This is a genomic window from Cupriavidus taiwanensis (assembly GCF_900249755.1).
In the GTDB taxonomy this organism is placed as follows: Bacteria; Pseudomonadota; Gammaproteobacteria; order Burkholderiales; family Burkholderiaceae; genus Cupriavidus; species Cupriavidus taiwanensis_D.
The window spans coordinates 883,376-994,990 of sequence record NZ_LT976853.1; the positions used below are offsets into that span (position 1 = coordinate 883,376).

A 111,615-nucleotide genomic window follows, 5' to 3' on the forward strand; every position below is an offset into this window, starting at 1 on the left:
CAAGCCGTTCTCGCCGCGCGAGCTGCTGGCGCGCATCAATGCCGTGCTGCGCCGCAAGCTGGCGCGCCCCGCGGCGGCGCCCGAGGACCGCGAATCGGTCGCGTTCGGCCCGTTCCGCGTCAACTTCCGCCAGCGCACGCTGTCGCGCGCCGGGCAGGCGCTGTCGATCAGCGATACCGAGTTCGCGCTGCTCAAGCTGCTGCTGATGCATCCGCTCGAAGTGCTGTCGCGCGAGCGCATCGTCGAGCTGATGTACGGCAGCGCCAGCGGCATCAGCGACCGCGGCATCGACGTACAGATCTGGCGCCTGCGCCGGCTGCTGGACGAGGACGCGCAGCGCCCGCGCTATATCCAGACCGTGCGCGGGCGCGGCTACACCTTCGTGCCCGACGAAGCGGAAGAGATTCCCGCGGGCCTCCCCGAATAACCCGGCGCCGGCCACGCGCCGGCGCCGCTGGCGTCCCGGCTACCCGGCGCCACCAGGACCTGCTTCCCGATGAAGTTGCGACGTATCGATACCCTGTTCGGCCGCATTGCGCTGCTGATCGCCGCGGTGCTGGTGATCAGCCATTTCTCGTGGCTGGCCATCCTGCGCATGGACCGGCGCCAGCAGCAGGTCGACTATTCGGTGGAGCAGATGCTGTTCCAGCTCGACAGCATCGAGCGCGCGCTCGATGCGAAGCCGCCGGCAAGGCTGCCCAGCCTGGTGGAAACCGCCAACACCGCCGACGCCGACGAGCACGCCACCGCGCCCAAGGGCGGGCGCTCGCGCCGGCTGGTCGAGCAGTTCATCAGCCGCTTGCCGCAAGGCACCGAGATCCGGCTGGAGGACGAAACCACGCCGCGCATCTGGATCAAGCTGCCAAGCCGCGCCGACTGGATCGCGATGCCGATCCTGTGGGTCCACAACCCGCCGCCGGACAACCGGCTGGTGCCGGGCGTGATGCTGGTGGTGGGCGTGGCGATCGTGTTCGCCGTGCTGATCGCGTGGCAGATCCAGCGCCCGGTGCGCGACATGGCCAACGCCGCCGCGCTGCTGTCGCGCCAGCACGCGGTGCCGCCGCTGCGCGAGCGCGGCCCGCATGAGCTGCGCCAGCTGATCGAGCGCTTCAACCGCATGGTGGCCGACCTGGCGCGCATCGACCAGGAGCGCAACACCATGCTGGCCGGCATCGCCCACGACCTGAAGACGCCGCTGGCGCGGCTGCGCCTGCGCGCCGAAATGCTGGCCGATCCCAAGGCCGCCGCCGGGGTCACGCGCGACGTCGATTCGATGGCGGCGATCGTCGAGCAGTTCCTGAGCTTCGCGCAGACCAGCGAGCCCACCGCGCGGCCGGTGCCGGTGGACCGGCGCGTCAACGAGCTCGCCGCATCGCTGGCCGAGCAGGAGCGCCAGGTGGTGCTGTCGCTGGGCGCGGGCGAGGGCTTCCGCATGATCGCGACGCAGCTGGACCGCATCGTCGGCAACCTGGTCGACAACGCCTACGCCTATGGCAAGCCGCCGGTCTGCATCGCGACCTCGCGCACGCCGGACGGCTACATGCTGGTGGTGGAAGACCAGGGCGACGGCATCCCCGACGATGACAAGGAACGCGCCACGCTGCCGTTCGTGCGGCTGGACCCGGCGCGCGGCGGCAATGCGCATTCCGGGCTGGGGCTGGCGATCGTCGACCGGCTGGTGCGGCAGGCGGGAGGGAAGCTGAACCTGGTGAATGCGGAAGGGGGCGGGCTGCGGGTGGAGATGGTGTTCGGGGCGGCTACCGTGTGATAACCGCTTGTTTGCTCCCTCTCCCGCTTGCGGGAGAGGGTTGGGGTGAGGGCGGGGAGCATCAACGAAGTGACGGCCGTCGCAATTGCCACCGCCGGGCCCTCACCCCCGGCCCCTCTCCCGCAAGCGGGAGAGGGGAGCAAACCGGCAGCGGGCGGACGCTCTCAGCCGTTTGCGTTCAACCCTTCAAACCTTCTTCTTCTCCCCGATCCGGCTCTCCTTCCCCGCCAGCAGCTTGGCAATATTCTGCCGGTGCCGCGCAATCAGCAGCACGCTGATCACGAAGATCGCTCCCGCCATCACGTCGACGCCGTTCATCAGCACGTGGAAGAACGGCGCGAAGATTGCCGCCACCAGCGCCGCCAGCGACGAATAGCGGAAGAAGAAGGCGATGATCAGCCAGGTGGCCAGCGTGCCCAGGCCCAGGATGGGGTCGATCGCCAGCAGGATGCCGGCCGCGGTGGCCACGCCCTTGCCGCCGGCAAAGCGGTGGAATACGGGGAACAGGTGGCCCAGGAACACTGCCAGCGCCACCATGGCCAGGCCGGTGTCATCGAGGCCGTGCGCCGGGCCGAAGCGCGCCGCCAGCCAGACCGCCAGCCAGCCCTTCAGGGCATCGCCGATCAGCGTCAGGATCGCGGCCTTCTTGTTGCCGGTGCGCAGCACGTTGGTGGCGCCGGGGTTGCCCGAGCCGTAGGAGTGCGGATCCGGCAGCCCCATCAGCTTGCTGACGACCACAGCGAAGGAAACGGAGCCGATCAGGTAGGCGGCAAGGGCGAAAAGCAGATTGGCCATGTGGAGTGGGGTGGATTCAGGCTGGCGCGATTGTAGCGCGGCAGGGGGCTCGCCACGACCGTGACTTCCCCGATTGGCGTGGAGGCTTGCCTCGACCCGGGCTTGCGCACCGCGGCCGGCAAGTCAGTCCGGCAGCGCGCACTGCACCGGCCGGGCGTCGAGCAGCGCGGGCAGCAGCTTCGGGTCCAGGCTGACCAGGTAGCCGCGCCGGCCGCCGTTGATATAGATGCGCGCCAGCTCCAGCACGGTCGATTCGACGTACACCGGCATGCGCTTCTTCGTGCCGAACGGCGAGGTGCCGCCCACCAGGTAGCCGCTGTGCCGCTGCGCCACCTCGGGCTTGCACGGCTGCACGCTCTTGCGCCCGGTCTGGCGCGCCAGGTTCTTGGTCGAGACCGAGCAGTCGCCGTGCATCAGCACCACCAGCGGCTGCGCGCGCTCGTCTTCCATGATCAGGGTCTTGATCACGTCATGCTCGGGCACGCCCAGCTGGCGCGCCGACTCGCCGGTGCCGCCGTGCTCGACGTAGTCATAGGGGTGCTCGCCGAAGGCCACGCCGTGCTTGCGCAGCGCCTGCGTGGCGGGGGTTTCCGAAACGTGCCTGGTCTTGCTCATGACAGTAAGCCGCCCCCTCGCTCAGCCGCGCGGATGATGCTGCTGGTGCAGCTCGCGCAGGCGTTCGCGGGCGACGTGGGTATAGATCTGGGTGGTGGAGATGTCGGCGTGCCCCAGCAGCAGCTGCACCACGCGCAGGTCGGCGCCGTGGTTGAGCAGATGCGTGGCGAAGGCATGCCGCAGCGTGTGCGGCGACAGCGGCGCATGCACGCCGGCATCGCGCGCATGGCGCTTGATCAGGTGCCAGAACGCCTGCCGCGTCATGCCTTCGCCGCGCTGCGTGACGAAGAGCGCGTCGCAGGCGCGCCCGGCGAGCAGCACGGGGCGCGCGCTGGCCAGGTAGCGCCGCAGCCAGTCGCCGGCCTGCTGGCCGAACGGCACCAGGCGCTCCTTGTCGCCCTTGCCGCCGACCACGCGCGCGACGCCCTCGTTCAGGCCGATCTCGATGGTCTTCATCTGGGTCAGCTCCGAGACGCGCAGCCCGCTGGCGTACATCAGCTCGAGCATGGTGCGGTCGCGCAGGCCCAGCGGGGTCTCGGTGTCGGGCGCCTCCAGCAGCGCGTCGACCTGGGCCTCGGTCAGCGTCTTGGGGTAGCGCGGCGGCTGCTTGGCCGGGCGCAGCAGCAGGCACGGGTCGGTCTGCACCAGGTGCTCGCGCAGCGCCCACTGGTAGAAGCGGCGGAACACCGCCAGGCGCCGGTTCGCCGACGACGCGCGGGTCTGCGTGTGGCGCGCGCTGAAGTACGCCGACAGCGCACTGTCATCTGCCTGCAGCAGCTCGCCGCGCTGCTCGTGCTGCAGCCAGCGCGCCAGCAGCGTCAGGTCGCGCCGGTAGGCGTCCATGGTATTGCGCGAGAGCCCGTCTTCCAGCCACAGCGCATCGCAGAAGCGGCTGACCAGGGCCATGTCGGCGTCGCTGGCAGCGGCGCCAAGCCCGGCTGCCGCCGGAGCGCCGCTCATATCAGCATGGCGCCCTCATGGCGCAGCAGCCAGCGTTTGACGTCGAGGTAGAAGCCGTCCTCGGCATGGTGCGAGAAACCGCCGATGCCGCGCGCCGAGACCACGCGGTGGCACGGGACCAGGATCGGGAACGGGTTCTGCCCGCAGGCCTGGCCGACCGCGCGCGGCATCGCGCCGATGGCGTCGGCGATGGTGCCGTAGGTGGTCACCGCGCCGCGCGGCACCGCGCTGATGGCCTGCCATACGCGCTGCTGGAAGTCGCTGCCGGCCGGGGCCAGCGGCAGGTCGAAGACGGCGTCGGGATTGGCATAGTAGGCCTCCAGCTGTGCCGCCAGTTGCTGCGTCAGGACGTCGACAGGGGCGCGTGCCTCGACGTGCCCGGGAAGGTACACGATGGCCCGGATGCGCGCGCCGTCCGTGCGCACCCCGATCTTGCCGAAGGGGGCGGGGAGGATGGCGTCATAGGTGGCGGGCATGGCGGTCAGGCTGGGGCGAATGCTGGATTTTAGTGCTTTTTGGCGCGGGCAAGAAAAAAGGGCCGCCTCGCGGCGGCCCTTTGCGGGTGGCGTCACACCGGCCGGATCATTGCTCCAGCTTGATGTTCTGCACCTTCACAAGATTCTTCATCTTGTCGAATTCCTTCTTGATCTCGGCCGCGTGCTGCGCCGGGGTGTTGCCCGACGGCTCGGCGCCGGCGGTGCGCAGGCGCTGCTGGAAGTCCTTGTCCTGCAGGGCCTTGACCGCGGCTTCGTTGAGCTTCCTGATGACCTCGTCAGGCGTGCCGGCCGGCGCCACCAGGCCGTACCAGGCCGGATCGTTCGGCTCCTTCAGGCCCATCTCGCCGAAGGTCGGCACATTGGGCAGCGAGTCCAGGCGCTTGTTCCACGCCACCACGATCGGACGCAGCTTGTTGGCCTTGATGTAGGGCATCGACGACGGCAGGTTGTCGACCATGATCGGCACCTGGCCGGCCAGCACGTCGTTCAGCGCCGGGCCCGCGCCGCGGTACGGGATATGGACCATGAAGGTCTTGGTCGAGACCTTGAACTGCTCGCCCAGCATGTGGCCGAAGCCGCAGGTGCCCGACGACGCGTACGAATACTTGCCCGGGTTGGCCTTCAGCACGGCCAGGAACTCCTTGTAGTCCTTGGCCGGGAAGCTCGGGTTCACCGCGATCACGTTGGCGACGTTGGCCAGGTTGGTGATGGGCTTGAAGTCCTTGATCGGGTCGTACGACAGCTTGGGGTTGCAGGCCGGGTTCACGGCCATGGTCGAGACCGTCGAGATGCCGATGGTGTAGCCGTCCGGCGCGGCCTTGGCGATGGCGTCGGCGCCGATCGAACCGCCCCCGCCGGCGCGGTTTTCCACTACCACCGGCTGGCCCAGGATGCGGCTCATCTGGTCCGCCGCGCCGCGGCCGACGATGTCGGTGGTGCCGCCCGGGGCGAACGGAATGATCAGGCGGATCGGCTTGGTGGGGTAGCTCTCGGCTTGCGCCGCGGAGGCGGCGGCCGCCAGGGCCAGGGTCAGTGCGAGTTTGCCAGCTTGCATGAGATCATGTCTCCCGTCAGAAATCCGGGCAGGGTGCTGCCCGGAAGCAAAAAAACCGTCGCAGTGCCACAGGTCGGGCGGTGCGTCGGCAGCGTAATCTGGGTCAGCCGCCCAGCAGGCCGCGCTTGACGCCGGCGTCGGCCGGGCGTTCGCCCAGGAACACCCGCAGCAGGGCCTGGTAAAAGTCTTCGCCGGGGATTGGCCGGCCGCGCGGCGTGCCGTTGATGGCGATGACCGTCCCCGTTTGCGGGGAAAAATCCAGGTTGATGACGTCGCCCTTGTGCGCGGTGCCGAGCTCGCCCAGGGTGCGCTCGAACTGTAACAGCCGCGCCGCCAGCGCCCGCATCTGCGCCTCGGTGTGGTTGTCGCGCATGCCCTGGCGGATCGCGCGCACCACGGCCGGCGGCTCGGTCTCGCGCAGGATGCGTAACTGTAGCCGCTTGGCCCCCGGCGTGCCCAGCACCACGGTGGCGTTGCGGGCCTTTTCCTCCAGGTACAGCGCCGCCACGTAGCCCTTGGTCAGGAAGCCGGTGCGCAGTGCCGCGCCATTGAGCTGCAGCTCCTTGCCGCCCACGCGCGCCGCGTCGTCAAAGCGCATGCCTTCGATCTCGAGCGCGCGCGCCGGCCCGGGCACGGCGTGCACCGCGGCCGCGGCGGCCAGCGCAACCAGCACGGCGGCCAGGCGCAGGCGGCGGCCCGGCCTATGGCCACGGCCAGGGCTGAGTCGGGAGCGGAGGAGGGTGTCCACGCGCAGGCGCGCGCAACGGATGCGGGACAACATGGCGGCAGGCGTACAACTTGGCATGCCATGCTGCCGGAAATCTGGAAAAATACCTATCCGTATCTGCCCTAGTCTGCACATTCCGGCATTTTTGCCGTTATCTCTCCCCGCCGCTGTTTCCGTGCGACGGCTGCCCGGGCCGCTGCAGCGTCATGCCACCCCTACAACAACAACCCTAGATGTCTTCCGCCCTCCTGCTGGTCCCGGACTTCAGCCTGATCCTGATCGGCTGGCTGCTGGTGCGTTATTCCCCGTTCGACCGCGCCTTCTGGGGCGGGGTGGAGCGGCTGGTCTACTTCGTCCTGTTCCCGGCGCTGCTGCTGCAGTCGACCAATACCGCGGTGCTGGATTTCTCGTCGACCTCGGCGATGCTGGGGCTGGCGCTGCTGGTGCTGGCCACCGGCATCGCCGGCGGCTACGCCGTCAAATGGGTGCTGCGCCCGGACCCGGTCAGCTTTGCCTCGGGGCTGCAGACCGCGTTCCGCTTCAATTCCTATATCGGGCTGGCGCTGGCCTCGCGGCTGGGCGGCTCGGAAGGGCTGGCGCTGATGGCGGTGATCGTCGGCTGCACCGTGCCGCTGTGCAACGTGGCGGCGGTGTGGGCGCTGGCCCGGCATGGCCAGACCGCGCTGTGGAAGGAACTGGCGCGCAACCCGCTGATCCTGGCCACCGCCGGCGGCCTGGCGACCAACCTGATGGGGCTGCACGCGCCCGAGGTGCTGGGCATGACGCTGAACCGGCTGGGTTCGGCGTCGACCGCGCTGGGGCTGATGACGGTGGGCGCGGGGCTGCAGGTGAGCGGCGCTACCGGCACCGCCGGGCCGGTGGCGTGGTGGACCGGCGTCAAGCTGCTGGCGATGCCGTGCGTGGCCTGGCTGGTGGGGCGGCACCTGCCGCTGACCATGCTGCAGTACCAGATCGTGGTGCTGTACGCCTCGCTGCCGACCGCTTCCAGCGCCTACATCCTGGCCGTGCGCATGGGCGGCAACGGGCCGATGGTGGCCGCGACGATCTCGCTGATGACGGTGGCGGCGATCGTCACCACGCCGCTGTGGCTGGCGCTGGTGAGCTAGCGTCTGGCGGCGGGCCGCCCTGCGCCAGGGCCCAGTCGATATGCTCGCGCACCAGCGGCGTGGCGGCCTCGCGCCGCTCCAGCAGCGCTGCGCGGATGCGCGCGGCCAGGGCCGCGTCTTCGGCGCGCGTGCCCGACCGTGCCGCGCGCAGGCTGTTGCCCAGCCCGACCGCCAGGTTGCGCAGCCAGCGTTCATGGCCGATGCGGCGGATCGGGCTGCCTTCCAGGCGCTGGTTGAATTCGGCCTCGGTCCACGCGAACAGCGCCACCATGTCCGGCGCGTCCAGTCCGTTGCGCACGTCGAAATCGGGCACCGTTGCCACGTGCGCGAACTTGTTCCACGGGCACGCCAGCTGGCAGTCGTCGCAGCCGTAGACGCGGTTGCCCATCGGCGCGCGCAGCTCCACCGGGATCGCGCCCTTGTGCTCGATGGTGAGATACGAAATGCAGCGGCGCGCATCGAGCCGGTAGGGCGCGACGATGGCGCGCGTGGGGCAGATGTCCAGGCAGCGCTGGCAGCTGCCGCAATGGCCGGACTCGGGCGGGTCGGCCGGCAGCGGGATGTCGACCAGGATCTCGCCGAGGAAGAACATCGAGCCGCCGTCGCGGTCCAGCAGCAGCGTATGCTTGCCGCGCCAGCCGAGCCCGCCCTGGCTGGCCAGCGCCACTTCCATCACCGGCGCCGAATCGGTGAAGACGCGATAGCCGAACTTGCCGATCTCGGCCTCGATCCGGCTGGCCAGTTGCTGCAGGCGGCTGCGCAGCACCTTGTGATAGTCGCGTCCGCGTGCGTACAGCGACACCACCGCGGTGGCCGGGTCGTCCAGCCGCGCCAGCTCGTGGCGGCGCCAGTCGGCGGCCTGCGCCTGCGCGCCGGCGGCGGGCAGATAAGGCATGCGCGCCACGATCGCGCGCACCGTGCCGGGCACCAGTTCGGCCGGCCGCGCGCGCCGCAGGCCGTGGTTGGCCATATAATCCATGTCGCCGTGGCAGCCCTGCGCCAGCCAGGCCAGCAGTCCCGGCTCGGCATGCGCGAGGTCGACATCGGCGATGCGCACCGAGGCAAAGCCCAGCGCCGCGCCCCATGCGCGGATCGACGCGGCCAGCGCCGCAAGCTCTCCCGGGCCCGCAGCCGCATGGCCGCTGGTGTCTGGAACGGGAACGGGGGCGGGCGGCGGCGCATCTGCCGGCCCGGGGGCGACTCGGTCGATCATTCCTGAATTGTACGCAATGCCCTTGCTCGAAGAACGCACCCTGACGCTGCCCGACGAAGCCGCCACCGCGCGCCTGGGCGCCGCGCTGGCCGCCGCCGTGCAGGCCATGCCGCCGCGCACGGTGCATGTGCAGCTGTCCGGCGACCTGGGCGCCGGCAAGACCACGCTGTCGCGCGCCGTGCTGCGCGCGCTGGGCCACGCGGGCAAGGTCCGCAGCCCCACCTACACGCTGTGCGAGCCCTATGACGTTGCCCGCGCCGACGGCTCGCCGCTGACGGTCTACCACTTCGACCTGTACCGCTTTGCCGATCCCGAAGAATGGCTCGACGCAGGATTTCGCGACTGTTTCGCCGAACCGGCCTTCAACCTGGTCGAGTGGCCGGAGAAGGCCGGGCGCCTGCTGGGGGAACCGGACCTGCACGTGTTGCTCCAATCGGACATGGCCGGCGCCGATGACGCCGGCGAGCGGCGGATCGCGACCTTGCGCGCCTATACTCCCACTGGACTTACCTTGCTGAACGCATGCTGATCAAGCGACTTGCCACCGACCGCCCCGATGGACCCGACGGCCTGCTGCAGGCGCGCCGCAAATGGATGGCGCAGGCGCTGAAGCTGGGCGCCGGCACCGCCGTGCTGACGCTGGCCGGTCCGCAGATCGCGTTCGGCGCCGGCATCGTCGCGGTGCGCGTGTGGCCGGCCGAGGACTATACCCGCGTCACCATCGAATCCGACTCACCGCTGGCCGCGGTGCACCAGATGATCCGCGACCCCGACCGGCTGGTGGTGGACATCGACGGCCTGGACCTGTCGCCGACGCTGCGCGAGCTGGTGGCCAAGATCACCCCGAACGACCCGTATATCCAGACCGTGCGCGTGGGCCAGAACCGGCCGCGCGTGGTGCGCATGGTGTTCGACCTGAAGGAAAACGTGGCGCCGCAGGTGTTCACGCTGGCGCCGATCGGCAGCTACCGCAACCGGCTGGTGTTCGACCTGTACCCGGTCAACCCGCCCGACCCGCTGTGGAAGCTGGTGCGCGACACCGAGGAAAAGCAGCGCCGCTTCGCCACCTCCGACCCGGCGCCGGGCGCCGAAGGCATTGCCGGCGCCCCGGCCGGCGCCGAGGAAGACGCCATCGGCGCGCTGGTGCGCCGCTTCGACGAGAAGGGCGAGGTGCCGCCCACCACCGCGCCGCCGCCGGTGGCCGCAGCCCGGCCCCGGCCGTCCACGCCGTCGGCCTCGCCGGTGCCGCCGGTGCCCGCCCCGAACGCACCCGTGGTGCCGCCCGTCGCGCGCGACAACCCCACCGCCGAGCGCCCCTTCAAGATGCGCCGCCTGCTGACCGTGGCGATCGACCCCGGCCATGGCGGCGAAGACCCGGGCGCGATCGGCGCGGCCGGCTCGCGCGAAAAGGACGTGGTGCTGCAGATCGCGCACCGGCTGCGCGCCAAGATCGATGCGCAGCCCAATATGCGCGCGATGATGACGCGCGACGCCGATTTCTTCGTGCCGCTGAACGTGCGCGTGCAGAAGGCGCGCCGCGTGCAGGCCGACCTGTTCGTGTCGATCCACGCCGATGCCTTCCTGTCGCCCGAGGCGCGCGGCGCGTCGGTGTTCGCGCTGTCCGAGCGCGGCGCGTCGAGTACCGCGGCGCGCTGGCTGGCCAACAAGGAAAACGCCTCCGACCTGATCGGCGGCGCCAACATGGGCAACAAGGATGCGCAGGTGGCGCGCGTGCTGCTGGACCTGTCGACCACCGCGCAGATCAACGACAGCCTGCAGGTCGGCAAGGCCGTGCTGGGCGAGATCGGCGGCATCAACAAGCTGCACAAGGCGCGCGTCGAACAGGCCGGGTTTGCCGTGCTGAAAGCCCCGGACATTCCGTCGATCCTGATCGAGACCGCCTTCATCAGCAACCCGGAAGAAGAGCGCAAGCTCAACGACAACGCGCACCAGGAGCAGCTGGCCAATGCCATCCTGAAGGGGATCCGGGCGTATTTTGCAAGGAATCCGCCGTTGTCGAAGAATCCGTCGGTTTGAGGTTTCGGCGGGCGTGAAAAAACCGGGGCGTGCCCCGGTTTTTTGTTTTTCCGCTGCCGCTTGCAGCAAGCTCCCCTCTCCCGCGCGCGGGAGAGGGGTGGGGGTGAGGGCCGGAGTGTCAAAGGCTGACGTCCGTGGGTTAAAACCATTGGCCCCGCTTGAAGTGGTTCCTAGCTAAACCACCCCTCACCCCGGTCCCTCTCCCCCTGAGGGGAGAGGGAGAACACCTTGCTTAGGCTAGTTCGGGCGGCTTTGGCGCACCCAAAGACGTTGGCTTCGTTTCTTGGTTTCCTCACGCCCGCGCCGCGGCCTGGTCTTCCAGCAGCGCATCGCGGTTGGCATAGCGCGACGCGATCACCGAGCATACGATCAGCTGCAGCTGGTGATAGACCATCAGCGGCAGCACCAGCAGGCCCAGTGCCGGATGGCCGGCAAACAGGATCTTGGCCATCGGGATGCCGTTGGCCAGGCTCTTCTTCGAGCCGCAGAACACCGCGGTGATCTCGTCCTCGACCGAAAAGCCGAGCCGGCGCGCGGTCAGCGTGGTGAAGCCCAGCACCACGAACAGCAGCACCGCGGCAATCCCCATCACCGCGCCGATGGTCTGCCACTGGTACTGCTGCCACAGGCCTTCGGCGGTGGCGTCGCAGAACGACGAATAGACGATCAGCACGATCACGCCGCGGTCGATCTTGTTGGTGATGTGCTTTTTCTTCGCCAGCCAGCTGCCGATCAGCGGACGCAGCAGCTGCCCCAGCGCGAACGGCAGCAGCAGTTGCAGCGCCACGCCGGTCAGCGCCTTGCCCAGCGGCATCGACGCGCCGCTGGCGCTGATCACCAGCCCCATCAGCAGCGGCGTCACCAGCATGCCGATCAGGCCCGAGATGGTGGCGTTGAAGATCGCGCCCGAGACATTGCCGCGCGCCATCGAGGTCATGGCCACCGACGACGACACCGTCGACGGCAGCGCGCACAGGAAGAACACGCCCAGCAGCAGGTCGGCCGGCAGCGTATTGCGCAGCGACAGCATCAGCAGCGCGCCCACCACCGGGAACACCACGTAGGTGAAGACCTGCACGAACACATGCAGGCGCCAGTGCTTGGCGCCCGCCACCAGCTTGTCGCGCGACAGCGCCGCGCCGTGCAGGAAGAACACCAGCGCCACGCCCAGGCTGGTGACCACGCCCAGTTGCAGCGGGCCGTCGCCGGTGCCGAGTTCCGGCGCGGCCAGCGCGATGGCGATGGCGGTCAGCATGACGAGCACAAAGCCGTCGATCAGGTCATAGAGTTTCTTGAGATTGCGGACAATACGGGACATGACTGCGGGTGGAATCCTGCGCTGTTAGGGTTTTGCCTAGTATTGGACGCCAGCCGGGTCTAGAATGCAAATTCATTTATAGAATCTATTTATCCGGTTGTTGCATGAATTACACATTGCGGCAGTTGCGTGTGTTCCTGGCGGTGGCCAACAGCGGCGGCTTCAGCCGCGCCGCGGACGCCGTCGGACTGACCCAGCCGGCGGTCAGCCGCGGCGTGGCCGAGCTGGAAGATGCGCTCGGCGTGCGCCTGCTGGACCGCACCACGCGCGAAGTGGTGCTGACCGAAGCCGGCCATGCGCTGGCGCCCGCGCTGGAGCGCCTGCTCGGGCAACTGGACGACACGCTCGAGGAAACCCGCCAGCTGGGTGAGCGCTATCGCGGCCGCGTGGTGATAGCCGGTGCGCCGACGATCTCGGCCCGGCTGATGCCGCTCTACGTGGCCGCCTGTGCCGCGCAATACCCGGAAATCCGCCTGACCGTGCGCGACAACGTCCAGGCCGACGGGCTGGAGCAGGTCCGCGCCGGCGCGGTGGACTTCGGCGTGCTGATCGACCCGCTGGTGCGCGACGGGCTGCTGGTGGCACCGGTGGCGACCGACCCGTTCTGCTTTGTCTGCCGGCGCGACCATCCGCTGGCGCAGGCCGAATCGGTGCCGTGGTCGGCGCTGCATGGCATGCCGCTGGTGCTGCTGGACTTTGCCTCGGGCAGCCGCCCGCTGATCGACCGCGTGTTCGGCCGCCACGGCGTGGTGCCGCAGGTGGTGCAGGAGCTGGGCCATTCGGCCAGCGTGTTCGGCATGGTCGAGGCCGGCATCGGCGCGTCGGTGCTGCCGTCGTTCTCGCTGCCGCTGCCGGCGGCGTCGCCGCTGGTGTGGCGCCCGCTGGTGCCGCGCGAGGAGCGCAGCATCGTCATGGTGCGGCGCGAGGACCGCTCGCTGTCGCCGGCCGCGGCGGCGGTGTGGGAGCTGGTGCGGCGCCTGACCGTGCGGGCCGAGGCGCCGGCGGTCAGCGCGGCGGCCTGAGCCGGCAGCGTCCGGTCACCGCGCGGTGACCATCACCGCTTCCAGCTCGAAGCTGCCGTCGGCCTGCACGCGATAGTGCTCGCACACTTCCGCGGGCGCCACCCGCCACAGGTGGCGGATCGCCTCCACCGCCACCGCAGGCGTGCGCATGCGTTGCACCCAGCTGTCGAACTCGATGCCGATGCGCCAGGTTTCGGAGACGGCAATGCCGTGCGCGGCAAAACCCGCGGCTTCGAACATCGCCCGCCACGCCGCCGGGGTGTAGTCGCGCACGTGCGAGGGATCGCGCAGCAGCTCGACCGATTGCAGCCACGTGTCGCGCAGCGGGTCCGGCGCGCCGGCAATATCGATCAGCACCACCTTGCCGCCGGGCTTGAGCACGCGGCGGATTTCGGCCAGCGCGGCCGGCACGTCGCGCCAGTGGTGCGCGCTCATGCGCGACACCACCGCGCAGAAGCTGGCATCGTCGAACGGCAGTTGCTCGGCCGCGCCCTGGCGGGTGCGCAGGTTGGCCAGCCCGCGCTCGCGCGCGGCGGCGTCGACCACGGCAAGCATGTCGGCCGACAGGTCGTACGCGGTGACCTCGCCCGCCACCGCCGCGGCGGCAAAGCTGGCATGGCCGGCGCCGCAGCCCAGGTCGAGCACGCGGCTGCGCGGGCGGTTGGCCGCGGGGATCAGCGCGGCCAGTTCGTCCTTCAGTTGCTGCAGGTCCGCGCCGCTGGCGTGGACCGCGCTGGTGAGATAGGCGCTGGCGGTGGCGCCGAACTGGGCGGCGACGAGTTCCTGTTGCTGCATGGTGCTGGGCTCCTTGGGCCGCGGCCGGGTGAGCAGGGGTGAGGCCCGGCCGGCGGTCTTGTTGTTGGGGGGGCTTGCCCGCGAGGCGGGTTCGGCATACTGTAGGCGGGCCGTTTTCCCGGTACAAGTCACCGCTTTATCCTGGTATAAGCGCCACCAGCCTGCCATGCCGCCACGCGAACAGCCGTCAGATCCCCCGTCCGCCTCGCCACCCTCGCGCGAAGCCGTGCTCGGCGCCTTCCTGCGCGCGCACCGCGAACGCCTGGCACCGGCCGACGTGGGCCTGGCCCCCGGCCAGCGCCGCCGCACGCCCGGCCTGCGCCGCGAGGAAGTTGCGCAGCTGGCGGGCCTGAGCACCACCTGGGTGACATGGCTGGAGCAGGGCCGGCCGGTGGCACTGTCGGCGCGCGCGCTGGCCAGCCTGGCCGCGGTGCTGCGGCTGTCGCGCGCCGAGCGCGCCTACCTGTTCGAGCTGGCCGGCCGGCGCGACCCGCAGCACGCCGCCGGCGAGCCAGTGCCGCCCGCGGTGCTGGCGAGCGTGCATGCCATCGGCGGACCGGCTTACCTGCTCGACCGCCAATGGACCGCGCTGGCCTGGAACGCCGCGGCCGCGGACCTGTTCACCGGCTGGCTCGACGCCGCCAGCACCGAGCGCAACCTGCTGCGCGCGATGTTCCTGTCGCCGGCGCTGCAGGCCCTGGTGCAAGACTGGCCGCACCGCGCCGCGCGGCTGGTGGCCGAATTCCGCGCGCACAGCATCCGCCATGCAGACGCGGCGCCGACGCGGGCATTGATCGAGGGATTGATGGCAGAGAGCGCGGACTTCCGCGCTGCCTGGCTGTCGCAGGACGTCGAAGACCGCGAGGGCGGGCGCCGCGGCTTTCGCCATCCGCGCCAGGGCGCGCTGCAGTTCGAGCAGCTGACGCTGGTGCCGGCGGCGGCGCCGGGGTTGATGCTGGTGATGCTGCTGCCCGGCTGAGCGGGCAGCCGCCGGTCCTTACTTGGGCTGCATCCGGATCGCGCCGTCCAGGCGGATCACTTCGCCGTTGAGCATGGGGTTCTCGATGATCGAGCGCGCCAGCTTCGCATACTCGGCGGGCCGGCCCAGCCGCGACGGGAACGGCACCATCTTGCCCAGCGCGTCCTGCACCTCCTGCGGCATGCCCAGCAGCATCGGCGTCTCGAAGATGCCCGGGGCGATGGTCATGCAGCGCACGCCGTCGCGCGCCAGGTCGCGCGCGATCGCCAGCGTCATCGCCACCACGCCGCCCTTGGACGCGGCATAGGCCGCCTGCCCGATCTGCCCGTCGAAGGCCGCCACCGATGCGGTATTGATGATCACGCCGCGCTCGCCCTCGCTGTCCGGCGCGTTCTGCACCATCGCCGCGGCCGCCAGCCGGATCATGTTGAAGGTGCCGACCAGGTTGATGCGGATGGTCTTGTCGAAGGCATCGAGCGGATGCGGGCCGTTCTTGCCGACGGTCTTGTTGGCGGTGGCGATGCCGGCGCAGTTGACCAGGCCGGCAAGGCGGCCAAGCGACTGCGCCGCGGCGACCACGGCCTGGCCGTCGGCTTCCGAGGTCACATCGCAGCGCACGAACCGGCCGCCGGTCTCGGCCGCCAGCGCCTGGCCGGCGGCCTCGTTCAGGTCGGCAATGACGACCCTGGCCCCGCCTTCGGCGAGCAGGCGGGCCGTACCCGCGCCAAGGCCGGAGGCGCCGCCGGTGACGATGAATACGTTGTCCTTGATTTCCACGGTTTTGTCTCCTCGGTGTGATTTCCGTTTACGTAAACGTTAAGTATTGTACGGAGGCCGGGACGATGTGCAAGGGCCACGGGGGAAATCGGGGCGGCGGTGAGCTTAAGCACCTATGCGCGCCGCAACGGGCGGAATAAAAAAGCGGCCCGAAGGCCGCTTTCACTTACTGGCAATGTCCAGCGAGTCGATTACTTCAACGCCTCGAACACCCGCGCAGTAATCTCGTCCACATTGCCCACGCCCAGGATCTTGCGATACTTCGGCGGCGCCACCTTGGCCGCGGCGTCGCCGTTGGCGGCCCAGGCCGAGTAGTAATCCACCAGCGGACGGGTCTGCTGCGAATAGACGTCAAGACGCTTCTTGACGGTTTCTTCCTTGTCGTCGTCGCGCTGGATCAGCGGCTCGCCGGTCTCGTCGTCGACGCCGTCGGTCTTGGGCGGGTTGTACTTGAGGTGGTAGGTGCGGCCCGATGCCACGTGCACGCGGCGCCCGCTCATGCGTTCGATGATGGCGTCGAACGGCACGTCGATCTCCAGCACGTAGTCGATCGCCACGCCCGCGTCCTTCATCGCCTCGGCTTGCGGAATGGTGCGCGGGAAGCCGTCGAACAGGTAGCCGCTCTTGCAGTCGTCCTGCTTCAGGCGGTCCTTGACCAGGCCGATGATGATGTCGTCCGACACCAGTCCGCCCGCGTCCATGACCTTCTTGGCTTCCACGCCCAGCGGCGTGCCGGCCTTCACCGCGGCGCGCAGCATGTCGCCCGTGGAGATTTGCGGAATGCCGAACTTCTCGCAGATGAACTTGGCTTGCGTGCCTTTGCCGGCGCCGGGCGCGCCCAACAGGATCAAACGCATTTACGGGTCCTCAGAGTTTTTAATCCGGTATGGCGGGAGATCAGAAGGAGGGTAACGCCGTAACTTGACGCGAGACTGACTGCGGTCCCGGTGCGCGCTGACTGCGTTCAGCGCGGGCACGGCTCAGGCGTACCCACGCGGTCGGCCGGCGGCGGCTGCCAGGGGGATGGCGGCGCGGCGCACCGGACGGGCTCTATCTTTATCTCCCCACCGAGCCTTGGCCGGCGGCGCGATTGCTCGTGCCAGCGGGGCGGCTCTGTATCGGCAAGCATTATGCCATGAGGCCGGGGCGATTCGGCCCGAAATCGGCCCCCCGGTTCAGGTTGCAGCAGAATCAACCTGAGCGGGCAGGCGCCCGCCGGGGCGCCCAGGGGGTGCCTCGGAAGGTGCCTGTCAGGGCCCTTCCTGGGCCATCGACTGCGCCCACAGCGCGCGCACCCGCTCGAGGTCGGCCTGGGTGTCGACGCCGGGCGCGGGCGCGGCGGCGGTCTGCATCACGGCGATGCGCTCGCCGTGCCACATCGCGCGCAGCTGCTCCAGCGCCTCGGTCTGCTCCAGCGGCGCTGCCGCCAGCGTGGGGAAGCGGCGCAGGAAGCCGGCGCGATACGCGTACAGGCCGATATGGCGCAGCACCGGCATGGCCGGCAGCGGCACCTGGGCCAGCGCGGCGGGCACCGCCGGCACACCGGACCAGGCGTCGCGCGCCCACGGAATCGGCGCGCGCGAGAAATACATCGCGCGGCCGGCGGCGTCGCACACCACCTTGACCACGTTGGGGTTGAACACCTCGGCGCTGTCGTGCAGCGGATGCGCCGCGGTGGCGATGGCGCAGTCGGCGTGGCGCGCCAGGTGCAGCGCCACCTCGTCGATCAGCGCCGGCTCGATCAGCGGCTCGTCGCCCTGCACGTTGACGACGATGGCGTCGTCGGCCAGGCCCAGTTGCGCCGCGACCTCGGCCAGGCGGTCGGTGCCGGAGGGGTGGTCGGCGCGGGTCAGCACGGCTTCGATGCCGTGCGCGGCGCAGGCCTGCGCCACCGCGGGCGCGTCGGTGGCGACCACGGTGCGCTGCGCCGACGACGCATGCGCGCGTTCGGCCACGCGCACCACCATCGGGCGCCCGCCGATATCGGCCAGGGGCTTGTCGGGCAGGCGCGTCGACGCCAGCCGCGCGGGAATGACGACCGTAAACGCGGGAAGGGTCATGGCCGCGCTGCTCAGTTGCCTGCCGGCGCGTCCGGATCGACGACGCGGCCCGGCACCGACTGGCGGGCCTCGTCGGCCAGCATCACGGGGATGCCGTCGCGGATCGGGTAGGCCAGCTTGTCGGCGTGGCAGATCAGCTCCTGCGCGGCGCGGTCGTATTCCAGCTTGCCCTTGCACAGCGGGCAGACCAGGATTTCAAGCAGCCGGTTGTCCATCTCGGTGTTCCTCGTTGCGCCCGGCGGCGCCGCTCGCGGCGGCCGGCGCGGTCGGCGCGGGTTGGATTTGCGCCTGCACGGCGCGGCGGATTTTATCGATCAGGCCCGCATCGATCACGGGCCTGGTGGGCACGACCCAGATGCGCGGGTCGTCGAAGCGCTCGCATTTTACGGCATCCTTCTCGGTGATCAGGATCACGTCGGCATCGAGCGCATCCGGATGGTCGGCGAACGGGTCGGCGACGAAATCATAGTGGTCGGGCAGCGGCAGGGTCTTGGGCGCGAGCCCGGCGCCGCGCAGGCTGGCGAAGAAGCGTTCCGGGTTGCCGATGCCGGCCGCGGCCAGCACGCGCCGCCCGGCAAAGGCGCTGACCGGCCGCGCCATGGCGGGATCGGCGAGCTGCCAGGCATCGTCCAGTTCCAGCCGCATGCCGTAGACGCCGGGGCGGTCGGGCGTGGCGCGGAAGTTGGGGTCGTTGATCAGGGTGGCGTCGCGCGGGCGCGAGAGCGGCTCGCGCAGCGGGCCCGCCGGCAGCATCAGGCCGTTGCCGCCCATGCGCGCGTCGAACATCACGATCTCGAAGTCGCGCTGCAGCTTGTAGTGCTGCAGGCCGTCGTCGAGCAGCAGCACGTTGACGCCCGGGTGCGACACCAGCATGGCCTGCGCGCACAGCGCGCGGTCGGGGAAGACCCACACCGGCACGTCGGTCGCGCGCGCGATCAGCAGCGGTTCATCGCCGACGTCGGCGGCCTGCGAGGTCGGCTTGACGCGGCGCGGGTGCTTGAGCTGCACGCCGTAGCCGCGCGAGACCACGCCGGGGCGCAGCCCGGCCTCGGCCAGCGCCTGCGCCAGCGCGATCACCGCCGGGGTCTTGCCGGTGCCGCCCACGGTGACGTTGCCGACCACCACCACCGGCATCGGCAGCCGCGTCGACCTGAACCAGCCGCGCTGGTAGCCATGGCGGCGCACCCGCGCGACCACGCCGAACAGCAGCGAGAACGGCAGCATCACCCACGCGAACCAGCCGCGGCGTTGCCACTGGGCGGTCACGAAGTCGGCAAGGGCATGGCGGGGAACGGGCATGGACGCGGCGGGCCTGAGACGGTGGTCGGGATGCGATTGTAGTGCGCTCGCGGCTGCGCCCCTCGGGGCGGCCCAGTCATTATGGGCATTGGCGTGCGCATGGGGCAAGCCCGCCGGCGCCCGGCGCGGCGTCAGCGCGGCTGCGCGCTCTGCGTGGCGAAGGTCAGGCGCGACAGCCCGGCCAGCCGCGCGGCCTCCATCACGTTGACCACGGCCTGGTGCGTGGCCTGCGCGTCGGCATTGACGATCACCACCGGCGCCTGCCCGCCGGTGCCCGCGGCGGTGCGCAGCTGGTCGGCGAGGCTGGTGACGTCCTTGTGCTCCATCACCTGCTTGTTGACCGAGTAAACGCCGCGCGAGGACACCGACACCACGATCTCCTGCGGCTGCTGCCGCGCGCGCTCGGCGTCGGCGGTGGGCAGCTGGATCTGCAGCTCGGTAAAGCGCGAATACGTGGTCGTGATCATCAGGAAGATCAGGATCACGAGCAGCACGTCGATCAGCGGGATCAGGTTGATCTCCGGCTCTTCGCGCCGCTGGCGGGAACGGAAGTGCATGGTGTCAGGTAGGCGTGCGGCGCTCAGGCGCGGCGCTGCGGCAGGATGGCGTCGAGGAACGAGGTGGCGCGGAATTCCAGTTCGGCCACGTAGTCGTCCACGCGGCGGCGGAAGTAGCGCCAGAAGATCAGCGCCGGGATCGCCACGATCAGTCCGAAGGCGGTGTTGTACAGCGCCACCGAGATGCCGTGTGCAAGTTGCTCGGGGCTGGTGCCGGTGCCGCCCTGGCTGCCGAAGATCTCGATCATGCCGATCACCGTGCCGAGCAGCCCCATCAGCGGTGCCACCGAGGCAATCGTGCCCAGCGCGTTCAGGTAGCGCTCGAGCTCATGCGCGACCACGCGGCCGGCTTCCTCGACCACGTCCTTGGCGGCGTCGCGCGAGGTATGCGGCTGCAGCACCACGTGGCGCAGCCCCGCGGCCAGCACCCGGCCCAGCGGGGAATTCTGTTCCAGCGTGTTGACCACCTCCGGCGTGGCGCGGCGCTGCTGCGCGGCCGCCAGCGCTTCTTCATACAGCCTGGCGGGCAGCACCTTGCTGCGCTTGAGGGACAGGAAGCGTTCGACGATCAGCGCCAGCGCGATGACCGAGGCGAGCAACAGCGGCCAGATCGGCCAGCCGGCCGCTTGAATGATGGAAAACAATTGGACCCCCGGGATCGACAACCGAATAACGAAACCCCAAACCACCAGCCGGCATGCCTTGAGGCGCGTCGGCATGGTGCCTTGCTGCGCGCTCCGGCATTGCTCTGAAGAAACAGGCGCCACTCTAACCTGCGGCCTGACGCGCGGCAAGCGACGGCGCACGGCGGTCTCCGGCGCGCATCGGGTCCGGCGGGCGCTGAATGCCGCTTTCCACAGCGGGCAGGGACAGTGTTGTGGATCGATTGTGGAAAGCTGCCGGACAAGATGGCTAACTCATTGATCGGCAAGGGTAAAGCAGATGCTGCCTAAATTTTGGGCAATCCCGCCCCGGACGCGCTGCGGCGCATCGGCCACGTGCCTGCCACAACGTCATGCGATGCAGCGGTGCGCAAGCGCACGGTTCGGCACGCCTTTCCACAAAGCAGCGGGACAGGACTGTGGAGGGCTTGTGGACAGCTACCTGAGAGGTTGCATAAGCCATTGATTTCAAAGGTAGTCCATCTCATTGCTCAAAAAACAGGCAGGCCGGCATATTTACTGCGGGCCCGCGTCGCAACTGGTTCGCGCCGCCAAAAACGGGGTTTGTCCACAGCGGCAAGGGAGAGCACTGTGGATGGCTTGTGGACAAATCCGGGAGAACATCCTCAAGCCCTTGAATTTAAACGGTTCCTGTTGCGATGCCACCAAATTGTGCACGTGCAGCACCAACCGTTTGTGGCAGGGCCGCATTCGGGACTGCGCCGGCCACGCGAAGGCCAAGGCGCTTGGGGCAATCTGCAAGCCTGTTATCCGCCACCTTGCGCGTGGTAGTGCGTTTTGGGCCTCATTTTATCCAGAGAAGCTGTGGATAACTTTGTGAACAAGCCCTTCGGCCCTTTTGTAAGTGGTTGATGCAAAAGAGAAATGGTTATATTGCCTAATTTTTGTTGTGCTTATAAACCGCATAAGAATCAAAGGCTTGCACGAATTCATGCGGCTTCCAGGGAAGCGGCCTGGCATTACGGCCACCCCCTTGACATTGCAGTTATGCTGTGGACATGTCTGATCCACGCCGCATGCCCCGCGGCTCGCCCATGCCTGACTTGCCGAATTTTTCGCGTGACCCTTCCTCCACCGCGCCGCGCAGCGGCCGCGATGTGATCCCCGTCGGCGAACTCAACCACGCCATTGCGCGCGTGCTGGAACGCAGCTTTCCGCTCGCCTGGGTACGCGGCGAGATCTCAAACTTCACGCGCGCGGCGAGCGGCCACTGGTATTTCTCGCTGAAGGACGCGCGCGCGCAGATCCGCTGCGTGATGTTCCGCGGGCGCAACCAGCATGTCGATTTCCAGCCGCGCGAGGGCGAGGCGGTTGAAGTGCGCGCCGTGGTCTCGATGTACGAGGCGCGCGGCGAACTGCAGCTGGGCGTCGAGGCCATGCGTCGCGCGGGCCTGGGCAACTTGTATGAAGCCTTCCTGCGGCTCAAGGAAAAGCTGTCGCAGGCCGGGCTGTTCGCGCCCGAGCGCAAGCGCCCGGTGCCGGCGCAGCCGCGCAGCATCGGCGTGGTCACCTCGCTGCAGGCGGCGGCGCTGCGCGATGTGCTGACCACGCTGCGGCGGCGCGCGCCGCATGTGCCGGTGGTGGTCTATCCGGTACCGGTGCAGGGCGCGGGCGCGGCGCAGAAGATTGCCGACATGCTCGATGCCGCGGCCGCGCGCGCCGAATGCGACGTGCTGATCCTGTGCCGCGGCGGCGGCAGCATCGAAGACCTGTGGTCGTTCAATGAAGAGGTGGTGGCGCACGCGATCGCGCGCTGCACGCTGCCGGTGGTCTGCGGCGTAGGCCACGAGACCGATTTCACCATTGCCGACTTCGTCGCCGACGTGCGCGCGCCGACGCCCACCGGCGCGGCCGAGCTGGTCAGCCCCGATCGCGCGCACCTGCTCGCGCAGACGCTGCGCGCGCGCGATGCGCTGCGGCAATGCCTGCGCCGCGGGCTGGACCTGCGTGCGCAGCACCTCGACTGGCTGGCGCGGCGCGTGCGCAGCCCGCAGGCGCAGCTGCAGGAGCGCCGCGCGCAGGTCGACAATCTGGCGCGACACTTGCGATCGGCATTGCGTGACACCGTGGTGTCGCAGCGCCATCGCCAGCAACTGTTGGCGATGCGCTGGCGCGCATGCCGTCCCGACGCCCACGCCGCGCACGCCGACGTGGCGCGGCTGTGGCAGCGGCTGCAGGCCGCGGCGCTGCGCCAGCACGAGCGTGCCGGCCAGCGCCTGGCGCGCAGCGCCGGCGCGCTGGAACTGCTGGCGCCGCAGCGCACGCTGGAGCGCGGCTACGCGGTGCTGCTCGACCAGCGCGGACGCGCACTGCGCGCGCCCGCAGAGATCCGCGCCGGCAGCGTGGTCGAAGCGCATCTGGCCGAGGGCGTGGCCGACCTGTCGATCGCCGGCGTGCAGGCCAAGCTGCCTGAATTCTGAGGCGGCGCGCAGCGCCGGGAATGCCTCCCATTCGTGTCCTGCCCACGTCGCAAAGGCCTCGCGCAAATCTCCCGGAAAGCCGCGCGCGGACAAACTAACATCGGAGCAGGGGGCTTTGCGGGGCGGTTTGCGTGGGCCTTGCAAGTCCCCTACAATCGGCAATTCCGGACCCAACAACCCCAACCCACAGAGACAGAACAATGGAACACAAGCTCCCCCCGCTTCCGTACGCGCATGATGCCCTGGCTCCGCACATCTCCAAGGAGACGCTGGAGTTCCATCATGACAAGCATCACCAGACCTACGTCACCAACCTGAACAACCTCATCAAGGGCACCGAGTTCGAGAACGCGACCCTGGAAGAGATCGTCAAGAAGTCGTCGGGCGGCATCTTCAACAACGCTGCCCAGGTGTGGAACCACACCTTCTACTGGGATTCGCTGAAGCCCAACGGCGGCGGCCAGCCGACCGGCGCACTGGCCGATGCCATCAACGCCAAGTGGGGTTCGTTCGACAAGTTCAAGGAAGAGTTCACCAAGGTCGCCGTCGGCACCTTCGGTTCGGGCTGGGCCTGGCTGGTCAAGAAGGCCGACGGCTCGCTGGACCTGGTGTCCACCTCGAACGCCGCCACGCCGCTGACCACCGATGCCAAGCCGCTGCTGACCTGCGACGTGTGGGAGCACGCCTACTACATCGACTACCGCAATGCCCGCCCGAAGTACGTCGAGGCATTCTGGAACGTCGTGAACTGGGACTTCGCCGGCAAGAACTTCGCTGGCTGATCGACGGATCGTCCGCATCGCAGAAAACAAAAAAGGGCCGCCAGGCCCTTTTTTGTTGCCCGCCATTCCGCGCTGCCACCCCTTCCTGCACTTCCCGCACTTCCTGTGTCCGCGGCGTCCCATGCCTGGAACACAGCGACACACCTGCGCGCACTACCGCGCCACGCGCCCGCGCCCTATGCTGCGACTGTCCATGCCAGTGGTCCGCCATCACGATAACAAATCGATATGGTGACCAAAAGAAAATGCGAATGGACGCTGCGATACCCGGTTTCTAGAATCCCTTCACGCTGCATCGCCGCGTAAATCCGCCGCATGAGATAGCGCAATCAAGAATCCAGAAATGCTGATGCCGTAGTCCGGGCAGGGGTTGCTGCTGCCCGCGATTCCGTGCACGGGGCGGGGCAGGCATCCCCGTATCGATTCGGACAGGCGCAAGACCGACACTGGAGACAACATGAACCACCCCCTTGCGGGCGCCACCTTTGCGGCGCTCGCGGCCTGCTGCACCGTCGCTTCGGCGCAGAGCCACGTGACGCTGTATGGGCGGCTGAATACGTCGATCGAGTATTCCGACGCGTCCACCGCGACCGACGGCACCAAGCTCGACGGCACCGGCCGCCTGACCAACAACCGCTCGGTGTTCGGCATGCGCGGCGAGGAAGCGCTGGTGGGCAGCCTCAAGGCGATCTGGCAGATCGAGAGCTCGATCGCGCTGGACACCGGCAGCGGCCAGCTGGCCGGGCGCAATACGCGGCTCGGGCTGGCCGGGTCGGCCGGCAGCTTCTTCATGGGCAACTGGACCACGCCCTACCTCGAGGCCACTTCGTCCTACGACCCGTTCTACCCGACCACGGCCGGCTACATGGCGCTGATCGGAAACGGCTCGACCCCGACTTCGGACAACATCCAGGACACCAGCGCCTTCGACCGCCGCCAGAAGAACAGCCTGCACTACCGCAGCCCGAAGTGGAACGGCTTCAGCGGCGGCGTGACCTGGGGCATCAATGAGGAGCGCACCACGGTGCCGCGCAACCCCAGCCTGTGGTCGTTTGCCGGCGCCTATGACAACGGCCCGCTGAACGTGGTGCTGGCCTACGAGCGCCACAACAACTACCAGGCCGCGGGCCGTGACGACGAGGGCATGAAGGTCGGCCTGTCGTACCAGTTCCCGACCACCAAGGTGTCCGCCATCTACGAGCGGCTGCACTACCGCACCGCCACCGGCGACCTGAAGCGCGATGCCTACTACGCCTCGGTGGTGCAGAAGCTGTGGACCGGCAGCCTGCGCGCGGGCGTCGGCTTTGCCGGCAACGGCCGCGGCAGCGCCACCGAGACGGTGGGCTTCTTCCGCAGCGGTCCGGATACCGGTGCGGTGCAGGCCACGCTGGGCTACGAGTACCCGCTGTCCAAGCGCACCTCGGTGTTCGGCTTCTACAGCCGCATCTTCAACAAGAAAAACGGCACCTACGACTTTGCGATCAACGAGCTGGGCATTTCCGCCGGCGCCGATCCGCAGACCTTTGCACTTGGCATGCGCCACGTGTTCTGAACGAGGCTTGCCCCAGGCCATTACCAAGATCAAGGAGACCCCCATGAAATTCCGCCAAATGCTGCGCGCGGCGCTGGCCGCCGCACTGTGCCTGCCCCTGCTGCCCGGCGCGGCGCACGCCGACAGCTATCCCGACAAGCCGATCCGCCTGGTCGTGCCGTTTGCCGCCGGCAGCGCCACCGACCTGCTGGCGCGCATCGTCGGCGCGGGCATGAGCACCGGTTCGAACATGCAGGTCGTGGTCGACAACCGCCCCGGCGCCGGCGGCACCATCGGCACCGCGGTAGTGGCCAAGGCGCCCGCCGACGGCTACACGCTGCTGCTGACCTCCGCCGGCCACGCGGTCAATCCCACGCTCTATCCCAAGCTGCCGTACGACACCACGCGCGACCTGAAGGGCATCTCCACGGTGGCGACCATGCCCTACCTGCTGGTGGTCAGCGCTTCCAGCCCGTACCGCACGCTCAAGGACCTGCTGGCCGCCGCGCGCGCCAACCCGGATTCGGTGACCTACAGCTCGGCCGGAAGCGGCAGCTCGTCGCACCTGAGCGGCGAGCTGTTCAACGTGACCGCGGGCGTGCAGACCCGGCATATCCCGTACAAGGGCGCGCCGGCGGCCATCACCGATGTGATGAGCGGGCGCGTCGACATGTTCTTCGCCCCGTCGATCACCGCGCTGCAGTTCGTCAAGGACGGCAAGCTGCGCATCCTGGGCGTGGCCACGGCGGCGCGGGTGCCGTCGCTGCCCGACGTGCCCACCATCGCCGAAGCGGGCGTGCCGGGCTATGTGTTCGATGCCTGGTTCGGCGTGCTGGCGCCGGCGGGCACGCCCAAAGAAATCGTGGCGCGCCTGAACACGGCAATGCAGCAGGCGCTGAGTGCGCCGGCGACGAAGGAGAAGCTGATGGCGCAAGGCGCCGAGGCCAAGACGTCGACCCCGGCCGCGTTCGACAAGCTGATCGCCACCGACATCGCCAAGCTCGAGCCCATCGTCAAGCGCTCCGGCGCGCAGCCGGGCCAGTAACGCCGGCACCGGCGCCCGGCGCATCATCCGGGCGCCGCCTCTTTCAAACCAGGGAAACATCGCTATGGGTTGGATTGCACGGGGCCTGGCGCAGGCCATGGCTGCGGCTTGCGTGATCGCGGCCGGGGGAGCACAGGCGCAGGCCGGGGCCGCGCACGCGGACCGGATCCTGGTCAACGGCACGGTGCTCACCATGGACGCCGCGGACACGGTGGCGCAGGCCATCGCCATCCGCGGCGACCGCATCGTCGCGGTGGGCGCCAACCCGAAGATCCGCCGCCTGGCCGGCCCGGCCACCGAGGTGATCGACCTGGGCGGGCGCACGGTGATTCCCGGGCTGATCGATACCCATATCCACGCGATTCGCGGCGGCCAGAGCTACGCCTTCGAGACCTACTGGTACGAGGGAGAAACCACCAGCCTGGCCGCGGGGCTGGAACAGCTGCGCAAGACCGCGCAGGCGCGCGGCCCGGGCAAGTGGGTCGCCGTGACCGGCTCGTGGCACCCTGACCAGTTCACCGAGAAGCGCGCGCCGACCGCTGCGGAGCTGACCGCGCTGCTGCCCGACAACCCGGCCTGGGTGCAGTACCTGTACGACTACGCGCTGGTCAACGCCAAGGCGATCGAGGTGCTCGGGCTCGACCAGCCCGACGCACTGCCGCCGGGCCTGCGCATGGAGCGCGACAGCGACGGCCGTGTCACCGGCCGCATCTTCGGCGCGATCCGGCCGCTGTCGGCGCTGTTCGGGCGCATTCTGGCGCAGAGCCAGGTCGATCCCAAGGCCAGCCTGCAGTCCTTTTTCAGCCGCCTGAACAGCCTGGGGGTCACCGCGCTGATCGACCCCACCGCCGGACCGGGGCCGGCGTACGATCCGCTGTTCGCGCTGTGGCGCGAAGACAGCCTGTCGCTGCGGGTCGGCTACCGCATTCCCACGCTGGTCGCGGGCAACGAGGCCGAGTGGTTCCGCAACACGCTGGCCTACCTGCCGCCGCGCCTGGGCGACGGCAAGCTGCGCTTCCTGGGGCCGGGCGAGATGCTGGTGTTCGGCATGGACGACGGCGTGAAGATGGGCCCCGGCTTCCAGCCGTCGGCGAAGGACCGCGAGGAACTGCTCAAGGTGGCGACCTTTGCCGCCAGCCGCGGCTATCCGGTCGAGATCCATGCCTATACCGACGATGCCGCCGGCGCGATCCTCGATGTCTTCGAGGAAGTGGCCAAGCGCCACGACCTGGGCAAGCTGCGCTGGGCCCTGGCCCACCTGAACACCGGCAAGCCGGAAACGTTCCGGCGCATGAAGGCGCTGGGGCTTGCCTACACGGTGCAGATGGGACCGTACTTCGAGGCCGGCGCCATCGGCCACGCCAACGACCACCACGTGGCCGAGGCCGCGCCGCCCGTGCGCCTGGCGCTGCAGCACGGGCTGAAAGTGGCCGGCGGCACCGATGCCACGCGCATCGGCATCCCCGGCGTCTGGCGCGCGCTGGAGTTCCACGTCGGCGGCTATTCGATCGGCAAGGAAGTCAGGCGCAAGGAAGACTTCCGGCTGTCGCGGCTGGAAGCGCTGCGGCTGTACACCGCGAACGCGGCGTGGATCTCATTCGACGAAGCGTCGCGCGGCACGCTGGAGGCGGGCAAGCTGGCCGACCTCGCGGTGCTGGACAAGCCTTACCTGACCGTCCCCGTCGAGGACATCCATCGCATCCGCTCGGTGCTGACGATGGTCGACGGCAAGGTGGTCCATGCCGACGGCGGGCTTTCCGCGCGCAAGGCGCGCTAGCCGCCAGCGCAGCGAAGGAAATACGGCATGCCGCACCTGACCGTCGAATACACCAGCAACCTCGCGCCGGTTGCGCGCATCGATGCCTTGCTGGCGGGACTGAGCGCGGTCCTGCTTGCGCAGGGCGGGGCGTTTGCGCCGGGCGGCATCCGTGCGCGCGCGCTCTGCCTGGAGTGCTACCGCATGGCCGACGGCAGCGGCGACGATGCCTTCGTGCACGTCACGCTGGCGATCGCGGCGGGTCGCTCGCAGGACGTGCTCGACCGGACCGTCAGCGCTTTGTTCGATACCTTGAGCGAGCATTTCGGCGAGTTATACCGGCGCCGGTATCTGGCGTTGTCGCTGGAGCTGCGAGAGTTTGGCGGGGGGTATCGGAGTCTTAACAACGTTCATCAGCGATTTGGATAGATGGGGTATTAGTGTTGGGCTTGATGCCGGTGTTGGGCATGTCGTTGTTGGTGACATGCTGTCGGCCTTTGAACCGCTGGGTTCCGCCCTGCTGGGCGGGTCACTTTTTGTCCGAGCGACAAAAAGTAACCAAAAAACGCGTCGCCTGTGCGGCTGGCAATCAATTTCGCGGCGTTGGTGATTCCAGCGGTGGTGATTTCCGTTTGGCTTGGGTGCCCGTTCGACCCTGCTAACGCTATGTGAGTTAGGGGTGGTGCCTGCGATAACCCACTATTGAACGATCCCAAACTAGGGTGTAGGCAGCCTGCTGCTGGCGTCAACGCGGGGACGCCTTCGGCTGCGCTGCGCGCCGGTCCTATCGCAGGGCGTGGGCTCTGGCATGGAACGCGTCGCTGCGCTTGCTTGGCGCTGGCAGGCCCGCAGGCCGCGGCTGCCGTGGCTGCTTCGCTGCGGAAGGCCTGACTTCATTGAGGCTCCCTGCCCTCACCCCCGGCCCCTCTCCCGCAGGCGGGAGAGGGGAGCAAACCAGTGGCAGTGGTCGCGGGCGCCGGCGGGGGCCCAGGCGGGGCGCCCTCGGGCGCCAAGCGAGCGCAGCGACGCGTTCCGTGCCAGAGCCCCCGACCTGAGATACTGCCTGCGCAGCAGCCGTAGGCGTCCCCGCGATAAGGCCGGCAGCAGGCTGCCTACGCCCTAGTTTGGGATCGTTCAATAGTCGGTTATCGAAGGCGTTGTCCCTGACTCACATAGCGTTAGCAGGGTCGAACGGGCACCCACGCCAAAGGGAAATCACCACCGCGAGAACCACCAACGCCGTGGAATTGATTGCCAGCCGCACAGGCGACGCGTTTTTTGGTTACTTTTTGTCGCTCGGACAAAAAGTGACCCGCCCAGCAGGGCGGAACCCAGCGGTTCAACAGCCGACAGCATGTCACCAACAGCGACATGCCCTAAAAAGGCATCGGGCCCAAAACCGCCAACGCCAGCAAACCCAACCACGCCCGCCAAGGACGCCATGGCATCAAAGCCAATCAGCCACCCCCACTACCCCCCATCCCCCACCTCCCCCAACACCCGACTATTCGGCCAATCCCCCTCCACCGCCAATTCCCTGGCCACCCGCCTCAGCGTCTCCATCACCGCAACCGAAGCCCGCGACGGCGGCCGCGCCGCCGCATAGCCGATCATCCGATGCAACTCCAGCCCACGAATCGGCACCGCCTGCAGCCGCTGCGCCTGCAGTTCATCCCGTATTGCCGCGGCGAAATGCACCGTCCAGCCGAACCCGCGTGCCACCAGGCGCCGGGCCACCTCGATCGATTCCACCTCCATCGTGACCTGCAGCTCCAGCCCCTGGCGTGCCGCCATCGCTTCCAGCGCCAGCCGCACCCCTGACTTGGGCACGCCGGTCAGGATCAGCGGCAGGCCCTGCAGCTGTTCGATCTCCACCGGCCCATCGCCCAGCGATGCATCGCCCCACGGGCCGATCGCGCACAGGCTCTCTGCCACCAGCGGCACCGCCGAGACCCCGGGGCTCGATACCGGCCCGCTCAGCAGCGCGACGTCGAGCGTGCCTTGCAGCAGCGCGTCCTGCAGCGCTGGTGCAAAGTTCTCCACCAGCCGCAGCCGGATCTCCGGATACTGCTCGCGCAGCGCTTCGGCCAGCGGGATGAACAGCATCGGCGCCAGCGCGGGCGTCAGTCCCAGCGCCACCAGCCCGCGCGGCGACGCCGCGAGGTCGGCGATGTCGACCTTGACCTGGTCCGCATAGCGCAGCAGGAACGACGCGCGGTCCAGCAGCACCAGCCCCTCGGGCGTGGGCGTGGCGCCGCGCACGTGGCGCTCCAGCAGCCGCACGCCAAGCTCTTCCTCGAGCAGCCGGATCTGGCGGCTGAGCGCCGGCTGGGCGATATGCAGCGCAGCCGAGGCGCGGCCGAAGTGCTGCAGCGTGGCCAGCACCTTGAAGTAGCGGAGTTGTCGGAGGTCCATGGCGTGTTGCTTCCATCGCGAGTGCGCAATCGATTGCACAAAACTTCAAAAAAAAGCGGAGCCTTCGGGGCAACCGCCTTACACGGGCTGGGTCGATGCCCGTACCACCAGTTCGGGCGCCAGCAGCGTGCGCGCCGTGGTGGCGATGCTGCCGTCCAGCGCGCCCAGCATCAGCGCGGCGGCGCGCGTGCCCATCTCGTAGAACGGCACCCGGATGGTGGTCAGCGCCGGTGACACCGCATGCATCAGCAGCATGTCGTTGTGCCCCACCACCGACAGGTCCGATGGGCAACTGCCGCCGGCGGCGCGCACGGCCGCATAGCAGCCCAGCGCCAGGAAATCATTGGCCGCCACCACGGCGGTAATGCGCTGGCGGCGCGACAGCAGTTGCGCGCATGCCTCTTGCCCCGCCGCTTCCGTATAGGCTGGCGCCCGCACCACCGGGCAGTGCGACGCGCTCAGGCCCAGCTCGGCCACTGCCTGCAGGAATCCCGCTTCGCGTTCATGGCCGGTCGACAGGCTGGAAGGGCCGGCGACATGCCCGATGCGCCGGTGGCCCAGCGCGTGCAGGTGGCCCACGGCAAGCGCCATCGCCTGGCGATGGTCGCCGACGATGCTCGATACGCGCCCGGCATCGTCGCTGCGGTTGACCATCACCAGCGGCACGCCTTGCGCCAGGCAGTGCGCCACCACCGGGTCGTTGCGCTCGGCGGTGGCCAGGATCAGGCCATCGACCTGCCGCGCCAGCAGCTGGTCGACGATAAAGGTCTGGCGCGCCTTGTCGCCGCCGGCGTTGGCCACGATCGGGATATAGCGGTGCCGCGCCAGCGCGTTCTCGATGCCGAGCACGATGGGCGGAAACACCGGGCTGCCGATGTCCGGCACCACCACGCCGATGGTGCCCGAGCGCCGCGTGCGCAGCGCCGCGGCGATGCGGTTGGGCGAGTAGTGCAGGTCCTGCGCCGCCTTCAGCACGCGCGCCACCAGTTCGTCGCCGATGCGGTGTCGGGTTTGCGGGTTGAGCACGCGCGACACCGTCGACGGATGCACGTCGAGGGCTTCGGCGATCTGCTTGATGGTGGGTTTGCTCATCGCTGGGTCGACGCGTGCGGCAGGCGCCACGCCATATCGTCTGGTTATCGGGATACCGGCAAAAAGTGGATTGGACGCAAGGCCGCGGCGGTTCCTACAATCGGCCCGGATGCCACCAGGCTTTGCGCTTGTCGTGCAATCGATTGCATTGTAATCTGCCCGGACGGCAATGCCAAGCCGCAGCCGGCACGGGCCAGCAAAAGGAGAGACAGAGATGAAAGCAGCGGTATCGCTCGCCGGCCAGGCGCCGGTGTACCAGGAGTTCGACGACCCGGTCGCCGGGCCCGGCCAGGTGGTGGTCAAGGTCGCCGCGTCAGCGCTGACGCGGCTGGACATGGCGATTGCCGAAGGCCGCCACTACATCAAGCCGGCGGCGGGCCGCTTCGTGGTGGGGCGCGAGGGCGTAGGGCGCCTCGCCGACGGGCAGCGGGTCTACTTCAACGTCAACGCGCCGCGCGCGCCGTACGGCTCGATGGCGCAGCGCGCGCTGGTCGATCCGGCGCTGACCTTCCCGGTGCCGGACGGCATCGACGACGCGCGCGCGGCGGCGCTGGGCAACGCCGGGCTCGCGGCGTGGCTGCCGCTGTCGTGGCGCGCGCGCATGCAGCCGGGCGAGACCGTGCTGGTGCTGGGCGCGACCGGCATCTCGGGGCTGCTGGCGGTGGCCGCGGCCAAGCTGCTCGGCGCCGGCCGCGTCATTGCCGCCGGGCGTGACGTGCGCGCGCTGCAGCGCGCGCGCCGGCTGGGCGCGGATGCGGTGGTGCCGCTGGACCAGCCGGGCGACCTGCGCGATGCGTATCGCAACGCGGCCGACGGCGACATCGACGTCGTGCTCGACTACCTGTGCGGCCCGCCCGCGGAAGCTGCATTGCTGGCGCTAGGCCATGGCGGGCGCCTCGTCCATATCGGTACCACCGTCGCGCCGACAATCACCTTCGCCGGCGCAGCCGCGCGCCAGGCGTGCTTCGACATCATGGGCTTCGCCTACTACCACGCGCCGATCGAGGCGCAGGCGCAGGCCTACGCCGAACTATGCCGGCATACCGCTGCCGGCCGCATGGAAATCGATATCGTCGCCGAACCGCTGGAAGCGGTCGGACGCGTGTGGGCGGCGCAGGCCAAGGGCGCGCGCCAGCGCTACGTCCTGATTCCCTGAAGGAATTCAGCGCGCCTTCGAGTCAGGCACGCGGGTCTGGTCGATCGAGGCCCCGCCGCTACCGGTGCGCGGCTTGCCGTGCAGGCCGTCGCGGTCGGCCTTGCCCGCGCTTTCCGAGGCCGGCTTGGGCTTGTCGCGGCCAGGCAGGCCGCCGGCGGTGTGCGGCTCCTTGGGCACGTCGCCGAGATCCCTGCCGAGACCGCCGGGGTTGGTCGGCGTGGCGCCCGGCGTACTGCCCGGCGCCACGCTGGCGCCGGGCGGCGGAATGGTCTGGCTGCCCTTGGGGCCCTTGTCGGTACGCACGCCGGTTTCGGGCGGCTGCGCCAGGCTGCCGCCGGCAAGCGCGCAAAGCAGCGCGACGGCTGCGGCGCGTGGGATCGTGTATCGCATCTGGGTCTCCTGATAAACGCAGGCATGCTGGTACGGCAAAAGCATTTGCCGGGCCACCTTGTGCACTGCCGTGCGGGGCGCGGCAGCGGATCGGCGCAACGCACTTTCTACAAGCACCGGCGGTAGTTACAAGGTGACGGCGGTGCCGGGTCGCGCGACTGCTGCATGCCGGGGCTGCGTGGCGCGGGAACGGAAGTTGCGCGCGCTGCAGCGTTGGCCTGCGATCGCGGCCCACCTCACCGGAGGCGTCATGAAGCACAGCAAGCACGATACGTCGAACAACCCGGCACTGGACCGGCGCCAGGGCCTGGATGACCGTGAACTGAAGGAAAACGCCGCGGACAACCAGCGTGCCCGCGAGCGCGCTCGCGCGGATTGGGAGAATGCAGCATCACACCGCAAGGACGATGAGCCGGGGCGCAAGCCCGACAAAACGGGCAAGGGCGAGATGCCCCCGGGTGTCGGCGCGCGCGACCTGCACGATCCCGGCAGCCGGGATCCCGACGCACCGCCGACCCTGAACCGGTCCTGATTGCCGGTCCTGATCGCCGGTCCCCGATCGCCTAGCCCGTCTTCACGCCGCGCGCCAGCCGCGCCGCGGCGCGCAGGCTGCGCACGATGCGCTCGAACGCCGCGGCGCGCGCCTCGTCGCTGCGCTGGCGCAGGGCAAACGAGGGGTGGTAGGTTGCTATGACCAGCCGCCCCTGATGCTCCACCGGCGTCTCCATCATGCCCGCCAGCGTCACGCTCTTGCGGCCCAGCACCGCGCGCGCCGCGGTTGCGCCGAGCGCGACCACCACCGTCGGGTGGACTTTTTCCAGCTCGCGCTCGAGCCACAGGTTGCACGCTTCGATTTCCTGCTGCGCCGGCGACTTGTGCAGCCGGCGCTTGCCGCGCCATTCGAACTTGAAGTGCTTGACCGCGTTGGTCATGAAGAGCTTGTCTCGGTCCAGCCCGGCGGCCTGCAGCGCTTCATCCAGCAGGTGTCCGGCCGGCCCGACAAAGGGCGAGCCTTGCAGGTCTTCCTGCGACCCCGGCTGTTCGCCGACCAGCATGATGCGCGCATGGACGGCGCCGGCACCGGGCACGCCCTGGGTGGCATTGCGCCACAACGGGCAACGCCGGCATTCATTCAGTTCGTCGCGGCTGACAGGCGGCTGCTTGCGCTCGGGCATGGCGGATGGCGGTAGCGCAGCGCGCGCGGGCGCTGCTGCCGGTTTGCAGCAGGTTTCGCGCCATGGCGCGGCCCGTGCCGCGGCGCCATCGGTATGGAACTTGCCTTCCCCCAAGACCCCGCGACGGCCGCGCCACCGCGTGCCGCGCCGGGAACCTTGCCTGGCTGCATCCAACGCCTGACGCCTGAACCGCGCGCATGTCCCAGACCATCCGCCCCGCTTCCCGCCGCCGCATCGCCGCGGAACTGTTCCGCGCGATCTGGCGCTTCCGCGCCCGCGTGCTGGTCGCGGTGTCCCTGCTGCTGCTGGCCAAGGCCTGCGCGGTGGCGGTGCCGCTGCTGCTCAAGCTGGTGGTCGACGAAGTCACGCCGGCCGCGGCCGGGACCGATGCGGCGCGCCTGGGGCTGGTCGGGATGCCGGTGTTCCTGGTGCTGGCCTATGCCATCCTGCGCCTGCTCGGCAACGCCTTCAGCGAACTGCGCGACGTGGTCTTTGCCTACGTGACGCAGAGCACGGTGGCGGGCTTCATGGAACGCGCCTTTGCGCACCTGCATGCGCTGGGCGCGCGCTTCCACGCGCAGCGCGCCACCGGCAGCGTGATCCGCGACCTGGAGAAAGGCACCGCGGCGATCGGCTTCCTGCTGGGCGTGGCGGTCTTCACCATCGTGCCGACGCTGATGGAGATCGTGTCGGTGCTGGCCATCATGATCGGCGCCTATGGCGCGGCCTTCGCCGCCATCATCCTGGGCGTGTTCGTGCTGTACGCCGGCTTCACCTATGTCTTCACGCAGCGGCGCATGCGGGTGCAGCGCCAGGTCAATGCGGTCGAGGCCACCACCAACAGCAAGGTGGTCGACAGCCTGCTCAACTACGACACCGTCAAGTTCTTTGCGCGCGAGTCCTTCGAGACCCGCCGGCTGGCCGAGATGCTGCAGCGCTGGGTCGGCATCAGCGTCGAGAACCAGTATGCGCTGTCGGCGCTGCATATCGGGCAAAGCCTGTGCATCGCGGTCGGGGTCGGCGCGGTGATGCTGCTGGCCACGCAGCGGGTGATCCAGGGCTCGCTGTCGGTGGGCGACCTGGTGCTGATCAACGCCTACATCATCCAGGTAGTGCTGCCGCTCAACACGCTTGGCTTTATCTTCCGCGAGTCCAACGACGCGATGACCAACGTCGAGCGGCTGTTCGCGCTGCTCGACGCGCACGGCAAGCCCGGCGAGGACAGCGACGCGCCGGCCGCGCGCCCGCTGCGCGTAAGCCGCGGCGAGATCGTGTTCGACCGCGTCAACTTCAGCTACGACCCCAGCCACCAGACCCTGTGGGACGTCAGCTTCCGTGCCGAAGCCGGCCAGACCGTGGCCGTGGTGGGCGGCAGCGGCTCGGGCAAGTCGACGCTGGCGCGGCTGCTGTTCCGGCTGTACCAGCCCGACAGCGGCAGCATCAGCATCGACGGCCAGGACCTGCGCCTGGTGACGCAGCGCAGCCTGCGCGAGCTGATCGGCATCGTGCCGCAGGACACCATCCTGTTCAACGACACCATCGCCTACAACATCGGCTACGGCCGCGAAGGCGCCACCCGCGCCGACATCGTCGCCGCGGCGCGCGCGGCGCAGCTCGACGCCTTTATCGACCGCCTGCCCGACGGCTATGAAACGCAGGTGGGCGAGCGCGGCGTGCGCCTGTCGGGCGGCGAACGCCAGCGCGTGGCGATTGCGCGCGCGATGCTGAAGCGCCCGCCCATCGTGGTGTTCGACGAGGCCACCTCGGCGCTGGACACGCGCTCGGAGCGCGCGATCCAGCAGGAGCTGTCCGAGGTCGCGCGCGGCCGCACCGCGCTGATCATCGCGCACCGGCTCTCGACCATCGTCGATGCCGACCGCATCCTGGTGATGGAGCACGGCCGCATCGTCGAAGACGGCAACCACGCCACGCTGCTGGAGCGCGGCGGCATCTACACGCAGATGTGGCAGTTGCAGCAGCAGCAGCGCGAACTGGAGCGCGCCGAACGGCGCCTGGCGCTGCAGCCGGTGCGCCTGGAGATCCTGGTGGCCAGTGTGGTCGACGGCCTGCGCGAGCTGATTGCCGAGCGCCATCTCAACCTGTTCACGGTGCAGAGCGAGGCGGAGCTGCGCGTCACCGGCGATCCGGGCGTGCTGCAGAAGGCGATCTGGGAGCTGTGCCAGCACATGATCGCCACCATAGAGCCGGGGGGGCGGCTGGAACTGCGGCTCGAGCGGCTTGACGGCCAGGCCGGCCTGCGGCTGTCGGCCACGGCGGGCGAACTGCCGCTGCCGGACGTGCAGGGCCTGCACGAATGGCTGGCCGAGCACGGCGTCACGCTGAGCGCCGACGGGCCCGCGCACGCCTACCAGCTGCTGATGCCGATGCGCGCCGTGCAGGAGCCCGAGCCGCGCCGCGCGCCCTCCGCGGCGCCAGGCGCCGAGGCCGCGCCCGAGGCGCCGGATGCGCAGGCGCTCAAGGGCCTGCGCGTGCTGCTGCTGGACGACGACGAGCCCACGCGCGAAGTGCTGAGCGCCTCGCTGGAAGACTACGGCGCCCATGCCATTGCGCAGCAGCGCGGCGACGACGTGATCGCGCTGCTGGCGGGAACGCATCCGGGGCAGTGGCCGCAGGTGCTGCTGTGCGATCTCGCGCTCGAGGAAGAGGACGGCTATACCGTGCTGCGCCGGGTGCGGCGGCTCGAAGCGCAGATGCAGGTGCCGCTGGGCAAGCGCATGACGGCGATCGCGCTGTCCGGGCACGCCGAGCCGCAGGACCGCATGCGCGCGCTGATGGCCGGGTTCCAGCTGCACCTGTCCAAGCCGGTGCGGGTGGGCGAACTGGTGGCGGCGATCCGTTCGCTGGCGGTGCGTTCGACGCAGGAAGCGTAGCGCAGCCGCGGCGGCCAACACGCCGCAGGCGCGCTGCTCGTGCCTCAGGCGCGCTCTTCGCGCAGCCGGCGGCGCAGCTTCAGCACCTCGGGCGGGATCACGCGCCGCTCCTGCCATACCCACGGCATGCCGCCCAGCACCTCGGCCACGCCGCGCCACCCCTGGCAGCGCCACAGCTGCGGCAAGGCCGCCGCGGTTTCTTCCAGCGCCACATGCCACGGCAGCCGCAGCCAGGCCGCCCAGATCGCATTGCGCGCCAGCAGCGAGCGGCGCTGCGCCGGATTGCGCAGCGGGCTGGGATGGTGGTGCACCACCAGCTGCGGCGCGTACACCAGCTGCCAGCCGTGCGCGGCCAGGTCCAGTGCCAGCAGCGTTTCCTCGCCGCCGAGGAAGAAGCGCGGATGGTAGCCGCCGGCCTGGCGGAATGCATCGGTGCGGAACGCGGTGGCGCCGGCCATCAGCCCCAGGATCGCGCGGCCGGGCAGCATCGCCGAGGGCAGGGGGCTGGCCGCCATGCGCGCGCAGGTGGGGTCTTCGCCGCGGTGCTCGCCCACCAGGATGCGCGCCGTCAGCGCGGCGACGCGCGGATGGCGCTCGAACATCGCGCACGCCGCCGACAGCGATCCCGGCGCCCACCAGCAGTCGTCATCGCAGAACGCGACATAGCGGGTGCGGGCCCAGTCCGCGCCCAGGTTGCGGCCGGCCGCGCCCAGGTTGTGCGCGCTGCGCAGCAGCGCGGCGTGCGGGAACTCGCGCCGCACCATGGCCGCGGTGCCATCGTCCGAGGCGTTGTCGACCACGGCGATGGGCGGGCGCTCCGGCAGCGCGCTCAGGCGCGCCAGCGCGGTGCGCACCGAATCGCGCCGGTTATGCGTCAGCACCACCACGCTGATGTCGCAGCCGCGCGGGCCGGCGCGCTCGGGGGAAGCGGTTGTCGAGACTGGCATGGGCATGGGCAATGGCTCAGGCCGTGTCGTCGCCGGCCGGCTGCAGCAGCCAGTAGCGTTCCGGCGCGCACAGGTCGCACAGCTTGTCTTCGCTGAACAGCTGCAGCTGGCTCTGGTAGGCGTTGAGCGCATAGCTCTTCTGCGTCAGGTACTGCGTCACCGGCAGGTTGACGGGCGTCGCGCGCAGGCCGCTGTCGCGGCATTGCACCAGCCGTTGCTGCAGCAGGCCGGGCATGCGGCGGTAGATCGCGTCCTCGTAGTAGAGCCATTGCACGGAGGGGGGCGCCGTGGCGGAGGCGCTGGCCGATGCCGCGCTCCACGCCGGGCCGCGCGCGTGCGCGGCCAGCATCAGCAGGCGGCAGGCGTCATGCACCAGGGCATGGTCGGAATGGAACAGCCCGAGCGGGGCCACCACCACGCCCTCGGTCTGCGTCAGCAGCACGGTGTGCAGCGCGTCGGCAAGCTGCTGGGGGGTGTAGCGGCGGCCATACTGGCTGTCCCAGAACTCCAGCCACACCGCATGCGCGCCCAGCATGGTCAGCGCGTGGTTGTCCTCGCGCCGGCGCGACAGCACCGCCTGCTCGGCGCTGGCAAAGCCGGCGGCCTGGTCCCAGTCGGGGGCCGGCATGTTCGCCGGCGGCACGCCCGCGAACACCGTCACCACGCGCGCCGCGCGCGCGGCCGCGATCAGCCCGCCGCAGCTGAACACGGCATCGTCCAGGTGCGGCGAGATCACGGTCACCGCGGCGGCGAGATCGACCACCATCGCCGTGCCCATGCCGCCCCCTCGCGCGCTCCGGCACGCCGTCAACTGAGTGCGGCACGCGCTTCGCGCGCGGTGGCCGACACCGGCACCACGTTGCCCGGCGCGCCTGCGGCATGCGCCTGCGCGGCGAGCCGCGCGGCAAAGTAATCGACGGTGCGGCGCAGGCCGTCTTCCAGCGTGGTGTGCGGCTCCCAGCCCAGCAGCTGGCGCGCCAGCGTAATGTCCGGGCAGCGCTGGTGCGGGTCGTCGGCCGGCAGCGGGCGCATCTCGATCGCCGACTGCGAACCGGTGGCGCGCAGCACCGCCTGCGCAATCTGCAGCATGGTGGTCTCGCACGGGTTGCCAAGGTTGACCGGCTTGCCGCTCGCGGGCGCCTCCATCAGGCGCACCAGCGCGTCGACCATGTCGTCGACATAGCAGAAGGCACGCGTCTGCGCGCCGTCGCCGTAAACCGTCAGCGGCTGCCCGGCCAGCGCCTGCGTGATGAAGTTCGACACCACGCGGCCATCGGCCGGATGCATGCGCGGCCCGTACGTGTTGAAGATGCGCGCGATGCGCACGTCCAGCCCGTGCTGGCGGTGGTAGTCCATGAACAGCGTCTCGGCGCAGCGCTTGCCTTCGTCGTAGCAGGAACGGATGCCCACCGGGTTGACATGGCCCCAGTACCCTTCCTGCTGCGGATGGTGCTCGGGGTCGCCATAGACTTCGCTGGTCGAGGCCTGCAGGATGCGCGCCCTGAGCCGTTTGGCCAGGCCCAGCATGTTGATCGCGCCGTTGACGCTGGTCTTGGTGGTCTGCACCGGGTCGTGCTGGTAATGCACCGGCGAGGCCGGGCACGCCAGGTTGTAGATCTCGTCGACCTCCACATACAGCGGGAAGGTGACGTCGTGGCGCAGCAGCTCGAAATTGGTCCGGCCCAGCAGGTGCGCGATGTTCTCCTTGGTGCCGGTGTAGAAGTTGTCTACGCACAGCACGTCCTGCCCGGCGCGCACCAGCCGCTCGCACAGGTGCGAGCCGAGGAATCCCGCGCCACCGGTGACCAGGATGCGCTTGCGATCGCTTTCCTTCATTTCCGCTCTCCTTGCATTGGCTTGCTTGTGCGGGCGTGCCGCCGTGCGCCGTCAGGCCGCGACGCGGCGGGCCCCGGCCTGCACCACCGGCGCGCCGGCGCAGACGCGCGCATAGACCGCCTCCATCTGGCGCGCCACGCCGGCCCAGGTGAAATGCGCCTGCGCGCGGCGCCGGCCCGCTTCGCCCAGCTTGCGCGCCAGCGCAGGATTGGCGGCGAGTTGCGCCAGCCGCGCCGCCAGTGCCGCCGGCGCCTTGGGCGGCACCAGGAAGCCGGTGTGCCCGTCGACCACCGTGGAGCGGATGCCGCCAACGTTGGCGCCGATCACCGGCGCGCCGCACGCCATCGCTTCCACCGGCGTGATGCCGAAGGGCTCGTACCACGGCGTGGTCACGAACACGTCGGCAGCGCTGTAGAACAGGCGCAGCGTGTCGCGCCCGCGCCGGCCGGTGAACACCACGCGTTCGGCCACGCCCTCGGCGCTGGCCACGTCCTGCAGCCGGCCGATTTCCGGCGTGGCCTGCACGCTGGGCTGGTCGGCATTGCCGCCGACCACGTACAAGGTGGCGTCGAGGCCGGTGTCGCGGCGCAGGCAGCCCAGCGCGCGGATCACGTTGTCGATGCCCTTGCGCGGCACCAGCCGGCCCAGCTGCAGCACGCGGAAGCCGTGCAGCGGCCAGCCCAGTGCGCGCCGCGCCGCGTCGCGCGGCACCGGCGCGAACTCGTCGGCGTCGAAGCCGCACGGCACGGTCTGCACGCGCGCGGGGTCGGCGCTGTACAGGTTGACGAGATCGTCCAGGTCCTGCGGACACTCCGCCACCACGCAGTCGGCCTCGCGCACCAGCGTGTCCTCGATGCCGAAGCGGTCGTCGGGGAAGCCGTCGGTGCTGCCCTGGTGCAACCTGCGCACCTTGCCCAGCGCGTGGAAGGTCATCACCAGCGGGATGCCGAGCGTGTGGCGCGCGCGCAGCGCCGCCAGCCCCGACATGAAGAAGTTGGCATGGAGCACGTCATAGCCGATGGCATCGCGGCGCACGAAGTCGGCCAGGAACGCGCCGAAATCTTCCATATAGGGCAGCAGCTGTTCCTTCGGGATCTGCACCGGCGGCCCCGCAGTGACGTGGATCACGCGCACGTTGGGTGCGAACGCCACCACCTCGGGCAATAGCGCCTTGTCGCGACGCGTGAACACATCGACCTGGTAGCCGCGGCTGCCAAGCTGCCTTGCAAGATGCGCCACATAGATGTTCTGGCCGCCGCAGTCGGTGCTGCCGACACTGGCGAGTGGCGAGGCATGTTCGCTGATCAGCGCGATCTTGCGCATGGTGGGCTCCGGTGTTGTTGCGGCCGTGCCCGCAATGCGGACAGGGGCTGGGAGGTGGTGGCCCCTGCAGCTAGCGTGCCAATGCAACGCGGGCCGCCACGCCCGTCGCGATTCGAAACGCGGAACCGATGGAGAAGCGATATAGCGGTTCTCCGCCTGCATGCAGCACCGCATAGCGCAGAAGACGCACCACGGGCGCCGTCCGGGGTTTTGGTCATTCTTACGCCGCCCCTTTGTAATTTGCGCTTACGGATTTTTCCTTTGCTGACCCGCGTTGCGCAGCGTTGCAACCGGCCCGATGTTTGCTGCGTCGATGGCGCTCATGCAGGTCTTGCTGCACGCGCTGCCGCGGCCTGCCGTCCAACCATCGATGGAGTTGCCCATGCCCATGACCCCCGATGCGGGCCTGCCGCCCCGCGCCTCCCAGACCGGTGCCAGCCGCTTCAGCGATCCAGCCGCGGCGCGGCGCGCGGTCGAACTGGCGTTGCCGATGCTGCAAGCCTCGCTGCGCGACAAGGCCGTCGGCGAAAGCGGCTGCATGCATGTCGTCGTGATGGATCCGACGCTGCAGCCGGGAGATTGCGCCTTCGAGGAAGCGATCCTCTATGAGCATTCGCTGCCGTCGCGCGAGGCCTGGGACGCGGACTACAGCCGCTATGCGCGCGCCAAGGCGAGCCTGAGCTGGCGCACCGGCATGGCCAGCGCGCAGGTGGTCCACTGCAGCCCGCACCGGCTGCGCAGCGACGACACGCTGCTCGGCGGTGCCGCCGTGGTGGACGGCATCGTGGTCGCCGTCAGCGGTGCCAACGCCTGGTACGACGAGGCCTTTGCCGGCTGCGTGGCGATGCTGCTGCGGGCCGTGGCGCAGGGAGCCTGCACGCGCGCGCAACCGGCACGCTGATGGCGGCATGCGCAGGTTCGGCTGACCGTTGGCACACATTTCGCACCGGCAGCAAGCCTGCGCACCAACAGACCCGTGTCCTGGACGCAGCTTGCCGCGGGCGCCAGGGCACCAGCGCCGATGTCCGATTCGTTGTCCGAATCGCCGTCCTCCACCCACCGATCGCCAGGGAACCACCATGCAAACCTCGCCTCCGCCACGACCCGCCGCACACACCGAGACCGCCATGCCGCTGCAGGACCGCACCTACCTGGTCAGCGGCGCGGGCAGGGGGCTCGGCGCCGCCATCTGCCGCACGCTGAGCGCTGCCGGCGCTGCCGTGATCGTGGCCGATATCGACGACAAGCTGGCGCACGACAGCGCCGGCGGGCTGGCCGAGGCCGGCGCGCAGGCGTGGCCGCTGCACCTGGATGTCGCCGACCCCGCTTCCGTGCGCGCTGCCTTCGAAGCCGTGCGTGCGCGCGGGGCCCGTCTCGACGGCATCGTCAACAACGCCGCCATCGACATCACGCTGCCGGTGGACGAGGTCGATGCCGAGACCTGGCGCAAGGTGCTGATGGTCAACCTGTACGGTCCCTACCTGATGGCGCATGCCGCCGTGCCGCTGCTGAAGGCGCAGGGCGGGGGGCATATCGTCAATATTGCCTCGACCGCGTCCAAGCGCGCGTGGCCCAATGCCTCGGCCTACCACGCCACCAAGTGGGGCCTGCTGGGCTTCTCGCACGCGCTGCATGCGGAACTGCGGCCGCACGGGATCAAGGTGTCGGCGATCGTCGCGGGCGGCATGCGCACGCCGTTCCTGCTCGACCGCTTTCCCGATATCGACCAGGGCAACCTGCAGGATCCGGCCAATGTCGCCAACGCGGTGCGCTTCGTGCTGACGCAGCCGGAAGAAACCGTGATCCCGGAGCTGATGGTGCTGCCGATGAAGGAGACCTCGTGGCCATGAGCTGCGCAAGCGCACACCCGCTCGGCGCCGCCGTGCTGCTCGACAAGGACGGCACGGTGCTGCAGGACGTGCCCTACAACGTCGATCCGGCGCGCATGCGGCTTGCGCCAGGCGCCGCCGCCGCGCTGCGGCTGCTGGGCGGGCTGGGCCTGCCGCTGGTGGTGGTGACCAACCAGCCCGGCGTGGCCCATGGCCTGCACACCGAGGCCGAGCTGGCGCCGGTGCGCGAACGGCTGGCGGCCATGTTCGCCGAGCATGGCGCCGCGCTCGCCGGCTTCCTCTATTGCCCGCATCATCCCGACGGGCAGGTGGCGCCGTACGCGCGCGCGTGCCTGTGCCGCAAGCCCATGCCCGGGCTGCTGCTGCAGGCGGCCGCGGCGTTGCGGCTCGACCTGGCGCGGTCATGGATGATCGGCGACATCCTCAACGACGTCGAGGCCGGCAACCGCGCGGGCTGCACTACCGTGCTGGTCGACTGCGGCAACGAGACCGAATGGCAGCTCTCGCCCGTGCGCCAGGCCGACTACGTGGTGCCCACGCTCGACGCCGCCGCGCGCCTGGTCGTTGCGCGCACCCGGGCCGCGGCGCATGCCGCGCCGGCCGGGGCACCGTGCCATGCGGAGGCGCCATGAACTGGCCCATGAACTGGCAAAGCGCGCGGAGCGTGCTGTGCGTGCGCCTGGACAATATGGGCGACGTGCTGATGAGCACGCCGGCGATGCAGGCACTGGCCGAGTCGCTGCCGGGCAGGCGCCTGACGCTGCTGACCTCGCACAGCGCCGCGGCACTGGCGCCGCACCTGCCTATGGTCAGCCGCGTGCTGGCCTGGGACGCGCCCTGGGCAAAACACGCCGAGGCTCAGGCGGCCCCGGCCCCGGCGCCGGGGCCGGAGATTGCCGCCTGCGCGCGCTGGCTGGCGCGCTTTCGCTTCGACGCGGCCGTGATCTTTACCGTCTACAGCCAGAGCCCGCTGCCCGCCGCGATGCTGTGCGCGCTGGCGGGCATTCCGCTGCGGCTGGCCTGCTGCCGCGAGAACCCGTACACGCTGCTGAGCGACTGGGTTCCGGATACAGAGCCCGACACGCAGCGGGGACAGCGTCCGCGCCACGAGGCGCAGCGCCAGCTGGACCTGGTGGCGCGGGTGGGTGCGGCGGCCCACGATACGCACCTGCGTTTTCGCGTGCTGGCGGCGGACCGCGCCGCGGTCGCGGCACGGCTGGCGGCGATCCGCGGCGGCCGCAGCGGGCCGGTGGTGGTGGTGCATCCCGGCGCCAGCGCGCCGTCGCGGCGCTGGCCGCCGGCGCGCTTTGCGCAGGTGGCGCATGCGCTGGCAGTGAAGGCCGGCGCGCACGTGGTGGTGACCGGCGATGCCGCCGAGCACGACATCGTGCGCGCCGTCTGCGCCGCGGCCGGCCACGCGCGCGTGGTGCCGCTCGCCGGTGCCTTGTGCCTGGGCGAAATGGGTGCCTTGCTGGAAGCCGCCGACCTGCTGGTGTCGAACAACACCGGGCCGGTCCACCTGGCCGCCGCGCTGGGCACGCCGGTGGTCGACCTGTACGCGCTGACCAACCCGCAGCACACCCCCTGGCAGGTGCCGCACCGCACGCTGTTCGCCGATGTCCCGTGCCGCTATTGCTACAAGAGCATGTGCCCGCAGGGACACCATCGCTGCCTGGAAGACGTGCCGGCCGCGCACGCGGTGCAGGCCGCGCTGGCGCTGCTGGGCGGCATTGCCGACAGCATGCCCGCGGTCGAGCTGCCCTGGCCCGGCCTAGCTGCTGCCGCAGCGGCGCCTGATGCGTTCGCGGCCGTGCCGGCCATGCCGCACGACCGTGCACCCCGCCACCTCCCACACGACGAGGCCGACCATGTACACCCTTGGCATTAACGCCGCCTACCACGACTGCGCCGCCTGCCTGGTGCGCGACGGCGAGGTCGTCGCCGCGGCGGAGGACGAGCGCTTTACCCACATCAAGCACGGCAAGCGCCCGGTGCCGTTCACGGCGTGGGAGCTGCCGTTCCATGCCATCGACTACTGCCTGGCCGAGGCCGGCATCGCGCTGCGCGATGTCGACCACGTTGCCTACGCCTTCGACCCGGCGCTGATGCTGGGCGCGCGCCGGCATGACGCCACCGTGACGCTGCCGCTGGAACCGTCGGCGCAAGGCGCGCCAAGCGGACATGAGTCGCCGTGGGACCCGCTGTTCCTGTCCTACGTGGTCAACGCGCCGCGGCAACTGGCCAGCGGCGCGCCGCACCACCTCGCCGCGCGCTTTCGCGGCGTGCGCCACGACGGGCCGTTCCGCTGGCATTTCGTCGAACACCACATGGGCCATGAAGCCAGCGCTTTCCTGGCGGCGCCGTTCGCGCGCTGCGCGGTGCTGACCATGGACGGCCGCGGCGAGCGCGCCACCACCAGCTACGGGGTGTTCGACGGCAAGGAATACCGGCGCATCAAGCAGATCGACCTGCCCGACTCGCTCGGGCTGCTGTACGAACGCGTCACGCGCCACCTGGGCTTCCTGCATTCGTCTGACGAGTACAAGGTGATGGCGCTGGCCTCCTACGGCAAGCCCGCGCATCTCGGCGTGTTCCGCGACATGGTCAGGCGCGATGCCGAGGGCGGCTACCGCGTGGCGCAGGCCGACCTGGCCGCCTTGCTCGGCCCGCCGCGCCAGCGCGGCGAAGCCTTCGGCGCCGCGCATTTCGATGTCGCGCGCTCGCTGCAGGAAGTGCTCGAGGAAACCGTGGTCGGCATGACCACGTGGCTGGCCGAGGCCACCGGCGAACGGCAGCTGGCCATGGCCGGCGGCGTGGCGCTGAACTGCGTGATGAACGCGCGCGTGCGCGACCAGAGCCCGTTCGACGAGGTCTGGGTGCAGCCGGCCGCCGGCGACGCCGGCACCGCGCTGGGCGCGGCGCTGTGGATCGACTTCCTGCAACGCGGACGTCCCGCGCGGCAATGGTCGATGGAGCACGCCTACCTGGGGCCGGCGTATGGCGAGGACGAGATCGCGGCGTTCCTGGACTGGGCCAGGCTGCCTTACCGCCGGCTCGACGACCTGGCCGGGCAGACCGCTGACCTGCTGGCGCAGAACAAGATCATCGGCTGGTTCCAGGGACGCATGGAGTTCGGCCCGCGCGCGCTGGGCGCGCGCTCGATCCTGGCCTCGCCGATCGATCCCGGCATGCAGCAGCGGCTGAACCAGATCAAGGACCGCGAAGACTTCCGCCCGGTGGCGCCGGTGGTGATGCAGGAACGCGCGCCGGACTGGTTCAGCGCCGCGAAACCCGGCCGCGGCGAAGCGCCGTTCATGCTGTTTATCTACGACGTGCGCCCCGAGCAGGCGGCACGGATTCCCGCGGTCTGCCACGTCGACGGCACCGCGCGCGTGCAGACCGTGCGGCGCGAGCAGAACCCGGCCTACTACGACCTGCTGGCCGCGTTCGAGCGCCGCACCGGCGTGCCGATCCTGGTCAATACCTCGTTCAACACGCGCGGCGAGCCCATTGTGTGCACGCCGCGCGATGCGGTGGAGTGCTTCTGGACTTCGCCGCTGGACGCGCTGGTGATCGGCCCGTTCCTGCTGGAAAAGCCCGGCGCCGCAGGTGCGCATGGAGAGGCCGGAGGCGCCCATGGACAGGCCTGAGCCAAAGGTCTCCGTGGTGGTGCCCACCTGGCGCAGGCCGGCGCTGCTGGCGCGCTGCCTGCAGGCGCTGTGCGCGCAGCGCCTGCCCGCGCACGCGTACGAGATCATCGTTGCCGACGATGGCTGCGAGGCCCGCATCGAACGGCTGGTGGCGCTGATGGCCGCGCAGCATCCGCAGCATGCGTTGCGCTATGTGCCGGTACCGGGCACGCAGGGGCCTTCGGGCGCGCGCAATGCGGGCTGGCGCCGCGCGCGCGCGTCCGTGATTGCGTTCACCGACGACGACACCGTGCCGGACCCGGGCTGGCTCGAAGCGGGCTGCGCCGCGCTGGCGGACCAGCCCGAATGCTGCGCGGTGGCCGGCACCGTGACCGTGCCGCTGCCGGCACGGCCCACCGACCACGAGCGCGATACCGGCGGCCTCGCGCACGCGGAGTTCGTCACCGCCAATTGCTTCGTCCGGCGCGACGCGCTGGTGCGCATCGGCGGCTTCGACGAGCGCTTCACGCGCGCGTGGCGCGAGGATTCGGACCTGCAGTTCCGGCTGATCGAGCAGGTCTGCCCGGTCGGGCGCGCGCCGGCGGCGGTGGTGGCGCATCCGGTGCGGCCCGCGGCGTGGGGCAGCAGCATCGCGGCGCAGGCCAAGGTGTATTTCGACGCGCTGCTGTACAAGAAGCATCCGCGCCTGTACCGGCAGCGCATCCGGCGCGTGCCGCCCTGGCATTACTACGTGACGGTGCTGGCGCTGCTGGCCGCGCCCATCGCCTGGCTGGCTGGCGCGCCGGCCGTGGCTGCGACGGCAGGCCTGTTGTGGCTGGGCTTTACCGCCGCGTTCTGCGTGCGGCGCCTGCGCGGCGCGGCGCTGACGCCGGCCCATGTGGCCGAGATGGCGGTGACGTCGATACTGATCCCGCCGCTGTCGCTGTACTGGCGCCTGCGCGGCGCGCTGGCCTTCCGGGTGGTGTTCCTATGAGTGCATGCGTCGATCCGGTGAAGGCGTTGCCCCTCGCCCAGCATCCGTCGCGGCGCCGCGCGGCGCCGGCGCGTGCGCGGCGCATCGCCGTGTTCCGCGCACTGCAGCTCGGCGACATGCTGTGCGCGGTGCCGGCGCTGCGGGCGCTGCGTGCGGGCGAGCCCGATGCCCATATCACGCTGATCGGGCTGCCGTGGGCACAGGAGTTCGTGTCGCGCTTCACAACGCTGGTCGATGACCTGATGGTCTTTCCCGGCGCGCCCGGGATGCCCGAGCAACCCTGCGCCGAAGCCGCGGCGGGGCCGTTCTACGCGGCCGCGCACGCGGCGCGCTTCGACCTGGCGATCCAGCTGCACGGCAGCGGCGCGCTGACCAATGCCGTGGTGCAGCGGCTGGGCGCGCGGCGCATGGCAGGGTTCTGTCCGGACCCCGCGGCGGCGCGCTGCAACCGCGCCGGCGTGCTGGTGCCCTGGCCGCAGGGCAACGAGGTGGAGCGGCTGCTGGCGCTGATGCAGGCGCTGGGCTATCCGTGCGCGGACCGCAGCCTGGCGTTCCCTCTGCGCCCGCTCGACCATGCCAGCTGGCGCCTGCTCGCGGCCGAGCACGGCCTGGTCGCCGGCGAATACGTCTGCCTGCACGCGGGCGCGCGCATGCTGTCGCGGCGCTGGCCGGTGGAGCGCTTTGCCGAGGCCGGCCGTGCGCTGCGGCGCCACTGGAAGGTGGTGCTGACCGGCAGCCGCGACGAGTCCGCGCTGGTGGCGCAGCTGGCGCGGCGCCTGGGCAAGCCGGTGGTCAACCTGTGCGGGCAGACCGCGCTGGGCACGCTGGCCGCGCTGATCCGCGACGCGCGGCTGCTGCTGTGCAACGACACCGGAGCCTCGCATATCGCCGCGGCGGTGGGCACGCCCAGCGTGGTGGTGTCATGCGGCAGCGACAGCGCGCGCTGGGCGCCGCTGGACACCGCGCGGCACCGCGTGCTGGCCGACCAGCCGGCATGCCGCCCGTGCATGCACCAGCGCTGTCCGGTCGCCGGCCATCCGTGCGCATCGAACATCAGCGTGGCCAGCGTGGTCGAGGCCGCGCTGGCACTGGCGGCGCAGGGGCACGGCCATGGCTAGGCGGCTGCGCATCCTGACCTGGCACGTGCACGGGAACTACCTGTATTACCTGTCGCAGATCCCGCACGAGCTGTACCTGGTCACGCGCGATGACGGCACGCCCGGCTATGCCGGCGCCGGCGGCGCGCTGCCGTGGGGCGCCAACGTGCACGAGGTGCCGTACGACGCGGTCCCGGCCGGCCGCTTCGACTGCGTGCTGTACCAGCACCGGCATCACTACGATCACGACCGCGTCGCGCTGCTGAGCGCCGCGCAGCGCGCGCTGCCGGCGATCTACCTGGAGCACGATCCGCCGCAGGAACACCCGACCAACACGCGCCACCCGGTGCAGGACCCGTCGATGCTGCTGGTGCACGTGACCCCGTTCAATGCGCTGATGTGGGACAGCGGCGTCACGCCGTGCCGCGTGATCGAGCATGGCGTGCTGGTCGACGAGGCGGTACGCTACAGCGGCGACCTGGCGCGCGGCATCAGCGTGGTCAATCACCTGTCGCGGCGCGGGCGCCGGCTCGGCGCCGACCTGTTCGCGCGCGTGCGCGAGCAGGTGCCGCTGGACCTGGTCGGCATGGCGGCGCAGGAAGCGGGCGGACTGGGCGAGGTGCCCAACCCGCAGCTGGCGGCGTTCGTCGCGCGCTACCGCTTCTTCTTCAACCCGATCCGCTACACCAGCCTGGGGCTGGCGGTGGTGGAGGCGATGATGCTGGGGGTGCCGGTGGTCGGGCTGGCGACGACGGAACTGGCCACGGTGATCCAGAGCGGCAACAACGGCTATGTCGATACGCGCATCGAGGTGCTGGTCAGCGTGATGCGCGAGCTGCTGGACGATCCGGAACTGGCGCGGGTCTGGGGCGAGCGCGGTTGCCGGGTGGCGCGCGAGCGCTTCGGCATCGGCCGCTTCGTGACCGATTGGGACGAGACCCTGCGCGGGGTCTGCGCGTGACAGGGGCGCGCGCCGGCTAGCCGGGGTTGCCGCCGTGCAGCCGCGCGCGGCTGCCGGACGAAGCCGTGCAGCACACCAGGTAGTACGCGCGCTTGAGCTGCAGCGCCGCTTCCAGCCTGTGCCCGGCGGCCGCTTCGGCAAACGCCGCATGCAGGCAGCGTTCGATGCTCTCGGCGGTGCCGCCCTGCTCGAACAGTCCTGCCGTGCGCTGCTCCCACAGCCGCATCAGCACGGCGCGCCGCTGCGCCAGCGTGTGCGGCGGCCAGGCGTGGTCGCGGCCGAGCAGTTCCAGCCGCGTCGCCAGCAGCGTTTCCAGCAGCATGGTGGGCCGTGCGAAGCGCGCGGGCAGGGGCGTTGCGTCGGGCGACGGTGCGCCATCGACCAGTGCCGCAGGCAGGCCAGTGGCGTTTGGCGTGTGGTCGGTCATGGCAGCATGCCAGGCGCGCCCGGGCGCGACACGGCAGTGCCGCGCATTGCCGCGGCCGGTTTCATTCTGTGGTCGCCTCGGTGGCGGATTCTTCGGTGTCGGCCATGGCGACGGCCGCGGCGCGCTGCGCCAGCGGCTCGGAGGCCCGGATGCGCAGCACGGTCTGGCGCGAGGTGTTGAAGCGCCGCGCGGTCTCGCTGACCGAATAGCCCGCCGACAGCGCGTTCAGGATGGCGTGGCGCTGCTCCGGCGTGTGCTTGGGCGGACGGCCGACCTGGCGCCCCATGGCCTTGGCCGCGGCCAGGCTCTCGCGCACGCGCACGCTGCGGGTGGCGCCCTCCAGCGCGGCCACCGCGCGCAGCACCTCGACCGCCTCGGGCGGCGGCGTGCTGGCCAGGTCTGTGCGCGACAGCTGCACGCAGTACAGCGCCACACCCAGCAGGCGGAAGCGCCGGACCGTCGCCAGTACCTCGGGCACGCTCCAGCCCAGGCTGCACAGGCGCAGCGCCACTACCGCGTCGCCCGGCTGCACCTTGTGCTGCAGCGCGCGCAGGCGCGGGCGCTGCAGCGCCGGCACCGACGGCGGCGCGGCTTCGCAGAAGACCTGGTGCGGGTCCACGCCATGGCCGGCGGCGCTGGCGGCCTGCAGTTCATCCTGGATCGCCGACGGGGCATCGGCGCAATTGGAGTAGAGGAATGTGGTCGGCATGATGGTGTCGGACAGCGTTCGCGCCGCACGGGTGACGGCGGTTCGGACCTATGCTTCTGATCCGGCTTGCTGCGGGATAACGCAACCGCTGGCGCGACTGCCGCAACTTTCATGCCGCGCGCCGCGCGAGCCTGCCAATGCGCCGCCGCGTTATGCCGGCGCGCAGCACCGATGCGCACAGGCCATGCGTCGCGCCACGCGCCGCCGCGGGCACAATTACAAGGCTTCGCGCAGGAATTGCAATGACTCGCAGGCCCGCGCGCCGCGCGTGCCGCCGCGCGTGCCGCCGCGCTGGCCGTCGCGCCGGGCAAGGCGCGGGCACGGAATCTGCCTGCATTCCGGGGCGAAGCCGGAGTGCCGGCTCCCCACCAGGAGAGAGAACCGTGGACAAGTCGAAGATCCCCGCAGACCAGGCCGAGGCCCTCGGTGCCTTGATGGACGACCACCGTGCGGTCAAGAAGCAGTTCAAGGCGTTCAAGGACACCGAGGACCGCGGCGAGAAGGAATCGATCGCGCTCGAGGTGTGCCATCAGCTGACCGTGCATGCCACCATCGAGGAAGAAATCTTCTATCCGGCGTTGCGTGGCGTCAGCGACGAGATCGACGACATGCTGGACGAGGCCCAGGTCGAGCACCAGGTGGCCAAGGACCTGATCGCGGCAATCGAGGAAGACCCGGCCGGCGACATGCTCGAGGCCAACTACACGGTGCTGTCGGAATACGTCTCCCACCACATCGAGGAAGAGGAAGGCGAGCTGTTCAAGAACGTGATCAAGGAAAAGGTCAACCTGCGCGACGTGGCGCAGACCATGGCCGCGCGCAAGGAAGAGCTGATGCGCGAGACCGCCTGACGCGGCGCTGCAGGCAGGCGGGGGCTTGCGCGGGCCCCGCCGCTTCAGCGGATTTGAAGGACTTGCACAACCCTGCGCCTCCCACGGGCGCCGGGCGGGCGCTACCATCACGCACTGTTTTCCTGCCGTGCCGTAACTGCCCCATGACCTTTGTCGTGACGGATGCCTGCATCCAGTGCCGCCATACCGATTGCGTCGAAGTCTGCCCGATGTCGTGCTTCCACGAAGGGCCGAACTTCCTTGCCATCGACCCCGACCAATGCATCGACTGCTCGATGTGCGTGCCGCTGTGCCCGGTCGGCGCGATCTATTCCGAGCATGACCTGCCGGAACACCAGCGCCATTTCCTCGCGCTCAACGCAGAACTGTCGCGGCGTCCTGACTGGCTGCCGCTGTTGCACGCCAAGGGGCCGCTGCCGGACCACGAGTTGTGGGCCGGCCATCCAGACCGGCTGTCGTTGCTGAAGCGCTAGCGCGGCGGCGTGCCGCGGTAGTCGGGGAAGGCTTCCGCCAAGGTCTGCACGGTGCCGGTCAGGGTGCCGTCATAGCCCGGCAGCGCATTGACGCGCTGGCGGAAGGCCTCGCTGGTCAGCGCCCCGACCGCGCCGGCCAGCGCCGCGCTGCGCAGCTTGGCGCGCTCGATCGCAAAGAAATAGCGCTCCTTGATCACCGGCACGAAGGCCAGCCCGAAGCGCCGCGCCGCGGTTTCCACGCCAAAGCCCACATCGGCCATGCCGCTGCCGATATACGCCGCCACCGCGGCGTGGGTGAATTCCCCATTGCTGTAGCCCTCGATGCGCGCGCCGTCGATGCCGCGCGCCGCCAGCATCAGGTCCAGCAGCAGCCGCGTGCCGGAGCCGACCTGCCGGTTGACGAAGCGCACGTCGCGCCGGGTCAGGTCTTCGAGCGTATGGATGCCGAGCGGGTTGCCCGGCCGCACGAACAATCCCTGGCTGCGCACCGCCAGGTGCACCAGGCAGTGGCTCTCGGGCTTGAGCCAGGTGGTGAAGTGGCGCCACATGCCGTGCTCGAACTCGCCCACCGGTACGTGAAAACCGGCGATGTCGCAGGCGCCTTCGGCCAGCGCCGCCACTGCCTCGACGCTGCCGCAGTACTTCAGGTCGTGCCGCACCTGCTGCTCGTCGAGGAAGTCGCGCAGCGCCGCCACCGCGAAGCCGTGGCTGGCATGCAGCCGCGCCGTGGCCTCGGGCTGCGCCATCAGCTTCTGCAACTCGATCTCCAGTTCTGACGCCAGGCTGTCCAGCGTCGGCGACAGCCGCGCGCCGATCCGCTTGCTGGCCCACACCAGCTGCTGCGCCAGCGGCGTCAGCGCGCTGCCGCGCCCGCGCGTCTTGTCGATCAGCGGGCCGCCGAACAGCGCCTCGGCGTCGCGCAGGATGCCCCAGGCATAGCGGTACGACAGCGACACCGCCTGGGCCGACTGGCTGATGCTGCCGGATTCCCCGATATGGCCGAGCAGGGCCACCAGCCGCGACACGTCGAGCGGCTCGGCGCCGGCCCGGGCGTCGTCCCGGATCTGCAGGTGAGGGTGGATCGAGATACGGATCATATGTAGAAAATAGCTTATTGAAGGGCCGCTGTCACTCTCATATAGTCCGCCTAACGGGCGAAACGGCGATCCGGTGGCCCGGAAATAGGAAAAAAATAGCATATAATCGGGACCCGGGCAGGCTTGCCGCAGGTCCTGGCGAGCCCTCACAGGAGACGCCATGCCAGATATCGCCCCCAGCGCGCCACGTGCCACCGGTGCCCCGGCTTCCCCGGCTTCCCCGGATACCGCGCACATTGCCGCCATCGTCGCGGCACGGCAGCACATGCCGGGCGCCTTGCTGCCGATCCTGCACGAGATCCAGGACACGCAGGGCTTTATCCCCGACACCGCCGTGCCCGTGATCGCGCGCGCGCTGAACCTGTCGCGCGCCGAAGTGCACGGCGTGATCACCTTCTACCATCACTTCCGCCAGCAGCCCGCCGGCCGGCATGTGGTGCAGGTATGCCGCGCCGAGGCGTGCCAGGCCGTCGGTGCCGAGGCGCTGGCCGGGCACGCGCAGCGCGCGCTGGGCTGCGGCTTCCATGAAACCAGCGCGGACGGGCAGGTGACGCTGGAGCCGGTCTATTGCCTGGGCCAGTGTGCCTGCGGCCCCGCGGTGATGATCGGCGATCAACTGCACGGGTACGTCGATGCCGCGCGCTTCGACGCGCTGGTGCGCGCGCTGCGCGCGCCGGCGGAAGCGGCAGAAGCGGCAGAAGCGGAGGCCCAGGCATGAGCACCGTCACCACTCTCTTCGTGCCGCGCGACTCCACCGCGCTGGCGCTGGGCGCCGATGCGGTGGCGCGCGCCATCGCGCGCGAAGCCGCCGCGCGCGGCGAATCCATCCGCATCGTGCGCAACGGTTCGCGCGGCATGTTCTGGCTGGAGCCGCTGGTCGAGGTGCAGACCGCCGCCGGCCGCGTCGCCTACGGCCCGGTCAGCGCGGCCGACGTGCCGGCGCTGTTCGACGCCGGCCTGCTGCAGGGCGGCGCGCATGCGCTGGCGCACGGCCTGACCGACGAGATCCCGTTCCTGAAGAAGCAGGAGCGCCTGACCTTCGCCCGCGTCGGCATCACCGATCCGCTGTCGCTGGAAGACTATCGCGCGCATGAGGGCTTTGCCGGGCTGGAGCGCGCGCTGTCGATGGCGCCCGCCGACATCGTGCAGGAAGTCACTGATTCCGGCCTGCGCGGCCGCGGCGGCGCGGCGTTCCCGACCGGCATCAAGTGGAAGACCGTGCTGGGCGCGCAGTCCGAGGTCAAGTACATCGTCTGCAATGCCGATGAAGGCGACTCGGGCACGTTCTCCGACCGCATGGTGATGGAGGACGACCCCTTCATGCTGATCGAGGGCATGACCATCGCCGGCCTCGCGGTCGGCGCGGAGCAGGGCTATATCTACTGCCGTTCCGAATACCCACACGCGATCGCCGTGCTCGAAAGCGCGATCGGCATCGCCAGCGCCGCGGGCTGGCTCGGCGACGACATCCGCGGCAGCGGCAGGCGCTTCCATCTGGAAGTGCGCAAGGGCGCCGGCGCCTATGTCTGCGGCGAGGAAACCGCGCTGCTGGAAAGCCTGGAAGGCCGGCGCGGCGTGGTTCGCGCCAAGCCGCCGCTGCCCGCGCTGAAGGGCCTGTTCGGCCAGCCCACGGTGATCAACAACGTGATCTCGCTGGCCACGGTGCCGGTGATCCTGGCGCGCGGCGCGCAGTACTACCGCGACTTCGGCATGGGCCGCTCGCGCGGCACGCTGCCGTTCCAGCTGGCCGGCAATATCAAGCGGGGCGGACTGGTGGAGAAGGCGTTCGGCGTCACGCTGCGCGAGCTGCTGGTCGATTACGGCGGCGGCACGCGCAGCGGCCGCGCCATCCGCGCGGTACAGGTGGGTGGCCCGCTGGGCGCCTACCTGCCCGAGTCGCGCTTCGACGTGCCGCTGGACTATGAAGCCTATGCCGCGTTCGGCGGCGTGGTCGGCCACGGCGGCATCGTGGTATTCGACGAGACCGTCGACATGGCCAGGCAGGCGCGCTACGCGATGGAGTTCTGCGCGATCGAATCGTGCGGCAAGTGCACCCCGTGCCGGATCGGCTCGACCCGCGGGGTCGAAGTGATGGACCGCATCATCGCCGGCGAGCAGCCGGTGAAGCACGTCAAGCTGGTGCGCGACCTGTGCGACACCATGCTCAACGGCTCGCTGTGCGCGATGGGCGGCATGACGCCGTACCCGGTGCTGTCCGCGCTGAACGAATTCCCCGAGGACTTCGGCCTCGCCTCCAACCCGGCCAGGGCCGCCTGAGCCAGGTCCAGCAGCGACACGGGAGACAAACCGCCATGAACGCCCGCAACGAGATTGATTTCGGCACACCCGCCAGCCCATCGACCGAACTGGTCACGCTGGAGGTCGACGGCGTCAGCGTCACCGTGCCTGCCGGCACGTCGGTGATGCGCGCCGCGATGCAAGCGCAGATCGCCGTGCCCAAGCTGTGCGCCACCGACAGCCTGGAAGCCTTCGGCTCGTGCCGGCTGTGCCTGGTCGAGATCGAAGGGCGGCGTGGCTATCCGGCCTCGTGCACCACGCCGGTCGAGGCCGGCATGAAGGTCAGGACCCAGAGCGACAAGCTCGCCGACCTGCGCCGCGGCGTGATGGAGCTGTATATCTCCGACCACCCGCTCGATTGCCTGACCTGCCCGACCAACGGCAATTGCGAACTGCAGGACATGGCCGGGGTGGTGGGTTTGCGTGAAGTGCGCTACAACGACGGCGGCCCGGACGCTGCGCCGATCGCCACGCACACGCAGATGAAGAAGGACGAATCCAATCCTTACTTCACCTACGACCCGTCCAAGTGCATCGTCTGCAACCGCTGCGTGCGCGCCTGCGAGGAAACGCAGGGCACCTTCGCGCTGACCATCAGCGGCCGCGGCTTCGATGCGCGCGTCTCGCCCGGCACCAGCCAGCCGTTCATGGAATCGGACTGCGTCTCGTGCGGCGCCTGCGTGCAGGCCTGCCCGACCGCGACGCTGACCGAGACTTCGATTATCAAGTTCGGCCAGCCCTCGCACAGCACCGTGACCACCTGCGCCTATTGCGGCGTGGGCTGTTCGTTCAAGGCCGAGATGAAGGGCAATGAAGTGGTGCGCATGGTGCCGCACAAGGACGGCAAGGCCAACGAGGGCCACGCCTGCGTCAAGGGCCGCTTTGCGTGGGGCTACGCTACGCACAAGGACCGCATCCTCAAGCCGATGATCCGCGCGAAGATCACCGATCCGTGGCGCGAAGTGTCGTGGGAAGAAGCCATCGACTATGCCGCGTCGGCGTTCAAGCGCATCCAGGCGCAGCACGGCAAGGATTCGATCGGCGGCATCGTGTCGTCGCGCTGCACCAATGAAGAGGGCTACCTGGTGCAGAAGCTGGTGCGCGCCGCGTTCGGCAACAACAACGTCGACACCTGCGCGCGCGTGTGCCATTCGCCGACCGGCTATGGCCTGAAGCAGACGCTGGGCGAGTCGGCGGGCACGCAGACCTTCAAGTCGGTCGAGAAGGCCGACGTGATCATGGTGATCGGCGCCAACCCGACCGATGGCCACCCGGTCTTTGCCTCGCGCATGAAGAAGCGCCTGCGCGCCGGCGCGAAGCTGATCGTGGTCGATCCGCGCCGCATCGACCTGGTCGACTCGCCGCATATCCGCGCCGACTTCCACCTGCAGCTGCGCCCCGGCACCAACGTCGCGCTGGTGACGTCGCTGGCGCATGTGATCGTCACCGAAGGCCTGCTCGATGAAGCCTTTATCGCCGAGCGCTGCGAGGACCGCGCGTTCCGGCAGTGGCGCGATTTTGTCTCGCTGCCGGAGAACTCGCCCGAGGCGATGGCCGGCGTTACCGGCGTTCCCGCCGAACAGCTGCGCGGCGCCGCGCGCCTGTACGCCACCGGCGGCAACGCCGCGATCTACTACGGCCTGGGCGTGACCGAGCACGCGCAAGGCTCCACCACCGTGATGGGCATCGCCAACCTGGCCATGGCCACCGGCAATATCGGCCGCGAGGGCGTGGGCGTGAACCCGCTGCGCGGGCAGAACAACGTGCAGGGCTCGTGCGATATCGGTTCGTTCCCGCATGAACTGCCGGGCTATCGCCATGTGTCGGATTCGACCGTGCGCGGGCTGTTCGAATCGGCGTGGAATGTCGAGATCAGCCCTGAGCCGGGCCTGCGCATCCCCAATATGTTCGAGGCCGCGCTGGCCGGCAGCTTCAAGGGGCTGTACTGCCAGGGCGAGGATATCGTCCAGTCGGACCCGAACACGCAACACGTGTCCGAGGCGCTGTCGTCGATGGATTGCATCGTGGTGCAGGACATCTTCCTTAACGAGACCGCCAAGTACGCGCACGTATTCCTGCCGGGCTCGTCCTTCCTGGAAAAGGACGGCACCTTCACCAACGCCGAGCGCCGCATCTCGCGCGTGCGCAAGGTGATGCCGCCCAAGGCGCGCTATGCCGACTGGGAGGCCACCATGCTGCTGGCCAATGCGCTGGGCTACCCGATGGACTACAAGCATCCGTCCGAGATCATGGACGAGATCGCGCGGCTGACGCCGACCTTCGCGGGTGTCAGCTACAAGCGCCTGGACCAGCTCGGCAGCATCCAGTGGCCGTGCAACGCCGACGCGCCGGAAGGCACGCCGACCATGCATATCGATGCCTTCGTGCGCGGCAGGGGCAAGTTCATCATCACCAAGTACGTGCCCACCACCGAAAAGATCACGCGAGCCTTCCCGCTGATCCTGACCACCGGGCGCATCCTGTCGCAGTACAACGTCGGCGCACAGACGCGGCGCACCGACAACGTCCACTGGCACGCCGAGGACCGCCTCGAGATCCATCCGCACGACGCCGAGGAGCGCGGCATCAAGGACGGCGACTGGGTCGGCGTGCAGAGCCGGGCCGGCGACACCGTGCTGCGCGCCATCGTCAGCGAGCGCATGCAGCCGGGCGTGGTCTACACCACCTTCCACTTCCCCGAGTCCGGCGCCAACGTGATCACCACCGACAACTCTGACTGGGCCACCAATTGCCCGGAGTACAAGGTCACCGCGGTGCAGGTGCTGCCGGTGGCGCAGCCGTCGGCATGGCAGCGCCAGTACCAGGACTTCAACGCGACCCAGCTGCGGCTGCTGGAGGCGGCCAGCGCCGACCCGGCGCAGGCCGCGGGCTGAGCGGAGGGCCACGCCATGATGCGCTGCATGCCTTCGCCGGAACTTGAACCGGCCGCGGTGGAAGATACCGCGACACCGACCCACAGCACCTTCGCCGTCAACCGCTGGCGCGGCGGCGAACTGATGCTGAGCCCCGACGAGGTGGCCGAGGAGGTGCCGGTGGCGCTGGAGTACAACGGCATCTCGCACGCGGTGATGCTGGCCACGCCCGCCGACCTGGAAGATTTCGCGCTCGGCTTCAGCCTGAGCGAAGGCATCGTCGGCAGCGCGCGCGAGGTCTACGACATCGACATCGACACGCGCCCCCACGGCATCGCCGTGCAGCTAAACATCGCTTCGGCGGCGTTCATGCGGCTCAAGGACCGGCGCCGCTCGCTGGCCGGGCGCACCGGCTGCGGGCTCTGCGGCAGCGAATCGCTGGAACAGGTGATGCGCGCGCCGGCGCCGGTGCAAAGCCCGGCGAGCTTCCACACCGACGTGATCCAGGCCGCCTTCGTGCAATTGCAGCTGCGCCAGGCCTTGCAGCGCCATACCGGCGCGACCCACGCCGCCGCCTGGCTGCGCGCCGACGGTCACGTGTCGCTGGTGCGCGAGGACGTGGGCCGCCACAACGCGCTGGACAAGCTGGCCGGCGCGCTCGCGCGCAGCGGCGATGACATCGCCGGCGGCGCGGTGCTGGTGACCAGCCGCGCGAGCTATGAAATGGTGCTGAAGACCGCCGCCATCGGCGCCGGCGTGCTGGCGGCGGTGTCCGCACCGACCGCGCTTGCCGTGCGCCTGGCCGAGCAGGCCGGCATCACCCTGGCCGGCTTCGTGCGCGCCGGCGCGCACGTGGTGTACGCCCATCCCGAACGTCTGCAGCACAGCAGCACCCACCAGAGTCTGGCATGAAGATCGACAACCTCATCACCATGGCCAACCAGATCGGCAGCTTCTTCGAAGCCATGCCCGATCGCGACGAGGCGGTCGCGGATATTGCCGGGCATATCAAGCGCTTCTGGGAGCCGCGCATGCGCCGGGCCTTGCTGGGACATGTCGACGCCGATGCGGGCAGCGGGCTGCTGGAGATCGTGCAGGAAGCGCTGGGCAGGCACCGGGCGATGCTGGAGTAGCTTGCGCCAGTGCGGCTACATGTCCCGCGTCCAGCGCTCGACCAGCTCGGCGGGGAGCGCCTGGAATACCTCATCGAAGCGCTTGCCGGCCAGCCGTTCCGCCTGCCTGAGCAGCAGTGCCACCGGACTGCTGGGCTCGTGGAGCTCGAACCACTCACGCGCGCTGCGGATGCCGGCCAGCGCGGCATCGCGATCGCGTGGCTGATCGCGCGGCTGATCGCGCGGCTTTTGCGGGTGCACGGCGGCTGCGCTGGCACAAGGACTGCCCGCCGCATCGGTATCGGAAGGGCATTCGGCAGACACGCAGGCTCGTGCCGCGGCGGCTGTCGCGGCGCCAGGCGCTGCCGGCGCGGTCGCGACCGGGGTGGTCAGCATGCCAAGCAGCTTTAGCAACGGGCTCAGGTCAGGACCGTTCTCCTGCAGATTGGCTTTCGCCCAGCGCTCAATGGCCGCTGCATGAGCGGTGGCCTCGTCCAGCGCCGCGAGGGCTGGGCTGTTCTGCTGGCGCAGCGCCTGCAAGTGCAGCCGCACCGATTCCGGTGCCAGCGCGTCAGCTGGCCGCGGCATGCCAAGTGAACGCTCGACATCGCGGATCTGCAGCCGAAGTGCCGCGTTGCCGGTGATGGTGAGTTCGCGCACGTCCCGCATCAGTCCTTCCGGGTCGGTCAGCGCTGCCAGCGCATTGGCGCGCATCGCGGGATCGGCCTCGCCATCGACGCATAGCTGCGGGTGGATGGCATCCGGCCACGTTGCCAGCAGCCGCGCCATCGCCGCGAGCCCGTCGCGCAGGCCGCTGGACTGGCCTAGCCGGGTACGGCAGCGCAGCAGCAGCACCAGGATACGCAGGTCGCGCGTGCGCAGCAGCAGGCGCCGGCAGTCCCGCTCCAGGTCCGCCCAGTTGACGGCCTCGGGCTCGCTGACAAAGCTGCCGTACTGTGCGTCGGGTTTGGGCGCTGCCCGGGCCTGCAGCACGATGAACTCGGGGTCGTACTCCAGGTCGTCACCGCATGGCCGGTCGGGGGCGATCGGTTCCAGCAGTTCTGGGAAGGGGAAATCCGGTGCCGGCACCGGCACGGGCTTGGCCTTGGGGGTTCTGGTCATGGCGTTGCGTAGTGTTCGGGCTCGAATACCATTCCGGTGATGGCGCGGCCGCGATCCGGTTCGCCCAGCCATGTGGACCAGCCGAGGCGCTCCTGCGAGCCCAGCACCGCGGGGGGCGCTGCTTCCGGCATTACCTGCAGTTCGGCCTCCCAGACGAATTCGAAACCGACGAAGGCGCGCACCCATTCGATGAGCGTGGCAAGGTCCCTGCCGTTCGGTGTGAAGTTCAGGTATTGCTGCAACCCGAGCGGGCCGATCACCAGGCGGAACTTGTGCTGGCGGTCAGGCACCATTTCGCCCAGCATGGCGCCTTGCCCCATCACGCCCGGGGCGCCCGGGTGTCCCAGGCGGCTGTGTTCGGCCGCATCGACGGCGATCCAGTGCAATACGTATTCCTCCAGCCTGACGGGCACGCCGAAGAAGTGCGAGAGCGTGGCCGCGATGCCGTCCGGATTGCGGGCTTCGCGCACCTGGTGCGCGCTCGCAGCGAGCCGCGCGTGCGGCGGCAGCGGGCTGTGCGCGATTTCGCCGGCTTCATTGCCCGACAGCCAGCCGATATAACGCGAGAACACCTCGTCGTTGCGCCGGTCCAGGCCCGCGGTGGCCTGCGCGCTTGCCCACGCACGATAGAACTGCGTGAAGGCGCGATGATGGAACAGGTCCAGGAAGTCGGCCGTGGTGTCGTCGTGGTGTGCCGCGCTGCGCTCGCGCACGATTTCGGTCACGTGAAGCGGCAGGGCCCCGTTGGGTCCCAGCATGCCAAGCCCGAACAGTTGCACCTTGAGCCGGCCGGACTGCCGCCGCACCTGCGCGATCTCGCGCGGCGCGAAGGTGAGCGCGGCCTGCTGGCCCGCCCTGAACGGCTCGTCGCAGGGCCGGCGTGCCAGTCCGATCGGGGGCAGGCCGGGGTGTCGTGCGGACAGATGCCGCAGGAGCCCCAGAAAGCTCAGCTTCCACGGCGCCTGGCCGGCATAGACTTCCGGCGTGGCCGCCGCCGGTGGCGGCACCGTGTCGTCGTTGCCTTTGCGCATGGCTACACCGCGCCGCGGCCGCCCATGCGCACGGGCCAGCGATGCACCAGGCCGCGCTGCATCGCGTGCAGTTCGGTTTGCGTGAAGACATTGACCGAGACGTGGCGCGCCAGGAAATGCTCCAGCACCACGCCGAACAGGTAGGGGCTGATGCCGGAGAAGCCGGCTTCGTCCACCGTGAGCCGGCACTGGATGCCGCGGCCATAGATCAGCGGCCCGCTGCCTGGCAGCCGGCGCATGACCGGCTTCACGTCGACGCCGGCCAGGCCTTGAATTTGCCGCTGGTGCGCGAGGTCGTCGTTCGCCACGAACAGGCGCAGCATGTCGCGCAGGCCCTGGCCGCCCCGGCGGGGCTCCAGTTCGGTCAGCGACAAGTAGTTGAAGCCCAGCAGCCGTATCAGCCGCCACGCCATCTCGCCGTCCGCGTAGGGCGGCCGCGGCGCCGACGGCGCGCGGATCAGGCCGATCCCGTCCACGGGGATGGAAGCGGCCGGGGTCAGGTCGTAGCGGCCGTTGCGTGGTACCAGGTTGGGCAGGTCGCGATTGGTGACCAGCGCTTGCGCGGACAGGTAGCGCAGCGCGTCCGGATAGGGCGCTTCGTTCTGGTCCACCAGCGAGACGAACAGCTCGGTGCCGACGTACGCCGTGCGGGTGCCGTACTTGCGGGCCAGCTCGGAGACCAGCCGACGCTCACGCCGCAGCGAAAAATAGCGGCCGTGGTTGCCCTCATCGCCATTCAGGGTGGTGAAGAGCGGGCGGAAATCGATGCCTGCGCTGTGCCGGGACCGCTGTGCGCTGAGCCGCATGACAGCGTGGATCTCAAAGTCCAGCGGGTGCTGGCGGTCGGCGACCAGATGAAACTCGGCGCGGCCGGGCGAGACCTCGATGCGATCGGTGCGCCTGGGAAACAGGTTGACCACCGGGGTACAGAACAGCGCGAACTGTTCGCGGTCGACCTTGCTGGCCAGGTCCCGGGGCGGCTTTGACAGCAGCACCACGATCTCGGCCTCCTTGCCGTGGATCCGGCCCAACCCCTGCGCCAGCCGGTTGAGGCCGAAGAAATAGAAGCGTTGCGGGCAGGCGAAGTACTCATGCAGCAGGTTGTGGCCGTGGAAACTGTTCCACTGCAAGGGCAGCGCGCCTTCGCCCGGTCCCATGCCTATGTAGCCGACCGCATCCTGCGCCACGGCACCGGGGCGCTCGCCCAGGGTCCCGGGCGCCCCGATCAGCGTCGCCACGCCGGCGCTGTGCAGCAGTTCGAAAAGTTGCGAGGCGATCAGGTCGTCGCCGCACAGGTAGACCGGCAGGTGATCCAGGCCGGGCAACTGGTCGAAGGTGGCGTCGCGCGTGCAGCGCAGGCGCAGGCGCAGGGCGCCCTGCACGGTCACGTGGGCGGGCACATAGCGCTCCGGTCCCCTGACATCGGGCGGAATGCCGGTGAGCCGCGCGTCCGTGATCTCGACCGGCCACAGCGTCAGCGGCTGCGTGGTCCTGAACTGGCACGCGGTCTTCTCGCCGGGCGCGGCCGCCGCGTTGAGTTCCGTGCCGCGCGGCACCTGCACGCCGCGCGCAAAGTCACCTTCGCTCTGGCTTGGATGGAACTGCGCCACCGCAATCGACGGCGTCGGCGCGACGAAGTTGGGGTAGATCACCTCGAGCAGGCGCTGCGTGAAGCGGGGGAACTCTGCATCGAGCTTGATCTCGGTGCGCGCCGACAGGAAGCAGAACGCCTCGATCAGTCGCTCCACGTAGGGGTCGGCCACCTCGATGCCTTGCATGCCCAGCCGTTTCGCGACCTTCGGGTGCTGCCTGGCGAATTCCCCCGCCAGTTCGCGCAGGTAGACGAGCTCGCGATTGTAGTAATCGAGCAGTTGCGGGTCCATGGTGTCAGCTGGCGTGGATCGATTGGACGCGCATCCGACTGGTCTCCAGGTCGAGCGAGCTTTGGGCAGTGAATGCCATCGGATACGGGTTCATGTGGATCAGGCCTTTGATCTCGAACACCAAGGTGTTGTAGCGTTGCGGCGCGTCTTCCTTCCGCAGCGGCTTCACTTCCAGCGAGCCGGGAATGAGCCGGGGTTCGAAGTCCAGGATCGCGCGCCTGACGATGGTGACGATATCGTTCCACTTGTGCTCGGCCAGGTAGCTGCCGGCGACCGGAGGCACCCCGTAGTTGAGGGTTGAGGCCGCGGCGGCGGGATAGCGCTTGCGATCGATCTCGTCCTCGTGATTGGTGGTGTTGAGCAGGAAGGTGAGGTCGCGCTGGATGATCTCGCGCATCCGGGCGCGCGTGACGGTGTATTCGTCGGCGCTTTCCGCCTGGCGCTGGGGCGCGTCGTCGCGCAACCGGTCCAGCAGCGTCGGCAGCAGTTGCGTATTCGGACGACGCGGCGGACGGTGCTCAGCCATGCTGCGCGTCGACGCTGAGCGTGCCGGCATCCGGTATGGCGACGTCCGTTGCATCGGCCCACCCGGGCTCGCGGCAAAGGCGGATGCCGTCACGCCCTGGCGCTGAAGCCGGAGCGGGGCGGTAGGCGCTGTCCATCGAGACCAGGTGGTGCTCGCGGCGGGTAAGCCTTGCGGTGACGCCACGGCGACGCGCGGGAGCCATGTCGCCAGCGAACAGCCACAGTACGTCGGGCACAGCCGGCATTGAAAAGAGCTCGTGATCTTCAAGGGTTGCGCGGGCGCCGAGCAGGGAATCAATGTGGCCAGCCGTGGCCAGCATGTCCAGCAGGCTGTCGCCATGGTTCGCTTCGCGCGCGGGCGTTTGCAGCGGCTTCGCGTCGCCTTCGGCCAGCACCGGCACCGGCCCCGCCGGTGGCGCAGCGAAGCCGGCGTGCGCACTGACGTAGTCGGGATCCCGTAGCGCCGCCTCGGCCTCGCGCTTGAGCTGGTCGAGCACGTCGGCAGGGTCAGCGGCAGCCGCGTCCGTAGCTGCGCAGGCGCCGGCGGGCTTTACCAGCGCGTATGGATCGGCCGTGGCTGGCTGCGTCTCGCCGGGTGCATCCGAGGGCCATGGCGGAGCGCTGTCGCCGCCGGGTCGCGTGTCGACGGCAGCGATCTCTGCCGTACGGTTCTGCCAGTTGATCATCGCCCAGCCACGTGAGGTTATTGGTTGCGGAAAGCGTCCGATAATAATCGGAAATCCAGGTGTGATGCCATTCAAGATCAAGAGGAATTTTCCTATTAAATATCTTGAAAATATAAATTGAAAACGGATGATGAAAGTTTAAGTATTGCCTTATAGACGGCCGTTCTTAAATAACGCGCAGCAGATATTAAATGTCAAAAATCGTAATATTTGCTGTGGCCCGGGGATTCGGTCATTGCCGGCGTCAGGAAGCTGTGTTAATCGCGCGACGGCCGAGGAAAGGCATTAAAATCAAAGAGTTATAGATTTTTCGTGGATCCAGCCGATCGACCCGGGGTCGCGGCGGGAAGTTTGCCTGGCGTATGGTTTTGGACATATCCTAAAAAACCAATAAAAATTTCCGCGCAACGGCAGTTCTCACATTCAGGGAAATTGCCAGGCAAAGGCATCGAATGGATATCTCGCGCCAGGCGTTATTTGGCCGGCTCAATCTCACCCTGTTCAAGGCGATCGAAAGCGCGACGGCCTTTTGCAAGCTCCGCGGCAATCCGTACGTGGAGCTGGTGCATTGGCTCCACCAGTTGCTGCAAGCACCGGATGGCGACCTGCAGCGCATGCTGCGCCATGCGGGCGCCGACCTGTCCGTGCTCGAATCCGACCTGGCCCGCGCGCTGGCGGCGTTGCCGGCGGGCGCCGCCTCGGTCAGCGACTTCTCGTTCCAGCTCGAGTCGGCGATCGAGCGGGCATGGGTCTATGCCACGCTTGCCTTTTCCGATGACCGCGTGCGCGGCGCTTACCTGCTCGTCGCACTGCTCAAGACGCCGGAGCTGCGCCGCACCGTGCTGGGCATCTCGAACCAGTTCGCGAAGCTGCGGGCCGATGACCTGGTGGCAATGGCGCCGGCTCTCATCGCGCAGTCGCCCGAGAACCATGAAGCGGCCTATGACGGCAGCGGCCTGGCGCCCGCCATACCGGGTGAAGCCAGCGGTGCCACGGCATCTGCCAGCGCCAGCGCTGCAGCCTTGGGCAAGTACTGTCGCGACCTGACCGAAGCGGCGCGCGCGGGTCAGCTGGATCCCGTGATCGGCCGCGAGCATGAGATCCGCACCATGACGGATATCCTGCTGCGCCGCCGTCAGAACAATCCGCTTCTGACCGGCGAGGCGGGCGTGGGCAAGACCGCCGTCATCGAGGGGCTGGCGCAGGCCATTGCTACGGGCGAGGTGCCGCCCGCGCTGAAGGGCACCAGGTTGCTGAGCCTCGATGTCGGTGCGCTGCTCGCCGGCGCAAGCATGAAGGGCGAGTTCGAAGCGCGCTTGAAGGGCGTCCTCGAGGAAGCTGCCAGATCCGCGGCGCCCGTGATCCTGTTCGTCGATGAAGTCCACACGCTGGTCGGCGCCGGGGGGCAGGCCGGCACCGGCGATGCGGCGAACCTGCTCAAGCCGGCGCTGGCGCGCGGGGCCTTGCGCATGATCGGCGCCACCACCTGGAGCGAGTACAAGCGCCACATCGAAAAGGACCCCGCGCTCACCCGCCGCTTCCAGGCCCTGCAGGTGATGGAGCCGGAGGAGACCACGGCCGTCGCCATGGTGCGAGGGCTGGTCCGGACCTTCGAGGCCCATCATCAGGTGCTGATCCGCGATGAAGCGGTGCGGGCCGCGGTCAGGCTATCGCACCGCTATCTCCCCTCGCGGCAGTTGCCTGACAAGGCGATCAGCCTGCTCGACACCGCCTGTGCCCGCGTTGCGCTGTCACTGCATGCGCCGCCGGCCGAGGTCGAACACCTGCGCCACGCACTTGCCGCAGCCGACGTCGAATGCGCGCTATTGGCCAGGGAAGCCGAACTCGGCCATCCGGATGCTGAGCGGATCGGCGTCGCGCAGGCCGACCGCGAGCAGGCTGGCGCGCGCCTGGCCCTGGCCGAGGCGCGCTGGTGCCGGGAGCGCGGCCTGGCGCGCGAGCTGGTGGCCGGCCGCCAGGCGCTGATGCAGCCTGCGTCGGATCCGGCGCGGGGTACTGCGCCGGTTCGGCAGTCGCTGGCGCAACTCGAGGCCGATCTTCGTGACGCGCAGGCAGGCGCGCCGCTCGTCTACACCGAAGTGGACGCAGCCGTGGTCGCGGCCATCGTCGCCGACTGGACCGGCATCCCGGTCAGGCGCATGGTCGCGGACGAGGTGGCGACCGTGATGCGGTTGCCGCAGGTGCTTGGCGAACGCGTGATCGGGCAGGACCACGCGCTGCTGCAGCTGGGCGAGCGCGTGCAGACCGCCCGCGCGCGGCTGACCGACCCGGACAAGCCGGTCGGCGTGTTCCTGCTGGCAGGTCCGTCGGGCGTCGGCAAGACCGAGACGGCGCTGGCGTTGGCCGATGCCCTGTACGGCGGCGTGCAGAACCTGATCACCGTCAATCTCTCGGAATTCCAGGAGCCGCACACCGTCTCCACGCTCAAGGGCGCGCCGCCGGGCTATGTCGGCTATGGCGAAGGCGGCGTGCTGACCGAAGCGGTGCGCCGGCGGCCCTACAGCGTGGTGTTGCTCGACGAGGTCGAGAAGGCGCATGCCGATGTCCACGAAGTCTTCTACCAGGTCTTCGACAAGGGCTGCATGGAGGATGGCGAGGGACGCCATATCGACTTCAGGAACACCATCCTGCTGCTGACCACCAATGCCGGTGCCGAGTTGCTGGCGGACCTCTGTGAAGACCCCGCGCGGATGCCGGAACCGGCCGCGCTGCGCGAGGCGCTGATGCCCGAGTTGCGCAGGATATTTCCGGCGGCGTTCCTGGGGCGGCTGGTGGTCGTGCCCTATCTGCCGCTCGCCCCCGACAACCTTGGCCGTATCGTGCGCCTGCATCTGGATCGCGTGGCGGCGCGCATGCAAGACCAGCACGGCATTGTGCTGACGTACGAAGCGGCGGTGGTCGCGCTGATCGTGAAGCGTTGTCCGGTCGGCGAGACCGGCGCGCGCCAGCTGATCAGCTTCATCGAGCAGGTCATACAGCCGCGGCTTGCACGCGTGTGGCTGCAGGCCCTGTCCGAGCAGCGCCAGCTTGCCGCGATCGCGATCCGCGTTGACGACGGTGAGCCTGACGGGCTCGCCTGCCACACCGAACACCGCGCCGGCGGCGATGCCGCTGCGCCGGAGTGTCCCGAGGCCGGTCCGGCATGAAGCCAACCGGCACGTCCATGTAACCCCCAGGGGAGAACCATGTCTGTTGTGAACAGTTCGCAGAAATTCGTCGCACGCAATCGCGCGCCGCGGGTGCAGATCGAGTACGACGTCGAAGTGTACGGCTCGGAGAAGCGCATCGAGCTGCCTTTCGTGATGGGCGTGCTGGCCGACTTGTCTGGCACGCCAGCCGAGCCGCTGCCGGCGGTTGCCGATCGCAAGTTTCTGGATATCGACATCGACAACTTCGACGAGCGCATGAAGGCCATGAAGCCGCGCGTAGCGCTCGCGGTGCCCAATACGCTTTCCGGCGACGGCCAGCTCGTGGTCGACATGACCTTCGAGAGCATCGAAGACTTCTCGCCCGCGGCCGTGGCCGGCAAGGTCGACGCGCTCAGGCAATTGCTCGATGCCCGCACCCAGCTGGCCAACCTGCAAACCTACATGGACGGAAAGTCGGGTGCCGAAGCGCTGATCAACCAGTTGCTGCAGGACCCCGCGCTGCTGCAATCACTGGCAAAAGCGCCCAGGCCCACGGCCGGCGAAGACAAGCCCCAGACGCCGCAGTCCTGAATCGATCGGCTGCTTGCCCACCTGAACCAATTCATCAAGCAAGGATTCCATGGCCTCCGTCCAACCAGCCCAAGCCCATGCGCCCGCGAGCGCTGACCATTCCGACTTCGCGGCGCTGATCAGCCGCGAGTTTTCGCCCAAGACCGAGCAGGCGCGCGAGGCCGTCGACCTCGCCGTCAAGACCCTGGCCGAGCAGGCGCTCGCCAGCGCGTTCACCATCAGCGATGATGCCTACAAAAGCATCGAAGCCATCATCGGTGCGATCGACAGCAAGCTTTCCGAGCAGATCAACCTGATCCTGCACCATGAGGACTTCCAGAAGCTGGAGTCCGCCTGGCGCGGCCTGCACCACCTGGTCTCGAACACCGAAACCGACGACAAGCTGCGCATCCGCGTGATGGATGTGTCCAAGGAAGAGCTGCGCCGCACGCTGCGCCGCTACAAGGGCATCGGCTGGGACCAGAGCCCGTTCTTCAAGCGCATCTATGAGGAAGAGTACGGGCAGCTTGGCGGCGAGCCCTATGGCTGCCTGGTGGCCGACTACTACTTCGACCATACGCCGCCCGACGTCGAACTGCTTGGCTCGCTCGCCAAGATCTCGGCAGCGGCCCACGCCCCGTTCATCGCCGGCGCCTCGCCGTCGGTGCTGCAGATGGACTCGTGGCAGGAGCTGGCCAATCCGCGCGATCTGTCCAAAATCTTCCAGAACCTGGAATACGCGCCGTGGAACAGCCTGCGCAATGCCGAAGACGCGCGCTACGTCGGGCTGGCCATGCCGCGCTTCCTGTCGCGGCTGCCCTACGGCATCCGGACCAACCCGGTCGACGAGTTCGACTTCGAGGAAGACACCGACGGTGCCGATCACCGCAAGTACGTGTGGAGCAATGCCGCGTACGCCATGGCGGTCAATATCAACCGCTCGTTCAAGCTCTATGGCTGGTGCACGCTGATCCGGGGCGTGGAAAGCGGCGGTGTGGTGGAGAACCTGCCATGCCACACCTTCCCGACCGACGATGGCGGCATCGACATGAAGTGCCCGACCGAGATTGCGATTTCGGATCGCCGTGAGGCGGAGCTGTCGAAGAACGGCTTTATCTCGCTGGTGCACCGCAAGAACACCGACTACGCAGCCTTCATCGGCGCGCAGTCGATGCAGAAGCCAGCCGAGTACTACGACGCCGACGCGACCGCCAACGCCAACCTGTCGGCGAGGCTGCCCTACCTGTTCGCCTGCTCGCGCTTCGCGCACTACCTGAAGTGCATCGTGCGCGACAAGATCGGCGCCTTCAAGGAGCGCGAGGACATGCAGCGCTGGCTCAACGAATGGATCATGAATTACGTCGACGCCGACCCGGCCAACTCGTCGCAGGAAACCAAGGCGCGCCGTCCGCTGGCGGCAGCCGAGGTGGTCGTCGAGGAAGCGGAAGGCAATCCTGGCTACTACAGCGCCAAGTTCTTCCTGCGCCCGCACTTCCAGCTCGAGGGCCTGACCGTCTCGCTGCGGCTGGTGGCACGCCTGCCGTCGGTGAAGGATGCCGCCTGAGCGCCGCCCGGGCGTTGAAACGTACCGGTAGTTCCATGGCGAGGCCCCGCGCTTCCACCCTCAAGGGAAACGCGGTGCCGGCCGTGGCTCTTGTCTGCAGTACTTGTCTAAACGCGAAAGGAGTTTTGCAATGGCACAGGACATTTTCCTGAAGATCAACGGCATCGATGGCGAGTCGCAGGATTCGTCGCACAAGAATGAAATCGAAGTGCTGGCCTGGGACTGGAGCATCGAGCAACAGTCCACCATGCACGCGGGCAGCGGCGGCGGGGCCGGCAAGGCGACCGTGTCGGACCTGTCGTTCGAGCACTTCATCGACCGCGCGTCGCCCAACCTGATGAAGTATTGCCTCACCGGCAAGCACATCAACGAGGCCGTGCTGGTGGTGCGAAAGGCCGGCGGCAATCCGCTCGAATATCTGAAGCTCACCATGACCGACGTGATCGTCACCAGGGTGAGCCCCACGGGCTCGGTGGAGGATGAGGTGCGCATGCGCGAGAAGGTGGCGTTGTCGTTCTCCAGGGTGAAGCAGGAATACGTGGTGCAGAACGCCCAGGGCGGCAGCGGCGGCGCGGTCACCGCGGGCTACGACATCAAGGGCAACAAGGAAGCCTGATTGCCATCGCTGGCCCTGGCGGCGACTGCGGCCGTCGCCGGGGTCACTGAGGCAATCCGGGCACCGACGCTATGGAAGCTTCAGGGCGCTTCGATGAACCGCATGACATCTGGCCGCTGGCTGCGAGGGTGACCTCATGAATACGCCAAGCAATCTCTCTGTTCCGCGTGTCGGCAGGCACCGCACCGTCAGCGTGGCCAGCGCCGCGATTCCCGACCTGCTGGGTCAGCCCCAGCTGGAATTCGTGCGCCTGTCCGGCCACGAGGGCCTGAGCGAGCTGTTCACCTACAAGGTAGACCTGCGCGCGGTGTCGCCCGCGGCCGAGCAGTACCTTGCCGAGGCCGACCCCGACGCGATGATCGGGCGCGAGATGACCGTCACCATCGAGCTCGATGGCATCGGCACCGGCCTGGCGGGCGGAGTCGGCGCCGGGCAGCGCGAGATCACCGGCGTCATCTCGGATCTCGAGCAGGTCGGCGGCGTGGCGGAGAACCGCGTGTACCGGTTCACGCTGCGTCCGTGGCTTTGGCTGGCGACGCTGACGTCGGACTTCAAGCCGTTCCAGAGGAAGACGGTAATCGAGATCGTCGACGAGGTGCTTGCCGACTACCCGTTCGCGGTAGAGAAGCGCCTGGACACGTCGGTCTATCCGAAGCTCGACTGGGAGGTGCAGCACGGCGAGACCGATGCCGCCTTCATCCAGCGTTTGACGGAAGAGTATGGCATCACCTACTTCTTCGAGCATGACGGCGGCCACCACCGGCTGGTGCTCGCCGCCGAATCGGGCGCGTATCGCCCGTTCCCGAGCGAGGCCTATCACACGCTGGCGCTCTATCCGAGCGGCTTCAAGATCGACCAGGAACACCTGGTGCGCTTCGACCCGGTCAACCGGCTGCGCACCGGCAAGGTCACGCTCAGTGACTACGATCCGCGCAAGCCGCGCGCAGACCTGAGCACCGACAACAGCCAGCCGCGCGACACCAGTTTCGGCGGGTTCGATCGCTACGAGTACCCGGGCGACTACGTCGATCCCGCGGTGGGCGAGATGCGCGCACGGATCCGCATGGAAGAGCGCCGCTCGCGCGGGCGGCGTGCGCGCGGCGCGGGCGCGCTGCGCGGGGTCGCGGCGGGTTGCACCTACTTTGTCAGCAACCACGGCAACCCGGCGATGAACCGCGAGTATCTCGTCACTGGTGCCACGCTGGAACTGGAGGATATCGGCGGCGAAGCCGGCAGCGGACAGCGCTTTGCCTGCCGCGTCGCGTTCGAAGCGCACCCGACCGATGAAGTTTTCCGCCCGCCGCGCACGGTCGACAAGCCGCGCGTGTCCGGCTTGCAGCGAGCGGTGGTGACCGGCCCGAAGAACCAGGAGATCTGGTGCAACGATCACGGCAACGTGATCGTCCAGTTCGAATGGGATCGCTACGGCAAGCATGACGAGAACTCGTCGCCGTGGATCCGGGTGGTCAATGGCTGGTCGGGCGACCAGTTTGGCGCGATGCATATTCCGCGCATCGGGCAGGAGGTGATGGTGGCCTTCCTCAACGGCGACCCGGACTGCCCGGTGATCGTCGGCCGCGCACCGAACCAGCTCAACCTGCCGCCGTGGGCACTGCCCGGGCAGCATGCCTTGTCGGGGATCCGCAGCAAGGAGCTGTTTGGCGGGCGCCACAACCACCTGCTGATGGACGACACGCAGGGCCAGATCCAGGCACAGCTGTCCTCGGACCACCAGGCATCGCAACTGAACCTGGGCTATCTGACCGGTGTGCCGGACCACGCCGGACGCAAGGACCGGCGCGGCGAGGGCTTTGATCTGCGCACCGACGGCCAGGGGGCGATACGCGGTGCGAAGGGGTTGTTCCTGACGGCCGAAGGGCAGGTCGGCGCCGTGGGCGGGCACCTGTCGCGCGATGAGTTCATCCGCTGCATGGAAGCGGCGCTGGAAGCGGCGAAGTCCTTTGGTGACTACGGCCATGCGCATGAAGGGCTGGCCGCGGATACGGCCCCGCAGGCCGACCTCACGCGGGCCGTCAGGGAGTGGGATGCCGGCGCCAACAACCATCCGGACGCGCCGGGCCAGGGTGGCCAGCCGTTGCTCGGCGCGTATGCGCCGGCTGGCATGGCGCTGGCGACGCCCAAGGGGCTGACCAGCTACGCCGGCCAGCATATCGACATGGTGTCGCGGCTGAACCAGCAGCTGACGGCGGGGCAGCGGTTCGTGGTCAATGCGGGGTGGGGGATCAGCAGCTTCGCGCACAGCGGCGACATCCGCACCCTTGCGCACCAGGGCAACGTGCTGACGCAGGCGCAAGGCGGCAGCGTGATCAGCAACGCCTTGAACGACATCACGATGACGGCCACCCACGGCGCGATCCTGCTCAACGCCAAGGCCGGCATCACCCTCATGAGCGGCAACGCGGGCATCCGTATCGCCGACGGCTGCGTCGATGTGTTCGGGCCGACCCGGGTGCATCTCAATACCGGGGATTTCGATGTGCCAGGGCCGCAGGGGATCAGCCGAGCCTTGCCCCGGTTTGAATCTGCCGATACCGGCCGCCTGTTCCGTCTGGTGCGTCCGCTCGACAACCAGCCGGTCGCGAACGTCCCCTACCGGATCGTGAAAGCGGACGGCGGCGTGCTGACCGGGACCACCAATGCAAAAGGAGAAACAGAGCTCTATGCGGCGGATGCGGCGGAGGCGCTATCGATAAGTTTCGGTAAAGGACTGACGCCCGCGGGCGGAACTGAATAGGGCGGTCAGCGTGCGTAGATTCCCGCGTCCGGCACTGCTTGAGGTGCCTTGGTTTTCGGCTTCCAGCACCGTTGGGGCGACCCCTCAGGCGTTGCAGCAGGATCCTCGGCATGTCGCATCGCGCCTAACGCGAACTGTCCTGCGCGTACGCCAACGCCAACGCGTCGATGCTGGTGCGCGTGCGGGCAATGACGACGCGATCCGGGTCCGCGGGGAAACCCCGGATCCGGCAATGACGCGCTTCATGATGCATGCACGTATCGAGTCGGATCCACTGTTGCCCTGTTATGCGCAGGTGGTTGACCTGTATCAGCACGAAGGCAGCCAGGACCCGGAGCATCTTGGTGGCGTGGTTGCGGCATCGATGGCGAGCATGCCGGAAGCGCAAGGATGCCGTGCACGTTTCCCGAACACACCGCGATCTGCCGCGGACCAGGCCGAACTGGGGGCGTGTTGCGTGATGTTGGTTGCGCTGCGTTTCTCCGTTCTGCACTGCCATGGCAGTCCTCTTGAACCAATCCATACGCACAATCCTTTCGATTGCCTTGTGAGTCAAACATGAGCCATCAAGCTGACTACAGCGCCGAATCCCTGACCCTGCCCGGCAGCCCTCGAGTTGACCTGGACTATCCCGCACTTCTGCCAGGCGTGGTGATCTACGTGCACGGCGTCAATTCCACGGGCGAATGGTTTGAAGACAGCGAAACGGGTATCTGCGCGGGGCTGAATACCCGACTGCAACGGAACACCGATCAGGTGTTCCGTGTCGGGGGCAGCGGACAGTTACGGCCCGCTACCTATCGGAGGGAGCTGACGGAAGACGGTTTCATTGTCGATGACTTGAGTGCTGATGCGTTCGTCAGCGAACCCGGCTACAGCCCCATCATCCGCTTTCGCTGGGGCTACAAGGCTAGCAAGGATGAACTGGCGACAGTGGGCGGAAACATCCTGCTGGATGAGGCGGATGCCTGGGGCGGCGGCCCCTTCGCCAACGGCTGCTCGGCGTTGCCCGACATGTTTGGCGGCGGTGTCGACACGGGCCTGTTCCTGGGTGTGGCGGTGCAGGATATGAATCCGAGCGACCGGTTGATCTACAGCTGTCCGCCTCGCCACTACCAGGCCTTTGCCGCGTGGCGGCTGGCCAAACTGGTGGCGCGGGTGCGCGAGATGCATCGAGCGCGGTACGGCGGCAAGGACTGTCCGGTCACGCTGGTCTGCCACAGCCAGGGCAATATGATCGGGATCGGCTCGGCATTCTTTGGCGCCAACCACCCGGATCTTGGGGGATTGGGCGTGGCTGACACCTACGTGCTCGCGAACGCGCCCTACAGCTTGCAGAAGAACAGGCTCGACAACTATGCCCAGTATGACTTGAAGACCATGCAGGGGCGGGTCAAGCACGATGCGCGCGTCAAGACCCTGGCGGCATTCTTCGACCTGGTGCGCAGTGGGCCGGGAAGGCATGCCAGTGACGAAGAGGTCAATCTTGAGGTCATGAACAGCGCCCCGCGCAACGGTGACAAGCCACGCAAGGCGGACCAGGACCGGGCAGAGCGCGCCACGCGCAAGCGCGTTTTTCTTTATTGCAATCCACACGATCGGGTGATCTCCGTGTCGACGGTGCAGGGCATGGGCTGGCTAGGCCTGAGTCAGGAGGAAGTCACCGCCACCAAGGCCGAAGGCGTGCTGTACCAGCGGGTCTGGGCGCAGGCAGGCCTGCCGGGAGGCGAGGCGTTCAAGGTGGGCAACAGCCCAGGCTTCACCTACGACTACTGGAAGCACACGATCGGGGCCTGTCCGGAGCAGAACCAGTTCTGGGAACCGCAGGCTGACCGTCTGAGCCTGCAGATCAGCGAGATCTGGGACGATCCGCGGCGCACCGTACTGGGCAAAGCTGCGGTGACGGCAATTGGCGGCCTCGCGCAATTCGTCATCAGCGCGATCACCACCGCAGGCGGCAAAGCGGCGTATGCCAACGCTGAACCGGACAGGCACTGGTCAGTGAACATCAGTGCGCCGGCGGTGCCCGGAGGAGGCATCGTGCCGCGCGCGCTCTACCTTCCGCGCGGAAGCGGACAGAAGCTCGAGGGCGAGACGCCGAGCGGGCTCAAAACGTCAACCGGGGCGGACGACGCCCGCGTGAGCGGCCCCTTCAATCGCCACAAGGAATCTGCGACCGACGCGCTGAACCCCAACCGGGCCGCAGGCGCGGACGATCCCTATGCCAGGCAGCGTGCCAGCGGCCACGGCGATGGCGCCAGCGAAGCCGCAATGCGCTACGACCAGAACGCCGCCATCCGGCAGAAGGCGCGGCGGTATATCTACGCCGAAGACGGCAGCTTGCAGCCGGACTCGCCCTACAGCGAAAAGGATGTGGAGAAGCTCGATGCCAAGCGCCACGATGAGATCCGGAACACCAGGTTTGGAGAGTTCGCGCAGGAGACGCGCATGGGGTTGCTGGCCAAGGGCGTGGACCAGCAGGCGAGCAACCACTCGACCATCCTGACCAATCCGGCGCATAGCGAGGAGGTGCTGGCCTATGACGTGGATGTGGGGGTGTGCTACTTCAATTCGGCGGAACTGGATCAGTTGCGGCGAATGGCTGACTGGCGGTGGTGCAAGCCGAAGACGGACGACATTGGGAGCGACTTAAAGAAGGACAACGAGTGGGAGTACCACGCGTTGGCTTCTGTAGGGGGACAAGGAATGTCGGATATCAACGCGTTCAATTCGATGAGCGGTACGTTGGACAGGTTGCGTATTAATGGCGCACGCAATTCCTGGCCGCTACAGGCCGCGAACAATCCGAGTGGCAACGACCACAACGTAGCTTAGGTTCCGACGATGGTTCAACTGCCCAAAGCTTGTGGCCATCTTAGGATGGCGCTCGTCGCCAGTGTCGTGGCGTGCATCTGTCTATTTCTATCTTCCTGTCAGACGGGAGCCCATATGTCTAGCTATTCCCGCAAGCCCGTGGCATGGCCACGACCGTCCGCGGCGGCCAATACCGATCCTTCTACCGCACCGGCGGCACTGGTACTGGGCGTGCAGTGGTTGAACCCCCTGATGCGCCGTAGCTATCCAACACATTGGAACCTGTTATGGGTGCAAGGGCTGGTCCAGCCCAACGCAGACGACACCGAGGCCAAGCGCTTCAAGCTGGGAGAGGCCGTGGGCAGGTTGATCAACGGGATCAGCCCAGGCAAGCGTCTCGAGGATATTCCCAATCTTGAGCTCAGCTATTGGGAGGGCCTGTCGGACTTGCTGGACAACCCGCTACGTACGCTGGATGCCTATGCGGTCGATCCGACCTACTTCTATTCAGTGCGCCAGGGTACCGACCGGCCGGACTACATGGACACGCGCGTCTTCGCCGGCATGGCGCAGCGCTGGATCGGCACGCCCACGTATCTCAACGAAACACCGAACGGCTTTGAACGTGAATTCCTGAAGGAGCAGCAAGACATGGGCATACCAGCTCCGAGCGTGATTGCGTACGACGCCGCCCACGCCGAGGAGCGCATGCGCGACTACTGGGTCACCATGCACACGAACTGGCAGGGGAAGCTCGAGCGGGGCGCGCCTGCCACCCAGGCGATGATCATTGGCGAACGTACTCTGACCATCAACGCAGTACGCCGCTTCATATTTGGTCGGGTGGCGCAAGCCGCCTCCTGCAAGAGCATGCTGCTCAACCCGAGCGGCAAACTACCCACGGTGACGGTGGCAGCCGGCGCTGAAGCCGTGGGCTTCTACACGCTCAAGCAAGCGCTGGCCTACCTGCAAGCCAACCCCAAGCGCCTGGTGTGGGTCTGGAACATGGACGCGCCCAACTATCCGTATGGGGCGCAGACCAACGAGAACTCGGCCTTCCTGATCCTGGGGCATCCCGGCGCGGACTGGGGCTATGCACCGCTGGCCGCCATCTATGCGCCGCAGCAGCACGAAGGCGGCATCCACGTCAGTGCGGCCAACCCGGGCGGGGCGTGGAATGACCTGCTCAAGGCCGTCGCCGCGCAGGCGCCGGAAGCCAGCCCGGTACAGCGGATCTATCACGACATCTATCCGAAGTCGCCGCGGATCGTGGCACAGACCCGCGCCTTGCGTGAAGCGCTGCACCGGCAGTGGCCGGAACTGGACCAGATCGGCGCGGTGCATAGCGTAGCGGAACAGATGGTGGGTCCGGCTGGCGCGGCCAGCTTCGCGGTGAATGCGGCGTTTGCCGCTGCCTACGCCAACCAGAGCGGCAATAGCGCGGTGGTGACGAGCCTGGCCGATCCCGACGACGCGTGGGCGGTGCTGATCGCGCCGCCGCCAGGGTGGCAGCGGCAGCCGCCGGTGACGACATGGGACCGTGCGCGCGGAGAAGGGCGGGCGTATTGGCCGTGGTTTGGAAAACAGACTGGCTGACGATGAGAAACATGGAGACTGCCAAGCCGCTGAGTCGAGGCAAGGGCTGCCTTGCGGCGCGTGCGGGCGCGTGCCTTGCGATCGGTGCCTGCTGCTGGCTGGCCGCCTGCCAGTCGTACGGAGCCCATATGTCTAGCTATTCCCGCAAGCCCGTGGCATGGCCACGACCGTCAGCGGCGGCCAATACCGATCTTTCTACCGCACCGGCGGCACTGGTACTGGGCGTGCAGTGGTTGAACCCCCTGATGCGCCGTAGCTATCCAACACATTGGAACCTGTTATGGGTGCAAGGGCTGGTCCAGCCCAACGCAGACGATACCGAGGCCAATCGTTTCAAGTTGGGAGACGCCGTGGGCAGATTGATCAACGGGATCAGCCCGGGCAAGCGCCTGGAAGATATTCCCAATCTTGAGCTCAGCTATTGGGAGGGCCTGTCGGACTTGCTGGACAACCCGCTACGTACGCTGGATGCCTATGCGGTCGATCCGACCTACTTCTATTCAGTGCGCCAAGGTACCGACCGGCCGGACTACATGGACACGCGCGTCTTCGCCGGCATGGCGCAGCGCTGGATCGGCACGCCTACGTATCTCGATGAAACGCCTGCTTCTAGTGAACGGCGGATCTTGGGCAAACAGAAGGCGGCCGGTGTGCCAGCGCCTAGTGTGGTTGCCTACGATGCGGCCCACGCCGAGGAGCGTATGCGCGACTATTGGGTCACCCTGCACACAGGGTTGGATGGTGAGCCAATGCGAGGAGTTCCGACATCTGAAGCGATGATCGTGGGCGAACGTACCCTGACCATCAACGCAGTGCGCCGATTGGTGTTTGACCGGTTTGCCCTCGCCGCCTCCTGCAAGAGCATGCTGCTCAACCCGAGCGGCAAGTTGCCCACGGTGACAGTGGCAGCCGGCGCTGAAGCCGTGGGCTTCTACACGCTCAAGCAAGCGCTGGCCTACCTGCAAGCCAACCCCAAGCGCCTGGTGTGGGTCTGGAACATGGACGCGCCCAACTATCCGTATGGGGCGCAGACCAACGAGAACTCCGCCTTCCTGATCCTGGGGCATCCCGGCGCGGACTGGGGCTATGCACCGCTGGCCGCCATCTATGCGCCGCAACAGCACGAAGGCGGCATCCACGCCAGTGCGGCCAACCCGGGCGGGGCGTGGAATGACCTGCTCAAGGCAGTGGCTGCGCAAGCGCCGCAAGCCAGCCCGGTACAGCGGATCTATCACGACATCTATCCGAAGTCGCCGCGGATCGTGGAACAGACCCGCGCCTTGCGCGAAGCGCTGCACCGGCAGTGGCCGGAACTGGACCAGATCGGCGCGGTGCATAGCGTAGCGGAACAGATGGTGGGGCCGGCGGGTGCGGCCAGCTTCGCGGTGAATGCGGCGTTTGCCGCTGCCTATGTTAACCAGAGCGGCAACAGCGCGGTGGTGACGAGCCTGGCCGATCCCGACGACGCGTGGGCGGTGCTGATCGCGCCGCCGCCAGGGTGGCAGCGGCAGCCGCCGGTGACGACATGGGACCGTGCGCGTGGCGAAGGACGGGCGTATTGGCCGTGGTTTGGAAAACAGACTGGCTGAAGATGAAAAGCACTAAGACAGCTAATCCAGCCCTTCGGATCAATCCATACCCACGATCCTTTCGATTGCCTTGTGAGTCAAACATGAGCCATCAAGCTGACTACAGCGCCGAATCCCTGACCCTGCCCGGCAGCCCTCGACTTGACCTGGACTATCCCGCACTTCTGCCAGGCGTGGTGATCTACGTGCACGGCGTCAATTCCACGGGCGAATGGTTTGAGGACAGCGAAGCCGCAATGCGCTACGACCAGAACGCCGCCATCCGGCAGAAGGCGCGCCGCTATATCTACGCCGAAGACGGCAGCTTGCAGTCGGATTCGCCTTACAGCGAAAAGGATGTGGAGAAGCTCGATGCCAAGCGCCACGATGAGATCCGGAACACCCGGTTTGGGGAGTTTGCGCAAGAGACACGCATGGGCTTGCTGGCCAAGGGCGTGGACCAGCAGGCGAGCAACCACTCGACCATCCTGACCAATCCGGCGCATAGCGAGGAGGTGTTGGCCTACGACGTGGATGTGGGGGTGTGCTACTTCAATTCGGCGGAACTGGATCAGTTGCGGCGAATGGCTGACTGGCGGTGGTGCAAGCCAAGGAAAGATGATGCAGACAGCGACAACGATAATGAATTTCAATATTACGCATCTGCAGAGCTTGGTGGCGTGAAGCTGAGGGACTTGGCTAGGTACAACAGCCAGTTGGAAGAGGAAGGCCAGCCAAATTGCTTGGACACATTGGAAGTCAATAGGGAGCGTAACACTTGGCCATTACAGGCCAACAATAGGGCGGGCGGCAATGATTCCGTTACTGCCTAGGCGTTGATCATGCGCTCAGTTTCTTGTTCTCGTTACTCCCCTATCAACGTTGCAGCCAGGGTCGTGGCATGCCTTTGCCTTTCTCTCACTGCCTGCCAGTCCGGATCGCACATGTTCAATTACTCTCGCAAGGCCGTAGCATGGCCGCGTTCATCATCCGCTGCCGCCAATGCCGGTCCTGCCATTGCACCGGCTGCGCTGGTGCTCGGAGTGCAATGGCTGAATCCGCTGATGCGTCGCAGCTATCCAACGCATTGGAACCTGTTATGGGCGCAGGGGCTGGCGCAGCCCAACGAGAATGATGCTGAAGCCAAGCGCTTCAAGCTGGGCGATGCTGTGGGCCGATTGATCGACGGGGCCTTAGCGCCGGGGGAGCGACCTGAAGCTTATCCAAACGCCCGGTTCGACAAGTATCGCGACGTACTGGAAGATTTGCTTGATAAGCCATTGCGCACGCTGGACGCCTACGCGGTTGATCCGACGTATTTCTATTCAGTGCGCCAGGGTACCGACCGACCGGACTACATGGACACGCGCGTCTTTGCCGGCATGGCGCAGCGCTGGATCGTCACACCCACCTATCTCAACGAAAAGCCGAATGCGACCGAACGCGAAGTGTTGCGCATGCAGAGTCGCGCCGGCGTACCCGCGCCGAGCGTGATCGCTTACGACGCGGCGCACGCCGAGGAGCGCATGCGCGACTACTGGGTCAACCTGCATAAGAACTTGGAGGGCGAGCCCGAACGCGGAACGTCGACGACTCAAGCGATGATCATCGGCGAACGTACCCTGACCATCAACGCAGTGCGCCGACTGGTGTTCGACCGGGTTGCCTCTGCCGCCTCCTGCAAGAGCATGCTGCTCAACCCGAGCGGCAAGTTGCCCACGGTGACAGTGGCAGCCGGCGCTGAAGCCGTGGGCTTCTACACGCTCAAACAAGCGCTGGCCTACCTGCAAGCCAATCCCAAGCGCCTGGCGTGGGTCTGGAACATGGACGCACCCAACTATCCGTATGGGGCGCAGACCAACGAGAACTCCGCCTTCCTGATCCTGGGGCATCCCGGCGCCGACTGGGGCTATGCACCGCTGGCCGCCATCTATGCGCCGCAGCAGCACGAAGGCGGCATCCACGCCAGTGCGGCCAACCCGGGCGGGGCGTGGAATGACCTGCTCAAGGCCGTCGCCGCGCAGGCGCCGCAAGCCAGCCCGGTACAGCGGATCTATCACGACATCTATCCGAAGTCGCCGCGGATCGTGGCACAGACCCGCGCCTTGCGTGAAGCGCTGCACCGGCAGTGGCCGGAACTGGACCAGATCGGCGCGGTGCATAGCGTAGCGGAACAGATGGTGGGTCCGGCTGGCGCGGCCAGCTTCGCGGTGAATGCGGCGTTTGCCGCTGCCTACGCCAACCAGAGCGGCAATAGCGCGGTGGTGACGAGCCTGGCCGATCCCGACGACGCGTGGGCGGTGCTGATCGCGCCGCCGCCAGGGTGGCAGCGGCAGCCGCCGGTGACGACATGGGACCGTGCGCGCGGAGAAGGGCGGGCGTATTGGCCGTGGTTTGGCAAGCGAGCAGGTTGAGAGGCGAAGCGCAGGGGGAACACCCCCATGCCGCTATGTGCACCTAAGACGAAGAGGAGTCATGCATGTCCGCGAACATCATTACCGTTGGCGACGCTACCACCCATGGCGGCGTCGTGATCAGTGGCTCGCCCACCAGCAAGATTCAAGGCAAGCCTGTCGCCCGACTGGGCGACCTGGTGCGATGTCCGCAACGCTACCCCGACGGACGGCCACATGGCATCAACCCGATCGTGCAGGTGGCGGGGCGATACAAGGTCGGGGGCATACCCGGGGCCTGTGCGGGCGATCTGACCGCGTGCGGCTGTGCGTTGATCGGCAGCCACGGGGCGCGGGCATGAGGACAGATGTGAAGCGGCGGGGCATGCCCGCGGTGGGCAGCGGGCGGGTTCTGTGGCAGCGGACGGGCGGCATTCTGCTGCTGTGGCTTGCTGCTTGCGCAACAGCGCCCGCCCAACGCGAACAAATGAAGCTGGACCTCTCCTTAACCGCCAAAGACACCATCAACCCCGACGACAAGGGCAGGCCATCTCCGGTCCTGGTTCGCGTCTACGAGCTCAAAACCGACGGCACGTTCGAGAATGCGGACTACTACTCGCTGGAGAAGTCAGACAAGACGTTGCTGACACAGGATCTGCTGGCACGAGACGAGTTCGTCCTCCGGCCCGGGGAGTCGCGCGACATCGAGCGCAAGCTCAATCCGGAGACGCAGTCCATCGGCATTCTGGTCGGTTACAGGGAGCTTGGCAAAGCTACCTGGCGATCGGTCTACAAACTGCCGCCGGCTCCGGAAGCCGCGTGGTACCGCATGGCGATACCGGCGCGCAAGGTCAGGCTGCAAGTCTCGCTGGACCAGCAGACCATCACGATTTCCAAACCTGATTGAATCCATGAGCTGGTACAACAAAGTCGTCTGGAGCGAGGGCTTGTTCCTGCGCCCGCAACTCTTTCAGCAGCAGGAACGCTACCTGGAGCACTACGCGCACAAGCGCAGCGCCGCGCTGAGCCCGTTTTTCTGGGGCTTTCACCATGTCTCGATCGATGCTGAAGCGCTCTCGCTGGGCAAGCTGGTGGTCTCCAGTGCCGCGGGGATCTTCCAGGACGGTACGCCCTTCGACGCGCCGGCGCATACCGCCGTGCCGGCGCCGCTTGCGCTGCAGGCCGAGCACCTGAACCAGGTCATCTGCCTGGCGGTGCCGATTCGCACGCCGAACGCCGAAGAGGTCAACTTCGAGGATGCCGCCGATTCGCTGGCGCGATACCGTGCCTTCGAACAGGAATTGCTCGATGCGAATTCGATCGCACAGGGGCCAAAGCTGGTCCAGCTAGCTGACCTGCGTCTGCGGCTGTTGCCAGAGAAGGAACTGTCCGAATCGTGGCTGGGCTTGCCTCTGACAAGCGTGGCGGAGATCCGCGCCGATGGCAGCGCCAGGCTGGATACGGCGCTGATCCCGCCGGTCAATGTCTATACGGCCAGCACCTTGCTGCAGACATGGCTTGCCGAAATCCATGGCCTGCTGCATCTGAGAGCCGATGCGATGGCGGAGCGCCTTTCGGCTGCGACGATGCGGGGCGGGGATGCCGCCGAGGTGTCGGAATACCTGATCCTCCAGTTGCTGAACCGGTACGAGCCGATCCTGACCCACTTGCTGAAGGCGAAGGCAGCGTCGCCCGAGGTGCTGTACCTGCACCTGGCGGCATTGGCCGGGGAACTGTCGACCTTCGTGCGCACCCAGACCCGGCGTCCGGCCGAGCATGCGGCCTATCGGCACGATGCCCCGCATCTTTGCCTGAAGCCATTGGTCGATGACCTGCGCTTTCTGCTCAATGTGGTGCTGGAGCGCGCTGCGCAGCGGATCGACATCACGGAGCAGCCGAATGGGATGCGGATGGCGGTGCTCGACCCGGGCGAGATCGGCCGCTTCGCGACCTTTGTGCTGGCGGTGGCCGCGCAGGTTCCGGCGGATCTGTTGCAGCAGCAGTTTCCGGCCCAGACCAAGGTGGGACCTTCCGCGCGGCTGGCGGAGCTGATCCGGTCGCATCTTCCCGGCATTCCGTTGCAGTCGCTGCCGGTGCCCCCACGGCAGATCCCGTTCAATGCCGGCCATGTCTACTTTGAGCTCTCTCAGAAGCATCCGCTGTGGGAACAGGTCGCACAGTACGGTGGACTGGCGCTGCACGTCGCGGGCACCTTTCCGGAATTGCGCATGGAGCTGTGGGGAGTGCGGCAATGAGCGAGCCACTGGTGTCGGCGGGGCTGCCATTGGAAGCGCAACCAGCACAGGGTGCCAGGGCCGCGGAGCACGCAAGGCCAGGCGGCGCAGCCGGGGCGAACGGCCAGGACGAGACGCGCAAGTCGGTTGAGCAGCGCGTGGATGAGATCCGGCGCAAGGCCAATCCCTTGCTCGCCGCGGCACGGCCGCTGCTGCGTGCGCTGGCCGACATGCCGGCATCGCTGCGGCAAGACCAGGCCGCGGCGCTGAAGCGAATGCTGGTGCGGGAGGCGAAAGACTTCCAGTCAGTGTGCGAGCGCGCGAATCTTCGGCGCGAACAAGTCCTGGCAGCACAGTACTGCCTGTGTACGGCGCTGGATGAGGCTGCCAACGGCACGGACTGGGGGCGCCATGGCTGGGCCAGCAACAGCCTGCTGATCCAGTTGCACGGGGAGAACGACGGCGGCGAAAAGGTGTTCCAGCTGCTGGGCCGGCTGGTAGCCTCGCCGGCCGAACACATGCCGGTGATCGAGGTGATCTATCACGTCTTGTCCCTTGGCTTCCTGGGCCGATATGCCGGCCACGCCGACGGCCACCGCCAGCTCGACGCGATCCGGCAGCGCCTGCTGCAGCTGATCAGCGGGGCCCGCGACAGCGTGCCGCGCGACTTGTCGCCGCACTGGCGCGGCGCTGACGCCGGGCGGCTCCGGCTGCTGCGCGCGGTGCCGGTATGGGTCACGGTGTCGGTGCTGGCGCTGGCGGCCTTTGGCCTGTTTGGCTGGTACAAGTACCAGCTCTTGTTCCGCACCCACGATCTCGAGCAGCAGATCCTTGCCATCGGCAAGGCGACGCCGCCGGAACCGCCCAAGGCGCTGCGCCTTGCGGCGCTGCTCAAGGACGAGATCGCGCGCGGCGTTGTCAGCGTCCAGGAGGATGCGGCGCGCAGTGCCGTCACCTTCCGCGGCGATGACATGTTCGGCGGCGGCCGCGCCGAGGTCAGCGAGCGGATCCTGCCGTTGCTGGACAAGGTTGCCGCGGAGATCAACAAGGTCGCCGGCAAGGTAACGGTGATCGGCCACAGCGACAACGTTCCGATCAGGACGGCAAGGTACCCGTCAAACCAGGCGTTGTCGGAGGAGCGCGCTGCGACGGTGACCGAGTACCTGGCCAGCAAGGGCGTTGCAAAGAGCCGCCTGGAAGCGATCGGCAAGGGCGATGCCGAGCCGCTTGCCGACAACAAGACGCCGGCCGGGCGGGCGAAGAATCGCCGGGTCGAGATCGTGGTGACGCAATAACCGGGCGTCAAGAGCAAGTTCAAGGGCAAGGCATGGAATTCCTCAAGCGTATTGGTACGGTGCTGTTCTCGCGGCTCACGCTCGCTCTCGTTGCCGGGCTCATGGTCGCGGCGGCCATCTGGTTTATCGGGCCGCTTCTCGGCTTCAACGGCATGCGTCCGCTGGCTGGCACCGGCGCACGCGTTACGCTGATCGTGCTGCTGCTGGCGCTGACGCTGTTCTGGCTGCTGGGTTGGCCGGTTTCCACCATAGGCGTTGTCGCGCTGTGCCTGCTGGTCTGGCATGCTGGCCCGTTGCTGGCCGTTGGCGCCACGCATCCGCTGGAGCCCGGCTCGGTCCGGATCCTGCTGATCGCCGCGATGGTGTTTATCTTCGCCGCGTACCTGTTGTACCGGCTATGGCAGCGCGCCCGCACGGACCGGACGCTGGTCGAGAGCCTGCTGAACTTTGGCGGCAAGCGTGCGGAAGTCGTGGCCAGGGACGAGATTGCCAGTCTGAACACGGTCATCCAGGCCGCGCTGGGGCAACTCAGGAGCATGCGCACCGGCAGCCGGTTGGCGCGCCTGTTCGAGGGACGGCGCTATCTTTACGAACTGCCCTGGTATCTCATGGTGGGCGTTCCGGGGGCCGGCAAGACCACGGCGCTGCTGAATGCCGGGTTGCAATTCCCCATTGCAGAGCAGATGGGCGCGGCGGCTCGCGCCCGGCATGGCACCGCGCAGACCGACTGGTGGTTCACCAACGAGGCGGTGCTGATCGATACGGCGGGCCGCTACACCGCGCAGGAATCGGGCTCGGTGGCAGATCCGGCCGAGTGGAAGGGCTTCCTCGGCCTGCTGCGAAAGTACCGTGCCCGCGCCCCGATCAATGGCGCACTGGTGGCGATCAGCGTGGCGGACCTGCTGCGTCATTCCAGCGCGCAACGAGTGGCCGAAGCGGCCAGGATCCGCGCGCGCCTGGCCGAGCTGCGCGAGGAATTGGGGGTCCAGTTCCCGATCTACGTGCTGGTGACCAAGCTCGACCAGCTTGCCGGCTTTGCCGAGTACTTCCAGTACCTCACCAGCGAAGGACGGGCCCAGCCCTGGGGCTTCACCTTGCCCGCCGCCGGCAAGCCGCGCCGCGGCCAGCCGGCCGTCGAGGTCGGCGCGCGCTGCCGCGAGGAGATGCAGGCGCTGGTGACGCGCCTGGATGCGGGGCTCGAGGGGCGGCTGTATGAGGAATTCGACCTGAGCCGGCGCCAGGCGCTTTACGCGCTGAGCGACGAGGTCGCCAGCCTGACCGAGCCGCTGGTCGCGATGCTGGAGCAAATCTTCCTGGATTCGCGGTACGACGACACCGAGCGCAATGCCATGCTGCGCGGCGTGTACTTCACCAGCGCCGCGCAGTCCGGGACGGAGGTGGTCGCGGATGCGGGCACCGTGATCAGGCAATTGCGTGGCATCGGGCAAACCGGCGTCCAGGCTGGCGCCGCCGCCGCGGAAAAGGCCACGGACAAGGCCACGGACAAGGCCACGGGCAACCGCAGCTACTTCCTGCAGGACGTGTTCAAGCGCATCATCGTGCCCGAAGCGCATCAAACCTGCGCTGGGAATTCCGCTACCGCATGCTGCGGGTGCTGGGGCACGCGCTGGCGCTGGTGATCTTCCTCTGGCTGGCCGGCGCGCTGTACGCGAGCTTCGGCCACAACCGCAGCTATCTTGACGTGGTGCAGGAGAAGGCCAAGGCGCTGGCAACGACGGTGGCGGCCTTCTACAAGAAGCCGGCGCCGGATGCCATGCCCGAAGTGCTGGCGGCCGCCCGCGACCTGCCTGCCTATGCCGGCCTGGACCTGGCCGATCCGTCTGTCGACTGGCGCTATGGCCTGTACAGCGTGCCGCCGGTGCTGGACGCCGCGACCCTGACCCATGGCCGGCTGCAGGACAACCTGCTGGTGCCGTACCTGGTGCGCCGGGTCGAAGCGGTGCTGTCCGGTGCGGTCAGCCAGCGCGACGCCAGGCAGACCTACGATACCCTGCGGGTCTACCTGATGCTGCACGACGCGGAAAAGTTCAACGCCGCCGACGTGCGCAGCTGGGTGCAGAGCGACTGGGCCACGGGCAAGGGAGCCGATGCCTTCGGCGGCCGGGTGGCCGTGCTGGAGCATCTGGACCGCCTGCTCGACGGCAGCCGGCCGGTCTTGTCGCCCTATGCCCGCAACGAGGCGCTGATCCGGTCCGCGCGCGACTTCCTGGACAGCGATACCTCGGTCGAACGCCTCTATGAGCGCGCCAGGGCGGCGATGATGGAACAGGCGCCGCAGGATTTCACACTGGTGCGCGCGGTCGGCCCCCAGGCGGGCACGGTCTTCACCCGGGCCAGCGGCGAGCCGCTGGAGCGCGGCATTCCGGGGCTGTTTACCTACGCCGGCTATCACGACCTGTTCAACGCGCGCCTGCCGGAGTTCGTCGCCAGGGCGCAGGCGGTCGACATCTGGGTGATGGGCCGTGGCACCGGGCCCGGCGCTCAAAAAAAAACGGCTGACGATGCCATCGGCCGGCTCACCGGCAATGATCCGCTCACGCGCGAGATCCGGCGGCTCTACCTGAACGAATATGCCCGGACCTGGGAGGCCTTTCTGGGTGATATCCGGACCGTGACCGGCAACGACCTTGCCTTCGACCTGGAGATCGTGCGCAACTTTGCCGCGCCGGATTCACCGCTCGCACGGCTGGCCCGGGCCGCGGTGCAAGAAACGACGCTGAGCCGCCCGCTCGATCCCGAGGAGAAGTCGCTGGCGCAGAAGGCGTTGTCAGCGCTCGACAAGACCACCGAAAAAGCCGGAGCACTGAGCGCGCGCGCCGAGGCCCGTCAGGAACGCGAACTGGTCGATAACCGCTTCGCTGCGCTGCGCGAAGTGGTCACCGGCCAGGCCGACGCGACGGCACCGGGCGCGCGCGACACAGCCGGCAAGCCCAGACTCGATGCGGTGGCCGGCATCGTCAACGCCTACTACACCAGCCTGGTGGTCGCCCATAACGCGCTCAGCACGCGCAACCTGCCGCCGCCGGCGGAAGCGGGCGAACAATTGCGCATGGAGGCGGCGAAGCTGCCGGCGCCGTTCAAGGCGGTGCTGGCGGACCTGGTCGTGCAGGGGGCGAGGGACGTCAACAAGGGCGTGGGCGATATCCTGATCGCGCAGATGGACGCGGTCATCGGCGAGAGCTGCCGCAGTGCCATCGACGGCAAGTATCCGTTCACGCCGACGTCCACGCAGGACGTGGACCCGGAAGACTTTGCCCGCGTCTTCGCCGCGGGCGGCGTGCTGGACGACTTTTTCCAGAAGGTGCTGGCGCCGCACGTGGATACCACCATCTCGCCCTGGCGCTACAAGCTGACCGCACCCGACGTGCCGCCCGTGGCTGGCCCGAGCCTGGTTCCATTCCAGCGCGCCAGGGAGATCCGGGAAGTGTTCTTCCGGGATCCGGGCGCGAAGAAGATGGCGTGGAAAGTCGACCTGAAAGTGGTGGAACTCGATCCCGAGATCGTCGAGCTCAACATGGACTTTGACGGACAGAGCCAGCGCTACGTGCATGGGCCGGTTATCCCGCTCAAGGTGACCTGGCCCGGACCACGCGGCGGGCAAGTCGCCGAGATCAGCGCCAGCCCGCGGATTCGCCCGGATACGTCGACGCTGGCCGCCAACGGCCCGTGGGCGCTGATGCGGGTGATCGCCCGGGGCCGTCTCGCCGGCTCCGCGACCGCCAGCCACTTCATGGCGGAATACGACTTCGACGGCCGCAAGGCGAAGCTCGATATCAATACCGGCAGCCTTGCCAACCCCTGGACCACCGGAATGCTGCAGGGCTTCCAATGCCCGGGGAGGTCCGGATGATCACGGCGCCGTCGATGTTCGGCAAGTTGCCCGGACAACGGGATTTTGTCCGGCACCGCGCCCCGCTGGACCAGGTACAGGCGTGGCGCAGTTGCTTCGATGGCGGGGACGACGCCTTGCCGGTGCGGGCGGCATCGCATGCCGCGAATGCCCCGGCGCGGCAATGGCTGCACCTGACCCCGCCGAGCCTGTCAGGCCCGTGCCGGCTGTGCCCCGGCGAGCCGTGCCAGTTCGTGCTGCGGCCCGGCGGCCTGCAGTTTCCCGACGGGCGCGGCTACCTGGTCGGTGTCATTGCCGCCTCGCATGACCAGGTCGGGCGGCGCTATCCGCTGGTGGTCTGGCAATGCGCCAGTGCCGGATGGGCTGGTCATGTCCTCGCCCCGCCTGCACAGTGGTTGACCGAATTGGCGCAGCTGGTGCGCGACCACACGCACGAGGCGGACCGAACCGGGCTGCCCGCGGCAATCGACGCCCTGTGGGCCCGGCACCGGCCGCGCTGGGGCGAGCGCCTGCGGCTGTCGCTCGGGCGCCTGGCGGAGGCGGGCGCACGCGCCAGCGGACGTCGCGCGCCCAGCGCAATGTGCGAAAGCTTTCTCCCTGACCTGCTGCGCCTTGGCAGCCTTGGCAGCGTCTGGCAGTCCACGGGCCGCGGCCCTTTCGGGATTGAAGGGCTGGCTTCGATCCGCCGCATCGTGGCTGGACTCTGATCTCCCTCCCAACACGGGAAACGCGGCCGGCGCCATCGTTTCCCATCACTTCAACCGCAACGGCTCCAGCAACGCCCCGTCATACTCGCCCCGCGAAATCCGCCCCAGCTCCAGCATCCGCCGCAGGATATAAACCTGCCGCTGGCGCGCGCGCCTGGGATTGGCCACCGGGTTGTTCGCCGAGGGCGCCTTGGGCAAGCCCGCCAGCATCGCGCATTCGGCCAGCGTCAACTGGTCCAGCCGCTTGCCGAAGTAAGTCCGCGCCGCATCGGCAAAGCCATACGCGCCCTGTCCCAGGTAGATCTTGTTCAGGTACAGCTCCAGGATCTGGTCCTTGCTGAGGGCCTTTTCGATGCGGTAGGACAGCAGCACCTCATACAGCTTGCGCGTATAGGTCTTCTCACGCGACAGGTAGAAGTTGCGCGCGACCTGCATGGTGATGGTCGACGCGCCCTGCGACAGTTCGTCGGACAGGTTGGCGATGCCGGCGCGGATCACGCCGACGTAGTCGATGCCGTCATGCAGGTAGAAGCGTTCATCCTCGATCGCCACCACCGCCTCGGTCAGCGCGCGCGGGATCTTTTCGATCGGGACGTAGTCCGGCGTATCGCGGAAGGCGGTAAGCGCGTCGAGCGACGGCAATTGCCGGTTGGCGGCCAGGATGGCGATGGCGGCCAGCAGCGCGCCGCCGATCGCGGCGAGCAGCAGCAGCTTGAGCAGGGCGGAGCAGAGGCTTTTCATGGCGCATATTGTGCCAGCGGCCGCGCGCCCCGCGCGAGTGCGGCTACACCCAGCCCAGCCAGCGCCAGTAGGTGGCGGCGAACAGCAGCATCATGGCGTAGCCGATGATCGTGACCGGGATGCCGATGCGCGCGAACTGGCGCCCGTTGAAGGTCTCGGTGCCCAGGCACACCATGTTCTGCGGCGCGTTGATCGGCAGGATAAAGCCGAAGCTGACGGTAAAGCCCAGCAGCATGGTGATGCCGACTCGGTTGATGTCGCCGGGCAGGGTTTGCAGCACCGAGATCAGGATCGGCAGCAGCGCCGCGGTCAGCGCGGTGGCGCTGGCGAAGCCCAGGTGGATCAGGATCAGGAACGCCGACAGGATCGCGAACACCAGCAGCGCCCCCTGCGTCGCCAGCCCGGAATGCGTGACCACGAACTGCCCGAGCCACTGCCCCGCCTGGGTCGACAGCAGCGCGGTGCCCAGGCTGATGCCGACCCCGAACACGATCAGCGTGCCCCAGGGCGTGCGCTGCTGCATGGTCTTCCAGTCCATTACGCCAATGCGCGGCAGCATCAGGATCACCAGCCCGACAAAGGTCACGGTGGCGGTGTCGAAGCTGTGCAGCTTGCCTTCGGTGGCCCAGAACAGCAGCAGCCCCAGCGACACCGCGGCCAGCCGCTTCTGCGGCGCGCTCATCGGGCCGAGCGCGGACAACTCGCGCTGCACCGCCTCCTTGCCGCCGGGAATGGCTTCGGTCTCGGCCGGCAGCAGCCAGCGCACCAGGAAATACAGCACCACCGACATCGCCACCGCCCACGGCGCGCCGGCGATCAGCCACTGCAGCCAGGTGATGCGCTCGCCCAGCAGCTTGTCCATGAAGCCCACCGTCAGCAGGTTCTGCGCGGCAGCGGTCTGGATGCCGACGTTCCAGATGCTGGTGGCCTGCGCCACCGTGATCATGATGCCGGCCGCGATATTGGACTTCTTGTCGACCCCGAACGCGGCGATCACGCCCATCATGATCGGCACCACGCAGGCGCTGCGCGCGGTGGCGCTGGGCACCACCAGGCTTAGCGCGATGGTGACGGCGATGGTGCCGATCAGGATGCGGCGCGTGCTGGTGCCGATCGCCGACAGCGTCACCAGCGCGATGCGCCGGTCCAGCCCGGTGACGGTCATGGCCGCGGAGATAAACAGCGCCGCCGCGACCAGCGCCAGTGCGGTATTGGAGAATCCCGCCAGCGCCATGCCCAGCGCCCTGGAAGTGCCGTACTGCACCGAGGGGTCGTTGACGGTCGGCGCAAAGCCGATCAGCCCGGCCATCAGCGAGGTGATCATGATGGCGCTGGTCTCGTACGACACCGCTTCGGTGATCCACACCACGATCGCGAATGCCAGGATCGCAAGCATGCGCTGGCCGGCGATGGTGAGGCCGTCTGGCTGCGGGATCGCCAGCACCGCGACCAGTGCGGCGGCGGCCGCGAACAGGCCCCAGTGCAGCGTGAGTTTCGGTGCGGTCGCGGCCGGTGTGACGGGGGCGGGCGGCTGGGAGGCGGGAAGTTCAGGCATTGCCGACGTCCTTGTAGTTGGGTGTGCCGGAAGCGGCCTGGCTGCTGGCGCGGCCGCCGCGTTCGGCATATCTGAAATTTTCCGGCCGGCAGCGGGCGATGTCGAGGCCGGGGTCGGGATAGTTACGCCCGTCATGCGCAAGATCAAAGCGATGGCAGATCGCCGGATTCTCCGGCCGCCGCCGGCGTCATACCAGTGAGAGGCTCGCCATACAAGGCCTGGGCGGCATTCCGCGCAAGCGGGCGCCGACGCCGCGCCGGCCCGCGTGGTGCGCGAGCCGCAGTGATCTGAAATAATTGGAGCCGACCATGAAGGTTTTAGTACGCGGTCTGAAGGCCGGGCTGGACCCGGCGGCGCTGCGCAAGGCGCTGGCACGGTATGCGAAGATCCGTTCGGTGGAACTGGTGAAGGAAGGCGACCCGAGGCACCCCTGGGCCTGGGTCGATATCGACGCCGGCGCGCTGACGGTATGGAAGCTGGTGGCGCGGCTGGACCGGCGCTATATCGCCGGCTGCCACCTGCGCTGGCATGTGCCGGCGTACCGCGCGCGCTGAAGCGCGCGCCTGACAACGACAATCCGGAACGAACAATGCTCAAGTGGCTTCAACGCGCGGCATGCCCGCATGCCTTCGCGGCCATGCCGCCCACACCGGTGGCGGCCGCTGTCGCGCCGCAAGTGCCAGACCTGGTTTTCGAGCGCATCAGCAACGCGCGCGACCTGGGCGGACTGATGGGTGCCGAGGGGCGCCGCGTGCGCCACGGCCGGCTCTACCGCAGCGGCAATCCGGCGCTGGCCAGCGCCGCCGACCTGGACCGGCTGCAGGCGCTCGGGCTCGACATGGTGGTGGACTTCCGCTCGCCCGGCGAGAAGTCGCCGGGCGAGGCGGCTTTCGGCCAGCGCTTTCGCTGGCAGGCGGTGCCGGTGCTGGAAGGCAGCATGGCGATGGATGTGCTGATGCCGCGCCTGCGCGCCAGCACGCCGGCGCAGATGGATGCGTTCATGCTCGAGGTGTACCGCGATTTCCCGGTGCGCTACCGCGCCGCCTTCGGCGGCTTCATGCAGACCGTGCAGGACGGCCGCACGCTGCTGTTCCACTGCACCGCGGGCAAGGACCGCACCGGCTTTGCCGCGCTGCTGTTGCTGGCGGCGCTGGGTGTCGGCCAGGACGATATCCTGGCCAACTACCTGGAATCGAACCAGCGCAACGCGCAGTTCAACGCGGCGGCGCTGGCGCAGATGGCCGGGCTGGGGGTCGATGCCGCGGTGATGATGCCGCTGCTGGAGGTCCGCGCCAGTTATCTCGAGGCGTCGATGCAGGCCATCGACGCGGGCTGGGGCGGCGTCGGCAACTACCTGCGCGACGCCTTGCAGGTCGACGTCGCGCAGCTGCGCGCGCATTACCTGGCCGGCTGACTCACAGCTTGCCGCGCTCGCGCAGGATGCGCGCGGTGCTCAGCGCGATCATCCCTTCTTCATCGGTTGGCAGCACCAGCACCGGCACGCGGCTGTCGTCGCGGCTGATGCGCTGGCTGTTGCCGCCGTTGGCGCCGGCATCGAGCATGATGCCGAACAGCCCCGCCAGGTGTTCGCAGATACGCGCGCGCACCGGCGGCGAGTTGGCGCCGATGCCCGCGGTAAACACCAGCGCATCGAGGCCGCCCAGCGTGGTGGCGAGCTTGCCGATTTCCTGCGCGGCGCGATAGGCGTAGAAGTCCACCGCCAGCCGCGCGCGCGGCGCGTCGCTGGCCAGCAGCGCGCGCATGTCGCTGCTGACGCCGGACAGTCCCTTCAAGCCCGATTCCTGGTACAGCATCGCCTGGATCTCGGCGGGGCTCATGCCTTGCTGCGCCAGCCACAGCAGCGCGCCCGGGTCGACCGCGCCACAGCGCGTCCCCATCGGCAGGCCGTCGAGCGCGGTCAGGCCCATGGTGCTCTCGACGCTGCGGCCGTCGCGCATGGCGCACAGGCTGGCGCCGTTGCCCAGGTGCGCCACCACCACGCGGCCCTCGGCCAGGTCGGGCGCCACCTGGCGCAGCCGGCGCGCGATGTATTCATACGACAGGCCGTGGAAGCCATAGCGCCGGATGCCGCGCTCGAAGTACGCATAGGGCAGCGCCATCAGCTGCGCGAGCACGTCGTGGCCGGCGTGGAAGGCGGTGTCGAAGCACGCCACCTGCAGCAGCTCCGGCATGGCCTGGCGCACCGCGCGGATCGCGGTCAGGTTGTGCGGCTGGTGCAGCGGCGCCAGCGGCACCAAAGCTTCCAGCGTTTCGATCACGGTGTCGTCGATGCAGACCGCCTGCGCATAGCCCGCGCCGCCATGCACCACGCGGTGGCCGATCGCGACCGGCGGGTGTTCGCGCAGGCCCACGCTCAGCACCAGCCGCACCAGGCGGAAGGCGGCATCGTGGTCAGCCACCTGCGCCTGCGGAAAGGTCTCGTCGGCGACCACGCGGCCATCGGCCATGCTGGCGCTCAGGCGCGGCGCAACGCCGATGCCCTCGATCTGGCCGTGCGCGCTCAGCACCGGGTTGATGTCGGCATTGCCGTGCGCGGCCTCGGGCACGGCGTAGACCGAGACCTTGACGCTGGACGAGCCGGCGTTGACGACGAGGATGACGGCTGACGCGGCGGTGTGGAGGGTGGTCACGCTGGCAAGTCTCCGATGGCAGGGAAGGAACGGCAGGGCAGGGACGGCGCGGCCCGCGTCAGACCTGCGCCGCGGCTTCGGCGCTGCGGCGCGCGTGGGCCAGCAGCACCGCGATGGCGCAGCTGCCGATGCGCGCGCGCACGCTGTCGGCCCGGCTGGTCAGGATCACGGGCACGCGCGCGCCCAGCACGATGCCGGCGGCTTCGGCGCCGGCCAGGAAGGTGAGCTGCTTGGCCAGCATGTTGCCGGCTTCCAGGTCCGGCACCAGCAGGATGTCGGGGTCGCCGGCGACCTCCGAATCGATGCCCTTGGTGACGGCGGCCTCGCGGCTGATGGCGTTGTCGAAGGCGAGCGGGCCGTCGAGCACGCCGCCGGTGATCTGGCCGCGCCGTGCCATGGTGCACAGCGCGGCGGCGTCGATGGTCGAAGGGATCTTGTCGGTCACGGTCTCGACCGCGGACAGGATCGCCACCTTGGGCCGCTCGATGCCCAGCGTGCGCAGCAGGTCGATGGCGTTGCGGCAGATATCGGCCTTCTCGTTCAGTGTGGGGAAGATGTTGACCGCGGCGTCGGTGATGAACAGCGGCTTGTGGTAGCGCGGCACGTCCATCGCGAACACGTGCGACAGGCGCCGCCCGGTGCGCAGCCCGCTGGACGATGCGGTGACCTCGTGCAGCAGCTCGTCGGTATGCAGGCTGCCTTTCATCAGCAGTTCGGCCTCGCCGGCACGCACCGCCTCGACCGCGCGCGCGGCCGACGCGTGGCTGTGCGGCGTGTCGATGATCACGGTATCGCCCAGCGCAATGCCGTGCTGCGCCGCCACTTGCCGGATGCGCGCCGCCGGCCCGACCAGGATCGGCACGATCAGGCCCAGCTGCGCCGCCTGCAGCGCGCCGCCCAGCGAAGCCGCATCGCAGGGATGCGCCACCGCGGTCGGGATCGGCGGCAGGCCGGCGCAACGGGCCAGCAGCGCGGCGTATTTGTCCTGCGCCGGAGCGGCAGCGGGCGCGGCAAGGTCGGACATGGCAGGCGAGGCAGCGGTCATGACGATGTTCCGGGTTTCCGTGTTTCCGTGTTCCGGGGGCAACGCAGCGGTCAGCGTACCGGGCTTGCGGGCTGGCGTCGAGCCCGCTGCGGGCGATCCGTGGACGCCGCTTGCTGCATTGCGCAAGGCGCCGTGTCCCAGTATAGGCGCCGATTGGGGCAGGCCGATGACCATGGGCGCGGCCGGTGGCGCGGCGGTCCGCCCGACCAGGCGCGGGTTGCACCGCGCCCCTGCCGCTGCTAGGCTTGTTTTTGTTGCAGGGCAACAAGCGTCACGCCGGCCGCGCGCCCCGCCCGCGGTCCGCCGGCATGGCGCCCACCAGGGGAGTGCCATGACCGCACGCGAACGCGCCGTCCTGCCGCAGGACGGCACCGCCACCTCGGCCGCCACAACTGCCACGCCCGCGCGTGGGCCTGACCCCTCCGGCGCGCTGGCGCAGCCGGTGCTGGAGTACATCCAGGACGCGTGGCAGCGCACCGTGCTGCTGCTCGATATCCTGCGCCAGCGCGGCAATATGTCGGCCGAGCATGAGCGCGAGGGCATGCCCGCGGTGCTGGTGTTCGAGCATGAACTGCTGGCCGATGGCCGCCAGTTGCCGGAGCCGGCCAACTACGCGCTGCTGCGCATCGTGCCGCCGGCAGGCAGTCCGACCGATCCCGCCAGGCGCCCCTTTGTCGTGATCGACCCGCGCGCCGGCCATGGTCCGGGTATCGGCGGCTTCAAGGCCGACAGCGAGATCGGCATCGCGCTGCGCACCGGCCATCCGTGCTACTTCATCACCTTCTTCCGCGAACCGTGCCCGGGCCAGACCATCGAGGCGGTGGCGCGCGCCGAGGCCGCGTTCCTGCAAATCGTCGGCGAGCGGCATCCCGAGGCGCCCGGCAAGCCCTTCGTCATCGGCAACTGCCAGGCCGGCTGGGCCCTGATGATGCTGGCCGCGGTGGCGCCCGAACGCACCGGGCCGCTGCTGCTGGCCGGCGCGCCGCTGGCGTACTGGTCCGGCGTGCGCGGGCGCAACCCGATGCGCTACAGCGGCGGACTGCTGGGCGGGTCGTGGCTGGCGTCGCTGGCGGCCGACCTGGGCAACGGCAGGTTCGACGGGGCCTGGCTGGTGCAGAACTTCGAGCAGCTCAATCCCGCCAATACGCTGTGGAAAAAGCTCTACGACGTCTACGCGCGCGTCGATACCGAAGGCCCGCGCTTCCTTGACTTCGAGCGCTGGTGGGGCGGCCATTTCCTGATGAACCGCGCCGAGATCGACTGGATCGTGCAGCAGCTGTTCGTCGGCAACCGGCTCACCGCGGGCGCGGTACGCAGCGCCGACGGCAACACCGTGGTCGACCTGCGCAACGTGCGCTCGCCGGTGATCATCTTTGCCTCGTGGGGGGACAACATCACGCCGCCGCAGCAGGCGCTGAACTGGATCCCGGACCTGTATGCGACCGACGCGGAGCTGGTCGCCAACGACCAGGTCATCGTCTATTGCCTGCACCCGACCGTGGGCCACCTGGGCATTTTCGTGTCCGCCGGCGTGGCCAACCGCGAGCACAGCGAACTGTTCTGCGCGCTGGACCTGATCGACGTGCTGCCGCCGGGCCTGTACGAGGCCAGCATCGAAGACATCGCCCCGGACCTGCCGCACCGCGACCTGGTCGAAGGGCGCTACCTGGTGCGTTTCGAGCGCCGCGGCATCGCCGACATCCTGGCGCTGGACGATGGCCGCGATGACGAACGCGCCTTCGAGGTGGTGCGGCGCGTGGCCGAGGTCAACCAGCATGTCTACGACACCTTTGCCTCGCCGTGGGTGCGTGCCATGTCCAGCGAGTTCAGCGCGCAATGGCTGCGCGCGCTGCATCCCGCGCGGCTGGAACGCACGCTGGCGACCGACCTCAACCCGTGGATGGCCTGGATCGGCGCGCTGGCGCCGTGGGTGCGCGAGCATCGCGCGCCGGTCGCGCCGGACAATCCGCTGCTGGCGCTGGAGCAGGCCGCGTCGGAGCAGATCGTGCGCGCGCTCGACCAGTTCCGTGACTGGCGCGATGCCTGGTACGAGCAGGTCTTCGAGGCGATCTACGAAGCGCCCGCGCTGGCGGCGCTGGTCGGGCTGCAGGCGCATGCGCCGGTCAACCTGGAATCGCCGGTTACCGTGGCGCTGCGCGAGGAACTGGCCGCGCGGCGCCTGCGCGATGCCGAGGCGGCGATCGCGCAGGGCGGCACGCTGGAAGCCTTCGTGCGCGTGCTGGCCTACGTGGCCGACCAGCCCAGCGCCATCGAGGAGCGGCCCTTCAACCTGCTGCGGCGCATCGCGCGCGAGCAGCAGCAGGCTACCGAAGCGTCCGGTGGCCATGCCGGCCTGGCCGCGTTCAAGACCGCTGTGCGCCAGCAGAGCTTTATCGTCAGGCTCGACCCGCAGCGCGCGCTCCGGGCCCTGCCGGCACTGGTGCCGGACCGCGAGACCCGCCGCAAGCTGATGGCGGCGGTGCAGCGCGTGATGACCGTCAGCGGCCCGCTCGCGGGCGAGCGGCTGGCGCGCTATCGCGAGGTCGCGGACATCCTGGGCACGGGCCCTGCGCCGGAGGCAGGCGCTGCACCTGCAACGGCAGAACGGGCCGACACGGCCAGCGCGCCCGTCCATGCCGAGCCTGGCAAGCCGCAGTCGTCGCGCGCCGCCGCCAGGCGCAAGCCCGCACCGCGCGGCTGAGGACTTTGATTCGTTCTGGTGCCGACAGGAGCCGCCATGGTCAACGTTCCCCATCCGCCGCTTGCCGGCGCCCGCGTGCTGGTGGCCGGCGTGGCCAATGCCGATTCGATCGCCTGGGGCTGCGCCCGCGCCTTCCGCGAGCTGGGCGCCGAGGTGGCCATGACTTACCTGAACCACAAGGCCTATCCGCATGTCGCGCCGCTGGCCGAGGCCGTGCAGGCGCCGATCCTGATGCCGCTGGACGTCGAAGACCCGGCGCAGATGGCGGCGCTGTTCGCGCGCATCGAGAGCGTGTGGGGCCGGCTCGACGCGGTGATCCATTCGATCGCTTTCGCGCCGCAGGCTGACCTGCAGGGCGGGCTGCTCAACGCGTCGGCCGAGGGGTTTGCGCGCGCCATGGATATCTCCTGCCACTCGTTCGTGCGCATGGCGCGCCTGGCCGTGCCGCTGATGACGCAGGGCGGCACGCTGTTCGCGATGAGCTATGAGGGGGCGCGCCGCGTGGTGCCCAACTATGACCTGATGGGCCCGGTCAAGGCGGCGCTGGAGGCCTGCTGCCGCTACCTGGCGCATGAACTGGGGCCGCGCGGCATCCGCGTCCATGCAATCTCGCCGGGGCCGCTGAAGACGCGCGCGGCGTCGGGGCTGAAGGACTTCGACCTGCTGCTGGCCGACGCCGCCGGGCGCGCGCCGCTGGGCGAGGTGGTCGACATCATGGACGTGGGCTTCGCCACCGCCTACCTGGCCACGCCGTACGCGCGGCGTATTTCCGGCAATACGGTGTACGTCGATGGCGGCGTGAACATCATGGCGTAGCGCGACTGCATCTGCGCGGGGCCCTGCCGGCAATTGGGATTACCATAACCGCGTTTCCGACTTCATTGCGGTGCCGGCCAGCGGCGCCCGACCCCCAATGCTTGAACTCCAGGGAGCCATCTGGTTCCGCTCCGGCTCGCAGGACTGGGGCGGCAAGGACCGCATCGCGCTGCTCGCCGCCATTGGCGAGCACGGCTCGATCACGGCGGCCGCGCGCGCCGTCGGCATCAGCTACAAGGCCGCGTGGGACGCCATCGATGCGATGAACAACAGCGCTGGCGAGCCGCTGGTGGTGCGCGCCGCCGGCGGCAAGGGCGGCGGCGGCACGCGCCTGACCGCGCGCGGCGAACAGCTGATCCGCACCTATCGCGCGCTCGAAGACGAGCACCGGCGCTTTGTCGCGCAACTGTCGCGCCTGGGCGAGGGCGCGGCCGACGATATCCACCTGATGAGGCGAATGATGATCAAGACCAGTGCGCGCAACAAGCTGTTCGGGCGCGTGGCCAGCGTGCGCGGCGGCGCGGTCAACGACGAGGTGGTGCTGGAGCTGGCCGGCGGCCAGCGCATCGTCGCCACCATCACGCATGAAAGCGTCGAGACGCTGGCGCTGGCCGAGGGCGTCGAGGCCTTTGCGCTGATCAAGGCGTCATCGGTGCTGGTGGGGCTGCCCGACCCCGGGCTGCGGCTGTCGGCGCGCAACCAGCTGGCGGGCGTGGTGGCGCGCGTGATGCCCGGCGCGGTGAACGCCGAGGTGGTAATCGAGCTCGACGGTGGCGGCACGGTGGCGGCCATCGTCACCAACGGCAGCGTCGAGGCGCTGGGGCTGCAGCCGGGCGTGGCCGCGGTGGCGGTATTCAAGGCGTCGAGCGTGATTCTCGGCGTGATGGCGTAGCCGGCGCGACACCGATGCCAAGAAACGTCGAGATCAAGGCCCGCATCGACAGTGTCGAGGCGCTGCTGCCGCGCGCCGCGGCGCTGGCCGAGCGCGGGCCCGAATACATCCGCCAGGACGATACCTTCTTTCGCTGCGCCAACGGACGCCTCAAGCTGCGCGAGTTCGCACCGGACCGCGGCGAACTGATCTTCTATGCGCGCGCCGATGCGGCCGGCCCGAAGGAGAGCTTCTACATCCTGTCGCCGACGCCATCTCCCGGCACGCTGCGCGCCGCGCTGGCCGCCGCGCACGGCGAGGGCGGGCGGGTGCGCAAGCTGCGCACGCTGTTCCTGGCGGGACGCACACGGGTGCACCTGGACCGGGTCGAAGCGCTCGGCGATTTCCTGGAACTGGAAGTGGTGCTGGCCGATGCGGAAAGCGTGGCCGACGGCGTCGCCGAGGCCCATGCCTTGCTGGCGCGCCTGGGCGTGCCCGCGTCGGCCCTGGTCGAAGGCGCCTACGTGGACCTGCTGCGCGCGGCTCAGGCCACGCGCGCCGACACCGGCGCGTAGACCGGCGGATGTTGGCGGCTGGTGCCGCTGCCGAAGATGCGGCCTTCGCGGATTTCCAGCACGTGGTCGCCCAGCGCCTCGACGTCGGCGGGGTCGTGCGAGATCACCAGCATCGGCACGTCCAGGCTGGCCTGCAGCGTGCGCAGCTCCGCACGCATGCGCGCGCGCAGCGCCGGGTCCAGCGCCGAAAAAGGTTCATCCAACAGCACGATGTCGGGCTGCGCCACCAGCGCGCGCGCCAGCGCCACGCGCTGCTTCTGGCCGCCGGAGATTTCCGCGGGGTAGTTGCCGACGATGTCGGCCAGCCCGAACGCATCGATCCAGCGCTGCGCCTGCGGATGCAGCGCGCCGCGGCGCGGATTGCGCCAGCCGCGCGCCAGCCCGAAGCCGATGTTCTGGCCCACGGTCAGGTGCGGGAACAGCGCATATTCCTGGAACAGGTAGGCCACGCGGCGTTCCTGCGGGCGCACGTCGATGCCGGCTTCGGCATCGAACAGCGTGCGGCCGTTCAGCACGATGCGGCCGCTGTCCGGCGCCAGCAGGCCGGCGATGGCGCGCAGCGTCAGGCTCTTGCCTGCGCCGGAGGGGCCGAACAGCGCAATGCGCCGGCTGGCCGAATCGAAGTCGATATCCAGCGCAAAGTGGCGGTCGGCCGAGACCATCTGCTTGCGGATGCTGACGTGCATGCTCATGGCGATCTGCGTGGCCCTGGCGTTAGCGGACGCGCGGGCGCAGGCGCCGGCGTTCATAGTGTTCAGCGGGATTGCGCGCGGCCGCAGGCACCAGGCGCCCGGCAATCACGAGCAGCAGCACGCAGGTGATCGAAGTGACCAGCACCAGCAGGTTGGCGGTGTTGTCGTCGCCGGCCTGGACCGCCTCGTAGATGGCCACCGACAGCGTCTGGGTGCGCCCGGGCAGGTTGCCGGCGATCATCAGCGTGGCGCCGAATTCGCCCAGCGCGCGCGCAAACGCCAGCAGCACGCCGGCGATGATGCCGCGCGCCGCCAGCGGCAGCGTCACGCGAAAAAAGATGCCGCTCTCGGGCACGCCCAGCACGCGCGCGGCGTTTTCCAGCTGGTGGTCGACGCCTTCAAAGGCGGCGCGCGCGGACTTGAGCACCAGCGGGAAGGCGACGATGGTCGAAGCCAGCACCGCCCCCTGCCAGGTAAAGACCAGTTCGATGCCGAGCCGCGCCAGCCACTCGCCGAACACGCCACGGCGTCCCACCAGCACCAGCAGGTAATAGCCCAGCACGGTCGGCGGCAGCACCAGCGGCAGCGTCAGCACCGCATCGACCACGTCGCGCAGCGGCGAGCGCCAGCGCGCCAGCGCCCAGGCCGCGCCGACGCCGAGCACGGCGTTCAGCGCGGTGGCCCAGCCCGCCACCTTCAGCGACAGCAGCAGCGGTACCCAGACGGCATCCATGGCGTGCGCGGCGCGGCCTCAGGGCTTGTGGAAGCCGAAGCGCGACAGGATCGCCTGGCCTTCGGGCGAGGCGACATAGTCGACGAACTGCGCCGCTTCCTTCGGCTGGCGCGCCTGGCTGGTGATGGCGATGGGGTAGGTCACCGGCGTGCGGCTGGGCACGCGCACCGCCACCCTGACCTTGTCGGGCATCACCGTGGCATCGGTGGCGAAGACGAAGCCGGCCTCGACCTCGCCGCGCGCCACGTAGTCCAGGCTCTGGCGCACGTTCTGCGCCGGCACGCCCTTGGCGGCGACCGCGTCCCACAGCCCGGCCGCTTCCAGCGCGCCGCGGGTGTAGCGGCCCACCGGCACCGAGGCCGGGTTGCCGTAGGCGATGCGCCGGATTTCCGGGCGCGTCAGGTCTTGCAGCGAGGCGATCGGCAGCTTGCTGTCGGCCGGCACGATCAGCACCACCTGGTTGGCGGCAAAGTTGCGGCGCGAGCCCGGCGCGATCACCTTTTCGGCCTCGGCCTTGTTCATCGCCTCCTGGTCGGCCGAGGCGAACACATCGGCCGGCGCGCCCTTGACGATCTGCTGCATCAGCACGTCGGACGCGCCGAAGTTCAGCACCACGTGCGTGCCGGGGTGGGCGCGCTCGTACGATTCGGCCAGCGATTTGAAAGCGTTGGTAAGGCTGGCCGCGGCCGAGACCACCAGGTCGGCGGCGAAGGCGGGCGGGGCGGCCAGCGCCAGCGCCGCGGCGGCGGCCAGCAGCAGCCCGCGGCGGCGGGAACGGAAGGCAGGCATCGGAATCCTCGGGAAGCGGCCGCCGGCATGCGTGGCAGGCGCGGCAAGACCGGAGCAGGTGGACTGACAGGCGCAATATACGTCTGTATATAGCGATGCGTCAATGATGCGCCATGACGGGTGTCATGGGTATTCCGATGGGCATAAGTGGTGTATCAGGGGCAGCGAATGTGCCCGCGCGAACCGGCTGGCGCGGCCTGGCGCCAGCCTGCCGCGGTTTCAGGCCGGCGGCGTGCCTTCCTTGAACATCGATTTCAACTGGCTGCGCAGCTCAGGCGTGTCCTGATGCTGGTGCACCGTCACCGCGTGCTGGACCGCGGCCTCGAGCAGTTCGTCTTCGCTGTCGGCGCTCAATGCCACCGTGCAGTGGGTGTCGCTCGGGTACTCGCGGCAATCGATAAACTTGCGTGCCATGATGCCTCCTGACCCCGGCCTGCAGCATGGGGCCGAGGCCGGTGCATCCAGTATAGGCAGGCGGCCAGGCCGCTACAGCACCGGCGTCAGCACCTTGCCGTCGGCGAGGAAGGCGTCCAGGTTCTGCAGGGTCAGCGCGGTCATGGCGGCGCGGGTTTCGTGCGTGCCGCTGGCCGCGTGCGGTGCCAGCACGACATGGTCCATCGCCAGCAACGCCGGCGGCACGTTGGGCTCGTCCTGGAACACATCCAGGCCCGCGCCGCCCAGCCGGCCTTCCGCCAGCGCCGCGACCAGCGCCGCCTCGTCGACCACGCTGCCGCGCGACACGTTGACCAGGATGCCGCGCGGGCCGAGCGCATCGAGGATCTCGCGCGACACCAGCCCCGCGGTCGAGGGCCCGCCCACGGTCGCCACCACCAGGAAGTCTGCCCATGCCGCCAGCGCCTTCAGGTCCGCCTCGAAGCGCCACGGTGCGCCTTCGCGCGGGCGGCGGTTGTGGTAGGCAATCTCCATGTCGAAGCCCTGCGCGCGCCGGGCGACGATCTCGCCGATGCGGCCCAGGCCGACGATGCCCAGCTTCTTGCCCGATACGCGCGTGGTCAGCGGGAAGCCGCCCTGCGGCCAGCGCCCGGCGCGCACGAAGCGGTCGCCATGGGCGATGCCGCGCGCCGCATCCAGCAGCAGCCCGAAGGCCTGGTCGGCGACGCAGTCGTTGAGCACGTCGGGCGTGTTGCTGACCTGGATGCCGCGCGCGCGGGCGGCGTCGAGCGCAATCGCGTCATAGCCGACGCCGAAGCTGACGATGGCTTCCAGCCGCGGCAGCGCATCGATCAGCGCGGCGCTGCAGCCGTGGCGCGCCGAGGTCACCACCACGCGCACCTGCTGCCCCTCGCTGCGCGCCCAGGCGAGGGAATCGGCGTGCTGCCACAGCGCGGCGGCGCCGTACTGTTGTTGCAGGGTCGCATTGGTCTGCGGCGCGAGCGGGCCGACCTGGAGGATCTGGGGAGCGGGCATGGGGGAACGGGAGGGTCGAGGCGTGACGGGCAATGTTAGCGCAGTGGCGCGCCGCGCGCCGGCGCGCAACCCGCCGCGTGCGCGCAAGCTGTGCGATGTTCGGGCGGCGGCACGGTGCCACCTGCGCCGGCCCCGGGTTATGCTGCGATTCTCGCGGCTTGCCTCGCTTCCCAGTCTCCCACGTGCCATGACCACCATCTACCTCGCTGGCTTTGACGTGTTCCGCAAGGACGCGCGCGCCTGGGGCGAGCACCTCAAGGCGCTGTGCGCGGCGCATGGCTTCACCGGCCTGTATCCGCTCGACCAGTCCGCGCCCGCGGGCCGCTCCGGCCCCGACACCGCGCGCTGGATCTATGACGCGAATATCGCGCTGCTGCGGCGCGCCGACGTGGTGATGGCCAACCTGGATGACTTCCGCGGCCCGGGCGAGCCGGATTCCGGCACCGCCTTCGAGGTGGGCTTCGCGGTGGCGCTGGGCAAGCCGGTGTGGGGCTACAGCGCCGATGCCGGCACGCTGCGCGAGCGCGTCACGGTAGCGACCGATGCCGACGGCACGCCGCTGGATGCGCGCGGCTTTACCGTGGAGGACTTCGGTCTGGGCAAGAACCTGATGCTGGCGTGTTCGGTGCGGTTGGTGCAGGGCGGCGCGGCCGAATGCCTGGCGGCAATGGCCGCCGCCCTGCGCAACGGCAACTAGCGCCGCAGCGCCTGCACGCCGGCCGCGATATCGTTGGCGGTACTCGCCACGATCTCGCGATAGGCCGCCACCACGCCGTCGACCGCACCCGGCGCCGGCAACTCTGCCTGGGTCCTGCCGCTGACCACCTTGCCGTCGGGCAGCCGGCGCACGGTCCAGTTGATGGTGGCGCCGGCACGCTGGCCCACGTCGGCGTCCAGGCGCAGCACTTCGGTGGTGATGCGGTACAGCGGCTGCACGTCGGAGAGCCCCTGCTGGTAGGTGTCGACGGCGCCCAGCGTGGCCTGCAGGCGCTGCGACAGCGCATCGCGCAGCTCGTCGGGCAGCGGCGCGGACCAGCGCGACAGGTCCAGCAGGCGCACGCCGGCATCGCTGCCGTTGCCATTGCCATTGCCACCGTCGCGCACCACCAGCTGCGGCCGGTTCAGGCGCTCCGGCACGCGCACCGGCGCGACTTCCAGCCACAGCGTGTCGGTCGACGGGGCCACCGCCGGCGCGGGCGCCGCCACGGTGCCCGGGCCTTGCGCCAGCGTGTAGTAGCGCGGCTCGGGCGAGGCGCAGCCTGCCAGCACCGCCGCGGCGGCGCTGGCGCAGACCAGGGTAAGCGGAAGGCGCTTCATCATTCTTTCTCCGGCTTGCCGCGCAGCAGCGCTTCAGGATGGCGTTCAAGGTAGTCGGTCAGCGTGCGCAGCGACGTGGCGGTGCGGGTCAGCTCCTGCAGCATGCGGCGCGTATCCTGCTGCAGCGGCGCGTCCGACGCCAGCGTGCCGTTGGCCGCGGTCAGGGTCTTGCGCGCGTCCTGCAGCGCGGCCAGTACCTGCGGTGCGACATCGCCGTTGAGCTGCTGCACCAGCTTGTCGGCGGTGGCCAGGGTCTTGTTCAGCGTGGCCACCGTGGTGCGCAGGTCCTGGCCGATCTGGTCGAACGGCACCTTGTCGATGCGGTTGACGATGTCGCCTACCTGCGCCTGCAACTGGTCGAAGGTGCCAGGCGTGGTAGCGAATTCCGGAATCGGCGCGTCCAGGTCGACCTTGGCCGGCGCCGCCTTCGGGAAGAAGTCGAGCGCCACGTACAACTGGCCCGTGAGCAGGTTGCCGGTGCGCAGCTGCGCGCGCATGCCCCGCTGCAGCAGGCCCTGGATGATCTTGCGCGCGCGCTCGCGGTCTTCGACGTCGCGTTCGCGGAAGCCCATGCGCGACGGGTACAGCTCGACCACCACCGGCATGCGGAAGGCGCGCTTCTCGCGCTGGAACTCGATGCCGATCGAACGCACCTGGCCCACCACCACGCCGCGGAAGTCCACCGGCGCACCCGGCGACAGGCCGCGCACGGACTGGTCGAAATTCAGCACCGCCAGCGTCGGCGCCAGTTCTTCCGGCTCCTTCATCGCCTCGGCCTGGTCGCCGGCCAGCAGGAACTGGGTGTTCTCGGCGGCGGCTTCGGTGGCGGTGGTGTGGTCCGGCGCCTGGAACGCGACGCCGCCCAGCAGCACCGTCACCAGCGACTGCGTCGACAGCTTGAGTCCGCCGGCATCGAGCTTCAGGTCGACCCCGCTGGCATGCCAGAAGCGCGTGTCGGCGGTGACCAGCTTGTCATAGGGCTTGTTGACGAACACGCGCAGCGTCAGGTCGCGCCCGTTGGGGTCGAGCTGGTACGCCACCACCTGGCCGACCAGCACGCGCCGGTAATAGACCGGCGAGCCGATATCGAGCGAACCCAGCTCGGAGGCGCGCAGCACGAACTGCTTGCCGGAAGCGTCGGTGGTCACCACCGGCGGCACTTCCAGGCCCTTGAAGTCGCGCGCGGATTCCTTGGACTTGCCCGCGTCGACGCCGATATACGCGCCGGACAGCAGGGTCTCGAGCCCCGACACGCCGCTGGCGGCGAAGCGCGGCCGCACCACCCAGAAGCGGGTGTCGGCGACGGCGAAGTTCTCGGCGTCCTTGGTCAGGTCGATGGTCGCCACCACGTGCGAGCGGTCGCGCGCCAGCCGCACCGACTTGACCAGGCCGATGTCGACGTCCTTGTAGCGCACCGCGGTCTTGCCGGGGGTGAGGCCTTCGGCGGTGCGGAAGCTGACCGTGATCTCGGGCCCGCGCGAGGCCAGCGTGTGCATCAGCAGCGAGATCCCGACCACCGCGGCGACGATCGGGATCAGCCACACCAGCGACGGCAGCCAGCGCGCGCGGCGGCGGCGTTCGGGCCGCGGCAGGCCGGACGTAGGGGGTGAAGGCGGGGGCGGGGGCGGCGAGGGCGGCAAGGCACCCGCCGGGGCTTGGTTGTCAGTGTCGGGCATTGTCAGGTTCCAGCGAATCCCATAGCAGGCGCGGGTCGAAGCTGAGCGAGGCCAGCATGGTCAGCACCACGACCGCGCCGAAGGCGAGCGCGCCGCCGCCGGGGATGATGGTGGCCAGCGCCCCGGCCCGCACCAGCGAGGCCAGCAGCGCCACCACGAAAATATCGAGCATCGACCAGCGGCCGATCACCTCCACCAGCCCGTACAGCCGGGTCTGCTGCCGGATCCGCCAGCTCGAGCGGAAATGCACCGACAGCAGCAGGAAGGTCAGGATCGCCATCTTCAGCAGCGGCACGACGATGCTGGCGATCAGCACCAGCACGGCCAGCATGTGCGAGCCGGACAGCCACAGGTAGATCACGCCCGACAGGATGGTGTCCTGCTGCGTGCCGAGGATGGACTGCGTCACCATCACCGGCAGCATGTTGGCGGGAATATAGAGGATGTAGGCGGCCAGCAGGAAGGCCCAGGTGCGCGCCAGGCTGTCGGGCTTGCGATGGTGCAGGGTCGCGCCGCAGCGCGGGCAGGGCGCGCCTTCCAGCGTGCGCGGGCTGACCAGGTCGCAGGCGTGGCATGACAGCAGGCCCAGCCGGCTGGCGGTGGGCACCTGCGGCAGCGGCTTGCTCTCGTCGTCGTCGGTCAGTTCGGCCACCACCTCGCGCGCGAGCTGGCGCGGACGGGCCAGGCGCGTGGCGGGCGGACGCTGCGGCTGCGTCATCGGCGCTCCCCGTCGGCCGCCCCGGCCTGGTCATCGGGCGTTTCCAGATGGCGCCACAGGTCGCGCGGATCGAACGACAGCATCGCCGCCAGCACGATCACCAGCGCGGCGAACGACCACAGCGCAATGCCCGGCAGCACGCGGGCCATGGTCGACAGCTTCACCAGCGTGACCAGCACGCCGATCATGAAGACCTCGATCATGCCCCACGGGCGGGTCTGGCGGATGCCGCGCACGATGCGGTCGAAGCCGGCCGGCATGCGGTGCTGCGCCATCGGCACCAGCAGGTAGATCATCATCAGCAGCTCGGACAGCGGGAACAGGATGGTGGTGGCGAACACCAGCGCCGCCACCAGCGCCATCTGGTCCGCATACAGCGCCTGCACCGCGCCCAGCAGCGTGGTCTGGGTGCGCACCCCTTTCAGGTCCATCTCGACGATGGGGTAGGCGTTGGAGATCAGGAACAGGATCAGCGCTGTGATCACCAGCGGCAGCAGGCGGTGGTAGTGGCGCCGGCTCTCGCGGTAGAGCTGGCCGCCGCAGCGCAGGCACAGCGCGCGCTCGCCCGGTGAAATCGGCGTGCGCTCGTAGACCGCGTCGCAGTATTCGCAGGCCACCAGCCGGTGCAGCGCGGCCGGCGAGGTGTCGGGCAGCGCGGTGTCCGGCGGGACCGGCGGTACGTCGTGTGCCGCCATCAGCCGGATCGCTTGCCGGTGGCGGCCGGCGGCACATCGGGGTTGTCGACCACGGCCGGTGCCGTCGGTTTGGCAGGGGCCGGCGCGTGCGCCAGCGCCGCGCCTTGCTGCAGGTCGCGCTGCAACTCGCCCTGCGAGCCGATGGTCCAGTCGCGCAGCAGGGCATAGGCCACCGCCAGCAGCGTCGGGCCGATGAACACGCCCAGGAAGCCGAACGCCAGCGCGCCGCCGAGCACGCCCAGCATGATCCAGATCAGCGGCATGCCGGTGCCCTTGCTGATCAGCAGCGGCTTGACGATGTTGTCGGCCATGCTGACCACGCCCACGCCCCACACCACCAGGAAGATGGCCCAGCCGGTGGCGCCGGTGTGGTACAGCCACAGCGCCGCCGGCAGCCACACCAGCGGCGGTCCGACCGGCACCACCGACAGGAAGAAGGTCACGAAGCCGAGGATGGCCGCCCCCGGCACGCCCGCGATCCACAGCCCGATGCCGGCCAGCACGGCCTGGATAAAGGCCGTGCCCAGCACGCCATAGACCACGCCCTTGACGGTGCTGCCCGCCAGCTCCAGCAGGTGGTCGGCGCGCTCGCCGGCGATGCGGCGCATGCCCGCGCGCAGCCAGGCAATGGCGAACTCGCCGCCGGTATAGAAGAAGAACGCCAGGATGATCGACAGCGCCAGCTGGCCCAGGCCCGCCCCGATCGACAGCCCCGCCCCCAGCAGCACATGCCCCACCGGCGCGATCAGCTTGCGCAGGTTGGCGACCATCTCGGAATCGGCATTGATCAGGCTGTCCCACGAGCTTTGCAGGTAGCTGCCGACATAGGGCAGGCTGCTCAGCCACAACGGCAGCTGCGGCACCCCATGCTCCATATAGCGGTCGACCAGCGCGGCGAGGTCATCCAGGTGCGCGGAGAAGCTGGCGCCGGCATAGACGAACGGACCCAGCACGATCACCGTGGCCAGCAGCACGCAGATCAGCGCAGCCAGGCCGCGCCGGTTGCCGAGCCAGCGCGACAGCACGGTGTAGGGGTGCCAGGAGCTGAATGCCAGAATCGCGCCCCACAGCAGAGCCGTGGTGAACGGCGCCAGAACCAGCAGCGAGCCGCCGATCAGCACGATCAGCGCGAAAACGGCGGCGATTTTTTCGATCAACTGGCCGGAACTCATGGTCGGGGGTCTCCGTTTGTCCCCCGGGGGGTTGGGTGTGACGGGGACGGCGTAAATATAGCGTACGGAGGGGGTGGGGGCGTTGAAAGGCGGTATTTTGGGATGTTTGTCGCCCCTTGGCAGGCGCGGATGTTGGGCTTGATGCCATGCGATCGGCTGTCGTGCTTGGCGGGCGTGGCTGTTTCGCCGGCGTAGCCGGCGAGTCACTTTTTGTCCGAGCGACAAAAAGTAACCAAAAAACGCGTCGCCTGTGCGGCTGGCAATCAATTCCACGGCGTTGGTGGTTCGGACGGTGGTGATTTCCGTTTGGGCGTGGGTGCCCGTTCGAGCCTGCTAACGCTATGTGAGTTAGGGGTGGTGCCTGCGATAACCGACTTTTGAACGATCCCAAACTAGGGCGTAGGCAGCCTGCTGCTGGCCGCATCGCGGGGACGCCTACGGCTGCGCTGCGCGCAGGCCCTATCGCGAGGCGTGGGCTCTGGCACGGAATGCGTCGCTGCGCTCGCTTGGCGCTGGCGCTCCGCAGGCCGCGGGTGCCGTGGCTGCTTCGCTGTGGAAGGCCTGACTTCGTTGAGGCTCCCTGCCCTCACCCCCGGCCCCTCTCCCGCAGGCGGGAGAGGGGAGCAAACCAGGGGCAGTGGTCGCGGGCGCCGGCACGGCACGGCGCTGGCGCGGGCGCCCTCGGGCGCCAAGCGAGCGCAGCGACGCGTTCCCTGCCAGAGCCCCGCCCTGAGATACTGCCTGCGCAGCAGCCGTAGGCGTCCCCGCGATAAGGCCGGCAGCAGGTTGCCTACGCCCTAGTTGGGATTGTTCAAAAGTCAGTTATCGAAGGCGTTATCCCTAACTCACATAGCGTTAGCAGGGCCGAACGAGCACCCACGCCAAACGGAAATCACCACCGCCCGAACCACCAACGCCGCGAAATTGATTGCCAGCCGCACAGGCGACGCGTTTTTTGGTTACTTTTTGTCGCTCGGACAAAAAGTGACCCGCCCAGCAGGGCGGAACCACGCGGTTCAAAAGCCGACAGCATGTCACCAACAGCGACCAACCCAAAAATCCAAAACCAGCCGCCAAATCAATCCGGCACCGCCATCACCCCACTCTTCAACAACGCCGCCACCAGATCCGACTGCGTCACCATCCCCACCACCCGCCGCTGGTCATCGATCACCGGCGCGTGATGCAGCCCGCCATCGGAAAACGCCTGCGCCAGCTCCACCATCGGCTGCTCCGGCCGCGCAGTCACGACGGCATGCGTCATCAGGTTGCGCACGGTGCCGGCGAGGCGCCGCGCGCCGGTATCGCGCTGTGCCGCAAAAAAATCGCTCTGGGTGACGATGCCCACCAGCTTGCGCGTGGCGTCCACCACGGGCAGCGCCTTGATGCGGTGCCGCGACAGCAGGTGCCCGGCTTCGTGCGCGGGCTGGTCCGGCGTCACCGTGATCACGTCCCGCGACATGATTTCGCCGCACAGCACGTTGCCGAAATGACGGCGATAGGCGCGCAGTTGCGCCGCGACCAGGATCTGCTCGAGGTCGTCTTCCTCGATATCCAGGAATTCGCCGCGCACCTTCAGCGCGGCATCCAGGTCGGCGCGGGTCACGCCCACGCGCTGCGACGGCGGTACGTCGCGGGTGCCATGCTG

The 111,615-nt window shown here is 68.7% G+C and carries 102 protein-coding genes and 1 pseudogene (1 of these 103 running past the window's edge); 55 read left to right on the top strand and 48 right to left on the bottom strand.

Annotated features, from left to right (window positions below; genetic code table 11):
- Positions 1–427 (top strand): winged helix-turn-helix domain-containing protein (locus tag CBM2594_RS26785; protein ID WP_232346555.1); only part of this gene is annotated, 427 nt, incomplete at its 5' end.
- 69 nt (positions 428–496) lie between these two features.
- Positions 497–1,768: an ATP-binding protein gene (locus tag CBM2594_RS04020; protein ID WP_116355711.1), complete on the top strand. Its 1,272-nt coding sequence runs from the start codon at positions 497–499 to the stop codon at positions 1,766–1,768.
- 186 nt (positions 1,769–1,954) lie between these two features.
- Here the strand turns inward: CBM2594_RS04020 and plsY are convergent, their stop codons facing one another.
- From plsY to CBM2594_RS04050, 6 genes are all read right to left on the bottom strand, one after another.
- Positions 1,955–2,563, bottom strand: a complete 609-nt coding sequence (gene plsY, locus CBM2594_RS04025; RefSeq protein WP_116355712.1) for a glycerol-3-phosphate 1-O-acyltransferase PlsY — start codon at positions 2,561–2,563, stop codon at positions 1,955–1,957.
- Positions 2,564–2,686: 123 nt separating this feature from the next.
- Positions 2,687–3,178, bottom strand: coding sequence for an aminoacyl-tRNA deacylase (locus CBM2594_RS04030; RefSeq protein WP_116355713.1), 492 nt, complete (start codon positions 3,176–3,178; stop codon positions 2,687–2,689).
- A 21-nt stretch (positions 3,179–3,199) separates the two neighbouring features.
- On the bottom strand, positions 3,200–4,138 hold the full coding sequence (gene xerD / locus CBM2594_RS04035) for a site-specific tyrosine recombinase XerD (protein WP_116355714.1): 939 nt from the start codon (positions 4,136–4,138) through the stop codon (positions 3,200–3,202).
- Entirely contained in the window at positions 4,135–4,614 is a 480-nt protein-coding gene (locus tag CBM2594_RS04040) for a methylated-DNA--[protein]-cysteine S-methyltransferase (protein WP_116355715.1), read from the bottom strand. Before CBM2594_RS04040 ends, xerD begins: the two co-directional genes overlap by 4 nt.
- A gap of 106 nt (positions 4,615–4,720) precedes the next feature.
- Positions 4,721–5,689, bottom strand: a complete 969-nt coding sequence (locus CBM2594_RS04045; RefSeq protein ID WP_116355716.1) for a tripartite tricarboxylate transporter substrate binding protein BugE — start codon at positions 5,687–5,689, stop codon at positions 4,721–4,723.
- 103 nt (positions 5,690–5,792) lie between these two features.
- The gene (locus tag CBM2594_RS04050; protein WP_116355717.1) at positions 5,793–6,494 is read right to left on the bottom strand and encodes a chalcone isomerase family protein; all 702 of its coding nucleotides are present in this window, start codon (positions 6,492–6,494) and stop codon (positions 5,793–5,795) included.
- A 155-nt stretch (positions 6,495–6,649) separates the two neighbouring features.
- Between CBM2594_RS04050 and CBM2594_RS04055 the strand changes: the two genes are divergently transcribed.
- Positions 6,650–7,543, top strand: coding sequence for an AEC family transporter (locus tag CBM2594_RS04055; RefSeq protein WP_116355718.1), 894 nt, complete (start codon positions 6,650–6,652; stop codon positions 7,541–7,543).
- Here the strand turns inward: CBM2594_RS04055 and queG are convergent.
- Positions 7,509–8,756 carry a tRNA epoxyqueuosine(34) reductase QueG gene (queG, locus tag CBM2594_RS04060; protein ID WP_116355719.1) on the bottom strand — a complete coding sequence of 416 codons (1,248 nt, stop codon included), beginning with the start codon at positions 8,754–8,756 and terminating at the stop codon, positions 7,509–7,511. The genes CBM2594_RS04055 and queG overlap by 35 nt on opposite strands.
- A 16-nt stretch (positions 8,757–8,772) precedes the next feature.
- Here queG and tsaE point away from each other — a divergent pair, with 16 nt between their 5' ends.
- Together tsaE and CBM2594_RS04070 are read left to right on the top strand one after the other, a co-directional pair.
- Positions 8,773–9,285, top strand: coding sequence for a tRNA (adenosine(37)-N6)-threonylcarbamoyltransferase complex ATPase subunit type 1 TsaE (gene tsaE / locus CBM2594_RS04065; RefSeq protein ID WP_026164566.1), 513 nt, complete (start codon positions 8,773–8,775; stop codon positions 9,283–9,285).
- Positions 9,279–10,793: an N-acetylmuramoyl-L-alanine amidase gene (locus CBM2594_RS04070; RefSeq protein ID WP_116355720.1), complete on the top strand. Its 1,515-nt coding sequence runs from the start codon at positions 9,279–9,281 to the stop codon at positions 10,791–10,793. Before tsaE ends, CBM2594_RS04070 begins: the two co-directional genes overlap by 7 nt.
- A gap of 292 nt (positions 10,794–11,085) precedes the next feature.
- Here CBM2594_RS04070 and CBM2594_RS04075 read toward each other — a convergent pair whose 3' ends face one another.
- Entirely contained in the window at positions 11,086–12,111 is a 1,026-nt protein-coding gene (locus tag CBM2594_RS04075) for a bile acid:sodium symporter family protein (protein WP_116355721.1), read from the bottom strand.
- A gap of 104 nt (positions 12,112–12,215) precedes the next feature.
- Here CBM2594_RS04075 and CBM2594_RS04080 point away from each other — a divergent pair, with 104 nt between their 5' ends.
- Positions 12,216–13,133, top strand: a complete 918-nt coding sequence (locus tag CBM2594_RS04080; protein WP_116355722.1) for a LysR family transcriptional regulator — start codon at positions 12,216–12,218, stop codon at positions 13,131–13,133.
- 15 nt (positions 13,134–13,148) lie between these two features.
- Here the strand turns inward: CBM2594_RS04080 and CBM2594_RS04085 are convergent, their stop codons facing one another.
- Positions 13,149–13,928, bottom strand: coding sequence for a class I SAM-dependent methyltransferase (locus CBM2594_RS04085; protein WP_116355723.1), 780 nt, complete (start codon positions 13,926–13,928; stop codon positions 13,149–13,151).
- 166 nt (positions 13,929–14,094) lie between these two features.
- Here CBM2594_RS04085 and CBM2594_RS04090 point away from each other — a divergent pair, with 166 nt between their 5' ends.
- On the top strand, positions 14,095–14,907 hold the full coding sequence (locus tag CBM2594_RS04090) for a helix-turn-helix transcriptional regulator (RefSeq protein WP_116355724.1): 813 nt from the start codon (positions 14,095–14,097) through the stop codon (positions 14,905–14,907).
- An 18-nt stretch (positions 14,908–14,925) separates the two neighbouring features.
- On the opposite strand, the gene CBM2594_RS04095 is transcribed toward CBM2594_RS04090, so the two are convergent.
- From CBM2594_RS04095 to CBM2594_RS04125, 7 genes are all read right to left on the bottom strand, one after another.
- Positions 14,926–15,684 carry a 3-hydroxyacyl-CoA dehydrogenase gene (locus tag CBM2594_RS04095; protein ID WP_116355725.1) on the bottom strand — a complete coding sequence of 253 codons (759 nt, stop codon included), beginning with the start codon at positions 15,682–15,684 and terminating at the stop codon, positions 14,926–14,928.
- Between the two features lie 191 nt (positions 15,685–15,875).
- Positions 15,876–16,541, bottom strand: coding sequence for an adenylate kinase (adk, locus tag CBM2594_RS04100; RefSeq protein WP_116355726.1), 666 nt, complete (start codon positions 16,539–16,541; stop codon positions 15,876–15,878).
- A gap of 393 nt (positions 16,542–16,934) precedes the next feature.
- Complete coding sequence (gene kdsB, locus CBM2594_RS04105) at positions 16,935–17,744, bottom strand: 3-deoxy-manno-octulosonate cytidylyltransferase (RefSeq protein ID WP_116355727.1); 810 nt, start codon at positions 17,742–17,744, stop codon at positions 16,935–16,937.
- Between the two features lie 11 nt (positions 17,745–17,755).
- Positions 17,756–17,959, bottom strand: coding sequence for a Trm112 family protein (locus CBM2594_RS04110; protein WP_116355728.1), 204 nt, complete (start codon positions 17,957–17,959; stop codon positions 17,756–17,758).
- Complete coding sequence (gene lpxK / locus CBM2594_RS04115; protein ID WP_116355729.1) at positions 17,940–19,043, bottom strand: tetraacyldisaccharide 4'-kinase; 1,104 nt, start codon at positions 19,041–19,043, stop codon at positions 17,940–17,942. Before lpxK ends, CBM2594_RS04110 begins: the two co-directional genes overlap by 20 nt.
- Positions 19,044–19,174: 131 nt before the next feature.
- Positions 19,175–19,600, bottom strand: coding sequence for an ExbD/TolR family protein (locus tag CBM2594_RS04120; RefSeq protein ID WP_116355730.1), 426 nt, complete (start codon positions 19,598–19,600; stop codon positions 19,175–19,177).
- A gap of 23 nt (positions 19,601–19,623) precedes the next feature.
- A complete protein-coding gene (locus CBM2594_RS04125) occupies positions 19,624–20,244 on the bottom strand; it encodes a MotA/TolQ/ExbB proton channel family protein (RefSeq protein WP_025583550.1) in 621 nt (206 codons plus the stop codon).
- A gap of 1,073 nt (positions 20,245–21,317) precedes the next feature.
- Here CBM2594_RS04125 and xseA point away from each other — a divergent pair.
- The 6 genes from xseA (at position 21,318) to CBM2594_RS04155 (ending at position 28,246) form a co-directional block, all read left to right on the top strand.
- On the top strand, positions 21,318–22,703 hold the full coding sequence (gene xseA, locus CBM2594_RS04130) for an exodeoxyribonuclease VII large subunit (protein ID WP_116357676.1): 1,386 nt from the start codon (positions 21,318–21,320) through the stop codon (positions 22,701–22,703).
- Positions 22,704–22,903: 200 nt separating this feature from the next.
- Positions 22,904–23,485: a superoxide dismutase [Fe] gene (sodB, locus tag CBM2594_RS04135; RefSeq protein ID WP_012351891.1), complete on the top strand. Its 582-nt coding sequence runs from the start codon at positions 22,904–22,906 to the stop codon at positions 23,483–23,485.
- A gap of 457 nt (positions 23,486–23,942) precedes the next feature.
- Positions 23,943–25,037, top strand: coding sequence for a porin (locus CBM2594_RS04140; protein WP_116355731.1), 1,095 nt, complete (start codon positions 23,943–23,945; stop codon positions 25,035–25,037).
- Between the two features lie 43 nt (positions 25,038–25,080).
- Positions 25,081–26,061, top strand: a complete 981-nt coding sequence (locus CBM2594_RS04145) for a tripartite tricarboxylate transporter substrate binding protein (protein WP_116355732.1) — start codon at positions 25,081–25,083, stop codon at positions 26,059–26,061.
- Between the two features lie 64 nt (positions 26,062–26,125).
- Positions 26,126–27,838 carry an amidohydrolase gene (locus tag CBM2594_RS04150; RefSeq protein ID WP_116355733.1) on the top strand — a complete coding sequence of 571 codons (1,713 nt, stop codon included), beginning with the start codon at positions 26,126–26,128 and terminating at the stop codon, positions 27,836–27,838.
- A gap of 27 nt (positions 27,839–27,865) precedes the next feature.
- Positions 27,866–28,246: a 5-carboxymethyl-2-hydroxymuconate Delta-isomerase gene (locus CBM2594_RS04155; RefSeq protein ID WP_116355734.1), complete on the top strand. Its 381-nt coding sequence runs from the start codon at positions 27,866–27,868 to the stop codon at positions 28,244–28,246.
- A 1,041-nt stretch (positions 28,247–29,287) separates the two neighbouring features.
- Here the strand turns inward: CBM2594_RS04155 and CBM2594_RS04160 are convergent.
- Together CBM2594_RS04160 and CBM2594_RS04165 are read right to left on the bottom strand one after the other, a co-directional pair.
- Complete coding sequence (locus CBM2594_RS04160) at positions 29,288–30,232, bottom strand: LysR family transcriptional regulator (protein ID WP_116355735.1); 945 nt, start codon at positions 30,230–30,232, stop codon at positions 29,288–29,290.
- Positions 30,233–30,310: 78 nt separating this feature from the next.
- Complete coding sequence (locus CBM2594_RS04165; protein WP_116355736.1) at positions 30,311–31,324, bottom strand: LacI family DNA-binding transcriptional regulator; 1,014 nt, start codon at positions 31,322–31,324, stop codon at positions 30,311–30,313.
- A gap of 214 nt (positions 31,325–31,538) precedes the next feature.
- Between CBM2594_RS04165 and CBM2594_RS04170 the strand changes: the two genes are divergently transcribed.
- Positions 31,539–32,480 carry a zinc-binding dehydrogenase gene (locus CBM2594_RS04170; protein WP_116355737.1) on the top strand — a complete coding sequence of 314 codons (942 nt, stop codon included), beginning with the start codon at positions 31,539–31,541 and terminating at the stop codon, positions 32,478–32,480.
- Between the two features lie 6 nt (positions 32,481–32,486).
- Here the strand turns inward: CBM2594_RS04170 and CBM2594_RS04175 are convergent, their stop codons facing one another.
- Complete coding sequence (locus CBM2594_RS04175; RefSeq protein WP_116355738.1) at positions 32,487–32,870, bottom strand: hypothetical protein; 384 nt, start codon at positions 32,868–32,870, stop codon at positions 32,487–32,489.
- Positions 32,871–33,120: 250 nt separating this feature from the next.
- Here CBM2594_RS04175 and CBM2594_RS04180 point away from each other — a divergent pair, with 250 nt between their 5' ends.
- Positions 33,121–33,402, top strand: coding sequence for a hypothetical protein (locus tag CBM2594_RS04180; protein ID WP_116355739.1), 282 nt, complete (start codon positions 33,121–33,123; stop codon positions 33,400–33,402).
- Between the two features lie 31 nt (positions 33,403–33,433).
- Here CBM2594_RS04180 and CBM2594_RS04185 read toward each other — a convergent pair whose 3' ends face one another.
- A complete protein-coding gene (locus CBM2594_RS04185; RefSeq protein ID WP_116355740.1) occupies positions 33,434–34,045 on the bottom strand; it encodes a UdgX family uracil-DNA binding protein in 612 nt (203 codons plus the stop codon).
- A 197-nt stretch (positions 34,046–34,242) separates the two neighbouring features.
- On the opposite strand from CBM2594_RS04185, the gene CBM2594_RS04190 reads away from it, so the two are divergent.
- Positions 34,243–36,936 (top strand): ABC transporter transmembrane domain-containing protein, encoded by a 2,694-nt coding sequence (locus CBM2594_RS04190; protein WP_116355741.1) that lies wholly within the window; start codon positions 34,243–34,245, stop codon positions 36,934–36,936.
- A gap of 44 nt (positions 36,937–36,980) precedes the next feature.
- On the opposite strand, the gene CBM2594_RS04195 is transcribed toward CBM2594_RS04190, so the two are convergent.
- The 5 genes from CBM2594_RS04195 to CBM2594_RS04215 all read right to left on the bottom strand — a co-directional run bounded on the left by CBM2594_RS04195 (position 36,981) and on the right by CBM2594_RS04215 (position 41,426).
- Positions 36,981–37,889 carry a glycosyltransferase family 2 protein gene (locus CBM2594_RS04195; protein ID WP_441306986.1) on the bottom strand — a complete coding sequence of 303 codons (909 nt, stop codon included), beginning with the start codon at positions 37,887–37,889 and terminating at the stop codon, positions 36,981–36,983.
- A 10-nt stretch (positions 37,890–37,899) separates the two neighbouring features.
- On the bottom strand, positions 37,900–38,661 hold the full coding sequence (locus CBM2594_RS04200) for a PIG-L deacetylase family protein (RefSeq protein WP_116355742.1): 762 nt from the start codon (positions 38,659–38,661) through the stop codon (positions 37,900–37,902).
- Positions 38,662–38,690: 29 nt separating this feature from the next.
- Positions 38,691–39,719 carry a UDP-glucuronic acid decarboxylase family protein gene (locus CBM2594_RS04205; protein ID WP_116355743.1) on the bottom strand — a complete coding sequence of 343 codons (1,029 nt, stop codon included), beginning with the start codon at positions 39,717–39,719 and terminating at the stop codon, positions 38,691–38,693.
- A gap of 51 nt (positions 39,720–39,770) precedes the next feature.
- Positions 39,771–41,042 carry a glycosyltransferase family 4 protein gene (locus CBM2594_RS04210; protein ID WP_116355744.1) on the bottom strand — a complete coding sequence of 424 codons (1,272 nt, stop codon included), beginning with the start codon at positions 41,040–41,042 and terminating at the stop codon, positions 39,771–39,773.
- A gap of 246 nt (positions 41,043–41,288) precedes the next feature.
- On the bottom strand, positions 41,289–41,426 hold the full coding sequence (locus CBM2594_RS04215) for a hypothetical protein (protein WP_174078624.1): 138 nt from the start codon (positions 41,424–41,426) through the stop codon (positions 41,289–41,291).
- A gap of 4 nt (positions 41,427–41,430) precedes the next feature.
- On the opposite strand from CBM2594_RS04215, the gene CBM2594_RS04220 reads away from it, so the two are divergent.
- From CBM2594_RS04220 to CBM2594_RS04255, 8 genes are all read left to right on the top strand, one after another.
- The gene (locus CBM2594_RS04220; protein WP_116357678.1) at positions 41,431–41,943 is read left to right on the top strand and encodes a hypothetical protein; all 513 of its coding nucleotides are present in this window, start codon (positions 41,431–41,433) and stop codon (positions 41,941–41,943) included.
- Between the two features lie 178 nt (positions 41,944–42,121).
- Positions 42,122–42,892: an SDR family oxidoreductase gene (locus CBM2594_RS04225; RefSeq protein ID WP_373457565.1), complete on the top strand. Its 771-nt coding sequence runs from the start codon at positions 42,122–42,124 to the stop codon at positions 42,890–42,892.
- Positions 42,889–43,524, top strand: coding sequence for an HAD-IIIA family hydrolase (locus CBM2594_RS04230; RefSeq protein WP_116355746.1), 636 nt, complete (start codon positions 42,889–42,891; stop codon positions 43,522–43,524). Before CBM2594_RS04225 ends, CBM2594_RS04230 begins: the two co-directional genes overlap by 4 nt.
- Before the next feature lie 8 nt (positions 43,525–43,532).
- Positions 43,533–44,780 (top strand): glycosyltransferase family 9 protein, encoded by a 1,248-nt coding sequence (locus CBM2594_RS04235; protein WP_116355747.1) that lies wholly within the window; start codon positions 43,533–43,535, stop codon positions 44,778–44,780.
- Positions 44,761–46,542, top strand: coding sequence for a carbamoyltransferase family protein (locus CBM2594_RS04240; RefSeq protein ID WP_116355748.1), 1,782 nt, complete (start codon positions 44,761–44,763; stop codon positions 46,540–46,542). Before CBM2594_RS04235 ends, CBM2594_RS04240 begins: the two co-directional genes overlap by 20 nt.
- Entirely contained in the window at positions 46,529–47,515 is a 987-nt protein-coding gene (locus CBM2594_RS04245) for a glycosyltransferase family 2 protein (RefSeq protein ID WP_116357679.1), read from the top strand. Before CBM2594_RS04240 ends, CBM2594_RS04245 begins: the two co-directional genes overlap by 14 nt.
- A gap of 116 nt (positions 47,516–47,631) precedes the next feature.
- Positions 47,632–48,633, top strand: coding sequence for a glycosyltransferase family 9 protein (locus CBM2594_RS04250; protein ID WP_232346621.1), 1,002 nt, complete (start codon positions 47,632–47,634; stop codon positions 48,631–48,633).
- On the top strand, positions 48,626–49,573 hold the full coding sequence (locus CBM2594_RS04255; RefSeq protein ID WP_116355749.1) for a glycosyltransferase family 4 protein: 948 nt from the start codon (positions 48,626–48,628) through the stop codon (positions 49,571–49,573). Before CBM2594_RS04250 ends, CBM2594_RS04255 begins: the two co-directional genes overlap by 8 nt.
- A gap of 16 nt (positions 49,574–49,589) precedes the next feature.
- On the opposite strand, the gene CBM2594_RS04260 is transcribed toward CBM2594_RS04255, so the two are convergent.
- Positions 49,590–50,000, bottom strand: a complete 411-nt coding sequence (locus CBM2594_RS04260; protein WP_116355750.1) for a hypothetical protein — start codon at positions 49,998–50,000, stop codon at positions 49,590–49,592.
- A gap of 61 nt (positions 50,001–50,061) precedes the next feature.
- Positions 50,062–50,709 (bottom strand): recombinase family protein, encoded by a 648-nt coding sequence (locus CBM2594_RS04265; RefSeq protein ID WP_116355751.1) that lies wholly within the window; start codon positions 50,707–50,709, stop codon positions 50,062–50,064.
- 383 nt (positions 50,710–51,092) lie between these two features.
- Between CBM2594_RS04265 and CBM2594_RS04270 the strand changes: the two genes are divergently transcribed.
- Both CBM2594_RS04270 and fdxA read left to right on the top strand, forming a co-directional pair.
- Positions 51,093–51,560 (top strand): hemerythrin domain-containing protein, encoded by a 468-nt coding sequence (locus CBM2594_RS04270; protein WP_116355752.1) that lies wholly within the window; start codon positions 51,093–51,095, stop codon positions 51,558–51,560.
- A gap of 143 nt (positions 51,561–51,703) precedes the next feature.
- Positions 51,704–52,033, top strand: coding sequence for a ferredoxin FdxA (fdxA, locus tag CBM2594_RS04275; RefSeq protein ID WP_116355753.1), 330 nt, complete (start codon positions 51,704–51,706; stop codon positions 52,031–52,033).
- On the opposite strand, the gene CBM2594_RS04280 is transcribed toward fdxA, so the two are convergent.
- Positions 52,030–53,130, bottom strand: coding sequence for a substrate-binding domain-containing protein (locus tag CBM2594_RS04280; protein WP_116355754.1), 1,101 nt, complete (start codon positions 53,128–53,130; stop codon positions 52,030–52,032). The genes fdxA and CBM2594_RS04280 overlap by 4 nt on opposite strands.
- Before the next feature lie 160 nt (positions 53,131–53,290).
- Between CBM2594_RS04280 and CBM2594_RS04285 the strand changes: the two genes are divergently transcribed.
- The 5 genes from CBM2594_RS04285 to CBM2594_RS04305 are packed head-to-tail and all read left to right on the top strand — an operon-like array spanning position 53,291 to position 59,434.
- On the top strand, positions 53,291–53,848 hold the full coding sequence (locus CBM2594_RS04285) for a formate dehydrogenase subunit gamma (protein WP_116355755.1): 558 nt from the start codon (positions 53,291–53,293) through the stop codon (positions 53,846–53,848).
- Complete coding sequence (locus tag CBM2594_RS04290) at positions 53,845–55,407, top strand: formate dehydrogenase beta subunit (RefSeq protein ID WP_116355756.1); 1,563 nt, start codon at positions 53,845–53,847, stop codon at positions 55,405–55,407. Before CBM2594_RS04285 ends, CBM2594_RS04290 begins: the two co-directional genes overlap by 4 nt.
- Positions 55,408–55,442: 35 nt before the next feature.
- On the top strand, positions 55,443–58,322 hold the full coding sequence (fdhF, locus tag CBM2594_RS04295) for a formate dehydrogenase subunit alpha (RefSeq protein ID WP_116355757.1): 2,880 nt from the start codon (positions 55,443–55,445) through the stop codon (positions 58,320–58,322).
- Between the two features lie 15 nt (positions 58,323–58,337).
- The gene (gene fdhD / locus CBM2594_RS04300; protein ID WP_116355758.1) at positions 58,338–59,213 is read left to right on the top strand and encodes a formate dehydrogenase accessory sulfurtransferase FdhD; all 876 of its coding nucleotides are present in this window, start codon (positions 58,338–58,340) and stop codon (positions 59,211–59,213) included.
- Entirely contained in the window at positions 59,210–59,434 is a 225-nt protein-coding gene (locus CBM2594_RS04305; RefSeq protein WP_116355759.1) for a formate dehydrogenase subunit delta, read from the top strand. The genes fdhD and CBM2594_RS04305 overlap by 4 nt, the downstream gene beginning before the upstream one ends.
- Positions 59,435–59,449: 15 nt before the next feature.
- Here CBM2594_RS04305 and tssA read toward each other — a convergent pair whose 3' ends face one another.
- The 5 genes from tssA to CBM2594_RS04330 all read right to left on the bottom strand — a co-directional run bounded on the left by tssA (position 59,450) and on the right by CBM2594_RS04330 (position 64,741).
- Positions 59,450–60,469, bottom strand: a complete 1,020-nt coding sequence (gene tssA / locus CBM2594_RS04310) for a type VI secretion system protein TssA (RefSeq protein WP_373457579.1) — start codon at positions 60,467–60,469, stop codon at positions 59,450–59,452.
- 62 nt (positions 60,470–60,531) lie between these two features.
- Complete coding sequence (tssG, locus tag CBM2594_RS04315) at positions 60,532–61,566, bottom strand: type VI secretion system baseplate subunit TssG (RefSeq protein ID WP_116355761.1); 1,035 nt, start codon at positions 61,564–61,566, stop codon at positions 60,532–60,534.
- 2 nt (positions 61,567–61,568) lie between these two features.
- On the bottom strand, positions 61,569–63,449 hold the full coding sequence (gene tssF / locus CBM2594_RS04320) for a type VI secretion system baseplate subunit TssF (RefSeq protein WP_116355762.1): 1,881 nt from the start codon (positions 63,447–63,449) through the stop codon (positions 61,569–61,571).
- Between the two features lie 4 nt (positions 63,450–63,453).
- Positions 63,454–63,975, bottom strand: a complete 522-nt coding sequence (gene tssE / locus CBM2594_RS04325; RefSeq protein WP_116355763.1) for a type VI secretion system baseplate subunit TssE — start codon at positions 63,973–63,975, stop codon at positions 63,454–63,456.
- Positions 63,968–64,741, bottom strand: coding sequence for a TagK domain-containing protein (locus tag CBM2594_RS04330; protein ID WP_232346557.1), 774 nt, complete (start codon positions 64,739–64,741; stop codon positions 63,968–63,970). Before CBM2594_RS04330 ends, tssE begins: the two co-directional genes overlap by 8 nt.
- Positions 64,742–65,112: 371 nt before the next feature.
- On the opposite strand from CBM2594_RS04330, the gene tssH reads away from it, so the two are divergent.
- The 17 genes and pseudogenes from tssH (at position 65,113) to CBM2594_RS04415 (ending at position 89,792) form a co-directional block, all read left to right on the top strand.
- Complete coding sequence (tssH, locus tag CBM2594_RS04335; protein WP_116355765.1) at positions 65,113–67,827, top strand: type VI secretion system ATPase TssH; 2,715 nt, start codon at positions 65,113–65,115, stop codon at positions 67,825–67,827.
- Between the two features lie 39 nt (positions 67,828–67,866).
- Complete coding sequence (tssB, locus tag CBM2594_RS04340) at positions 67,867–68,400, top strand: type VI secretion system contractile sheath small subunit (RefSeq protein ID WP_116355766.1); 534 nt, start codon at positions 67,867–67,869, stop codon at positions 68,398–68,400.
- Between the two features lie 49 nt (positions 68,401–68,449).
- On the top strand, positions 68,450–69,943 hold the full coding sequence (gene tssC, locus CBM2594_RS04345) for a type VI secretion system contractile sheath large subunit (RefSeq protein WP_116355767.1): 1,494 nt from the start codon (positions 68,450–68,452) through the stop codon (positions 69,941–69,943).
- A gap of 130 nt (positions 69,944–70,073) precedes the next feature.
- Positions 70,074–70,559, top strand: coding sequence for an Hcp family type VI secretion system effector (locus tag CBM2594_RS04350; protein ID WP_116355768.1), 486 nt, complete (start codon positions 70,074–70,076; stop codon positions 70,557–70,559).
- Positions 70,560–70,695: 136 nt separating this feature from the next.
- Positions 70,696–73,314, top strand: coding sequence for a type VI secretion system Vgr family protein (locus CBM2594_RS04355; protein WP_116355769.1), 2,619 nt, complete (start codon positions 70,696–70,698; stop codon positions 73,312–73,314).
- 232 nt (positions 73,315–73,546) lie between these two features.
- On the top strand, positions 73,547–73,876 hold the full coding sequence (locus tag CBM2594_RS04360) for a hypothetical protein (protein WP_147310399.1): 330 nt from the start codon (positions 73,547–73,549) through the stop codon (positions 73,874–73,876).
- Entirely contained in the window at positions 73,873–76,149 is a 2,277-nt protein-coding gene (locus CBM2594_RS04365; RefSeq protein ID WP_116355771.1) for a T6SS effector phospholipase Tle3 domain-containing protein, read from the top strand. Before CBM2594_RS04360 ends, CBM2594_RS04365 begins: the two co-directional genes overlap by 4 nt.
- A gap of 114 nt (positions 76,150–76,263) precedes the next feature.
- Positions 76,264–77,724, top strand: a complete 1,461-nt coding sequence (locus tag CBM2594_RS04370) for a hypothetical protein (protein ID WP_232346558.1) — start codon at positions 76,264–76,266, stop codon at positions 77,722–77,724.
- A 2-nt stretch (positions 77,725–77,726) separates the two neighbouring features.
- Entirely contained in the window at positions 77,727–79,313 is a 1,587-nt protein-coding gene (locus CBM2594_RS04375) for a hypothetical protein (protein WP_373457580.1), read from the top strand.
- 83 nt (positions 79,314–79,396) lie between these two features.
- Positions 79,397–80,125 (top strand): T6SS effector phospholipase Tle3 domain-containing protein, encoded by a 729-nt coding sequence (locus tag CBM2594_RS04380; protein ID WP_198048090.1) that lies wholly within the window; start codon positions 79,397–79,399, stop codon positions 80,123–80,125.
- 111 nt (positions 80,126–80,236) lie between these two features.
- Positions 80,237–81,706, top strand: a complete 1,470-nt coding sequence (locus CBM2594_RS04385) for a hypothetical protein (RefSeq protein WP_232346559.1) — start codon at positions 80,237–80,239, stop codon at positions 81,704–81,706.
- A 65-nt stretch (positions 81,707–81,771) separates the two neighbouring features.
- Positions 81,772–82,047 (top strand): PAAR domain-containing protein, encoded by a 276-nt coding sequence (locus CBM2594_RS04390; RefSeq protein WP_116355775.1) that lies wholly within the window; start codon positions 81,772–81,774, stop codon positions 82,045–82,047.
- Between the two features lie 23 nt (positions 82,048–82,070).
- Entirely contained in the window at positions 82,071–82,592 is a 522-nt protein-coding gene (gene tssJ / locus CBM2594_RS04395; RefSeq protein ID WP_290367785.1) for a type VI secretion system lipoprotein TssJ, read from the top strand.
- A 4-nt stretch (positions 82,593–82,596) separates the two neighbouring features.
- Entirely contained in the window at positions 82,597–83,940 is a 1,344-nt protein-coding gene (gene tssK, locus CBM2594_RS04400; protein ID WP_116355776.1) for a type VI secretion system baseplate subunit TssK, read from the top strand.
- Positions 83,937–85,214: a type VI secretion system protein TssL, long form gene (gene tssL, locus CBM2594_RS04405; RefSeq protein WP_116355777.1), complete on the top strand. Its 1,278-nt coding sequence runs from the start codon at positions 83,937–83,939 to the stop codon at positions 85,212–85,214. The genes tssK and tssL overlap by 4 nt, the downstream gene beginning before the upstream one ends.
- Before the next feature lie 152 nt (positions 85,215–85,366).
- Positions 85,367–89,085, top strand: a pseudogene (tssM, locus tag CBM2594_RS04410) (type VI secretion system membrane subunit TssM).
- On the top strand, positions 89,082–89,792 hold the full coding sequence (locus tag CBM2594_RS04415; protein WP_198048091.1) for a TagF domain-containing protein: 711 nt from the start codon (positions 89,082–89,084) through the stop codon (positions 89,790–89,792). The pseudogene tssM and the gene CBM2594_RS04415 overlap by 4 nt, the downstream one beginning before the upstream one ends.
- A gap of 45 nt (positions 89,793–89,837) precedes the next feature.
- Here the strand turns inward: CBM2594_RS04415 and CBM2594_RS04420 are convergent, their stop codons facing one another.
- On the bottom strand, positions 89,838–90,533 hold the full coding sequence (locus CBM2594_RS04420; protein ID WP_116355779.1) for a transglycosylase domain-containing protein: 696 nt from the start codon (positions 90,531–90,533) through the stop codon (positions 89,838–89,840).
- A gap of 43 nt (positions 90,534–90,576) precedes the next feature.
- Positions 90,577–92,088: a DASS family sodium-coupled anion symporter gene (locus tag CBM2594_RS04425; RefSeq protein ID WP_116355780.1), complete on the bottom strand. Its 1,512-nt coding sequence runs from the start codon at positions 92,086–92,088 to the stop codon at positions 90,577–90,579.
- A 308-nt stretch (positions 92,089–92,396) separates the two neighbouring features.
- Between CBM2594_RS04425 and CBM2594_RS04430 the strand changes: the two genes are divergently transcribed.
- On the top strand, positions 92,397–92,642 hold the full coding sequence (locus CBM2594_RS04430; protein WP_116355781.1) for an RNA-binding protein: 246 nt from the start codon (positions 92,397–92,399) through the stop codon (positions 92,640–92,642).
- A gap of 35 nt (positions 92,643–92,677) precedes the next feature.
- On the top strand, positions 92,678–93,502 hold the full coding sequence (locus CBM2594_RS04435) for a tyrosine-protein phosphatase (RefSeq protein WP_116355782.1): 825 nt from the start codon (positions 92,678–92,680) through the stop codon (positions 93,500–93,502).
- Between the two features lies 1 nt (position 93,503).
- On the opposite strand, the gene CBM2594_RS04440 is transcribed toward CBM2594_RS04435, so the two are convergent.
- Together CBM2594_RS04440 and CBM2594_RS04445 are read right to left on the bottom strand one after the other, a co-directional pair.
- On the bottom strand, positions 93,504–94,739 hold the full coding sequence (locus tag CBM2594_RS04440) for an acetate/propionate family kinase (protein ID WP_116355783.1): 1,236 nt from the start codon (positions 94,737–94,739) through the stop codon (positions 93,504–93,506).
- A gap of 58 nt (positions 94,740–94,797) precedes the next feature.
- Entirely contained in the window at positions 94,798–95,784 is a 987-nt protein-coding gene (locus tag CBM2594_RS04445; RefSeq protein WP_116355784.1) for a phosphate acetyltransferase, read from the bottom strand.
- A 331-nt stretch (positions 95,785–96,115) separates the two neighbouring features.
- Between CBM2594_RS04445 and CBM2594_RS04450 the strand changes: the two genes are divergently transcribed.
- The 4 genes from CBM2594_RS04450 to CBM2594_RS04465 all read left to right on the top strand — a co-directional run bounded on the left by CBM2594_RS04450 (position 96,116) and on the right by CBM2594_RS04465 (position 100,747).
- Complete coding sequence (locus tag CBM2594_RS04450) at positions 96,116–98,485, top strand: DUF3141 domain-containing protein (RefSeq protein ID WP_116355785.1); 2,370 nt, start codon at positions 96,116–96,118, stop codon at positions 98,483–98,485.
- 36 nt (positions 98,486–98,521) lie between these two features.
- Complete coding sequence (gene fabI, locus CBM2594_RS04455) at positions 98,522–99,301, top strand: enoyl-ACP reductase FabI (protein ID WP_116355786.1); 780 nt, start codon at positions 98,522–98,524, stop codon at positions 99,299–99,301.
- 97 nt (positions 99,302–99,398) lie between these two features.
- Positions 99,399–100,193 (top strand): TOBE domain-containing protein, encoded by a 795-nt coding sequence (locus CBM2594_RS04460; protein ID WP_116355787.1) that lies wholly within the window; start codon positions 99,399–99,401, stop codon positions 100,191–100,193.
- Between the two features lie 14 nt (positions 100,194–100,207).
- Positions 100,208–100,747, top strand: coding sequence for a class IV adenylate cyclase (locus CBM2594_RS04465; protein ID WP_116355788.1), 540 nt, complete (start codon positions 100,208–100,210; stop codon positions 100,745–100,747).
- Here the strand turns inward: CBM2594_RS04465 and CBM2594_RS04470 are convergent.
- The 5 genes from CBM2594_RS04470 to CBM2594_RS04490 all read right to left on the bottom strand — a co-directional run bounded on the left by CBM2594_RS04470 (position 100,717) and on the right by CBM2594_RS04490 (position 104,389).
- Positions 100,717–101,439 (bottom strand): ATP-binding cassette domain-containing protein, encoded by a 723-nt coding sequence (locus CBM2594_RS04470; protein ID WP_116357683.1) that lies wholly within the window; start codon positions 101,437–101,439, stop codon positions 100,717–100,719. The two genes, CBM2594_RS04465 and CBM2594_RS04470, sit on opposite strands and share 31 nt — an antisense overlap.
- Positions 101,440–101,461: 22 nt before the next feature.
- Entirely contained in the window at positions 101,462–102,172 is a 711-nt protein-coding gene (gene modB / locus CBM2594_RS04475; RefSeq protein ID WP_116355789.1) for a molybdate ABC transporter permease subunit, read from the bottom strand.
- A gap of 18 nt (positions 102,173–102,190) precedes the next feature.
- A complete protein-coding gene (modA, locus tag CBM2594_RS04480; protein ID WP_116355790.1) occupies positions 102,191–102,961 on the bottom strand; it encodes a molybdate ABC transporter substrate-binding protein in 771 nt (256 codons plus the stop codon).
- Between the two features lie 219 nt (positions 102,962–103,180).
- On the bottom strand, positions 103,181–103,375 hold the full coding sequence (locus CBM2594_RS04485; protein WP_116355791.1) for a DUF1059 domain-containing protein: 195 nt from the start codon (positions 103,373–103,375) through the stop codon (positions 103,181–103,183).
- A gap of 72 nt (positions 103,376–103,447) precedes the next feature.
- Positions 103,448–104,389, bottom strand: a complete 942-nt coding sequence (locus CBM2594_RS04490) for a 2-hydroxyacid dehydrogenase (protein WP_116355792.1) — start codon at positions 104,387–104,389, stop codon at positions 103,448–103,450.
- 187 nt (positions 104,390–104,576) lie between these two features.
- On the opposite strand from CBM2594_RS04490, the gene CBM2594_RS04495 reads away from it, so the two are divergent.
- Positions 104,577–105,086, top strand: coding sequence for a nucleoside 2-deoxyribosyltransferase (locus CBM2594_RS04495; protein WP_116355793.1), 510 nt, complete (start codon positions 104,577–104,579; stop codon positions 105,084–105,086).
- On the opposite strand, the gene CBM2594_RS04500 is transcribed toward CBM2594_RS04495, so the two are convergent.
- The 6 genes from CBM2594_RS04500 to CBM2594_RS04525 all read right to left on the bottom strand — a co-directional run.
- Positions 105,083–105,709 (bottom strand): PqiC family protein, encoded by a 627-nt coding sequence (locus tag CBM2594_RS04500; protein WP_116355794.1) that lies wholly within the window; start codon positions 105,707–105,709, stop codon positions 105,083–105,085. The two genes, CBM2594_RS04495 and CBM2594_RS04500, sit on opposite strands and share 4 nt — an antisense overlap.
- On the bottom strand, positions 105,706–107,382 hold the full coding sequence (locus CBM2594_RS04505) for a PqiB family protein (RefSeq protein ID WP_116355795.1): 1,677 nt from the start codon (positions 107,380–107,382) through the stop codon (positions 105,706–105,708). The genes CBM2594_RS04500 and CBM2594_RS04505 overlap by 4 nt, the downstream gene beginning before the upstream one ends.
- Entirely contained in the window at positions 107,369–108,100 is a 732-nt protein-coding gene (locus CBM2594_RS04510; RefSeq protein ID WP_116355796.1) for a paraquat-inducible protein A, read from the bottom strand. The genes CBM2594_RS04505 and CBM2594_RS04510 overlap by 14 nt, the downstream gene beginning before the upstream one ends.
- Positions 108,097–108,795, bottom strand: a complete 699-nt coding sequence (locus CBM2594_RS04515) for a paraquat-inducible protein A (protein WP_116355797.1) — start codon at positions 108,793–108,795, stop codon at positions 108,097–108,099. The genes CBM2594_RS04510 and CBM2594_RS04515 overlap by 4 nt, the downstream gene beginning before the upstream one ends.
- On the bottom strand, positions 108,795–109,967 hold the full coding sequence (locus tag CBM2594_RS04520; protein WP_116355798.1) for an AI-2E family transporter: 1,173 nt from the start codon (positions 109,965–109,967) through the stop codon (positions 108,795–108,797). The genes CBM2594_RS04515 and CBM2594_RS04520 overlap by 1 nt, the downstream gene beginning before the upstream one ends.
- A gap of 1,078 nt (positions 109,968–111,045) precedes the next feature.
- A protein-coding gene (locus CBM2594_RS04525; protein ID WP_116355799.1) for an HPP family protein crosses the window boundary here: on the bottom strand, positions 111,046–111,615 show its 3' portion. 567 nt of this gene lie beyond the right edge of the window; the window shows 570 of its 1,137 coding nt (coding positions 568–1,137); its start codon lies beyond the right edge, outside the window — the gene reads right to left on this strand; the stop codon is at positions 111,046–111,048.

What these genes read in the sequence shown, in the direction of transcription:
- CBM2594_RS04020 (WP_116355711.1), top strand. Translation starts at nt 497, where the DNA reads ATGAAGTTGCGACGTATCGATACCCTGTTCGGCCGCATTGCGCTGCTG.
- plsY (WP_116355712.1), bottom strand. Translation starts at nt 2,563, where the DNA reads ATGGCCAATCTGCTTTTCGCCCTTGCCGCCTACCTGATCGGCTCCGTT.
- CBM2594_RS04030 (WP_116355713.1), bottom strand. Translation starts at nt 3,178, where the DNA reads ATGAGCAAGACCAGGCACGTTTCGGAAACCCCCGCCACGCAGGCGCTG.
- xerD (WP_116355714.1), bottom strand. Translation starts at nt 4,138, where the DNA reads ATGAGCGGCGCTCCGGCGGCAGCCGGGCTTGGCGCCGCTGCCAGCGAC.
- CBM2594_RS04040 (WP_116355715.1), bottom strand. Translation starts at nt 4,614, where the DNA reads ATGCCCGCCACCTATGACGCCATCCTCCCCGCCCCCTTCGGCAAGATC.
- CBM2594_RS04045 (WP_116355716.1), bottom strand. Translation starts at nt 5,689, where the DNA reads ATGCAAGCTGGCAAACTCGCACTGACCCTGGCCCTGGCGGCCGCCGCC.
- CBM2594_RS04050 (WP_116355717.1), bottom strand. Translation starts at nt 6,494, where the DNA reads ATGCCAAGTTGTACGCCTGCCGCCATGTTGTCCCGCATCCGTTGCGCG.
- CBM2594_RS04055 (WP_116355718.1), top strand. Translation starts at nt 6,650, where the DNA reads ATGTCTTCCGCCCTCCTGCTGGTCCCGGACTTCAGCCTGATCCTGATC.
- queG (WP_116355719.1), bottom strand. Translation starts at nt 8,756, where the DNA reads ATGATCGACCGAGTCGCCCCCGGGCCGGCAGATGCGCCGCCGCCCGCC.
- tsaE (WP_026164566.1), top strand. Translation starts at nt 8,773, where the DNA reads ATGCCCTTGCTCGAAGAACGCACCCTGACGCTGCCCGACGAAGCCGCC.
- CBM2594_RS04070 (WP_116355720.1), top strand. Translation starts at nt 9,279, where the DNA reads ATGCTGATCAAGCGACTTGCCACCGACCGCCCCGATGGACCCGACGGC.
- CBM2594_RS04075 (WP_116355721.1), bottom strand. Translation starts at nt 12,111, where the DNA reads ATGTCCCGTATTGTCCGCAATCTCAAGAAACTCTATGACCTGATCGAC.
- CBM2594_RS04080 (WP_116355722.1), top strand. Translation starts at nt 12,216, where the DNA reads ATGAATTACACATTGCGGCAGTTGCGTGTGTTCCTGGCGGTGGCCAAC.
- CBM2594_RS04085 (WP_116355723.1), bottom strand. Translation starts at nt 13,928, where the DNA reads ATGCAGCAACAGGAACTCGTCGCCGCCCAGTTCGGCGCCACCGCCAGC.
- CBM2594_RS04090 (WP_116355724.1), top strand. Translation starts at nt 14,095, where the DNA reads ATGCCGCCACGCGAACAGCCGTCAGATCCCCCGTCCGCCTCGCCACCC.
- adk (WP_116355726.1), bottom strand. Translation starts at nt 16,541, where the DNA reads ATGCGTTTGATCCTGTTGGGCGCGCCCGGCGCCGGCAAAGGCACGCAA.
- kdsB (WP_116355727.1), bottom strand. Translation starts at nt 17,744, where the DNA reads ATGACCCTTCCCGCGTTTACGGTCGTCATTCCCGCGCGGCTGGCGTCG.
- CBM2594_RS04110 (WP_116355728.1), bottom strand. Translation starts at nt 17,959, where the DNA reads ATGGACAACCGGCTGCTTGAAATCCTGGTCTGCCCGCTGTGCAAGGGC.
- lpxK (WP_116355729.1), bottom strand. Translation starts at nt 19,043, where the DNA reads ATGCCCGTTCCCCGCCATGCCCTTGCCGACTTCGTGACCGCCCAGTGG.
- CBM2594_RS04120 (WP_116355730.1), bottom strand. Translation starts at nt 19,600, where the DNA reads ATGCACTTCCGTTCCCGCCAGCGGCGCGAAGAGCCGGAGATCAACCTG.
- xseA (WP_116357676.1), top strand. Translation starts at nt 21,318, where the DNA reads ATGCCTGACTTGCCGAATTTTTCGCGTGACCCTTCCTCCACCGCGCCG.
- sodB (WP_012351891.1), top strand. Translation starts at nt 22,904, where the DNA reads ATGGAACACAAGCTCCCCCCGCTTCCGTACGCGCATGATGCCCTGGCT.
- CBM2594_RS04140 (WP_116355731.1), top strand. Translation starts at nt 23,943, where the DNA reads ATGAACCACCCCCTTGCGGGCGCCACCTTTGCGGCGCTCGCGGCCTGC.
- CBM2594_RS04145 (WP_116355732.1), top strand. Translation starts at nt 25,081, where the DNA reads ATGAAATTCCGCCAAATGCTGCGCGCGGCGCTGGCCGCCGCACTGTGC.
- CBM2594_RS04150 (WP_116355733.1), top strand. Translation starts at nt 26,126, where the DNA reads ATGGGTTGGATTGCACGGGGCCTGGCGCAGGCCATGGCTGCGGCTTGC.
- CBM2594_RS04155 (WP_116355734.1), top strand. Translation starts at nt 27,866, where the DNA reads ATGCCGCACCTGACCGTCGAATACACCAGCAACCTCGCGCCGGTTGCG.
- CBM2594_RS04160 (WP_116355735.1), bottom strand. Translation starts at nt 30,232, where the DNA reads ATGGACCTCCGACAACTCCGCTACTTCAAGGTGCTGGCCACGCTGCAG.
- CBM2594_RS04165 (WP_116355736.1), bottom strand. Translation starts at nt 31,324, where the DNA reads ATGAGCAAACCCACCATCAAGCAGATCGCCGAAGCCCTCGACGTGCAT.
- CBM2594_RS04170 (WP_116355737.1), top strand. Translation starts at nt 31,539, where the DNA reads ATGAAAGCAGCGGTATCGCTCGCCGGCCAGGCGCCGGTGTACCAGGAG.
- CBM2594_RS04175 (WP_116355738.1), bottom strand. Translation starts at nt 32,870, where the DNA reads ATGCGATACACGATCCCACGCGCCGCAGCCGTCGCGCTGCTTTGCGCG.
- CBM2594_RS04180 (WP_116355739.1), top strand. Translation starts at nt 33,121, where the DNA reads ATGAAGCACAGCAAGCACGATACGTCGAACAACCCGGCACTGGACCGG.
- CBM2594_RS04185 (WP_116355740.1), bottom strand. Translation starts at nt 34,045, where the DNA reads ATGCCCGAGCGCAAGCAGCCGCCTGTCAGCCGCGACGAACTGAATGAA.
- CBM2594_RS04190 (WP_116355741.1), top strand. Translation starts at nt 34,243, where the DNA reads ATGTCCCAGACCATCCGCCCCGCTTCCCGCCGCCGCATCGCCGCGGAA.
- CBM2594_RS04195 (WP_441306986.1), bottom strand. Translation starts at nt 37,889, where the DNA reads ATGCCCATGCCAGTCTCGACAACCGCTTCCCCCGAGCGCGCCGGCCCG.
- CBM2594_RS04200 (WP_116355742.1), bottom strand. Translation starts at nt 38,661, where the DNA reads ATGGGCACGGCGATGGTGGTCGATCTCGCCGCCGCGGTGACCGTGATC.
- CBM2594_RS04205 (WP_116355743.1), bottom strand. Translation starts at nt 39,719, where the DNA reads ATGAAGGAAAGCGATCGCAAGCGCATCCTGGTCACCGGTGGCGCGGGA.
- CBM2594_RS04210 (WP_116355744.1), bottom strand. Translation starts at nt 41,042, where the DNA reads ATGCGCAAGATCGCGCTGATCAGCGAACATGCCTCGCCACTCGCCAGT.
- CBM2594_RS04215 (WP_174078624.1), bottom strand. Translation starts at nt 41,426, where the DNA reads ATGGGCAACTCCATCGATGGTTGGACGGCAGGCCGCGGCAGCGCGTGC.
- CBM2594_RS04220 (WP_116357678.1), top strand. Translation starts at nt 41,431, where the DNA reads ATGACCCCCGATGCGGGCCTGCCGCCCCGCGCCTCCCAGACCGGTGCC.
- CBM2594_RS04225 (WP_373457565.1), top strand. Translation starts at nt 42,122, where the DNA reads ATGCAAACCTCGCCTCCGCCACGACCCGCCGCACACACCGAGACCGCC.
- CBM2594_RS04230 (WP_116355746.1), top strand. Translation starts at nt 42,889, where the DNA reads ATGAGCTGCGCAAGCGCACACCCGCTCGGCGCCGCCGTGCTGCTCGAC.
- CBM2594_RS04235 (WP_116355747.1), top strand. Translation starts at nt 43,533, where the DNA reads ATGAACTGGCAAAGCGCGCGGAGCGTGCTGTGCGTGCGCCTGGACAAT.
- CBM2594_RS04240 (WP_116355748.1), top strand. Translation starts at nt 44,761, where the DNA reads ATGTACACCCTTGGCATTAACGCCGCCTACCACGACTGCGCCGCCTGC.
- CBM2594_RS04245 (WP_116357679.1), top strand. Translation starts at nt 46,529, where the DNA reads ATGGACAGGCCTGAGCCAAAGGTCTCCGTGGTGGTGCCCACCTGGCGC.
- CBM2594_RS04250 (WP_232346621.1), top strand. Translation starts at nt 47,632, where the DNA reads ATGCTGTGCGCGGTGCCGGCGCTGCGGGCGCTGCGTGCGGGCGAGCCC.
- CBM2594_RS04255 (WP_116355749.1), top strand. Translation starts at nt 48,626, where the DNA reads ATGGCTAGGCGGCTGCGCATCCTGACCTGGCACGTGCACGGGAACTAC.
- CBM2594_RS04260 (WP_116355750.1), bottom strand. Translation starts at nt 50,000, where the DNA reads ATGACCGACCACACGCCAAACGCCACTGGCCTGCCTGCGGCACTGGTC.
- CBM2594_RS04265 (WP_116355751.1), bottom strand. Translation starts at nt 50,709, where the DNA reads ATGCCGACCACATTCCTCTACTCCAATTGCGCCGATGCCCCGTCGGCG.
- fdxA (WP_116355753.1), top strand. Translation starts at nt 51,704, where the DNA reads ATGACCTTTGTCGTGACGGATGCCTGCATCCAGTGCCGCCATACCGAT.
- CBM2594_RS04280 (WP_116355754.1), bottom strand. Translation starts at nt 53,130, where the DNA reads ATGATCCGTATCTCGATCCACCCTCACCTGCAGATCCGGGACGACGCC.
- CBM2594_RS04285 (WP_116355755.1), top strand. Translation starts at nt 53,291, where the DNA reads ATGCCAGATATCGCCCCCAGCGCGCCACGTGCCACCGGTGCCCCGGCT.
- CBM2594_RS04290 (WP_116355756.1), top strand. Translation starts at nt 53,845, where the DNA reads ATGAGCACCGTCACCACTCTCTTCGTGCCGCGCGACTCCACCGCGCTG.
- fdhF (WP_116355757.1), top strand. Translation starts at nt 55,443, where the DNA reads ATGAACGCCCGCAACGAGATTGATTTCGGCACACCCGCCAGCCCATCG.
- fdhD (WP_116355758.1), top strand. Translation starts at nt 58,338, where the DNA reads ATGATGCGCTGCATGCCTTCGCCGGAACTTGAACCGGCCGCGGTGGAA.
- CBM2594_RS04305 (WP_116355759.1), top strand. Translation starts at nt 59,210, where the DNA reads ATGAAGATCGACAACCTCATCACCATGGCCAACCAGATCGGCAGCTTC.
- tssG (WP_116355761.1), bottom strand. Translation starts at nt 61,566, where the DNA reads ATGCGCAAAGGCAACGACGACACGGTGCCGCCACCGGCGGCGGCCACG.
- tssF (WP_116355762.1), bottom strand. Translation starts at nt 63,449, where the DNA reads ATGGACCCGCAACTGCTCGATTACTACAATCGCGAGCTCGTCTACCTG.
- tssE (WP_116355763.1), bottom strand. Translation starts at nt 63,975, where the DNA reads ATGGCTGAGCACCGTCCGCCGCGTCGTCCGAATACGCAACTGCTGCCG.
- tssH (WP_116355765.1), top strand. Translation starts at nt 65,113, where the DNA reads ATGGATATCTCGCGCCAGGCGTTATTTGGCCGGCTCAATCTCACCCTG.
- tssB (WP_116355766.1), top strand. Translation starts at nt 67,867, where the DNA reads ATGTCTGTTGTGAACAGTTCGCAGAAATTCGTCGCACGCAATCGCGCG.
- tssC (WP_116355767.1), top strand. Translation starts at nt 68,450, where the DNA reads ATGGCCTCCGTCCAACCAGCCCAAGCCCATGCGCCCGCGAGCGCTGAC.
- CBM2594_RS04350 (WP_116355768.1), top strand. Translation starts at nt 70,074, where the DNA reads ATGGCACAGGACATTTTCCTGAAGATCAACGGCATCGATGGCGAGTCG.
- CBM2594_RS04355 (WP_116355769.1), top strand. Translation starts at nt 70,696, where the DNA reads ATGAATACGCCAAGCAATCTCTCTGTTCCGCGTGTCGGCAGGCACCGC.
- CBM2594_RS04360 (WP_147310399.1), top strand. Translation starts at nt 73,547, where the DNA reads ATGACGCGCTTCATGATGCATGCACGTATCGAGTCGGATCCACTGTTG.
- CBM2594_RS04365 (WP_116355771.1), top strand. Translation starts at nt 73,873, where the DNA reads ATGAGCCATCAAGCTGACTACAGCGCCGAATCCCTGACCCTGCCCGGC.
- CBM2594_RS04370 (WP_232346558.1), top strand. Translation starts at nt 76,264, where the DNA reads ATGTCTAGCTATTCCCGCAAGCCCGTGGCATGGCCACGACCGTCCGCG.
- CBM2594_RS04375 (WP_373457580.1), top strand. Translation starts at nt 77,727, where the DNA reads ATGAGAAACATGGAGACTGCCAAGCCGCTGAGTCGAGGCAAGGGCTGC.
- CBM2594_RS04380 (WP_198048090.1), top strand. Translation starts at nt 79,397, where the DNA reads ATGAGCCATCAAGCTGACTACAGCGCCGAATCCCTGACCCTGCCCGGC.
- CBM2594_RS04385 (WP_232346559.1), top strand. Translation starts at nt 80,237, where the DNA reads ATGTTCAATTACTCTCGCAAGGCCGTAGCATGGCCGCGTTCATCATCC.
- CBM2594_RS04390 (WP_116355775.1), top strand. Translation starts at nt 81,772, where the DNA reads ATGTCCGCGAACATCATTACCGTTGGCGACGCTACCACCCATGGCGGC.
- tssJ (WP_290367785.1), top strand. Translation starts at nt 82,071, where the DNA reads ATGCCCGCGGTGGGCAGCGGGCGGGTTCTGTGGCAGCGGACGGGCGGC.
- tssK (WP_116355776.1), top strand. Translation starts at nt 82,597, where the DNA reads ATGAGCTGGTACAACAAAGTCGTCTGGAGCGAGGGCTTGTTCCTGCGC.
- tssL (WP_116355777.1), top strand. Translation starts at nt 83,937, where the DNA reads ATGAGCGAGCCACTGGTGTCGGCGGGGCTGCCATTGGAAGCGCAACCA.
- CBM2594_RS04415 (WP_198048091.1), top strand. Translation starts at nt 89,082, where the DNA reads ATGATCACGGCGCCGTCGATGTTCGGCAAGTTGCCCGGACAACGGGAT.
- CBM2594_RS04420 (WP_116355779.1), bottom strand. Translation starts at nt 90,533, where the DNA reads ATGAAAAGCCTCTGCTCCGCCCTGCTCAAGCTGCTGCTGCTCGCCGCG.
- CBM2594_RS04425 (WP_116355780.1), bottom strand. Translation starts at nt 92,088, where the DNA reads ATGCCTGAACTTCCCGCCTCCCAGCCGCCCGCCCCCGTCACACCGGCC.
- CBM2594_RS04430 (WP_116355781.1), top strand. Translation starts at nt 92,397, where the DNA reads ATGAAGGTTTTAGTACGCGGTCTGAAGGCCGGGCTGGACCCGGCGGCG.
- CBM2594_RS04435 (WP_116355782.1), top strand. Translation starts at nt 92,678, where the DNA reads ATGCTCAAGTGGCTTCAACGCGCGGCATGCCCGCATGCCTTCGCGGCC.
- CBM2594_RS04445 (WP_116355784.1), bottom strand. Translation starts at nt 95,784, where the DNA reads ATGACCGCTGCCTCGCCTGCCATGTCCGACCTTGCCGCGCCCGCTGCC.
- CBM2594_RS04450 (WP_116355785.1), top strand. Translation starts at nt 96,116, where the DNA reads ATGACCGCACGCGAACGCGCCGTCCTGCCGCAGGACGGCACCGCCACC.
- fabI (WP_116355786.1), top strand. Translation starts at nt 98,522, where the DNA reads ATGGTCAACGTTCCCCATCCGCCGCTTGCCGGCGCCCGCGTGCTGGTG.
- CBM2594_RS04460 (WP_116355787.1), top strand. Translation starts at nt 99,399, where the DNA reads ATGCTTGAACTCCAGGGAGCCATCTGGTTCCGCTCCGGCTCGCAGGAC.
- CBM2594_RS04465 (WP_116355788.1), top strand. Translation starts at nt 100,208, where the DNA reads ATGCCAAGAAACGTCGAGATCAAGGCCCGCATCGACAGTGTCGAGGCG.
- CBM2594_RS04470 (WP_116357683.1), bottom strand. Translation starts at nt 101,439, where the DNA reads ATGAGCATGCACGTCAGCATCCGCAAGCAGATGGTCTCGGCCGACCGC.
- modB (WP_116355789.1), bottom strand. Translation starts at nt 102,172, where the DNA reads ATGGATGCCGTCTGGGTACCGCTGCTGCTGTCGCTGAAGGTGGCGGGC.
- modA (WP_116355790.1), bottom strand. Translation starts at nt 102,961, where the DNA reads ATGCCTGCCTTCCGTTCCCGCCGCCGCGGGCTGCTGCTGGCCGCCGCC.
- CBM2594_RS04485 (WP_116355791.1), bottom strand. Translation starts at nt 103,375, where the DNA reads ATGGCACGCAAGTTTATCGATTGCCGCGAGTACCCGAGCGACACCCAC.
- CBM2594_RS04490 (WP_116355792.1), bottom strand. Translation starts at nt 104,389, where the DNA reads ATGCCCGCTCCCCAGATCCTCCAGGTCGGCCCGCTCGCGCCGCAGACC.
- CBM2594_RS04495 (WP_116355793.1), top strand. Translation starts at nt 104,577, where the DNA reads ATGACCACCATCTACCTCGCTGGCTTTGACGTGTTCCGCAAGGACGCG.
- CBM2594_RS04500 (WP_116355794.1), bottom strand. Translation starts at nt 105,709, where the DNA reads ATGATGAAGCGCCTTCCGCTTACCCTGGTCTGCGCCAGCGCCGCCGCG.
- CBM2594_RS04505 (WP_116355795.1), bottom strand. Translation starts at nt 107,382, where the DNA reads ATGCCCGACACTGACAACCAAGCCCCGGCGGGTGCCTTGCCGCCCTCG.
- CBM2594_RS04510 (WP_116355796.1), bottom strand. Translation starts at nt 108,100, where the DNA reads ATGACGCAGCCGCAGCGTCCGCCCGCCACGCGCCTGGCCCGTCCGCGC.
- CBM2594_RS04515 (WP_116355797.1), bottom strand. Translation starts at nt 108,795, where the DNA reads ATGGCGGCACACGACGTACCGCCGGTCCCGCCGGACACCGCGCTGCCC.
- CBM2594_RS04520 (WP_116355798.1), bottom strand. Translation starts at nt 109,967, where the DNA reads ATGAGTTCCGGCCAGTTGATCGAAAAAATCGCCGCCGTTTTCGCGCTG.